We start from the raw sequence: 85,154 nt of genomic DNA on the forward strand, positions 1-85,154 counted from the left end.
GCTTCCCAGTGCGCCGAATAGCGCGTCAAGTTCGGCCTGCACACTGGCGCACATGCCGGACATCATCAGCGCGGCCATGCGCGGCAAGGTCAGTGTGCGATTGCGGGTAAAGGCAGTGGGAGAACGACGCACGCGATCGGCGAGCGCCGGATCGAGCAGGAAATCGGAGAACTCAGCCAGAAGCCGCGAGGACGCTGGTATTTGAGTTCATATCGTTGATTTATCAGTGAGTTATGCGATGAAGTTTACAGGGGCAATGCCTCGTTTACAAGCTCTTTGAGGCTTAAGTTGAGAGCATTGCCCCGCACAGGGGCAACGCCAATAGACCACTAAGATCACAAGGAAAAGCCACCACCACAAGCAACCCAACCAACCGCCGAAAAGGCAAAAAAAACCTCAAACCCGATACCCAACCCGAACCCCACCCCAATGCCGCCCACCCACAAAAACCGGCGCGGAAGCATCCTTCATCAAAACAAACTCCCCGCCCCCCATATCGCGCCGATAAGTCTGCAACAGAAACTTCTTGGTATGCGACCCAGCAGCAAGACCAGTGCGGTCATTGAACATGCGCCGGTTCCGGCAGTTCGCCATATTCCAGACCACATCGTCGCGCTGTGGCTGTGAAAACTTCAGGTTGTGAGTCGGCAGATAACCGCGCACGTCGATAGCGGCACAAAACGCCACGCGTGGGTCCAGTTCGAGCAAGGGCTCCTGAATCGCCGGCAAAACCCGGTCGGTAAACGCGGTAAACCGCGTCATGAACTGAGCTGGATTACTTCCCGCAATGGGCACGTAATGCTGATCGAACAGATCCTCGATCGATATCTCGCCGCGCGCGACAGCCGCTTCGAACAGCTTGCTCACCTTCGCCGCAGCCTGCTGCACCGCTTCGATGAAACGCGTATCCGCGGTCTCGACGCCCGTTGCGGCGGTCAGTTCGATCAACGTCTCCGACACGCCGAGCAGGTTGCCCAGCCGGTCCTTCGCCTGCACGAAGTTCTCGCTCGAATCCTCGACGCCGCTCGCCATTTCGAGCACCTGCGCCTCGAGTCCGTCGCATTGCGTTTCGATCTCGCCGGTCAACGCGGCAATCTGTCCGGCTTCGTTGTTGAGATGCGCGATGGCGTCGCCCGTCGCGTGCACGACCTCGCCGATCTTGCGCGTGCCTTCGCGCACCCGGTGCGCCCGCGCGGTGTTCACCGAACCTTCGCTGATCAACTGCTCGGTCTGCTGCGTGAGTTGCGCCAGAGTCGTCTCGATCTGACCGGTTGCCTGCGCGGTTTTCGCCGACAGGTTCTTCACCTCGGCGGCCACCACCGCGAAACTCTTGCCGGACTCGCCCGCGCGCGCGGCTTCGATCGCGGCGTTCAGCGCCAGCAGATGAGTTTGGCGCGCGATCAGCGAAATCTCCTCGGAGACGCGGCTCACATGCGCGAGCGCGCTGCGCAGCGCGCCGATCTGGCTTTCGATCACCGTCACGCCTTCAACCAGCCCGTGGATGTCGGCCAGCGACGCCTCCAGCGTCTGCTGCGACTCCTGCACGCCGGTGGCGGCTTCGGTGGATACGTTGCGCATTTCGCGCGCGGCCGCGGCGATGCGATGGTTGCCCGCGAGCGTCTGCGCAGCGGACTCGCGCAGCGCGCGGCACACCTGCGCCTGGTGCTGCACGCGCGCGGCCACTTCCTCGACGTGCCCCGATACGTCGCAGATTTCAATGCCCAGTTTGCCGGCTTGCGCGGCAATATCGCCGACGACCGATTGCGAACGGGCGGCCCGGCGAAAGCTGAAGCGCGTCATGTACGTCTCCTTGATGGCGCGGTTGGCGCAGTCGATTGGCGTGCGCACCCAGCGCGGATACAGCGCCTTCTCAGTGCGTTTACGGCCCGCTTTCGGGAGACTTGATACGGGCTATCCCGCAGTCGCTATCATGTGCGGGTCGAGCGGAACCACCCGCAACGCATTCTTTCCCTTCCTTTCTTCGCAGGCGAGCATGATCGAGTCCTTCGCGCGCGTGTCGGGCTGGCAACAGCTCTATCATCTCTGGCAGTTGATCGTGATGCTCTGCCAGTTTCTCTGGGCGCTGCTGCGCCTGCTCGGGGGCGGTTGAGCGGGCCGGCTAACGCAGGCGAGGGACGTGCGAGATCTCGCGCGGTCATGCGCGCGAACAAACGATTTAAGCGGACTCGGCAACAAAGCGTGGGATCAGGCGGACGTGCGCGGCCGATCAGCTATCAGCGGCCGACAGCATCGCAACTAGCCGGCGCGCAACATTCAAGGCGCAAAACGATAATCGCGTGGCCGCACACGCCGCGTGCGCTTGCGGAAGCTGAACGTGAACCCCGGCCACACCGCGGTGACCTTGCCGGTTTTCGTCTGATACCAGCTATGGCAGCCGCTGGTCCACACGGAGTGCTGCATCTCCCGTTGCAGGCGCGCATTGAAATCGCGCTGCACGTCAGGGCGCAAATTCATCGTGCGGGCTTTGCGCCGGCGCAGCACGCGCAGGCAATCGGCGATGTATTGCACTTGCGACTCGATCATGTAGATCATCGAGTTATGGCCGAGCCCCGTATTCGGGCCGACGATCATGAAGAAGTTCGGGAAGTTTGCGATGCTGGTGCCGAGGTAAGCCTCGGGACCGTCGCGCAGCCACATCGCGCCGAGGTCGGCGCCCTCGATGCCGATGACGTCGAACGGTGCGCCCACGTCGTTGACCTGAAAGCCGGTGCCGCAAATGATCGCATCGGCGCGATGATGCGTGCCGTCATGGGTGACGATGCCGTCCGCGACGATTTCGCGGATGCCGGTCGTCACCACATCGACATTCGGCTGAATAACGGCGCGATAGTAATCGCTCGACAGCAGCACGCGCTTGCAGCCGAGCCGGTAGTTCGGCGTCAGCCTGGCGCGCAGCGCGGGGTCCTTCACGCGTCGTTCCAGATAGCTCAGGCCGAATTTCATCGGCAGCTTCATCAACTTTGGATTGACCACGAAGGCGACCGCGCGCGATTCGAGTTGCCAGTAGATCGCGCCGCGCACGAAGCGCTGCGTGAACGGCAGATGCCGGAACAGCCACTGCGCGAGCGGACCGATCGGCTTGTTGGGCTTCGGCATGACCCACGGCGCGGTGCGTTGGAACAATTCGAGCCGTGCGACGCGCGGCTGAATTTGCGGCACGAACTGAATCGCGCTCGCGCCGGTGCCGATCACCGCGACGCGTTTGCCTTCGAGCGGATACGCGTGCTCCCAGCGCGCCGAATGAAACAGCTTGCCTTCGAAGCGTTCGAGTCCGGCGATGTGCGGCAGGGCGGGGCGCGACAGCGGGCCGCTCGCGGCGATCACCACATCGGCCTCGATGCTTTCGAGCGCGCCGTTCGCGTCGATCTCGACTTGCCAGGTCCGACGCACTTCATCGAAGCGCGCCGCGGCAACCCGCGCATTGCAGCGCACGTAATGCGCGACGCCGTACTTGCGCACGCAGTGCTTCAGGTACGCGAGAATTTCCGCCTGGTCGCCGAACGCATGCGACCACGCCGGATTCGGCTCGAACGAAAACGAATACAGATGCGACGGCACATCGCAGGCCGCGCCGGGATAGGTGTTGTCGCGCCAGGTGCCGCCGATGTCGCTCGCGGCCTCGTAGATCGTGAACGACGTGATGCCCATCTTCAGCAAACGGATCGCCATGCCGATGCCCGCAAAGCCGCTTCCGACAATGGCAATGCGCGGCGAAGCCGGCGAGGCGGATGAAACAGGTGTCAAGGCGGGTCTCCGGCGAGGCGAAATTCAGGCGTCTACGTCTGTCTACTTCAACATACGGCGCAGGGTAGACAACTGTACACTTCGCGTCAAGATCGTTTAGAGTACGGCGTATTAACGCGCGCCGTGCCCTTTGATTGAACGCTCATGAAATCCGCGCCTGAAGCGATGTCCGAGAACCATGAACTGCCTGCTGGCAAGCGCAAGCTGATCGACGCGGCCTTGCGTCTGACCGCCGGCGGCCGCAGCTTCGCGAGTCTGGGCTTGCGCGAACTGGCGCGTGAGGCCGGGCTCAATCCCAACACGTTCTATCGCCATTTCGACACGCTCGACGAGCTGGCGCGCGAGGCGGTCGAATCCGTGAGTCGCCGCTTGCGGCCCATGCTGCGGCGCGAACGCTGGCTCGCCGCGCACGACGACGCTCATAGCGTGCCGCGCCGCGCATGCGCGGCGTTCTTTGCGTTCGCGCTGGAAAACCGCGAGGCCTTCGTGAGCGCGCTGGCGGAGTACCACGGCACGTCGCCGGTATTACGCGAAGCGGTGCGCGCGAACCTTCACGACGTGTCGGCGGAAATGGCGGACGACGTCGTGCAACTGGAATGGATGCCGACGCTCGCGCGCGAGACTGTCGACGAAGTCTGCACGCAGATCGTGCTGCAACTGTTTCACCTGTCGGCGGAATACCTCGACGCGAATGCGGCGCGCCAGCAAGCGCTGATCGCGTATGCGGAGCGTTTCATTGTCAGGCTGTTCGCGGGCTCGGTGCTGCTCGCGCAGCAGGAGCCGGGCAGGGCGGCGGCGCCGATGCGCGGATAAAAACCTCACGCAAAAAAACAGGCTCCGCGAAGGAGCCTGTTTTTCATGAACGCCTCGTCGGCGCGACGGCCGCATGGCCGATGCTCAGGTGTTGTTGTCGTTCCACCCGCCGGAATCGTCGTTGCTGCCCAGATCGACGCCGCCGCCGCTGTTATCGTTCCAGTCGTTCGACCCCTGGCCGAAATCGAGGCCGCCGCCATTGCCGCCATTGCCGCCGTCGTTGCCGCGCCGGCGCGCTTCGTCGTCGACGACCACCTCGCGTTCCACCACGCGCTCACGTCCGGAGTTCAGCGCTTCGCCAAGCAGCACGCCGGTCAGCAGACCGCCCATGCCGCCGCCGAAACCGCCGCCGCCTTGCTGCACGACGACCGGCGGCTGTTGCTGATACGGTCCTTGCTGCGGATAAGGCGCTTGCGGGGGATTGCCGAAGCGTTCGGCTTCCTGCGCATACGGCGACTGCTGCGCGGCCGGGGCCGATGCCGATGCGGCATACGGATCGGGCCGGCCGTCGGCACGCGCGCGCATGCTGCCGATGCGCTGCTCGAGTTCGTCGAGCTGATACGGCGGCACCGGATTCTTGCTGTTCGACAGCGTTTCGACCAGGCCGCGCAGTTGATCCTCGGTCGCTTCGACTTCCTTCTCGAGCGCCTCGTGACCTTGCACCGTGGAAAGCTTCACGTCGAGCTTGAGCGAGCGCACGGTGTTGAGCATTTCCGTGGCGCGCTTGAGTTGCACGCGACGATCGTCGTCGGCGCGCGTGTCGTCCTGTTTGCGGGCGCGCCGCAGCGTCCAGCGCAGCACCAGCGCGATTGCGCCGATCAGCAGGGCGATGCCGATCCACATGCCGATGCCCGGACCATGCTGTTGCGGCGCTTGCGGGATCATCGCCGGCTGCTGCACGACCGGCGCATTCTGCTGCACGAACGGGTTCGCCGCGCGGCTGGTGGTGTTGCCGCCGGCACGCTCGGCATTCTTGCGAATGCGCGCTTCGGTTTGCGCGAAACGGCTCGGGTCGGTAAAGCGGATTTGCGGATCGAGCGTTTTTGCCTGCTGAACCTGCGCGAGCGCGTCGGCATGACGGCCTTCGCGATCGAGCACCTGGCTGTAGAGATAATGCGCGCGGGCATTGTTCGGATGCGCCTGCAGCACTTCGCTCAAGCCGGCATCGGCTTGCTGCCAGTTGCCTTGCGCCATGGCGGATTCGATCTGCTGAACCGTCGGCACGGCAAACGCCGCGGCCGACACGAACAGCAATGAGGCGAACGCGGTTGCGAGAAATTTTTTCATTGACGGACCGGGCGCGATGCGCCCGTCTCCTTGACGACTACCTCGACACGGTAGTGCCGACGCAATTACTGGGCCGGCGTGTTCAACTGCTTCTTCAACGCTTCGAGGCGGTCCTCGACGGACGGACCGCGGTTCAGATCGGCGAGCTTGTCGTCGAGCGCCTTGCCGCTTTTCACGTCGGCCGAATTCAGGCGAGCGTCGGAACGCGCGTTCGACAACGCGACTTTGTCTTCCAGCTTCTGAAAATCCTCGGAAAGATTCTTGCCGCCGATGCCGCCCAGCGCGGTAGCCGCCACGTCCTTGGCCTGAGCGATCTGCTGCTTGGCCTGGAGAATGTTCGAGCGCGCGTTCAGATCGTTACGGCGGGTGCGCATGTCGTCGATCTGGCTCTTCAACTGCTCGACCGACGGCTCCAGCGTGGCCAGTTCCTTCGCCAGCGCATCGCGTTCGGCTTCGGCCGTGGCTTGCGCGCCGAGCGCTTCGCGAGCGAGCGCTTCGTCGCCGGATTGCAGCGCGCGCTTCGCGCCGTCTTCGTACTTCTTCGCCTTGTCGCCGGCAACGTCGCGCTTGCTTTGCTGCGTGGCCACTTGCGCCTGAATCTCGATCAACGAGTTCTCGGCTTTGGCGATGCTCTCGTCGAGCTCGCGCACGATCTGGCGCGAGTCGCGCGACGGGTCTTGCACGGAATCGGCCGCGTCGTTCAGAAGACCTTTGAGCGTGCGCGAAATGCTGTCAAAAAGCGACATGAAAACCTCCAAAGAATGATGTCAGCGCCGAATAATTCCGCGCGCTCAACGGCTTGCCTCTGCTACTTTACGCCGCCGCGCGTGAAGCTGCGCAGCGTTCCGACCGGAGGTCGGGGCGCGCTTGCCGATTGCAATAGCGACGCCGTAAATTGTTCGATCGAGCGATCGAACGTGTGAACCGGGGCAGCGCTAAAACGCGCGGCCGGTCATCCAGCCGCTCGCGGATATTACACCACGGGGTCTCTTAAAACGGACTTAAAGGGTGCGATGAGAGAGGGCGCGCAAACCTTGCGCGCGAAGTGTGTCGGTAACGTGTCGTCGAGGTGTCGCGAAGGTTTCGCCTGGGCATCACGTGTGGCGTCAAGGCATCCATAGCGAGTCCTCATGCGTGGGGCGGGATGTTCGCGCAACAGGCGTTGCCGATTGCATCGCGCCTATGCGTCACGCGAAGCGTCCACCTTCCGTACTCGGGTCGCTCAGTGGATCGTCCTCGTTCTGAGCGCCGTCGATGCGTGGACGCTTGAGCACGCTGCGGGCCTGCGCTTGCGGGTCGGTCTGCGGCGCTTGCGGTGTTGCGGAGCGTTTCGCGGACGCCGCTTTTGCCGCGGCGACACGCGCCACCGCTTCGGCGGTTGCCGCGGCTTCCTCGTCGACGCCGGCGGCGAGCGCGGCGGACACGTCCGCCGGCAGCAACGGTGTGGGCTCCGCCGCCGACGGGCTGTCCGCCAACGGATCGCGAGTCGACGCGGCACCTGTTTGCTTTGCCGCCGTGTTTTCCGCCGAGGCGCCCGCTTCGCTGTCGCCATGCGTTTGCAAGGCCGCCGGCAGCGCCGCGCGCGCTTGCCGCGTGCCGTGCGCGACGCGCTGCAACGCGGCGTCGAGCGCGTCCGGCGCGCGTGGCGCATTGAGCCGGTCGACGATGCTGGCCGCTTTCACCTGTTCGCTGGTCGCGCCGAAGCTCAGTACCGCGCGCCGCATCAGTTCGCTCACGCTGATGCCGAGTTCGGCGGCGGTGGCGCTGATCGCGCGTTTCTGTGCGGTAGTGACGAATACGACGATGCGTTCGCTGGGCTTGTTCATGGTCGGCTCGCATACTTGTTGGCATGGTCGGCACAGACGTGCATTCGGCATAAGCCGTTCGCATGCGCCGGGTCCATCATATGACGAGTTGCACCGACGCGTAACGGGCGCGACATGAAAATCCCATGACATCAACGGCTTGTAGCGTTTCGGGCGGGCTTGTCCACAGGCCTTTCAACATTTTCTGTTGATAACTTCGACACGGCACGCAAGGCATTTGTATGAATGCCGTAATCTACAGACGCCTCGTCACGCGACGGGAATTCTTACAAAAAATCTGGCTTCGACTCCGCTTGCTTTCTTTAAAATGCGCTGTTACGTTGCGCCGGACACTGTCCCAGGCGTGCCGTGTGGCCGACCGGGGGTATCAGGCCGCGCGGCGGTTCGCGCCGGGTTCGGGCCTCGATGCGCCTCTGTGCTCATTGATGCGCCTTTAGCCACGTCGCTCGATCACGATCCATGCATGCGCCAGGAGCGCGTGCAGTCAGGCGCGCAGTCATGCGTCCACTATTCCAGTCATGCCAATCATCAAACGACCGCATTCCTCCCACTCTCCGGCTGGTGAAGACCGGGATACCTACCACCGCACTCCAGGACGCAACGCCGCCTCGCGCGACGCCGAGGCGGGCCGCCGTTCCGTCGGCGCGACGATCGCGATCTGGTTCGCGAGTCTGATCGCGACCGTCGCCGTGGTGGGCGCGTTGATCGTCGGCTATGCGCTGGTGGTGATGGGCCCGCAACTGCCGTCGCTCGACGTGTTGACCGACTATCGTCCGAAAGTGCCGCTGCGCGTCTACACCGCGGACCACGTGCTGATCGGCGAATTCGGCGAGGAACGGCGCAGCCTCGTACGCTTCCAGGACATTCCCGACCAGATGAAGAAGGCGGTGCTCGCGATCGAGGACTATCGCTTCTACGAGCACGGCGGCGTCGACTTCCTCGGCATTCTGCGCGCCGGTTTCGCAGACCTCGCGCATGGCGGCGCCTCGCAAGGCGCGAGCACGATCACCATGCAGGTGGCGCGCAACTTCTTCCTGTCGAGCGAGAAGACCTACACGCGCAAGATCTACGAAATGCTGCTCGCCTACAAGATCGAGCGTGCGCTCACGAAGGATCAGATTCTCGAGCTGTACATGAACCAGATTTATCTGGGCGAGCGCGCCTACGGTTTCGCCGCGGCCGCGCGCGTGTACTTCGGCAAGGATCTGAAAGACATCACACTCGCCGAGGCGGCGATGCTGGCCGGCTTGCCGAAGGCGCCGTCCGCGTACAACCCGGTGGTCAATCCGAAGCGCGCGAAGATCCGTCAGGAATACATTCTGCGGCGCATGCTCGAACTGCGGTACATCAGCCGGGAGCAGTACGACCAGGCCGTGAAGGAAGAGCTTCGCACCCGCAACCCCGGCAACGAATACAGCGTGCACGCCGAGTACATCGCCGAAATGGTCCGGCAGATGATGTACGCGCAGTACAAGGACGAGACCTACACGCGCGGCCTGAACGTCACCACCACGATCGATTCCGCCGATCAGGACGCCGCTTACCGCGCGGTGCGCAAGGGCGTGATGGATTACGAGCGGCGCCACGGCTATCGCGGACCCGAAGGCTTCGTGCAACTGCCCGCGCCCGGCGACGACCGCGACCAGACGATCGACGACGCGCTCACCGATCACCCCGACAACGGCGAGCTCATCGCCGCTGTGGTGACGGACGCGGGTCCGAAGCAGGTGAAGGCGCAACTGGTGGACGGCACTCAGGTGACGATCAGCGGCGACGGCCTGCGCTTCGCAGCCGGCGCGCTGAGCGCGCGCGCGGCGGCGGCCACGAAGATCAAGCCGGGCTCGATCGTGCGCGTGCTTGCCGACGACAAAGGCAACTGGCAGATCACGCAGCTTCCGCAAGTGGAAGGCGCGCTGGTCTCGCTCACGCCGCAGGACGGCGCGATTCGCGCGCTGGTGGGCGGCTTCGACTTCAACAAGAACAAGTTCAATCACGTCACGCAGGCGTGGCGTCAGCCGGGTTCGAGCTTCAAGCCGTTCATCTATTCGGCGGCGCTCGACAAGGGGCTGGGACCGGCCACGATCATCAACGACGCGCCGTTGTACTTCCCGTCGAGCACGCCGGGCGGCGACGCGTGGGAGCCGAAGGACGACGATCAGCCGGACGGCCCGATGCCCTTGCGCCTCGCGTTGCAGAAGTCGAAGAACCTCGTGTCGATCCGCATCCTGTCGTTCATCGGCACGAAGTACGCGCAAGACTTCGTCACGCAGCGTTTCGGTTTCGACGCCGACAAGACGCCGCCGTATTTGCCGATGGCGCTCGGCGCGGGCCTCGTCACGCCGTTGCAGTCGGCGGGCGCGTACTCGGTGTTCGCGAACGGCGGCTACCGGATCAATCCGTATCTGATCAACGAGGTGACCGATGCGCGCGGCGAGCCGCTGTCGAAAGCGCAGCCGCTGACCGCCGGCCGCGACGCGCCGCGCACGCTCGAACCGCGCAACGCGTACATCATGAACAGCCTGCTGCATTCGGTGGCCACCGCAGGCACCGGCGCGGGCACCAACGCGCTGCATCGTTCGGACTTGCAGGGCAAGACGGGCACGACCAACGACGCGAAGGACGGCTGGTTCGCCGGGTATCAGCAATCGCTGGTGGCGGTGGCGTGGATGGGTTATGACCAGCCGAAGACGCTCGGCAGCCGCGAATTCGGCGCGCAACTCGCGTTGCCGATCTGGGTCGAGTACATGCAGCGCGCGCTGCGCGGCGTGCCGCAAGCCGAGCCGCCGCAGCCGCCGGGCGTGACCACCGTCGACGGTGAACTGTTCTATGCGGATATGACGCCGGGCAACGGCTTCGTCGCCAGCATCGGCCTCGATTCGGCGAATCCGACCGCCGGCGTGAGCGATGCGCTGGGCGGCGTGGGACCGGCCGGCATGACGCCGCCGGCGGTGCCGCCGCCGAGCGTCTCGTCGAACGAGAAGAAGCAGATCATGGATCTGTTCGAGACGAACAAACCTTGAGGTCGTGGCGGGCGTGCGCGGGCCGGGTGGTCCCGCACGGCCCCGCATGGCCCCGCACGTGGCCTGGTCGGAAAACGGGTGAGCGTTTGCGAAAACGCCGCCCTTCGCCAACGCTTTTCCCACGCCTCGATGATGGCGCGGCGAGCGGCTTTTGTGCCCGCACTGCGTGGTGTGTTTTAATCACGCCTGCGGTGCTTCCATTGGGTCCCATCGGGACGCCCGATTCCTGGCCCGATTCCTGGGCCGATTCCTGCCCGGTTTCGGCCGCCAACACCGCTGCGTCTCGCCGCGAACGAGACGTCCATCTTCAGAACGCGCCGCGCGAGACCCGGTTTTGACGCGCGGCGCATGCCGCTCCGTCCGTTAGCACAAGCAGGTTGCTGCGGCCGGCTTGTTTGCCATCCAGCATCCACCGGGTCTCCGCCTAGTGAAAAGTCGAATCCTCATCGGTCTGATGACAGGTCTGCTGCGCGCCTTTGCCTTTCTGCCCTACGGCGTCGTCGCGCGGATCGGCACCGGTATCGGCGCGTTGCTGTACCGGATTCCGAGCACACGCCGGCGCGTCGTGCATACCAATCTGAAATTATGTTTTCCCGACATGAGCGACGAGGCGCGCGAACGTCTTGCGCGCGCGCACTTTTGCCATGTGATCCGCAGCTATGTCGAGCGCGGGCCGCAATGGTTCGGCAATGCGCGCGCGCTCGCGCGTCTTGTCGAAGTGGAAAGCGCGATCGATCTCTCCGATATGCAGGCGCACCCGACGATCTTCGTCGGCTTCCATTTCGTCGGCATCGAAGCGGGTTGCATGATGTATTCGACGCGGCATCCGGTCGCGTCGCTGTACACGCCGATGTCGAACCTGCTGCTCGACGCCATGGCGAAGCGCCAGCGCGCCCGCTTCGGCACGGAGATGATTCCGCGCAGCGATAGCGTGCGGCGGGCGTTGCGCGTGTTGCGCGAGGGCAAGCCGGTGATGCTGGCGGCCGACATGGATTTCGGTTTGCGCGACTCCGTGTTCGTGCCGTTTTTCGGCGTGCCGGCTTGCACGCTGACGTCCGTCTCGCGGATGGCGCGCGCGAGCAATGCGCGCGTGGTGCCGTTCGTGACGGAGGTGTTGCCGGACTATCGCGGCTACAAGCTGACGATTTTCGATGCGCTAAGCGATTTTCCGTCGGAGGACGTCGCACTCGACGCACGGCGGATCACCGAATTTCTCGAGACGCAGGTCCGGCGGATTCCTGCCCAATATTATTGGGTGCATAAGCGATTCAAGAATCGGCCGGCGGGGGAGGCGGGAGTTTATTGAGCGTTGCGGGTGGCTGTGCCGGCATTCGATGCCGCCGCGGCAGTCCCCGTTCCGCCCTCGACCGGCGGATTTCCCATCGCCTGAAACAACGCCGCCGTATCCGTCAAACGCGCGCTCGTATAGCGGATCTCATCGAGTTGCGCGTTACGAAACTGCTGCTCGCTCGAACGTGTCGACGCGACCGGCACCGCGCCCAGCCGATAGCGCCCCGACGTCTCCTCGAACACGCCCTGGGCCGAACGCGCGGCGCTATTGGCCGCCTCCAGCGCCTGCGCGTCGTGCTCGAGCGCGGCGAGCGTATCGGCGACGTTCTGGAACGCGGCCAGCACGGTCTGCTTGTATTGCGAGACCGTCGCGTCATAGGTATCCATCGCGGCGCGGCGCTGCGCAAACAACGCGCCGCCGTGGAACAGCGGCTGCGACAGCGACGCGCCGATGCTCCATATCGCTCCCGCGCCGGACAGCGCCACCGGCCAGCTAAACCCGCCTTGTCCCATCGACGCGCTCAGCGAAATGCTCGGGAACATCTGCGCCGTCGCCACGCCGACCTCGGCAGCCGCGGCCTTCAAGGCGGCGTCGGCGGCCTGGATGTCGGGCCGCGTGCGCAACAACTCGGACGGCACCACCACCGGCACCTGTTCGGGCACGCTCAGTTGCGCGAGATCGAGATCGTCCGGCGCGGCATCCGGCGTGCGGCCGAGCAGCACCGCCAACGCATGGCGCGTGGTCAGCCATTGCTGCTTGAGACCCGGCAAGCTCGCGGACAAACTCGCCGCGCTCTGTTGCGCGCTCAACTGGTCCGCATGGGACACGGCGCCCAGCACGTAGCGGCGCTGCGTATCGCGTGCCTGATCGTTGGCGAGCGTGACGAGCCGTTCGGTCGTGTCGATCTGCGCGCGCAGCGCGGCGCTGGTGATCGCGGCGCTGACGATGTTGGCGGCGAGCGCCCGGCGCGCCGCATCGAACTGGTACGCCTGCACGTTCACGCGAGCGGCGAGCGCGGTGTCGGCGAGTCGCGCCGCGCCGAACAGATCGAGCGTGTAGTGCGCCTGCAATTGCCCGACGAAGATGTTGTACAGAAACGTGTTCGAGCCGATCTCGGGGATCGCCAGCGCGCGATTGCGGGTCACCTGGCCGCCCGCGTCGATGGTCGGCAGCATCGAACTGCCGATCTGCGCGCGCAGTTGCTCGCGCGCGGCGGCGAGGCTCTTGTCGGTGGCGGCGAGCGTGGGGCTGTTGCGCAAGCCCTCGTCGACCAGCGCGTTCAGCGCATCCGAGCGATACAGCTTCCACCATTCGGGCACCGGCTTCGCGCCGACCACGAACTGTTGCGTGACGCCTTGCGCGGACGCCGTTTGCGTCGGCTGCGCCTGCGCGCCGTAATGCGCCGGTTGCGGCATCGCGGGCGGCTCGCCGCTCGGTCCGAACGAGCAGGCGGCGAGCGCGCATGCGGCGCCCGCGAGCGCGGCGATGCGCGGGTATCGGGAGATTGCGGAAGTAGCCATGATCAATTCCCCGTATGCGCCGAACCGGACGCGGACGGCGCCTGCGGCTCGCGTTCGTCGCCGCGCACTCGGAACCAGGCGGCGTACAGCGCGGGCAGATAGAACAGCGTAAGGACGGTCGCGCTGGTGATGCCGCCCATCAGCGCGGTGGCCATCGGACCGAAGAAGTTCGAGCGCAACAGCGGAATCAGCGCGAGCACGGCGGCGGCCGCGGTCAGCGTGATCGGCCGGAAACGCCGTACCGTCGCCCCGACGATCGCATCGAAGCGCTTGTGCCCCGCGGCGATGTCCTGCTCGATCTGATCGACCAGGATCACCGAGTTGCGCATGATGATGCCGAACATGGCGATCACGCCGAGCGTCGCGACGAAACCGAACGGCTGGCCGAACAGCAGCAGCGTCAACACGACGCCGATCAGACCGAGCGGCGCGGTCAGCACCACCATCAGCACGCGCGAGAAACTCTGCAACTGGATCATCAGCAACGTGAGCACGGCGATGATCATGATCGGCATCTGCGCGTTGATCGACGTCTGGCCCTTGGCGCTTTCCTCCACCGAGCCGCCCACCTCGATCCGGTAGCCGACCGGCAGCGTCGCGCGAATCGGGCCGAGCGCCTTGTTGACGGCGTTCGTGACGTCGATGCCTTGCGCGCCAGGTCCGACGTCGGACTGCACGGTGATCGTCGGTTGACGGTCGCGCTCCCAGATCACGCCGTATTCGAGATCGTTGCGCAGATGGCCGAGCGTGCCGAGCGGCACGGGGCCGTTCGGCGTCGGCATCGCCAGCGTGACGAGTTGCGCGGGATCGACGCGTTCGGCTTTCGGTGCGCGCAGATCGACGCTGATCAGCTTGTCGCGTTCACGGTACTGCGTGACCGTGTAGCCGGAGAGCGTCATCGCGAGGAAGCTGGAGATGTCCTCCGAGCTCACGCCGAGTTCGCGCGCTTTCTTCTGATCGACCTCGAAGCGCACCGAGCGCTCGGCGGGTTCGTCCCAGTCGAACTGCACGCCGCGCGTGCCGGGATTGGCGCGCAGCGTCGCGGCGACGCGCTCGGCGATCGAGCGCACCGTGGCGATGTCGTCGCCGCTCACGCGGAACTGCACCGGATAGCCGACCGGCGGCCCGTTCTCGAGCCGCGACAGGCGCGTGCGGATCGCGGGGAATTTGTCGCGCAATTCGGGTTCGAGCCACTGCGCGAGCTTCTCGCGATCCTTCACCGACTTCGCGGTGATCACGAACTGCGCGAAGTTCGGCTGCTGCAATTGCTGGTCGAGCGGCAGATAGAAACGCGGCGCGCCGCTGCCGACGAAGTTCACCGTATGGTCGATTTCCGGCCGGCCCGCGAGCGTTTTTTCGAGCCGCTCGGCCTGGCGCAGCGTCGCATCGAACGACGCGCCTTCGGGCAAGCGCACGTCCACCAGCAACTCGGAACGGTCCGAACTCGGGAAGAACTGCTGCGGCACGAGCGTGAAGCCCGCCATCGCGACGATGAACAGCACGACCGTGATCGTCAGCACGATGAAGCGCCGCTCGATGCACCAGCCGACCCAGCCGCGCAGCCGCGTATAAAAGCGCGTGTCGTAGATGTCGTGCTCGTGATCGTCCGCTTCGTGTTCGTGGCGCTTGCGCTCGGGCAGCAGGTGATAGCCGAGCAGCGGAATCAGCACGACCGCCGCGAGCCACGATGCGATCAGCGCGATCGCCGACACCTCGAAAATCGAGCGCGTATATTCGCCGGTGCTCGACTTGGCCAATGCGATCGGCAGAAAGCCGGCCACCGTGACAAGCGTGCCGGTGAGCATCGGAAACGCCGTACTGGTGTACGCGTAAGCCGCCGCGCGCGTGCGGTTCCAGCCTTGTTCGAGCTTCACCGCCATCATTTCGACCGCGATGATCGCGTCGTCGACGAGCAGGCCCAGCGCCAGCACCAGCGTGCCGAGCGAGACCTTGTGCAGGCCGATGTCGAACAGGTACATGCACAGCGCGGTGACGGCGAGCACCACCGGTATCGAGATCACGACCACCATGCCGGTGCGCACACCCAATGAAATGAGGCTCACCACCAGCACGATCGCGATCGCCTCGGCCACCGCTTCGAGAAAGTCGTCGACGGAGCGCGCGACCGCCTCCGGCATGCTCGACACTTCGGCCAGTTGCAAGCCGGCAGGCAGGTGCTGGCGCAGCCGGACCGTTTCCTGATCGAGCGCCTTGCCGAGGCGAATCACGTCGCCGCCCGGCTGCATCGTCACGCCGATGCCGAGCACCGCCTTGCCGCCGGAACGCATTTGCGTGGCGACGGGATCGTCGTAGCCGCGCTTGATCGTGGCGATGTCGCCGAGACGGAATGAGCGGTTGTTGATGCGGATCAGCGTGTCGGCGAGCGCGGCGACGTCCTTGAACTGGCCGGTGGGGCGCACGAACACGCGGTCGTCGGCGGTGGTCAGCGTGCCGGCTTGCGAGACGCTGTTCTGCGCGTTGATCGCCTGGCCCAGTTGCTGCGGCGAAATGCCGAGACGCGTGAGTTGCGTGTTGGCGATTTCGATGTAGATGTGCTGATCCGGGTCGCCGAAGTAATCGACCTTGGCGACACCCGGCACGCGCAGCAGCACGGTGCGCAACTGGTCCGCGTAATCGTGCAGTTGCGCGGCGGAAAAGCCGTCGCCCTCGAGCGTGTAGATGTTGGTGTAGACGTCGCCGAATTCGTCGTTGAAAAACGGCCCTTGAATGCCTTGCGGCAAGGTCGCCGCGATATCGCCCACCTTCTTGCGCACCTGATACCAGGTTTCGGGCACGTCCTTGACCGGCGCCGAGTCTTTCATCGAAAAGAACATCAGCGATTCGCCGGGGCGCGAGTAGCTGCGCACGAAATCGATCGCGGGCGTTTCCTGCAATTTGCGGCCGATGCGGTCGGTCACCTGCTCCTGCACCTGGCGCGCGGTGGCGCCCGGCCAGAAGGTGCGGATCACCATCACGCGGAACGTGAAGGGCGGGTCTTCGGATTGCGCGAGCCGGGTGTAGGCGAGGATGCCGAACGCGGTGGAGAGCGCGATCAGGAAGACCACCAGCGCCTGGTGGCGCAGCGCCCATGCGGACAGATTGAAGCGTCCTTCTTCTTGCGTGGTGCTCATGAAGCGAAGTCCTCGGGATGCAGCGGCGCGATCGGCCGGACTTTCTCGCCGGCGCTCACCGTATGCACGCCTTGCAGCACGACGCGTTCGCCTTCCTTGAGCCCGCCGCCGATCACGATGGTGCGCTCGTTGTAGCGCGTGACGGTGACGCGGCGCAGTTCCAATGCGTTGTCCGCGGCTCGCACGACCCATACTGCGGGTTCGGCGCCGTCGTGGAACAGCGCGGTAGCCGGCACGACGAAGGAACTGCCTTGATTCGCCGCGCTGTTCGCCGGCGAGGTGGAGATCGCGATATCGGCGGTCATGCCGAGGCGCACGTCGGCGCCGGGGTGCTCGAGCGTGAGCCTCGCGCGATAAGTGCGGCTTTGCGGATCGGCGGCGGGCGACAGTTCGCGCACCCGCGCGGTGAAGCTGCGTCCCGGCAACGCGGCCAGCGTGACCTTGGCCGTTTGCCCGACCGCCAGCGCGGCCAGCGCGCTTTCCGGCACGTCGCACACCACGTCGACGTCGCCGCTCCACGCGAGGTTGTAGACGGCCTGGCCCGCGGACACGTTCTGGCCGGTGTCGGCCTGTTCGGCGGTGATGACGCCGGCGTGATCGGCGACGAGCGTGGTGTACTGCAGCTGGTCTTTCGACAACGCCGCCTGCTGCGCCGCCTGGTCGCGCTGCGCGGCGGCGGACGCGTAGGCATTGGTGGTTTGTTCGAGCTGCGCGGGCGCGATCAGGTTTTCTTTCGCCTGCGCCTGGTCGCGCTCGAGCTGCTGCTTCGCGTACGTGAAAGCGTGCTGCGCGGCGGTGAGCTGCGCCTGTGCGCTGGCCGCGCTCTTTTGCGCGTCCGCTGGATCGAGCCGGGCGACGATCTGGCCGGTCTTGACCACGTCGCCGAGGCGCACGCGCCGCTCGATGATCTTCCCGCCGACGCGAAACGACAGCGGCGTCGAATAGCGCGCCTGCACTTCGCCGGGCAACGACGCCGCCGGCGCGGCCTTGCCGTCGGCATGCACGGCCACGGCGACCACCGGGCGCGGCACGGGCGCGGCCGCTTCTTTTTTCGAGCACGCGGCCAGCGTGACCAGGCCGGTGAGCGCAAGCGCGAAGGTTGCGCGGCGCAAACGCGCGGAACGGGCAAGCCGCTGTGACTGCTGGCGCATCGCTGACGATGCGGGAGGACCGGGACGCTTCACAATTACCCCAACTGGTGACGGCGAACGAACACGGCAAGCCGCAGGGGGCCCGCCAGCGGGGACACGCAGGTCGTTTTATGCAGACAGCATGCGCATCGGACTTCGAATGGTGAATCGCATTCTAATACACACCTGTATTTGAATGCGAGGATGAATTTAAATTCTTTTCGGTGCTAGACTTGCGCTCATGAAACGGCAACGACTCACACGGGAACAGAGCAAGGACCAGACGCGTCAGCGTCTGCTCGACGCTGCGCAGGCGATTTTCATGAAGAAAGGCTTCGTCGCGGCAAGCGTCGAGGACATTGCGGCGGCAGCGGGCTATACGCGCGGTGCGTTCTATTCGAACTTCCGCAGCAAGAGCGAATTGTTTCTCGAACTACTGCGGCGCGATCACGAGACGATGCAGGCCGGCTTGCAGGCGATCTTCGAAAACTCGGCCTCGCGCGAGGAAATGGAAGCGCGCGTGCTGCGCTACTACAGCAATCTGCATCGCGAGAACAAGTGCTTCCTGCTGTGGGTGGAGGCCAAGCTGCTGGCCGTGCGCGACGGCCGCTTCCGGCTGCGCTTCAACGCGTTCATGCACGAGAAGCTCGAACAACTGGGCGCGTACATCCGCGAGTTTTCGGCACGCGTGGGTACGCCGCTCCTGCTGCCCGCGGAGGGGTTGGCGGTGGGCTTGATGGGCTTATGCGACGGCGTGCAGTTCTTCTACACGGTCGATCCGCAAAACGTGTCGGCGGAGATGGCCGAGACGGTGCTGGCGCAATTTTTCGCGCGCGTGGTGTTCGGGCGCGACGCGTGATCCGCGCGGCCCGCGTGGTGGGATGAGCGACGAATCCGGGCGGATCAGGCGGATCAGTTGGTCGGCAATTGCGCGCAAGCGTCCGCGACCGGCGTGGCGCAAATGAACGAATACTCACCGCTGTAGCGCAGCACTTCCTTGCTCGCGTGCAGGACGACCCGGATGTCCGGGCAGCGCTCATAGGCGATGAAGGCCGAACAGGCCGCGGCGGACCAGCAGACCAGCGAAAACGCGATTTTTTCGAAAAGCTGAAAACGATGTGGCATAGCGGTTAGTTTCCTTTCGGGCGCTATGTTACCAGCATATAAGGGTTTATACCTAGTTCAAAGTTCGCGACGAGCCTCGCAGCGCGGCTGCAAGCGCGTCGGAAATCTGACCGGATTGTCATGTACGGGTCAGGGTTGGGACAGGCTCGATCGATACAATCGATTCGTTGGGCAAACCCGCGCGCGCCTTGCCGCACGGGTCGATAGAGGCGGCAGCGTCGCGCCGGCCCGGCGTTACCGAGGCAGGAGTCGTCCCATGAATCAACTGCAATCGATGCGCGTGTTCGTCAAGGTCGCCGACCTGGGCAGTTTCGTCCGCGCGGCCGGCGCGCTGGAGCTTTCCACCGCCGTCGTCACCCGTCATGTCGCCGATCTGGAAGCGCGTCTCGCCACGCGCCTGATCAATCGCACCACGCGGCGGCTCGCGCTGACCGAGTCCGGCGCGGCTTATCTGGAGCGCGTGCGTTCCATTCTCGACGACCTCGACGGCGTCGAGCAGATGGTGGTGGCGCGCAATCACGAACCGGTCGGCACCTTGCGTATCGTCGCGCCGGTGGTGTTCGGGCTGCATAGTCTCGCGCCGGTGGTCCAGTCCTACGCGGCGCGCTATCCCGACGTGGTGCCGGACGTCACGCTCGCGGATCGTCACGTCGATCTGGTCGAAGAGGGTTTCGACGTCGGCATTCTGGTCGCGCGGCCTATGCGCAGCGCGAGCATCGTCACGCGGCGGCTGACCACGGGCCACATGACGGTCTGCGCGACGCCCGCCTATCTGGCGCGGCACGGCACGCCCACGCGCCCGGAGCATCTGCTGGAACATCCCTGTTTGAGCCGGCCGCAGGAGCAGGTCGGCGACGAGCGCGTGTTCAGCGGGCCGGAGGGCGAAATCCGCGTGCGGCCCACCAACGCGATCGCCGCGAACAATACGGAGATGCTGCGGCAGTTCGCGCTGCTGGGCATGGGCGTGGCGATTCTGCCGAGCTATCTGATCGGCCGGGATCTGGCGTCCGGGCGGCTCGTGCCGCTGCTGGGCGAGTATCGTCTGCCGCCGGTCGAAATCGCGATTGCGTATCCGAGCCGCTTTCACTTGCCGGCGAAGGTGCGGACCTTCATCGATCACCTCGTCGAGCATTTCCAGCAGGACGGGCAGCACCCGCGCGGTTCGCGGATGCTGGCGCCGCGGCGTGCGGTTGCGGGTTCGCCGGATTACGCCGACGGCCTGCCGGCTTCTGCGTTGCGGGGAGAAGAAGCGCGGCCGCGGCCGTTGCTCAAGGCTTCGCGCGCGCGAGGCGTGGCGGCGCCGTCGACGGTTTGATGGGGTGGCGGGGGGATGGCGGGGCGTTGGTGCGGGAGTCGGCGGGGCTCGTCGGCGCGTTAGCCGTGCGGTCCGCCGGGCGTCGTTCATCAGTGCGCGTTTAGCTGTGCCAGTCAGTCGGGTAGCCGCTCGTCAGAGCGCTTACGGCCGTGCCGGTCCGCCGGGCGCCAACGCGCGTTTAGCCGTGCCGGTCAGTCCGGTGCTGCTAGTCACCGCGCTTGCAGCCATACAAGCCCCTCCAAGCGCCGTGCCGTCAGCGCCCGCAGCCGCTCCCGCCGAACGTCGCTTATCCGGCGAGCCCTGGTCCGTAGTTGCTGCCGAGGAGCCGCGTAACCGACGCAATGTCGACGTAATCCTGTTCCGGCATGCCGTCGAGCATCGACAGCACCTCGTTGCTCGCGCCGGCTTCGCGCGCGGCGTCGACGAGCGCATCCTTATTGGTCGGAAACTGGACTTCGCTCAGAAGATCGGCGATCTGAAGATCGATTGATTCGCCGGGAATAGCCGATGCGGTCATGCAAGCGCTCCTGGTTGTTGTTGCCGTGCTGCTGGACGGGAATGATGCCGCCGCTAAGCAATGGACAAGTCCGGCCGCCGCTTCTTCAGACGCCACCGCGATTCGCCGAGCGATCTTGATCACGCCATCGGACTCCATTGTCGCGCGAACCGGCGCTCGTCGGCGCGCACCGGTTCAGGGCCGAACGAAAACGCCGAACGAAAACGCCGACTGAACGCGCGAACCGAACACGGCCAACCAAACCAGCCCTATCAAGTCTGCAAACGCTCGTTTCGTCCGATGAAGCCGCGCCCGAGGTGCCGTGACCTGGGCAAGGCGATGTGTTTCCATCGGTCCGGACGATTGTCGTCCGTGGCGGCGACATCCGGCGCCGGCGGCGCGACAGGTGCCGCATTGGCGCGTTCGGCAAGGATTCCGGCGTTGCTGGTGTCCGTCGCGGTATGCACCGGCGCGGCGAAACACGAGGCCGACAGCGTCACCATGATCAACAGCGTCGAGGTTTTCATCACCCGACCTCCTAAGCTCATGCGGCGCTAACGAGTCAGCAAGCGCTGTGCCGTCCCCGCGTCGAAAGGAGGGCGCCAGCCGCACGCGGCGCCGCGATTCGCGGCCACGCGCACTTACCATCTTAGTTGGTCAAATTCCGCAACGCGCCCCGAACGCCAATAAAAACGCCGTCGCGTAGCGCGGATGATGGCAGGAAGGGACCGGGCTGTCGCGGACGGTCGTTCCGCGTTCAGTTTCCCTCACGCAATACCTCGAACCGCGTCCACGGCCACGACGGCCGGTCGCGCATATAGCCGTTCAGCCAGTTCCATTGCGGATGCCGTTTCATGAACGCCTGGGCGTCGAACGGCCGCCCGCAGGGATGCCCCCAGCGCGCGCTGAACGCCATCTCGCGCGCCATTTCGCTGTCGGCGACTTTGCCGTCGTTGGCGCCCCACGGATTGAACGGCCCGTGATCGCTGCCGCCGAAGCGCGCGTCGTCCAGTTCCAGATGCCCGCAGATAGTGCGCGAGCAGGGGTTGTCGTTGCGGTCGAGATAGACGTCGTGATGGTCGGCGATCATTTGCTTGGCGAGCTCGACGTCGATCTTGCCGCGATGCATGTCCTCGAGTTGCATGAAGCGCAGCCGCCGCGCGCCGTTCTTGCGCACGTCGGTATAGTCCTCGCCTTCGCCGAGACATTCCTGATTGCGGATCTTCAGATCGGTGGCGGTGTTATAGCCGCTGTAGAAGCCGTCCTTCGTGCTCTCGAAACCGGAATAGTGCAGCCCGAGTTCGTAACGCGCGATCTCGCCGGTCTTGACGTCGCCGAGCAACCAGCTATTCGCGTAGCCGCCGTTGTTGGCGACCGCGAACATCTCGCACCATTCGCCGATGCTGTTCGCGTACTGCGATGCGCGCCGCGAGCGATAGAACTCCGGGGCGCCCGCCGCGTTGTAGCCGACGAAGTTGGAGATGGTGGTTTCGGTCACCATCAGCCCGGCGGCGGTAATCCAGAAATCGGTGAGGCTGGAGATGCAGCCGGGCAAGCCCTGCATCAGAATGCGGTTGCCTCGATCCGGCACGATGTCGAACACCACATTGAACGCGTCGCCCGCGGCGTAGCGGTCCCATGAGTTGTGCGCCATCACGATGCGGCCGTCGCGGGTGGCCTTGCCGGTCGCGATGAACGCGCTGCAGTGGTGGCCGCGCCGTCCGCGCCACGGCTTGAGGCCAAGGCGCGGCTCCCGCTGCGCCGCGTGCGTCGGCCACCAGCTTTGCAGCAGATCCATGTAGCCGTTCCACGCCAACACTTCGGCGAACGGCAACTGCGCGCCGTCGGCGATGCCCTGGATTTCGTCGCTGAATTCGGTGTCGAGCTGGTTGGCGAACTGCGAGGTCGCCGCGTCGACGAAGGTGTCGAAGTCTTCGCCGGTGTCCCACTTCGCGAGATAACGGGCGGTGTGGATCGCGTTGCGGATTTCGGCGGCGAGCAACTGGCCGTGCTGCTCGCCGCGGTCGTAGGGCTCGCCTTCGATATGCAGGAAAATCCAGCCCGCCTGGTCGCGGCGCACGGCATCGAGGGACGGTTCGCTCATCTTCGCTCCGATCGAAGGCCGGGCGTCTCGATGCGCCCGTCGTGGCGTCACGCGCGCGGCTCGCATTTCGGCGCGGCGTCTTTCTTATTGTAGGGAATCCGCCGGGCTTTGCACGGCAGGCGCCCGCCTAGCGAGCCGGATTCATGCGGAAATAAGCGTCGAGCAGCGAGGTCTTGTAGACCACGCCCGCGAGCGTCGGATGCGCGGCGCTTTCGATCACCGGCAGCCGTTCGCCCTGGAACGCGAGGAAGTGCTGCAACGCGACGCCGAGCGGCATGTCGGGCGTGAGCACGTCGAAATGCGGTTGCAGATAATCCGCGGCGGTCTTGGTGGAGGTATCGCGCTTGTCGAGCAGATCCGAGGTGATGTCCTTCAACGCGACCACGCCGAGAAACGCCCCCGACTCATTGGCGACGTACAGATACTTCACCGGATATTCGAGGAACACGCGCGTCATGTCGTGCACGGTCGCGTTCGGCGGCACGACGGTTTCGGCCGGGCGGATCAGTTCGCGCATCTGCGTGGCGCGCAGGCGGATGCGTTCCTGTTCCTGCTGATTGCGGCGCAGCGTGATTTCGTACATCGAGGTCTTGCCGATCGCGCGCGACACGAAATACGCGACCACGCATGACAGCATCAGCGGCAACACCACCTGATAGCTGAGCGTCATCTCGAAGATCATCAGGATCGCCATCAGCGGCGCCTGGGTCGCGCCCGCCAGAAACGCGCCCATGCCGACCATCGCGTAGGCGAACGGCGCCGACGTGCCGTGCGGCGACAGCGCGTGCATGCCCTGGCCGAACAGCGAGCCGACCACCGCGCCGACGAAGAGCGTCGGCGTGAAGACCCCGCCGATTGCGCCCGAGCCGGCGGTGGCCGCCGTCGCGATCAGCTTGAACAGCAGCACGACGACGAGTGCGCCCCACGTCCACGACGAATGCAGGATCGAGTTGACCACGCTGTAGCCGTTGCCCCAGACCTCGGGCGTCCACACCGACAGAATGCCGACCACCAGGCCGCCGAGCGCGAGCCGCGCGGGCAGCGGCAAGGGCAGCTTGCGAAAGCCCGTCTTCGACGCGTCGAGCAGCCGCAGAAACTGCGGCGCGGCCGCGCCGCACAGCACGCCGAGCGCGACGAACAGCATCACCTCGACGCCCGTCACCGGCGGAAACACCGGCATCTCGTACGGCGGCTTGTAGCCGGCGAATTCGCGCATCGTGATGTTGGCGACCACGGCGGCGACCACCACGGGCCCGAAGCTTTCCATCGCGATCGAGCCGAGCACGATCTCGGTGACGAAAAACGCGCCGGCGATCGGCGCGTTATACGCGGACGTGATCCCCGCCGCCGCGCCGCAGGCCACCAGCAGACGCAGCCGCGCCGGATCGAAATGCACCCAGCGTCCGATCAGCGATGCGGCAAGCGCCGCCAGTTGCACCATCGGTCCTTCGCGGCCGATCGAGCCGCCGCTCGAAATCGTGAACAGCGACGACACGCTGCGCCACAGGCTCAGCTTCACCGGCACCACGCCGTCGCCGATCGCGACCGCTTCCATGTAGTCGATGTGATTGCATTTGTCCGCGTGACGCTGCGCGATCAGCAGAAAGAAACCGGCGATCAGACCGCCCGCGGCGGGCAGCCAGATCCGCACCGTCCACGGCAGGCTGCGCGCCATTTCGACGAAACTGCCGGACTTGCCGGCCACCGCGAATTGCAGCAGCGCGATGCCCTCGCGAAAAGCGATCGTCGCGAAGGCGCCGGCGACGCCGACCACCACCGACCAGACCAGCATCGTATGGGCTTCCGAGAGACGGAAGAGATTTTGGGCGCGGGTGCGCAGCTTCAGCAGGAACGAAAGCACGTCGGCGGGACTGGGCGTGAGAGGGAGTGGAAAAACGCGCACGGCAACAGCAGCGCGCCCGCTCTCGAAAGCGGGCGCGCGGCGGCGGGTGAGCGGGGAAGAGCGGCGCGGGTCAAGCCGCCGCCTTGTCGAGTTCGGGATAGTGCCGGAAGATGCACGCCTCGTTATGCTCGATGCGCCGTTCCGACTGCAGATACGCGGCGATGTTCGGCCGCTCGATCACGGCGTCGTGCAGCGCGGCGAGCCGCGGATAGTGTTCGCCGAAACGCTTGAGCGCGCGCGGAAACGCGTATAGCAGACCGTCGATCAACTGGAACATCGACAGGTCGACGTAGGTGAGCGCATCGCCCACCATGAAGGTGTCGCCGGCCGGATTCTGCTTCAGCACGCGCTCGAAATAATTCATGAACTTCGGAATGCGGTTGTCGATGAAGTCGCGCGCGCGCGCCTTGGCCGCGTCTTTCTGATCCTCGTAATAGAGCGCGCTGGCGAGCGGGTGATGCGTGTCGTGCGCCTCGGTAACCACGTCGGCGATCGTCAGTTGCAGGCCGTTGGCGACGTAGCGCAGGCTCTCTACCGAAGGCGCGAGGTTGAGCCGCGGGCCCAGGTAGAACAGGATATTGGCGGTCTGCGAAATCACCAGATCGCCGTCCTTCAGGAACGGCGGCGCGAAGGGCGGATACGGTTCGTCCCTGCTCTTCATGACGGCCATCATCGCGCTCGTGCCGAGGCCCTCGGCGGGCTCGCCGCGCGCCACTTCCACGTAGTCGGCACCGGCTTCTTCCAGCGCGAGCCGCACGAATTCGCCGCGGCCTTGCAGGCCGTCCCAATAGTAAAGTTCCAGGCTCATCGATCGATCCTCATTCGGGTTGCGGTGAACGGGTTGCATGAGTGGGTAACGTGAGCAACCAGTATGCCGTGCGAGCGCGCCGGATGTTCGCCAGAATGCGCGAAACCCCGCGCGCGGCGGGGTGGGTTCGAAGGCGAGGGCGGCTTAGCCGAGCAGGTGCTGGACAGTCCATGTGATTCCGAGTCCGCCCAAGGTCAGCCACACGTACAGGATGAAACCGGTGGTCAGCGCGCGCGGGCCGGCCTGACGGATCTGCGAGATGCGCGTCTCGATGCCGAGCGCGGTCATGGCCATCGTCAGTGCGAAGGTGTCGAGCGTGTTGAGCGTGCTGGTCGCGGTTTCCGGCAGCACATGCAGCGAGTTGATCACGACGAAGGCGAGAAAGCCGAGCGCGAACCACGGAATCGCCAGCTTGCGCGGAGCATGATGCTTGCCGTCGTGCGCCGCCGCGCCGCGCGCCGTGCGGTTCACCCACATGCCGACCATCAGCAGCACCGGCACCAGCAGCATCACGCGAGTCATCTTGACGATGGTGGCGATGTGCGTCGCTTCCGGGCTCACGTTGCTGGCCGCGCCGACCACTTGCGCCACCTCATGAATCGTGCCGCCGAAGAAAAGCCCCGCGCCGACCGTGTCCAGATGCAGCCAGCCCGCCTTGAACAGCGCCGGGTAGAGGAACATCGAAAGCGTGCCGAACAGCACGACGCTGCCCACCGCCATCGCGCTCTTGTGCGGCTTCGATTGCAGCGTCGACTCGAAGGCGAGCACGGCGGCCGCGCCGCAGATCGCGCTGCCCGCGGCCGTCAGCAACGCCGTGTCGCGGTCGAGTTTCATGATTTTCATGCCGGCCCACGTGCCGAGCACGAGCGTGCTCACGACGATCAGCACCGATTCCGCGAGCCCCGGCAAGCCGACCTGAGCGATTTCCTGCAGACTCACGCGCAGCCCGAAGAACGCCACCGCGATGCGCAGAAGCTTGCGCGCCGAAAAGTTGACGCCGGCCGCCCAGCTTTCCGGCATGCCGTCGCGCAGCGCGTTGCCGTAAACCGCGCCCGCCACGATGCCGACGATCAGCGGGCTCAGCCCCAGTCCGGCGATGGCCGGAATCGACGCGATGTGGGTCACGGCAGCCGCGAAAAGCGCGACGAAAAGAATGCCGTTGAGCAGGCCGCGAGTGGACGATCCGGCCGGTGTGGTTGCAGCGGTGAGATGGGCAGTGGTCATGGCGCAGTCCTTATTGGCTGGCTGATTCAATGGCCCTAATCCTAAATTGAATATAACGATATGAAAAATCGTGATTTGGGATGTAAAGTATCGGCCGAACCGATATTTGTATCCTCATGACCCCCGACCAGCTTATAACTTTCGCCGCCGTCGCCGAGCATCGCAATATCAGTCGCGCGGCTGTCGCATTGCATCTGTCGCAGCCGGCGGTGTCCGGGCAATTGCGGCAGTTGCAGGACGAATTCGGCGAACCGCTTTACCAGCGCGACGGCCGCGGGGTGCGCCTTACGCCCGCCGGCGAGCAACTGGCGAGCTACGCCGCGCGGCTGCGCGATACCTGGCGGCAAGCGCACGCGTACCGCGACGCCTTGCGCGGCCTGGAGCAAGGCACGTTGCGGATCGGCGCGAGCACCACGCCGGCGAGTTATCTGCTGCCGTATCTGATCGCCGACTTCCATCGCCGCCATCCGGACGTCACGCTGCATACCGCGGACGGCAACACCACCGAGATCGTCGGCGCGCTCGGCTCGGTGGACATCGCGTTGGTCGAGGGGCCGGTCGGCGCGGATCTGCCGCCCGACACCGCGGTGCACGCCTGGCGTGAGGATGAGATCGTCGCGATCATGCCGCGCTCGCATCCGTTGGCGCAGGCGGGCGGCGCGGGTCTCGAAAGCGGGCGGGCGGAACTGGCGGATTTCGGCGCGCATCCGCTGGTTTTGCGCGAGGCCGGATCGGGCGTGCGGCAGGTCGTCGAGCGGGCGTTCGCGCGCGCGGGCGTGCCGATGCGGGTCGCCCTGGAAATCGCCGGTGTCGAGGGCGTGAAGGAGGCGGTGCGGGCCGGCATGGGCATCGGCTTTGTCTCGGCCATGTCGATGCGCCATGAGAACGGCGCGTTGCGTCTGTTCTCGCTGAGCCCGGAGCCGCTGACGCGGCGGCTGTCGATCCTCGTGCCGCATGCGAGCGCACCGTCGCGGGTGGTCGAACAGTTTCTCGCCCTGTGTCTCGCGGATGGCGCGTGAAGTGGCGTGCAATGTGACGCGCGATGTGAAGCGCGATGTGACGCGAATCAGCGCGAAACTGGCGGACGGTTGCCGGCTCCAACGGCGGCGGACCGTGGCATCCCAGCGGGCGGCTCCGGGCATCCTTGCCGCCAGCAGACACGCTCGACACACTTGCCATGCCACGCTTCCCCTGGGGATTTCCTCTATGGTGCGTCACCCCGGCCACGGCGCACTATTCGGTCGTCCAAGCGCCTCGGCGCTTTTTTTCGAAACGGTGTTGGAACCGGTTCCAAACGCTGATACGACGCAAAATTCGAGCGGATTCAACATGACAGAAGCAGTTGACGTAGTGATCGTCGCAAGCGCTTTCGGCATGGAGGCGGTCCGCGCGGGCGGCCATCGGAAATGGGCCGAGGCGACGGGGCGAGCCGGCGCGGCGGGCTTCGAGGTGCGCCGCGAACTGTTTTCCGACGAGGCCGACGCGGCGCCGCCCGCGTTGCGCGCGCTCGGCAAGCGGATTACCGAACTGGGCCTGTGGTCGGTCTACTCGACGCCGGCTTCGCTTTACACAACGGACGGCAAGCTGAACGCCGACGCGCTGCGCGTCTCCGTCGAAGAAGCGATCGCCCTCGGCGCGCGCTTCGTCAAGTTACAACTCGGCGGTTTCGCCGCCGAGGCCAATGCCGCGGTGATCGCCGAGCATATGCGTTGCGCGGATGTGCGGCTCGTCGTCGAAAACGGGCAACTGGCCGAAGGCGGGTCGCTCGCGCAATTCGTCGGGCTGTTCGACGCGTTGGCGCGTGAAGGGCATACGGACGTGCTGGGCATGACCTTCGACATCGGCAACTGGGCATGGCGCGGCGTCGCGCCGCTCGACGCGGCCGGGCCGCTCGCGGCGCACGTCGAATACATCCATTGCAAGACGGCGGTGGGCGAAGGCGCGCGGCGCTTTCCCGCCGCTCCGGCCGCCGGCGACGCGCAGTTCGCCGCGGTGCTCGACAACCTGCCGCGCCACGTGCCGCGCGGCATCGAATTTCCGTTCGATGCGAGCCGTATCGAGGCGGACGCGGCGCACTACGTCGCATGGCTGGCCGCCGCGTGAGCGGCAAGCAGGACCTGAGAGAGCAGCGGTAGGTAAAAAGACGCGTGGCGGAAAGTAGGCGGCGAGGCGTGAGCAGTGTTAGCGGAGTCAAAGAGGCGCGTGCGGGGAAGGTCACGCCGTAAAGAGGCACACGCCGTAAAGAGGCAAACGCCGTAAAGAAGCAAACGCCGTAAAGAAGCACACGCAAAGAAGCACACGCAAAGAAGCACACGCAAAGATGCCCACGCAAAGAGGCCACGCAAAGAGGCCACGCAAAGAGGCCACGCAAAGAGCCCACGCAAAAAAGCGCACCAGTACGCGCAACCCGTACACCCGGCACCACCCCGACCCACCACCAAAGGACCCGCAGGAGCGAAGCATGAGCAACCCAGGCGCAGCACTCGACGTCATCACCTACGGCGAAGCAATGGCCATGTTCGTGGCCGCCGAAACCGGCCCGCTCGCGGGCGTCGGACGGTTCACCAAGCGCGTCGCGGGCGCCGATCTGAACGTGGCGATCGGTCTTGCCAGGCTCGGCTTCAACGTCGGCTGGATGAGCCGCGTCGGCCACGATTCATTCGGCCAGTACGTGCGCGACACGCTGACGAAGGAAGGCATCGACCAACGCCGCGTCACCACCGACGAGCGCTATCCCACCGGCTTCCAGCTAAAGTCGAAAGCCGACGACGGCAGCGATCCCGCGATCGAGTACTTCCGCAAGGGATCGGCGGCGAGCCACCTGTCGCGGGACGACTACGCGGCGGAATATGTACTCTCCGCCCGTCATCTGCATCTGACCGGCGTCGCGCCGGCGATCTCCGCGAGTTCGCGCGAACTCGCCTTCCATCTGGCGCATGAAATGCGTGCGGCCGGCAAGACGATTTCCTTCGACCCGAACCTGCGTCCGACGCTGTGGCCCTCGCGCGCGGCGATGGTCGAAGGCTTGAACGCGCTCGCGGCCCTGGCCGACTGGGTGCTGCCCGGCATCGGCGAGGGCGAGATCCTGACCGGCTACACGCAGCCCGAGGACATCGCGAAGTTCTATCTCGACCAGGGCGCGCGCGCCGTGATCGTCAAGCTCGGCGCGCAAGGCGCGTATTTCCGCAGCGCCGACGATGCCGCCGTGATCGCCTGTGAACCCGTCGCGAACGTGGTGGACACGGTCGGCGCGGGCGACGGCTTCGCGGTCGGCGTGATCAGCGCGTTGCTCGAAGGCAAGCCGCTGCCGCAAGCGGTGGCGCGCGGCAATCGCATCGGCGCGCTGGCGATCCAGGTGATCGGCGATTCCGAGGGCCTGCCGACGCGCGCCGAACTCGACGCGCTCGAACTCGATACGCTCGACCTCACTGCCGCACCGCGCATCGCCAACGCCGCGTGAACGCAGTTCGATAACAACAAGAGCGCCCGCACGGCGCCGCATGACAACCGTTCATCATTGTTTCGGAAAGCCGTCAAAGGAGACACTCATGACCTCATCGCTTGCGATCCGCCGTTGGTGGACGATCATGCCGATCGTTTTCATCACCTACAGCCTCGCTTATCTCGACCGCGCGAACTACGGTTTCGCCGCCGCCGCCGGCATCAACCAGGACCTGGGCATCAGCAAGGGACTGTCGTCGCTGATCGGCGCGTTGTTCTTCCTCGGCTATTTCTTCTTCCAGATTCCGGGCGCGATCTACGCGGAACGCCGCAGCGTCAAGAAGCTCGTGTTCTGGAGCCTCGTTCTGTGGGGCGGCTGCGCGGCGCTGACCGGCATGGTCAGCAACATTCCCTCGCTGATGGTGATCCGCTTCATGCTCGGCGTGGTCGAAGCCGCCGTGATGCCGGCGATGCTGATCTTCATCAGCAACTGGTTCACGAAGCGCGAGCGCTCGCGCGCCAACACCTTCCTGATTCTCGGCAATCCGGTGACGGTGCTGTGGATGTCGGTGGTGTCCGGCTATCTGGTGCATTCGTTCGGCTGGCGTCACATGTTCGTCGCCGAAGGCGTGCCGGCGATTCTATGGGCCGTGTGCTGGTGGTTCATCGTGCAGGACAAGCCGCAGCAGGTCTCGTGGCTCACGGCGCAACAGAAGGCCGATCTCGCCGAAACGCTGCGCGCCGAGCAGGCCGCGATCAAACCCGTGCGCAATTACGGCGAGGCGTTCCGCTCGCCGGCGGTGATCAAGCTGTGCGCGCAATATTTCTGCTGGAGCATCGGCGTGTACGGTTTCGTGCTGTGGCTGCCGTCGATCCTGAAGAACGGCTCGACGCTCGGCATGGTGGAAACCGGCTGGCTGTCCGCGCTGCCGTATCTGGCCGCGACGATCGCGATGCTTGCGGCTTCGTGGGCATCCGATAAACTCAACCGCCGCAAGGTGTTCGTGTGGCCGTTTTTGCTGATCGGCGCGGTGGCCTTCGCGGCGTCGTATGCGATCGGCTCCACGCACTTCTGGCTGTCGTACGCGCTGCTGGTGATCGCCGGCGCCGCGATGTACGCGCCTTATGGCCCGTTCTTCGCGATCGTGCCGGAACTGCTGCCGAAGAACGTCGCGGGCGGCGCGATGGCGCTGATCAACAGCATGGGCGCGCTGGGTTCGTTCGTCGGCTCGTACGTGGTCGGCTATCTGAACGGCGCGACCGGCTCGCCCGCGGCATCGTATGCGTTCATGAGCGTGGCGTTGATCGCCGCGGTGATCCTGACGCTGGCCGTCAAGCCGCAGCCGCTGACCAAGGCCCCCACGCTCGCCACACCGTTGCAAGGAAAATAAGCTGATGAAGAAGATCGTCGCCTGGAAATCGTTGCCCGAGGACGTGCTCGCCTATCTGCAACAGCATGCGCAAGTCGTGCAGGTCGATCCCGCGCGGCACGACGCGCTGGTTGCCGCGTTGCGCGATGCGGACGGCGGCATCGGCGCCAGCGTGAAGATCACGCCGACGATGCTCGAAGGCGCGAGCCGGCTGAAGGCCTTGTCGACCATCTCGGTGGGCTTCGACCAGTTCGACGTCGCCGATCTCACGCGGCGCGGCATCGTGCTCGCGCACACGCCGGACGTGCTGACCGAATCGACCGCCGACACCGTGTTCTCGCTGATTCTGGCGTCGGCGCGCCGGGTGGTCGAACTGGCGAACTGGGTCAAGGCCGGGCAGTGGCGGCAAAGCATCGGGCCGGCGCATTTCGGCGTGGACGTGCAAGGCAAGACGCTTGGCATCGTCGGGCTGGGGCGCATCGGCGGCGCGGTCGCGCGGCGCGCCGCGCTCGGCTTCGGCATGAAGGTGCTGTACACGAACCGCAGCGCGAATCCGCAGGCGGAACAGGCGTACGGCGCGCGGCGCGTCGAGTTGGCGGAGCTGCTTGCCAGCGCCGATTTCGTCTGCCTGCAAGTGCCCTTGACGCCCGAGACGAAGCACCTGATCGGCGCGGCCGAACTCGGGTCGATGAAGCGCAGCGCGATTCTGATCAACGCCTCGCGCGGCGCGACCGTCGACGAAAACGCGCTGATCGAGGCGCTGCGCAACGGCACGATTCACGGCGCCGGTCTCGACGTGTTCGAGACCGAACCGCTGCCGGCCGATTCGCCTTTGCTGACGATGCCGAACGTGGTCGCGTTGCCGCACATCGGCTCGGCGACTCACGAGACGCGTCACGCGATGGCGCGCAACGCGGCGGAAAACCTGGTCGCTGCGCTCGACGGCACGCTCACCGCCAACATCGTCAATCGCGGAGTCTTGCGTCGGTGAGCCATGCGCCAATGAACCCGATGCCGCCCGCCACGCCGCGCCGCGCGACGATCACCGACGTCGCGCGCGAAGCCGGCACCGGCAAGACCAGCATCTCGCGCTATCTGAACGGCGAGATGAGCGCGTTGTCGCCCGAGTTGCGCGCGCGCATCGAGGCGGCGATCGAACGGCTCGACTATCAGCCGAACCAGATGGCGCGTGGGCTCAAGCGTGGCCGCAACCGGTTGATCGGCATGCTGCTCGCCGACCTGACCAATCCGTACACCGTCGAGGTGCTGCAAGGCGCGGAAGCGGCCTGTCACGCACTCGGCCTGATGCCGCTGATCTGCCACGCGGCGAACGAAGTGGAGATGGAGCGGCGCTATCTGCAACTGCTCACCACCTATCGGGTGGAAGGCGTGATCGTCAACGCGCTCGGCGTGCGCGAGGAAACGCTGCGGCCGGTGGGCGGCGGCGGGATTCCGGCGGTGCTGGTGGACCGTTCGGTGGAAGGGCTCGTCGCCGATATGGTCGGCCTGGACAACCGGGCGGCGGCCGAACTCGGCACGCGGCATCTGCTGGATAACGGCTTCGACGAGATCTGGTTCGTCGTGCAGCCGTTCGAGCAGGTCAGTTCGCGGCAGTTGCGCGAGGCGGCGTTTCGCGAGGTGATGCGCGCGCAGGGGGAGTGGAGTGCGAGTGCGGTGGGTGGTCGAGGGGAGGGCGGTTGGGGTGCGTCGGGAGTAAGTGGAGTAAGCGGCCCAAGTCGTGCAGGCGCCAATGGTCGCGTGCGCGGGCATACGCTGGTGCTCGATCTTGCCGACAGCGCCGCGGTGCAACGCGGCCTCGCCGAACTCGACCGCGCGATCGATGCGGCTGGCGATGCAAGCAATGCCCCAACCAACGCCCCAACCAACGCCGGCCGCATCGCCCTGTTCGCCGCGAACGCGCCGGTCGCGCTCTGCCTCGCGTTGCACCTGAAGGCGCGTTACGGCGCCGCCTGGCAATCACGCGTCGCGCTCCTCTCCATCGACGACCCCGATTGGGCCGAATTGACCGGCGTTACGACCATTCGCCAGCCTACCTACGAGATCGGCTACCGCGCGGTCGAGTTCCTGCACGAGCGCATCGAAGGCGTTCAAACCAGTGCGCGCGACTGCCTTTTGCCGGGCGAATTGATCGTCCGCGCCTCGACCTTGCGCTGATTTCCCGCTGATTTCCCACTGACTTCGCGCTGACTTCGCGCTGATCTGCGATCATTCGGGCTGCGGCGCGCAGCGGGTGCGCGCCGGTCATCGCAAGGAAACTCATGGTTGTTGCACCGCTTACCCTGTCGAGCCTCGCCGTCGCGACGCTGCTGGTCGCCGCTTTACCGTTCCTGATCTACCGTCGTCTGCGCCGGCCGCTCGCGCTCAAGCCGCGCGATGCGATCATCGGCATCGCCGTGTTCGCGCTCTTCGCGATGGTGATCGAACGCGCGCTGAACGATTACGTGCTGCATCGGAACGAGGCGACGGCCACTTTCCTGTCGAATCCGCTCGCCTTCGTGGTGTACGGCGCGCTCGTTGCCGGAATCTGCGAGGAGGTGGGACGCTTCATCGGCATGCGCCTGCTGCTCAAGCGCGCCGCGGCGAAGCCGGCCTCCACGGCGGCCGCCGGCGACGGCACCGCGCTCACCTACGGCCTCGGCCACGGCGGCGCCGAAGCGTGGCTCGTCGGCGTGCTGGTGCAGATTCAATGGATTCTGTTCGCGGTGCTCGAAAACCGTGGCGAACTGGACGGCTATCTAAGCAACCTGCCGGCCGATTCGTTGATGCGCATCCACGTGATTCTCGCAAGCCTGACGCCGCAGACGGCCGGCATCTTCGCGCTCGAACGCGTGGCCGCGCTGGTGTTCCAGATCGGCTTGTCGGTGCTGATGTGGCGCGGCTTGCGGGCGGGCTGGCGCGGCATCCTGCCGCTCGCCATCGTGCTGCACGCGCTGGTGGACGTGCCCGCCGCGCTGTTCCAGGCGCAACTCGTGCCGCTCGCGGCGGTGGACGGTATTTATGCGCTGGCGGCGCTGCTCGTCGCGGGTCTGTTGTTCAGGACGTTCCGGCGTGCGCCGGTGCCCGCATGAGCCATGCCGGCGCGTTGAACCGTCGGCCCATCCTTGCGATATCCGCGGACTCTCCAGACCACTTTCGGCACATCTCATGGAAGCTTACCAATACGACTGCGCGAATCCCGAGTTCGAGGAATTGGCGCGCGTCATCAGCGATCTTTTCCCCGAGCAGACGCAGTTCATCCAGCGCGCGGCTGAGGACGGCACGCCGACGCTGGCGATTCACTGGGTGGCGATGCGTTTCGGCGCGGCCGCGCGCCGCATCGTGATGAGCGTGGTGATCGCGCCGGCCGCGTGGGCGCGTTATCGCGCGTTGCCGGCGCGGCTGCGCGGCCGCAGTTTCGCGGTGCTGCGCGCATATGTCGAAGCGAGCATCGGCTCGCTCGAAGAGCAGTATGCGAACGGCGAGGCGGTGCCGCGCGACGTCACCGTCGATCTGGGCGACGAGTTTGCCTGACGGGTTTGCCTGACGGTTTTGCCTGAAGCGAATCAATCCGCGAGCCGATAGACCTTCGCGAAGCGCGCGGCCTGCACGACGCCGTAGTCGCCCGGCGCGTACTGCATGATCCAGTCGCCGGCCGCGCCATGCAGCACGTCGCCGCCGTCCGCCGAGCGGGCGAGCGAGAACGCTTCGTTCATCTGTTTGGCGAGGACGACGGCGGGGCGGTTGCGGTACGGGCCCGGTTGGCCGTGCGAGACGGCGGCGTCGGCAGGGAGGTATTTGGCGTCGAAGCGCTCGCGCGAGACGACCCAGCGGTCGCCGGTCGATCCGGTGATCAGCGCGTCGCCGCGAGCATAGCGGTTCGGGCCTTCGAGGCTCATCAATTGGCCTTCGGCGGCGGCGAATTCGACGCTCACCGTTTCGTTCTTGACGACACGGCGAGCGTTGGCATCTTGACTGAGGTCGAGGTTTTTGAGTTCGGTCATGAAGCGAATGGGTGGAGAGATGTTGACCGCGGCGCCGTGACGTGGCGCCGCGCATGCCCGCATCATGCCAGATGCGTCTCGAGACCCGCTTCTTTTGCCGCTGACGGCGGCGTGAATGAATCGCGGCGCAGCGCGCAAACGCCGCGCTGCGCGCGATCAAAGTCTTACGGCTTGACCGCCGCGTCGCTCGCGGGCGCCGGCGCGACCTTGCCGACCTTGCCCTTGCCATGATGACGACGACCGCCCACGACGCCGCCCGGCTGATGGAACGTCACGTCGGCCAGCTTCTTCTGTTCCGGCGAGAGGCTGTTGTACAGCGGGTCGAATGCGTCGACCAGCTTCTTCATGCCGTCCGCGTGCGCTTGCGAGATCGCGGCATATTGCTTCATGTCGTCGACCGCCGTCACGTTGGTGGCCGCCTTGCGCTGCTGGAACAGTTGGCCCATCGTCTGGCCGTTGCCGCGCATCACGTCGGCGAAGGTGTTCCACTGCGGCTCCTGCGCCGCCGTGATCTTCAATTGCGAGTGCAGGTAGGCGATGCGGTCCTCGACGTTGCGCTCGTGTCCGGCCTTGGCGGTGGGCGAGGAAGCGGCGGCGCTCGCCGCGGGGGAAGCCGGAACCGGCGCGGAAGCCTGGGCGAATGCGCCGCTCATCGCGACGGCGGAGGCCAGCAGTACCAGTGTTTTTTTCATCGAAACTCCTGATGTCTATTCGAATTGGGACAAGGCGTACAGGGCGAGCGGCCCGCCATGCGTGCGTGAGCCGTGGCGACGCATGGCGACCGGCTGCCTGGTTCGCCGTCGGCGCTATTAGTATCACGATATCCCTACAATGCGGCTCGTGCGCGACAAACGCTTACAACCGAAACGAACAGGAAATAGCGGGTGGATAAATTCGTCAGCATGGAGATTTTCGTCGCCGTGGTCGAGGCGGGCAGCTTGACCGCGGCGGCCGAGCGCTTCGACATTTCGTCGGCGATGGTGGGCAAGCACATCCGTTCGCTCGAAACCCGATTGGCGACGCGGCTGCTCACGCGCACCACGCGCCGGCAAAGTCTGACGGAGATAGGCCGGCAGTATTACGAGCAATGCCGGCGGATTCTCGCCGACGTGAAGGCGGCCGAGTCGCTCGCCGAGGCGATGGCGGCCGCGCCGCGCGGCGTGCTCAAGGTGACGGTGCCGCTCACTTACGGCGCCGAGGTTTTCGCGCCCGCCATGACCGACTATCTGAGCGCGTGGCCGGACGTCACGCTCGAACTCGATCTGTCGAACCGTGTGATCGACCTGGTGGAAGAGGGCTTCGACGCGTCGGTGCGGATCGGTCATCTGCCGGATTCGAGCTTCGTCGCGCGACCGTTGAAGCCCTACCGGATGCGCGCGTGCGCGTCGCCCGCGTATCTGGCGCGCGCCGGCACGCCGCGCACGCCGGCCGATCTCGCGCATCATGAATGCCTCGGTTTTCTGCATTGGGGCCGCGAAGGAACGTGGCGGCTGGACGGCGAAACCGCCGGCGACAAGCCGCTGCGTGCGGGCCGGTTTCGCGCCAACAACGGCCAGGCGCTCAAGATTGCCGCGTTGCGCGGCTTCGGCCTCGTGTTGCAGCCGGAGGCGCTGCTCGCCAAGGAGATCGCCAGCGGCGAACTGGTGTCGGTGCTCGAGGACTATCTGCCTGAAGGCGCGCCGGTTCATCTGCTTTACCCGCGCGATCGCCGCGCCACGCCCAAGCTCACCAGCTTCATCGATTTCGTGATCGAGCGGTTCGGTGCGTGAGTGAAAGCGCTGCACGCGAGTGCCGAGCGCCGCCTTGCCTGCCGTTGTGTGCGGCGCCTGCCGCTTCATGCTTACCCCCGGTGTGCGCTATAACGACTCGATCCCACTCGACCTTCTCAAGTAGAAGTTCACTATCGAATCTAACGCTATCGGTGAATGGAAGGCGTGTTGCGATCTGATCCGAGAGTTCGGCGATCGCACGCGCCTTGGTTAGTTCAAATAGGCCCCACGTATCATCTAACGCTGCGGTGACCGTCTAGTTTGCGCGCGAGGCGCGGCACCGAAGCTCGCTTCTATAATGGGTGCAAGTCAGACAGACAGAAACCCGACCTATGCCAATAGCATGCACGTTTCGTTTAAACGGCCAACGAATGTCCGCCCTCCAATGCCCCGGTTTCGGCGGCGTCGCCGCGTTCTCGGGCGACGGTTCATCGATCGACGACCCGAATGCAACAGCCAAGGCGGACGAAGGCCCGCTGCCGACCGGCACGTACTACATCATTGACCGACAGAGCGGCGGCCATCTGGGTTGGCTGTGGGATGCCGTCAAGGATACATTCGTACACAGCAACCGAAGCGAGTGGTTTGCGCTGTATCGCAATGACGGAAAGATCGACGACTGGACTTTCATCAACGGCGTCCGTAGAGGCAATTTCCGTTTGCATCCTGTGGGCCGACTCGGCGAAAGCAAGGGTTGCGTGACCGTAGCCAATCCGGCACAGTTTCAGCAGTTGCGTGCGTTTTTGACGTCGCAGACGCAACAGACGATTCCGGGATCTAACATCAATTACTACGGCACGGTGATGGTGCGATGAAACGCTTTGCCTTCCGACTCCTGCTGGCCCTCGCACTCACCATACCGATTGGGTGGCTGCTGGGCTTGTTCGATTGGTTCTGGATGCTGGCGAAAAGTCCGGCAGGTCATCGTGTTTTAGGCTGGGCGGCCGTTCCGTTCGAACCACTCGACGGAGAAAGCGCTGACGATCCGATTGTCGTCGTGATGCTGGCTATCAGCTTCGTGATTGCCGCGGCCCTTGTGTGGGGCGCACCTGCAGCTGTACGTATCGTGCGGCGCCAGATTCGGTAGGTTTTGCATGGCCGTCATACCCGCACGGCTACATCGACGCATCAGCCCCAACGGCGCCACCGGACAAACGCCCACCGGTCAAGTTCGAGCCAACGCGTCACACATGCCAAACTGCGAGGCTTACATCCAACGCGCTCCGCAAGCGCTGCCACGCTACTGCTCAATGTACATGCGCCACTCCGGAAACTGATCGAAGAAGCTTTCGTTCACATGGACGAGATACAGCGTGGTCGAGCTGGTGTTCGTGGTCTTCCCCGGTTCGTTGAATATCGTGAGACCTGGATCGACGCCGCTGGTGCTCGCCCATGCGGTGAGATCGTCCGGGAGGTTCCCTGCTTCCTCCCGCGGCACGCGCAATTTGATCGGCTTCATGACATTTCCTTTACGCGATGACATGCGTAAAGTGTATGGAGCGCTTGGCAAAGATCAACCACAAATAAACGCGGCCGCCTTCGCGTATGTCGACGATCCAGTCGATCTGGACTCAGAAAGCCGCAGCCATACGAAGAAAAGGACCGCGCGCGGCGGTACCGCGCCGCTAACGTTCGAGGTGTCTATGTGGGAAAAAATCGACTACAAGGGATTTGAAATCTGGGTGCTGCCGATCCTTGCATACGGGCCCCCGACGCCAAACACCCCCTACCATTACAACGGGTATGTATGCCGACCAGGCGCTGATCTGCGTCATGCCGGGCAACGCAAGCAGTTTTATGAACTCGGCGACGTCTTTGCGACCGAAGCAGAGGCGCTCGATGCGGCCTATCGCGAGGGGCGCGATCTCGTGGACTCACTGGTTGCCAACGGCTGACATGAAAAAGCCCCGCGCGGGGCTGGGTTATGGGAAATGGCGCTTGCTTCCGGCCAGCTTCTTTCCAGACCGAGGTGGGGGCGGTGGGGCATAAGTTCCAAAGATCAGTGGAAACGCACCACCGGCCTTGACGTATGAATTCTGTCAGGGGACCAGGCGTGCCGGGTCACCGCATCGCCCCTGTCGCGATTGAAGACGCGCGATAATCCATCCGGCCACCGATCAACCACTTCCTTCTTCCCGATGAGACCTCCGCGCCTCGATCAACTCGACGACCTCGACCGCAACCTCGTTGCGCTGCTGCAAGCCAATGCGCGCGAGAGCGTCGCCAATCTCGCGCGCCAACTGGGCGTGGCGCGCACCACCGTGATCGCGCGCATCGCGCGGCTCGAACGCAGCAACGTGATCGCGGGCTATAGCGTGCGGCTCGGCCAGGACGTGCTCGACTCGAGCATCTATGCGTACGTCGGCATCATCATCGCGCCGCGGCACGGGCCGGCGGTGCAGAAGCGGCTCGGCAAGATGCCGGAGGTGCAGTTGCTGTGCGCGGTGAGCGGCGAGTTCGATTACGTCGCGTGGCTGCGCGCGGATTCGCCCGATCGCCTCAACGATCTGCTCGATCAGATCGGCGGCCTGGAAGGCGTCGTGCGGACCACGACGTCGATCATTCTCGCGCGCAAGATCGACCGCGGCATGGTGTGAGCGCAGCGCGCCGCTTACGCCATTTTTATACGTTTTCGACATTTAGACTGGCCGTGTCGTCATAACGTCGAAGTTCATAGTCATAACGCAGCATTTTGCGTGTATGAACTGTTTTTGCTTCTCCCTAAACTGTGTCTCAAGGGTTCGGCCCGCCGGGCGCGGCGCGTAGCGCGCGGCGCACTTCCACGCTTGAGACAGCGCACACAAAAAATTGGAGAAGCGCATGAAAGTAGCCATCGTTGGCGCAGGTTTGATCGGTCACACCATTGCCCACCTGTTGCGCGACACCGGCGACTACGATGTCGTCGCGTTCGACCGCGACCAGCACGCGCTCGACAAGCTTTCCGCCCAGGGCATTCCGACCCGCCGCGTCGATTCCGCCGATGCCGCCGCGCTGCGCGCCGCGATGCAAGGCTTCGATGCGCTCGTCAACGCGCTGCCTTATTACCTGGCCGTGAACGTCGCCTCGGCGGCCAAGGGCGCGGGCGTGCATTACTTCGACCTGACCGAGGACGTGCGCGCCACCCACGCGATCCGCGCGATCGCCGACGGCGCCGAGCACGCCTTCATGCCGCAGTGCGGTCTCGCGCCGGGCTTCATCGGCATCGCCGCGCATGAACTGGCGAACCGCTTCACGGAAATCCGCGACGTCAAGATGCGCGTGGGCGCGCTGCCGGAATTTCCGACCAATGCGCTGAAGTACAACCTGACGTGGAGCGTCGACGGTCTGATCAACGAATACTGCCAGCCGTGCGAAGCGATCCGCGACAGCCGCACGCAATGGGTGCAGCCGCTCGAAGGCCTGGAGCATTTCTCGCTCGACGGCACCGAATACGAAGCCTTCAACACCTCCGGCGGCCTGGGCACGCTGTGCGAGACGTTGTCGGGCCGCGTCGAGTCGCTCGACTACAAGTCGGTGCGCTATCCGGGCCACCGCAACCTGATGCAGTTCCTGCTGGAAGACCTGCGTTTGTCGAGCGACCGCGACACGCTCAAGACCATCCTGCGCCGTTCGGTGCCGGCCACCGCGCAGGACGTGGTGCTGGTGTTCATCACCGTGAGCGGCATGCGCGACGGTCAACTGGTGCAGGAGGTGTTCACGCGCAAGATCTTCGCGAAGACAGTGTGCGGCGTGCCGATGAGCGCGATTCAGATCACCACGGCCGGCGCGATGTGCGCGGTGCTCGATCTGTTCCGCGAGAAGAAGCTGCCGCAAAGCGGCTTTGTGCGCCAGGAGCAGGTATCGCTGCGCAAGTTCCTCGCGAACCGCTTCGGCCAGTTGTATGAAGGCCGCTCGCTGGATGCGATGGCGACGGTGTAAGGCGGCGCGGTTGCGAAAGGCTCGATGCTGGGGGCCGTGCGATTGGGCGGCGACGCGGTTGTCGACGCGGTTGTTGTCGAACCGTCCGCCACGAGCAAGCAGAAAGGTCCCGCAGAGGATCACTCGAACGCCCCGCCATGCGGGGCGTTTTTTATATCGGACGAGTAGGGAAACAAGTCGGGCGCAAGCCCGGCGCGACACCCGCATCGACACCGGCACTACGACCAGGGCCCGCGCTACACAGGCACCGGCGGCATCCCCGACACCGCAAGCGGCTCACCGACGATCCGCGCCAGCAGCGCCTCGTAATCCGCCGCGGCGGGCGCGGTGTTGTCGAACATCAACAGGTCCTCGCAAAGGTCGCCGCTCGGCACGAAGCGGCGCTGCCGGTACTCGTCCCAGTGCGCGAGCTTGTAGGCGTCGTTCGGATTGCCGCGCGCGACGATACGCTGATGCGCGGTCTCTTCCGACGTATGGACCCATACGACCCGCAGCGCGACGTTCGCATCGACCCCCAGCCAGGCGCGATCGAACAGGCGCCGTTCGCGCACCTCGCGCGACAACGGCCCGACCACCAGCGCACTGACGCCGAGCGCGAGATTGTCGCGGGCGGTATCGAGCAGGCCGCGATACTCGGGCTCGCGCAGATGCTCCAGAAACAGCGGACTGTCGCGATCGTTCGGATCGCCCGTGAGCATGCCCATGGCGGCCGCGCTATAGCTGCCGTAGAGCGTGTCCTTGTCGAGCAGGCAGAACGGCGATGCGGTGGCCTTCATCAGCGGGCCGATCAGCTTCTTCGCGAGCGTGGTCTTGCCGGTGCCCGCGTGACCGCAGAAAAAAACCAGACGGGTCAAGGCGTGTCCTCGGCGGTGCCGGACGCGCTGCCGGCGGGTTGCGGGTCGCGCGCGAACTTGCCGTTGGCTTCCAGCCACATGACGTTGATAATGCCGAAGCCCAATGCCACGCCGATGCCGAGAATCCAGGTGAAGTACCACATTGCAGTCTCCTTGGTCGTTATGTCTATCCGGCGAGGCGGGCGGCGATGGTGTCGCGCATGGCCGGTGCAGCGAAGCGGAAATGCGGGCAAATCATGTTCGCGGCGGGCGAAGCCGTGACGCTCGCGTCCGCGGCACCGGGCTTTGCAGCGATCATGAAGAAGAACGCGGCGTCACGCAAGGGGCGCGCATTCATCGCGCCCGGGGTATAACAATTCGATACATGAGGTCGATGCGGCGCCTCGTTAGCCCGTTAACATGACGGCTATCGCATTCGTTCATGCGAATCCGACGTTCGGCTTACACCGCGCCGCGGCGCCTGCCGGTTTCGTTTTCAAGGTAATCCAACATGCTGATCAATTGCGCCGCCTATCAGGACGGCCGGAAGCTGGCTGACATCGACATCGATAGCATCAGCGACTACGTGGCGCGGCCCGAGTGCTTCGTCTGGGTCGCGCTGAAAGACCCCGGGCCGGGCGAACTGGCCGTGATGAAACACGAGTTCGGCCTGCACGAGCTCGCGATCGAGGATGCGCAGAAGGGCCATCAGCTCCCCAAGATCGAGGAGTACGGCGAGTCGCTGTTCGCGGTGATGCACACGGTCGAAATGGACGAAGACGGCGAACTGGTGATCGGCGAGGTCGACGTGTTCGTGGGGCGCAACTACGTGCTCTCGGTGCGCCGCGGCACGCGCGCCGGCTTTCAGAACGTGCGCGCGCGCTGCGAGCGCGAGCCGAAGCTGCTCAAGAAGGGCTCGGCGTTCGTGCTGTACGCGCTCGTCGACGACATCGTCGATCGCTATTTCCCGATCGTCCAGGCGATGAACGCCGAGATCGAGCAACTGGAAGACCGCATTTTCGATCGCAACAATTCGGCGGCATCGCGCGCGATCATCCAGGATCTGTACTCGCTGAAGCGGCGCCTCGTCACGTTGCAGCACCATATCGCGCCGCTTCAGGAAGCCATCAGCAAGCTGACGGGCGGGCGTATTCCCAGTGTTTGCGAAGGCATGCAGGCGTACTTCCGCGATGTCTACGACCACCTCGAACGGATCGTGCGCACCATCGACGGCCGGCGCGAAATGATCGTCACGGCCGTGCAGGTCAATCTCGGCATGATTTCGCTCGCGGAGAGCGAGGTGACCAAGCGGCTCGGCTCGTTCGCGGCGCTGTTCGCGGTGCCGACCATGATCGCCGGCATCTACGGGATGAACTTCCAGAATCTGCCCGAATTGCACTACCGGTACGGCTATCCCATCTGTCTAACCGTCATGGCGACGGTCGATTTCGTGCTGTACTGGCGTTTCCGCAAAGCCGGCTGGCTCTGATCCGGCGTCCAGCGCGCCGCTGTGCAACGCGCGGGTCATCCGGGACGCCGCGCATGTTCACGCTTGCACCGCGCGCAATAAAAGTCCAGCATAGGCGGCCCGTTGGCCGCTGACCTTGCAGCCGGCGGCAATTCAGCCACGTACGCACCCCGCGAGGACCCTTGCCAACACGCCGCCTGCCGGCGCGCTCGACACGCGCGCCGGGTCGAATCGATCGACCGCCACGCACCGCCGCATAGTCTGCGCCCCGGTGCACTGCAACACCGCGAATCGTTGACAATGCGAGCAGGCTGCGCTGAGAATAGGCCCCGCAAACGTTTGCGCGTCACTAAAAATACGGCTCGCCCGCGAGTCCGACAAACCTTGGAGATATGCATGAGCCATCGCATTCGCCGCCGCCTGCTGGCGGCCGCCGTTCTCGCCACCGCTACCGCCGCGCTGCCGTTTTCCGCCGCTTACGCGCAAACCGCGCCCGCTCATAAGCCGAAGGTCGCGCTGGTGATGAAGTCGCTCGCCAACGAGTTCTTCCTCACCATGGAAAACGGCGCGAAGGATTACCAGAAACACAATCCCGGCCAGTTCGACCTGATCACCAACGGCATCAAGGACGAAACCGATACCGCGAACCAGATCCGCATCGTCGAGCAGATGATCGTGTCCAAGGTCGACGCGATCGTGCTCGCGCCGGCCGATTCGAAGGCGCTGGTGCCGGTCGTCAAGAAGGCGGTCGACGCGGGCATCATCGTCGTGAACATCGACAACCGGCTCGACCCGGACGTGCTCAAGTCGAAGGACCTGAACGTGCCGTTCGTCGGACCGGACAACCGCAAGGGCGCGCAGAAGGTCGGCGACTATCTGGCCAAAAAGCTGAAGGCGGGCGACGAAGTCGGGATTCTCGAAGGCGTGTCGACCACCACCAACGCGCAGCAGCGCACCGCCGGTTTCAAGGACGCGATGCAGAGCGTCGGCGCGAAGGTCGTGTCCGTGCAATCGGGCGAATGGGAAATCGACAAGGGCAATGCGGTGGCCTCGGCCATGCTCAACGAGTACCCGAACCTGAAGGCGCTGCTCGCCGGCAACGACAACATGGCGATCGGCGCGGTCTCGGCGGTGCGCGCGGCGGGCAAGCAGGGCAAGGTGATGGTGGTCGGCTACGACAACATCGGCGCGATCAAGCCGATGCTGAAGGACGGCCGCGTGCTCGCCACCGCCGATCAATACGCCGCCAAGCAGGCCGTGTTCGGCATCGATACGGCGTTGAAGGCGATCGCCGAGCACAAGAAGCAGTCGCAGTTGTCCGGCGTGGTGGAAACGCCGTGCGACCTGGTGACGAAGTAAGCGTCGCCGGGAAAACACCGCGATAAGCACAGCAGTAAGCACCGCAATAAGCACAGCAACGAGCCCGGCTCCAGGGTTCGCGCTCACGCCGTCGCATGCCCTATGCATGCGGGCGAGACACGAACCCGCGGCAATTCAATAAACGCTCAAGAAACCTGCCGCGCCGCCGTTAATGCCAGAGGTAAGCGTCATGACGGTGGCCGCGCGGCGGGAGGGTGCGTGGCCGTGAGCGCCTGCGCATTCCGCGCATTGGGCCGGCATGACACGTGGCGATCGGCCGCCGCCTCATTCGAGCGAATCGCATGAGGCCGCGCCGGCCGCCCCGAACCAGGATCGCGATGGATTCAACCGACCACGACGCCGTGCCTGCCGTACTGTCCGTTAGCGGCATCGGCAAGACCTATGCCGAACCGGTGCTCGCCGACGTTTCGCTGTCGTTGCGCGCCGGCGAGGTATTGGCGCTGACCGGCGAAAACGGCGCGGGCAAGAGCACGCTGTCCAAGATCATCGGCGGGCTCGTCGACCCGACCACCGGCGCGATGCGCCTCGGCGGCGAGCCGTATGCGCCGGCGAGCCGCACCGAAGCCGAAGCGCTCGGCGTGCGCATGGTGATGCAGGAACTCAATCTGCTGCCGACGCTGTCGGTGGCCGAAAACCTGTTCCTCAACCGCTTGCCGCAAGCGGGCGCGTTCCGCTTCGGCTGGATCGACCGCCGCAAGCTGCGCGAGGACGCGCGCCATGCCATGGCGCAAGTCGGCCTCGACGCGATCGATCCCGATACGCTCGTCGGCGAACTCGGCATCGGCCATCAGCAGATGGTGGAGATCGCCCGCAATCTGATCGACGACTGCCGCGTGCTGATTCTCGACGAACCCACCGCGATGCTGACCGCGCGCGAAGTCGATCTGCTGTTCGAGCAGATCGACCGCCTGAAGGCGCGCGGCGTCGCGCTGGTCTACATCTCGCATCGGCTGGAGGAACTCGCGCGCGTCGCCGAGCGGGTCGCGGTGCTGCGCGACGGCCGGCTGGTGCATGTCGACGCGATGGCCAACCTGACGAGCGACGACATCGTCACGTGGATGGTGGGCCGTGAACTCGGCGAGCGGATCGATCTGGGCGTGCGCAATATCGGCGCGCCGCTCCTGAAGGTGGACAAGCTCACGCGCGGCAAGGTGGTGCGCGAGGTCTCGTTCGAGGTGCGCGCGGGCGAGATTTTCGGCATTAGCGGGCTGATCGGCGCGGGCCGCACCGAACTGATGCGGCTGATTTACGGCGCCGATCAGAAGGACGGCGGCACGGTCGCGCTGGCGTCGAAACCGGGCGCGCCGCCCACGCCCGTGCACATCGCCTCGCCCACGGACGCGGTGCGCGCCGGCATCGCGCTGATCACCGAGGACCGCAAAGGCGAAGGCCTTTTGCTGCCGCAGCCGATCGCGGCCAACGTGTCGCTCGGCAATATCCGCAGCGTGGCGCGGCATGGCATCGTCGACGCGCGGCGCGAGAACGCGCTCGCGCAAAAGCAGATCGACGCCATGCGGATTCGCAGTTCGGGGCCGGGGCAGATCGTCGGCGAACTGTCGGGCGGCAACCAGCAGAAGGTCGTGATCGGCCGCTGGCTCGCGCGCGATTGCCGCGTGCTGTTATTCGACGAACCCACGCGCGGCATCGACGTCGGCGCGAAGTTCGATATTTATGGCTTGATGGGCGCGCTGGCTCGGGAAGGGCGCGCGCTCGTCGTGGTGTCGAGCGACCTGCGCGAACTGATGCTGATCTGCGACCGGATCGGCGTGATGTCCGCGGGAAGCATGACGGGTGTGTTCGAACGCGACGGCTGGTCGCAGGATGCGTTGCTGGCCGCGGCGTTCGCCGGCTACCGCAGCCGCGAAGCGTTGCTCCACGCCGTCCCCGACACCAACGAAGCAGGGAGTCTGTCATGACCGATCAATCGTTGCGTGAAGCGCCGAATGGCAAGCAGGGCGCGGCCAACGCCAACAGCACGAACAACGCCATGCCGCCGGCCGACCCGTCCGCGCCGCTCGCGAGCGGCAAGCCGGCGGGCACGCGCCTCGGCTTTTCGAATTACCTGGGTCTGGCCGGCGCGCTACTGGCGATGATCGTGCTGTTCTCGCTGCTCAGTTCGCACTTTCTCACCTACGACACATTCAGCACGATCGCCAACCAGATTCCGGATCTGGTGGTGATGTCGGTGGGCATGACCTTCGTGCTGATCATCGCCGGGATCGATCTGTCGGTGGGCTCGGTGCTGGCGCTGGGCGGGTCGGTGGTGAGCGTGGCCGCGCTGAAGTGGGGCTGGGGGCCGTTGCCGTCGGCGCTGCTGGGCGTCGCGGCGGCGGCGCTGACCGGCACGATCACCGGTTCGGTGACGGTGGGCTGGCGGATTCCGTCGTTCATCGTCTCGCTCGGCGTGCTGGAAGCGGCGCGCGGCATGGCCTATCAGATGACGAATTCGCGCACCGCCTATATCGGCGACGCCTTCGATTTTCTGTCGAACCCGATCGCCTTCGGCATCTCGCCGGCGTTCCTGATCGCGGTGGCCGTGATGGTGATCGCGCAACTGGTGCTCACGCGCACGGTATTCGGCCGCTATCTGGTCGGCATCGGCACCAACGAGGAAGCGGTGCGGCTCGCCGGGGTCGATCCGCGGCCGTACAAGGTCATCGTGTTCGCGCTGATGGGCGCGCTCGCGGGCCTGGCCGCGCTGTTCCAGATTTCGCGTCTGGAAGCGGCCGATCCGAACGCGGGCGCCGGCGTGGAACTCCAGGTGATCGCGGCGGTGGTGATCGGCGGCACCAGCCTGATGGGCGGCCGCGGCTCGGTCATCAGTACGTTTTTTGGCGTGTTGATCATTTCGGTGCTGGCGGCCGGCCTCGCGCAGATCGGCGCGAACGAGCCGACCAAGCGGATGATCACCGGCGCGGTGATCGTGGTGGCGGTGGTGCTCGACACCTACCGCAGCCGCCGCAAGCGCGCCTGAGCCGCTCGCGGCGCGCAGCGGTCCGGCAGATTGACGCGGCCTGAGCAGTCACGGTGTCGTTAGCGGTAAAGCGTAAGAATTCATGGGTTTGGTCTGTCTTCGATGAAGACGTCCGGTGGGTCGCCAGATAGCGCGACCGGCGGAAAAAACAGGCAGGAGAGCAACAGTTATGGCGACGATCAAGGATGTAGCGGCCGTGGCAGGCGTGTCGTTCACGACGGTATCGCACGTGGTGAACAACTCGCGGCCCGTGTCCGCCGACGTGCGCGCGAAGGTCGAGCACGCGATCCGTCAGCTTCACTACGTGCCGTCGGCGGTGGCCCGCTCGCTCAAGGCGCGGGCGACGGCGACGATCGGCCTGGTGGTGCCGAACAGCACGAACCCGTATTTCGCCGAACTCGCGCGCGGCATCGAGGACGGCTGTTCGCGCAACGGCTACTGCGTGTTCTTCTGCAATTCCGACGACGACCCGGCCAAGCAGCGCAACTATCTGCGCGTGTTGCAGGAAAAGCGCATCGACGGGCTGATCGTGGCCTCCGCCGGCGACGACGCGGTGCTCGCGCAAGCGCTCGCCGACGCGCGCGAGCCGCTCGTGATCGTCGACCGTAACATCGAGGGGCTGAACGCGGACCTGGTGCAGATCGACCATGAGAAGGGCGGCTATCTCGCCACCCGCCATCTGCTCGAACTGGGGCATGTGCGGATCGGCTGCATTACCGGGCCGGTCGAGACCGCGGTGAGCGCGATGCGGGTACACGGCTTCATCCGCGCGATGACCGAGCGCGGCATCGAGATTCCGCCGGATGCGATCGTCGAAAGCGATTTTTCCGGCATGGGCGGCCATCGCGCGGCGGCGCAACTGTTCGACACGGTGAAGCCGTCGGCGATTTTCGCCGGCAACGACATGATGGGCATCGGCGCGCTGCGCGCGGCGGCGGAACGCAACATCAGCGTGCCGCGCGATTGCTCGATCATCGGTTTCGACGATATCGAACTGGGACGCTTCACCTACCCGTCGCTGTCGACGGTCGGGCAATCGGTGCGCGCGCTCGGCGACATGGCCGCGCAAACGCTGATCGAACGCATCGCCGGGACCCCGTCGGGCACCGCGCGCGCATCCGGCCGCCGGCGCGTCGTGTCGCCGCGGCTGATCGTGCGCGAATCCACCGCGACCTGGGCGGGCGCGGGCAAACGCAATCTGGCGGCATGAGCGCAACGGCGGCGAAGCGCACGAAAGCTCGCCGCACTATGGGAGAAGGGAGTGGCAAGTCAGCAAACGCGCTCACGCGTGACGGTGGTCGGTAGTCTGAACATGGATCTGGTGGCGCGCGCGCCGCGTCTGCCGCATCCCGGCGAGACGCTCGCGGGCCGCGCGTTCGCGCAGGTGGCGGGCGGCAAGGGCGGCAACCAGGCGGTCGCGGCCGCCCGGCTGGGCGCGCGGGTGTCGATGCTGGGCTGCGTCGGCGCGGACGCCAATGGCGCGCAGTTGCGCGCCGGACTCGAAGCGGAAGGCATCGACTGCGCGGCGCTGGAAACCGGAACGCAGGCGACCGGCGTGGCGCTGATCGTCGTCGACGATGCGAGCCAGAACGCGATCGTGATCGTCGCGGGCAGCAACGGCGAAGTCACGCCTGAAACGATTGCCCGCCACGAGGCCGTGCTGGCCGCCGCCGACGTGGTGATCTGCCAGCTTGAAACGCCGCCCGCGACCGTGCGCGCGGCGCTTGCCGCGGCGCGGCGGCTGGGCAAGACGGTGATCCTGAATCCGGCGCCCGCCACCGGTCCGTTGCCGGCCGACTGGCTGCCGCTGATCGACTACCTGATCCCGAACGAACTCGAGGCCGCCACGCTGACCGGTCTGCCGGTCGCCTCGCCCGAGGACGCGGCGCGGGCCGCCGCCGCGCTGCGCGCGGCCGGCGCGCGCAACGTGCTGGTCACGCTCGGTCCGCGGGGCGTGCACGCGACGCTCGACGGCGGGGCCGCGACGCTGTACGACGCGCCGCGGGTGGCAGCCGTCGATACGACCGCGGCGGGCGATACTTTCATCGGCGGCTTCGCGGCGCAACTCGCGCAAGGCGCGAGCGTCGATGCGGCGATCCGCTTCGCGCAGCGCGCGGCGGCGCTCTCGGTGACGCGCGCCGGCGCGCAGCCGTCGATTCCCACTTGCGCCGAACTGGACGCTTCGGCCTGATTGGCAGCGAGCCCGCCGCGCATCGAGGCCAACGATGCGCGGCGCGCAAAAGCGTCCGCCGTGGTGCCCGGGCTCGATTCGCAGCAGGCTCGTCTGCTCGGCCAGGCCTGAACACAGCTCATCCCCTCGCGCGTTCAGTGCCCGTTTTCCCGCCCCGTCGTTGCCCTAAACGCCGCGTAATCCATGCGACGCAGGCCGCTTGTCGGCCCTTTGAAATTTAATCGAATTTGTTACAACGTCTTTCTTCACACCATATAAATACTTCAAGTATGCGTTTTATGTGCCGTAAACAAACTTAGAGCGCCGCACCCAAAAAGGGACGCCTCGACGCAGACGCCCCGCGCGTACGCGCTCTCTTATTTGCTAAGCACAGGAACAAGCATGTTGAACAAAGGCATCACGATCAAGGCGCGCATTGGCCTGACGATGGCATTCCTTGCCGCGCTGCTGGTGGCCATCGGCGTGTTCGGTCTGTTCGGCATGAGCCGTTCGAACGACGCCTATAAGGACACGTTCACCAACGCCATGCCGAGCGCGGTCGACATCGGCAATGCGGAGCTGTACGCGGCGCGCGAACGGCTGGCGCTCGACCGCGCCGCGTTCATGATCGGCACGCCGGAATCGGCGCCCACGCTCGAGCGCGCGCGCCTGATGCGCACCACCTCCGACACCTGGTGGAAAAAGTACATGGACCTGCCGCGCGACGCCGAGGAAGACCGTCTCGCACAGGTCGTCGTCGGCAAGCGCGACGCGCTGCATCAGCAGGCGGACGCCTTTGCCGCGATCGTCGCCGCAAGCGACCAGAGCAAGCTGATCGACAGCGCCAAGCGTCTGCAGGTGGCGTACAACGAACTCGCCAACGCCGACGAGGCCTTGCGCAAATTCCAGTTCGAATCGGCGAAGGCGGGTTACGACTCCGCGCAGAGCCAATTCGACCTGTTTCGGCTGGTGAGCGCCGGCGCGCTGCTGGTCGGCGTGCTGGCCGCGGCCTTGTCGTATCTCGTGCTGAGCCGCGCGATCGCCCGTCCGCTCGACGAAGCCCTCGGCCACTTCGACGCGATCGCCGCCGGCGATCTGCGCCGCCCGGTCGTCGTCACGTCGCGCGATGAAATGGGCCGGCTGCTCGAAGGGATCGCGAAGATGCAGCGCAGTCTCACCGAAACGGTGCGCACGGTGCGCAGCGGCAGCGAATCCATCGCGACGGCCACGCGTCAGATCGCGGCCGGCAATCTCGACCTCTCGTCGCGCACCGAGGAGCAGGCCTCCGCGTTGCAGGAAACCGCGTCGAGCATGGAAGAGCTGACCGGCACCGTCAAGCAGAACGCCGACAATGCCCGCCAGGCGAGCTCGCTCGCGGCCAATGCGTCGGAGATCGCCAATCGCGGCAGCACGGTGGTCGGGCAGGTGGTCGGCACGATGGGCGACATCAACCAGAGTTCGGCGAAGATCGCGGACATCATTTCGATCATCGAAGGCATTGCGTTCCAGACCAACATCCTGGCCCTGAACGCGGCCGTGGAAGCGGCGCGGGCCGGCGAGGACGGGCGCGGTTTCGCGGTCGTGGCGGGCGAGGTGCGCAGTCTCGCGCAGCGCTCGTCGGCGGCGGCCAAGGAAATCAAGGAACTGATCGACACTTCGGTCGAGCGGGTGCAGTCCGGCTCGGCGTTGGTCGACCAGGCCGGCCGCACGATGACGGAGATCATCGGCGCGGTGCAGCGCGTGACCGACATCATGGGCGAGATCGCGGCGGCCTCGGAAGAGCAGAGCAGCGGCATCGACCAGGTGGCGCGCGCCGTCACGCAGATGGATGAGGTCACGCAGCAAAATGCCGCGCTGGTCGAGGAAGCGGCCGCGGCGGCGTCTTCGCTCGAAGACCAGGCGGGCAAGCTGCGCGCCGCGGTCGCGGTGTTCCAGTTGGACGAAAGCGGCCAGGCGCCCGTGAGCGCGGCGGCGAGAAGTGCGGCCAAGCCGGCGCGTCCGGTCGCGGCCCGCAAGATGTCTCACGTCACGGCGCGGCCCGCGCCGCAGGCTCCGGCCGCAAGCGCCGCCACGAGGGCACCTGCGAGGGCGCCCGCAGCAGCGCCCGCGAGAGCGCCGGCCAAAGCCGCGGCGCCCGTCAGCGCCGGCGGCGACCAGGACTGGGAAACTTTCTAATCCCTTGCCCTCTGTCGGAGCATCCGTTCGCGGCGCCGGGACGACTCGAAACGCGTCCCGGCGGATGACCGCATCGCCCGAAAAGACCGCGATCGCGCAGGCATCGGCGGTCTTTTTTCATGGCTTGCGCATTAAGTAGGGCTGACGGCGCACTTCACGCCCTGGCGGGCGCCATGATCCGGTACATTGACGGGCGCGGCTGCTGCTCCTCGCGGCTGCGTGGCCAGCGCGGATCGTCTGCCTGAAGCGTGCGAGCCCGCTGCCTTTAATCGCTGTAACGCCTGTCCACGCCAACCGGCACGCGGCAACCAACCGCTCAACGCGCCAGCCATAAAGGACCGACATGACGCCACACGACCTCGCGCTCCGCCTCGTCGAAGCACGCCGGCAGCATCATCCGATCGACGTGCCCGCGCCCGACAGCCTGCCGCCCGACGCGGCCACCGCGTACGCGATCCAGCAGGCGGTCATCGCGGGCCTCGGCGACGCGACCGGTGCGTGGAAGATCGGCGCCAAGGCGCCGGGCGGGGCCGCCGCGGGCGCGCCGATTCCGGCGTCGCTGGTGCTGCCCTCGCCGGCGCGGGTCGCGCATGCCGGCTTCTTCCGCGTGCTGGTGGAACTGGAGATCGCCTTTCGCTTCGCCGAGGCGATCGAGCCGCGCGGGCGGGCCTATGCGCGCGACGAGGTGCTGGCGAAGGTCGGCGTCGTGCTGCCGGCCATCGAGATCGTCGATAGCCGCTTTGCCGAATGGCCGAACGTCGCGCCGCTCGCGCAACTGGCCGACGCGCAGAACAACGGCGCGCTGATCACCGGTCATCCGGTGGCTTACGCGGGTCTCGCGCGCGGCTTCGATTTCGTGTCGCCCGAACTCGAACTGAGTCTCAACGGCCGTTCGCTCGTGCCGGAAGTGACCGGCAATCCGGCGGGCGACCCGCGCGAACTGCTGGTGTGGTTCGTCAACCATTGCGCGGCGATGGGCATCACCATCGAACCGGATTGGACGCTCACCACGGGTTCCTATGTCGACGCTCACAATGTGGACAAGCCCGGCATCGTGCGCGGCCATATCGACGGCCTTGGCGAAGTCGAGGTCGATCTGACCTGAGCGTGCGACACCCGCCGGTTACAGCGTGGGTTACAGCGCGCTTGTGACAACCCGCTTGTCACAACTGTCTTGTAACGGCTCATTACGAAGCTTCATGCAAACGGCTGCCCACGGGGTGGCCGTTTTACATTTACGGCGTCCCCAAGGTGCGTCTCGCGCGCGTCTTGCGTATACACCTATTGAAGCGGACTGCCGCTGCGCCGTCATCCAGTTATACGGGCGGCTAACCATATCGCGGACGCGGTTACTACGAGGGCTGAAGCATCAGTGGGCGGCTCTGTGCGATTCACCTCGCGTCGGTGCGGACGACGCGGAACAAAACCGCTCGCGCCTTGACGAACCGCTTGAAAGCGCACCGATGCAAGGCACGCCATGCGCGCGACGCCGCGAACATGTAACAGGCGCTTTTTCGTGTAGACCCGATGCCCGCGCCGCGCGTTGATGAAGAGAATGGCCGGGCACGAAAAACGCGTAGGACGTGCGTGCTTTCACGACGATGCGGGTGCGAGCGGACAGATCGTCCGGTGCAGCAGCCGGTTTGTTCGATGAACGATACGACCTGTGACCTGTGTAATGGGGGCATGGCCGTGACATGGACCAACGGTGCAACAGAGTGTGTCGCGGCGAGATGGCGGCAGCGCTGTCACGACAGCGGCGGTTCGCGATTGCTGCGGCCTGCGCGCAAGATTGTAGGTTGTCGATACACCGTTTCCAAGTGATGAATATCGGTAGCCGGGTACGGCGCGATTTTCGCAACGTAGTTCGTGAAAAAAAATTTAAAAGGGTTTAGGATGAATTCGAGCGATGTCGTTTCCGAATAGCGCGCCGCGCACGACATCGGTCTAGACTTCGGCGAGGAGGTAGCATGGATATCTACAGCAGTTTCGCGACCCGCTTCGAGAAAACGCGAGAGGATGAACTCTCGCTCGAGGAGTATCTCGCGCTCTGCAAAGACAATCCCGCCGCGTACGCCACGGCTGGCGAACGCATGTTGACGGCAATCGGGGAACCGGAACAGATCGATACTCGCAACGATCCGCGCCTGTCGCGCATCTTCGCGAACAAGGTGATCAAGGTATACCCAGCGTTCCGTGAGTTCTACGGGATGGAAGAGGTGATCGAGCAGGTGGTCGCGTACTTCCGGCATTCGGCCCAGGGTCTCGAGGAAAAGAAACAGATTCTCTATCTGCTGGGCCCGGTCGGCGGCGGCAAATCGTCGATCGCGGAGCGTTTGAAGCAGCTCATGGAACGCGTGCCGTTCTATGCGATCAAGGGCTCGCCGGTCAACGAGTCGCCGCTCGGCCTGTTCGATTACGACGAGGACGGTCCGATCCTCGAAGAGCAATATGGAATTCCACGCCGCTACCTCAAAAGCATTCTGAGCCCGTGGGCGGTCAAGCGCCTGCACGAATATAACGGCGACATCCGCAAGTTCCGCGTGGTGCGCCGCTATCCGTCGATCCTTCGCCAGATCGGTATCGCCAAGACCGAGCCGGGTGACGAGAACAATCAGGACATCTCGTCGCTGGTCGGCAAGGTCGACATCCGCAAGCTCGAACAGTACGCGCAAGACGACGCCGACGCATACAGCTACTCGGGCGGCTTGTGTCTCGCGAATCAGGGCCTGCTCGAATTCGTCGAAATGTTCAAGGCGCCGATCAAGGTGTTGCATCCGCTGCTCACCGCGACCCAGGAAGGCAACTTCAAGGGCACGGAAGGCTTCGGCGCGATTCCTTTCGACGGCGTGATCCTAGCCCACTCGAACGAGTCCGAATGGAAGGCGTTCCGCAACAACCGCAACAACGAAGCACTGCTCGACCGGATCTTCGTGGTGAAGGTGCCGTACTGCCTGCGCTACAGCGAGGAAGTGAAGATCTACGAGAAGCTGCTGCGCAACTCGTCGCTGGCGAGTGCGGTATGCGCGCCCGGCACGCTGAAGATGATGGCGCAGATGTCGGTGCTCACGCGTTTGCAGGAGCCGGAGAATTCCAGCCTCTTCTCGAAGATGCAGGTCTACGACGGCGAGAATCTGAAGGATACCGATCCGAAGGCCAAGTCGTATCAGGAGTACCGCGATTTCGCGGGCGTGGACGAAGGGATGACCGGCGTGTCGACCCGCTTCGCGTTCAAGATCCTGTCGCGGGTGTTCAACTTCGATTCCACCGAAGTCGCGGCGAATCCGGTGCATTTGATGTACGTGCTCGAACAGCAGATCGAGCGCGAGCAATTCCCGCCGGAAACCGAGCAGAAGTATCTGTCGTTCATTAAAGACGTGCTGGCCTCGCGCTACGCCGAATTCATCGGCAAGGAGATTCAGACCGCGTATCTGGAGTCGTATTCCGAGTATGGTCAGAATATTTTCGATCGCTACGTGACGTACGCCGACTTCTGGATTCAGGATCAGGAGTTCCGCGACCACGACACCGGCGAGAGTTTCGACCGTGCGGCGCTGAACGCCGAACTGGAGAAGATCGAGAAACCCGCGGGCATCAGCAACCCGAAGGACTTCCGCAACGAGATCGTGAACTTCGTGCTGCGCGCGCGTGCTGCCAATGCGGGCAAGAATCCCGCGTGGATCAGCTACGAGAAGCTGCGCGTCGTGATCGAAAAGAAGATGTTCTCGAACACGGAGGAACTGTTGCCGGTGATCTCGTTCAACGCCAAGGGCTCGGCGGAGGAACAACGCAAGCACGAAGACTTCGTGAATCGCATGGTGACGAAGGGCTATACGCCGAAGCAGGTGCGCTTGCTGTGTGACTGGTATCTGCGCGTGCGCAAGTCGTCATGATGCGCATTGCGTGCCGCCCGCGCGGTTCGGCCGCGCGGGCACCTTGCGAGGCGCGAGCCGCATGGACATAGCTGTGCTGCGCATGCGGCTTGCGCCTCGCCCGAAGTTAGTACAGTTGCATGGGATCGGAGTAAGCGCTGAAGCGCCAACTCCGATCGACGTACGAGTGTATGGGATCGGAGTAAGCGCTGAAGCGCTAACTCCGATCGACGTACGAGTGTATGGGATCGGAGTAAGCGCTGAAGCGCTAACTCCGATCGACACGGGAGAGCGGTGTGCTTCATCAAATCATCGACCGCAGGTTAGCAGGCAAGAACAAAAGCATCGCCAATCGCGAACGCTTTTTGCGTCGCGTTAAGAACTACATTCGTCGCGCCGTCTCGGAAGCGGTTCGCGACCGGAGCATCAAGGACATCCAGAACACCCAGAGCATCACGATTCCCCGCAAGGACATCGCGGAGCCGTCGTTCCGGCATGGCCCCGGCGGCAAGCGGGAAATGGTGCATCCGGGCAATTCCGACTACATCCGCGGCGACAAGATCCAGCGCCCGCAAGGGGGCGGCGGCGGTGGCGGGGGCAATCAGGCCAGCAACGAGGGCGAGGGTCAAGACGACTTCGTGTTCGAACTGAGCCGCGAAGAATTCATGCAGTACTTCTTCGACGACCTCGAACTGCCGCGTCTCGTCAAAACCCATCTGATGGCCGTGCCCACGTGGAAAAGCATTCGCGCGGGCTGGGCCGCCGAAGGCACGCCGAACAACATCGACGTGGTCCGCTCGCTGCGCAGCGCGCTGGGCCGCCGCATCGCGCTCGGTGCACCGCTCGTCAATCAGTTGCACGAGATGGAGCGGCAACTGGAGGTCATGAAGGCCGACCCCGACGACCGCCGCGACGAGATCAAGCTGCTCGAGGAAGAGATTCACCACCTGAAGGGACGCATCTGGCGCATTCCGTTTATCGACCCGTTCGATCTGCGCTATGTGAACCGGGTGAAGCAGCCCACGCCGTCGAGCCAGGCCGTGATGTTTTGTCTGATGGATGTGTCGGGTTCCATGGACGAGCAGCGCAAGGATCTCGCCAAGCGCTTTTTCATCCTGCTGTATCTGTTCCTCAAGCGTAATTACGAGCGCATCGAGGTCGTGTTCATCCGCCACCATACGCGCGCCGAGGAAGTCGACGAAGACACCTTCTTCCATTCGACCGAAAGCGGCGGCACGGTCGTGTCGAGCGCACTGGAGCTGATGCAGAAGGTAATGGAGGAGCGTTATTCGCCCACCGAATGGAACATTTACGGCGCGCAGGCGTCGGACGGCGACAACTGGACCGACGACTCGCCGAAGTGCCGCAAGATACTCGCGGATGACATCCTGGAGAAGGTGCGCTATTTTGCGTATATTCAGGTGACGCCCGAAGAGCAGAACCTGTGGCTCGAATATGCGCAACTGGCCCTGAGCCAGCCGCACATGGCGATGAAGAAGGTCGAAACCGCGGCGGACATTTATCCGGTCTTTCGTGAGTTGTTTGAAAAGCAGGTGGCGTCCTCATGACGACCAAGCATTTGCATAACGAAGCGCGCGGCTATCAGCCGGAGCGTGGAAAAGGCGTGCCGCAGCGTCAGTCGGGGCATGCCGAGGGTGGGGCGGATCAGGCAGGCGCCGCCACCGGAGCAGTCGACACCGCTGCAGCACGGGGACACACCGGAACGCCCACTGAGGGGCAAAGGGAAGTCCGTATGAACGTAGCCGATAGAAGGCCTCTGCCGTGCCCGTCCGACTGGACCTTCGAGTTGATCGAAGAGTACGACTCGCATATTGCTCGCGTCGCCGAGCAATATGAACTCGACGTCTATCCGATCCAGCTCGAACTCATCAGCGCCGAACAGATGATGGACGCCTACGCGTCCGTCGGCATGCCGGTGAACTACCGTCACTGGTCGTTCGGCAAACACTTTCTCTCCACCGAGAAAAGCTACCGTCGCGGGCAGATGGGGCTCGCGTACGAGATCGTCATCAATTCGAATCCCTGCATCGCGTATCTGATGGAAGAGAACACGATGACGATGCAGGCGCTCGTCATCGCGCACGCGGCTTACGGGCACAACTCGTTCTTCAAGGGCAACTACCTGTTCCGGCTCTGGACGGACGCGCACGCGATCATCGATTACCTCGTCTACGCGAAGAACTACATCGCGGAGTGCGAGGAGCGTTTCGGGCTCGACCGGGTGGAGGAACTGCTCGATTCCTGCCATGCGTTGATGAATTACGGCGTGGACCGTTACAAGCGTCCGCAGAAGCTCTCGCTCGAAAAGGAATTCGCCGCGCGCCGCGAGCGCGAGGCGTATCTGCAATCGCAGGTGAACGAACTCTGGCGCACCTTGCCGACCCGGCACACGCCGTTGCCCGAGGAAATCGAGGAGCGCTATCCGCCGGAGCCGCAGGAAAACCTGCTGTATTTCGCGGAGAAGAATGCGCCGCTGCTGGAGCCGTGGGAGCGGGAAGTGATCCGCATCGTGCGCAAGGTCGGCCAGTATTTTTATCCGCAGCGGCAAACCCAGGTGATGAACGAAGGCTGGGCGACGTTCTGGCACTACACGCTGCTCAACACGATGTACAACCAGGGCAAGCTGGAAGACGGCTTCATGATGGAGTTTCTCCATTCGCACAGCAACGTGGTCTATCAGCCGCCGGTCACGAAGCCTTACTACAGCGGCATCAATCCGTATGCGCTCGGTTTTTCGATGATGAGCGACATTCGCCGGATCTGCGAGGCGCCAACCGACGAGGACCGCAAGTGGTTCCCGGAACTCGCCGGCAGTCCGTGGCTGCCCGCCATGCACTACGCGATGCGCAACTTCAAGGACGAGAGTTTCGTCGCGCAGTATCTGTCGCCGCATCTGATCCGCGAAATGCGCCTCTTCTCCGTGCTCGACGACGACATGCGCGACGCGCTCGAAGTCTCCGCGATTCATGACGAAAGCGGCTATCAGTACGTGCGTCAGGCGTTGTCGCGGCAGTACGACATGCATCATCGCGAGCCGAACATTCAGGTGTGGGCGGTGAATACGCGTGGCGACCGGAGTCTGACGCTGCGGCATTTCATGAGCGACAACCGGCATCTGTCATCGGATAGCGACGAGGTGCTCAAGCACATGGCGCGCTTGTGGCAGTTCGACGTCTATCTGGAAAGCGTCGATGAAAACGGCACCGTGCGCAAGCGCTATGAGTGCCGCTATGTGCCGCCGGCGGTGAGGGCTTGATCCGGGGCGCTTGGTGCGTCGCTTGGTGCGCCCATAAAGCGCTGGCCAGATGAGCCGTCTGACTCGTCAAAAAAAGCCCCTCTGGGTCTGTGAAGGCCCAGAGGGGCTTTTTCTCGCTGGAACCTTTCGCGCCGTAAGGGGTTGGCGGCTCGCTCGCCGTTTCCCCGTGACGGCCCGCGCATAAACCTCCCATCTTTGTCTTGCGATTCTGTAAAATTCGCGCACGCGTGCCGGCCGTGACGCTCCGGTGCCACCGCGGCACCCACGCTATGCCACAGCGCGCGTTGTGAAGGCGGCAGCAAGACCGCGACCTCCGTTCAAAAGACAAGGAAAGACACAAGCATGACCGACCTAACCGACCAAACCGTGGCCTCGGCTCACGACACACGACGCCGTATCTTCGCGATTGTTGGCGCTTCATCGGGCAATCTCGTCGAGTGGTTCGACTTTTACGTGTATTCGTTTTGCGCGCTGTATTTCGCGCCCGCGTTCTTCCCGAGCGGCAACACCACCACCCAGTTGCTCAATACGGCCGGCGTGTTCGCCGCGGGCTTTCTGATGCGTCCGATCGGCGGCTGGTTTTTCGGCCGACTCGCCGACAAGCACGGCCGCCGCATGGCGATGATGGTGTCGGTCTTCATGATGTGCGGCGGCTCGCTCGTCATCGCGGTGCTGCCCACCTATGCGCAGATCGGCGCGCTCGCGCCGGCGCTGCTGCTGGTCGCGCGGCTGTTCCAGGGCTTGTCGGTGGGCGGCGAATACGGCACCAGCGCGACTTACATGAGTGAAGTCGCGCTCAAGGGCCGGCGCGGTTTCTTCGCGTCGTTCCAGTACGTCACGCTGATCGGCGGCCAGTTGTGCGCGCTGCTGGTGCTGGTGGTCCTGCAACAGACGCTCTCCACCGAGGAACTGAAGGCGTGGGGCTGGCGCGTGCCGTTCGTGATCGGCGCGCTCGCGGCGTTGGTCGCGCTGTACCTGCGTAAATCGCTCGACGAAACCACCACCGCCGCGACGCGTCAACGCAAGGAAGCCGGCACGCTGCGCGGCCTGTGGATCCACCGGGTCGCGTTCATGACGGTGCTCGGCTTCACGGCGGGCGGCTCGCTGATCTTCTACACGTTCACGACCTACATGCAGAAGTACCTGGTCAACACGGCCGGCATGCACGCCAAGACGGCCAGCAACGTGATGACCGCGGCGCTGTTCGTCTACATGATCATGCAGCCGGCGTTCGGCGCGTTGTCGGACCGCATCGGCCGGCGCCGTTCGATGCTGTTCTTCGGCTTCTTCGCGACGATCGGCACGGTGCCGCTGCTGCACGCGCTGAAAGACGTGACGAGCCCGTATGCGGCCTTCGGCCTGGTCGTGCTGGCGCTGGCGATCGTCAGCTTCTATACGTCGATCAGCGGTCTGATCAAGGCGGAGATGTTCCCGCCGGAAGTGCGCGCGCTCGGCGTGGGCTTGTCGTATGCGGTGGCCAACGCGATCTTCGGCGGCTCGGCGGAATACGTCGCGCTGTGGCTGAAGTCGGTGGGCAACGAGTCGATGTTCTACTGGTACGTCACCGCGCTGTGCGCGATCGCCGGCCTCGTCGCACTGCGCATGCGCGATCCGTCGAAAGAAGGGTATTTGCGTCACGAGCCGTGAGCGTGCAAGACGCCCGGACAGCGCGAATGAGCGCTGATTGACAACGGCGGTCAGGGGCAACCCGGCCGCCGTTTTTTATCGAAGCCGGCAACGCGCGATGCGGCAGCCGGGCAGGGACGCGCTTCAAGCCACCACGATGTCCGTGCCGAACGCATGCAGCAGATCGCGCAGCGCCTCGGCCTGCGCCATCTTCGCGCCGCTGCGCAAGTGAATCTGCACCGCGCGCCCGGCGATGCCGTCGACCGGATGCGCGAGCCACAACTCCACCGCGAGCCCGAGTCCCTCGGGCTGATTATCGACGACCGGTTCGATCACGCGGGGCTTGAAACAGGCACTGTCGGACATGGCGGCTCACCTTGGGGCGGATGATGTTCGACTTCATCGTAATCAGCATGGCGCGCCGGACCAAGCAACAAATACGCGTTTGCTAAGCAGCGGATGCTTAGCAGAAAACGCGCATATCGCACGCGCTAGCCAGCTTCCGCAAACGATGAAATCAACCCGCCGCTCATGCAGACGCTCATGCACACGCGTCATGAAGCGTCACACCGGCTCCGATTGCTCCGCGGCGAGTTCCTTGACGAGTTCCGTCACCGCCGCGGCCTGCCCGGCGGCCACACCGGGCACCGCGGCCACCGCCGCGACGGTGGCCGCGGCGGCGGCCTGCGGCCGTATGCGCAGCGCCGCGCGCGAGAGCATCAGCAGATGGTAGTAAAGCCGGATACTGAGCCCATACCTGTACGCGGACAGATGGGAGAGCGCGATCTTCAAGCCGCCGGGCGCCAGCCGATTCTTCGCATGGACCGAGACGACGATGGGCGCGAGACGGCGCAAGCTGAGCTTGCGCGAAGGCTCCAGTTGCGGCGGCAGCTTCAACGCCTTGACGAACGCATAGGCGCTCACCGCCGCGGCGGCCGTGGTGCCGCGCGTGCGGTGCGAGATCGAGGTTGCCGTCTTGCGATACACCGACACGTAATCGTGCAGATAAAACACCTCACGCGCCGCGAGACAGAGTTCGGTGCCGAACACGAAATCGCAGCACACCGCGTATTCTTCCTTGTAGCCGATCCGTTTGACGAGTTTGGCGTCGGCCATCCAGCCGTTGTTGGGGAACATCTGGATCAAGCCGGTTCGGCCGGGCAGCGGCTGCAGGCCTTCGGCTTCTTTCGTCCGTCGAAACGCGGTGTTCAGGCGCGTGCTGGCCCGCAAGTCGATCGAGCCGGTGTGATCGGCCTCGTACTGATCGCCGAATGCCGCGTCCAGTCGGGGATGGCGCTTCCACAGCGACACCAGTTTCTCGATGCCGTCCGTGGTGAGCAGGTCGTCGTCGTGAATCAGCGCGATCTTGTCGCCGCTCGCGCGCTCGAACAGGCTCGCCACATTGCGCGCCTGGCCGAGCGGCGGCTGATTGAGCGTATAACGCACGCGCGATTCCTTCCCATAGCGCGCGGCGATCATCTGCTGCGTCTGCGCGTTCCTCGAATCGTCGCCGATCAGAATCTCCAGATTGCCGTAGGTCTGCGCAAGACACGAATCGATACACTGCACGAGCAGTTCGGGACGCTCGCAGGTGGGCAGGCAAATCGAAACTTTAGGGCCCTTGAAGGAGGTTGAAGGGATGGACATGGGCGTCGCCTTTGTTATCAGTTGAGGGGCGGCAGCCGGTTTGCTTGACGCACACATCGCTGCAAGCAGAAAAATAGTTCATCACGTCAAAAAAATAATCGGTAATAAATAGGAAAAAATTGTCCGGCTTCTGAAAGGGTTTCAAAAGAAAAATTTGTGCGGCTTCGTCGCTGAAACGCAGCAAAGCCGCCTCCCGTTTGGCGCTTGATATTTCAACCAACCGACGGTTCGCCTTCACCCGGTTTCTTGCCGGGACTGTCCGCCGGCGACTGATTGCGCCCTTCATCGTCGCGTTCCGGCAGCTTGCTCTTCTCGTTGTCGCTGTGCACGGCCGGTTGCGGATGCTCGATGTCGGCCGGCTTGTTTTTGGCGGGTTCCCTGGTGTCGCTCATCATCTGGCTCCTGGTGTCGAAGACGCTTACACGCCAGCAAGGCTCGGACCCGCGCGCGAATTCCGCGGTGCGGCTCATGCCTTGCCCGGCGGAGCGCAACGGACCTGGTAGCGCCCCTTCCTGATAAACGAGGGCTTGACCGGGTGGGCCTTTCAGCGCACCGTGAAGCGGAAACACATCTCGCGGGGGCCCGATATGTCTCTCAACTTTCCGAACCCAAGCCGCAGTTACGACGCCTTCCACCATTGCGTCAATTTCTGGGGCTACGACAACGCGCGTGAAATCGCTTTCGCCGTCAATCAATCGGTGATTTCGACGCTGAGCCCGAGCGTGGGCGCCGACGAACCGGCCGTGCTGGCCGCCTTCGACCGGCATCGCGAGCAGATTCTCACGCTCGCGCGCAACGTGTACACGAGCGGCACGCAAAACCGCTACACGATTTCCTGAGACGGCTTTCCCGGCGCGGGCTTATCGACGCGGCGCACTCGCGCCTCGTCGCTTCGTCGCGGGCGTGCGTGCGTGAAGCCGGCCGCCGAATCAACCGGCCGGTTCGCGCGGCGCGCCGCCAGTCAGCGAAACGATGAAGTCGAAGAACGCCCGCACCTTCGCCGGTGGATGATGCCGCGAAGGGTAGAGCGCATACAGCGGATAAACCTCGTCGCCCCAGTCGGGAAACAGTTCGACGAGCTTGCCGTTGGCGAGCAGCGGCTCGGCCCCGAGCGCGAGAATCTGCGCGACGCCCTGGCCGGCCTTGCAGACGCTATGCAAGGTGCCCACGTCGTTCACGGTCAGGCGGCCTTGCGGCGCGATCACCATCTTCTTGCGCCCGCGATGAAATTCCCAACTGAACGGATAGCCCGTGAGCGGGTCGCGAAACTTGATGCACACGTGCTTGCCGCTTTCGAGTTCGGCCGGCGTGGCCGGATGTCCATGCTTCCTCAGATACGACGGCGCGGCCACGGTCAGAATGCGCGTATCCAGCAGCTTGCGCGCGATCAGCGTCGACACGGGCGGCTCGCCGAAGCGGACCGCGAGATCGAAGCCGTCCGCGACCATATCGCCCAACTGGTCGCGCGTAACCAGTTCGAGCTGCAGATCGGGATGCTTGTCGATGAAGCCGCCCAGTCGCGGCCCGAGCACGAGGCGCGAAAAGAACGGGTCCATGTTCACGCGCAGGCGCCCGCGAACGGCGGTCGCGCCCTGGGCCGCGGAGGCCGCCGCTTCCTCGAGCCCGCCCAGCAGCGGCACGATCTGTTCGTAGAAACGCCGGCCCTCGTCGGTCAGCGCGACCGAGCGCGTGGTGCGATCGAATAGCCGGATGCCGAGGCGCGCTTCGAGCCGCGCCACCGAACGGCTGACCCCCGATTGCGACATATCGAGCGCTTCGCCCGCCGCCGCGAAACTGCCGCAATCGACGATCGCCGTCAACACGCCCATGCCGTTCAGCATGCGCTCGTCAAATGGCATGTGATAGTCCTTTTGTTATGTATTCGTTGCACGACATGCTAACGCGAAAGTCCGTTTTAAATCATGCGTCGGTTCATCGTAATGCCGCACGTCCCAGCGAATAGATGATGTGGCGTCATGAATGGAATGACAGCCACGCTATCGCGTCAATCGCGCAGCGCGCGCTAAGCTAGGTGCGTTCGTCCGATACACGATGCAACAGGATTCTCGTCATGCATCGGGCATATTTGAACCGATCAACGGAGAACTCCTCATGTCGCGTGTTTTCATAACCGGTTCCGCCGATGGCCTCGGTCAGATGGCCGGCCGTCTTCTGGTCGACGCCGGGCATCAGGTGGTTTTGCATGCGCAACGCGGCGCGCGCCGAGGACGCGTTAAAAGCGATACCGGAAGCGCAAACGATACTCACCGGCGACCTCTCGAGTATCGCGGCCACCGTCGCGCTGGCCGAGCAGGCGAATCGGCTCGGCCGCTTCGACGCGGTGATCCATAACGCGGCGGTCGGCTATCAGGAGCCGCGCCGGATCGCCACCGTCGACGGTCTGCCGCATGTGTTCGCGATCAACACGCTGGCGCCTTACATTTTGACGGCGCTGATCGAGAAGCCGAAGCGGCTCGTCTATCTGAGCTCGGGTTTGCATCGCAGCGGCGACGCGAGCCTCGACGACCTCGCGTGGGAGCGGCGCCCGTGGCAGGGCACGGCGGCGTACTCGGACTCGAAGCTGCATGACGCGCTGCTGGCGTTCGCGATCGCGCGCCGCTGGCCGCGGGTGTTATCGAATGCGCTGGAGCCGGGCTGGGTCGCGACGAAAATGGGCGGGGCGGGCGCACCGGATGATTTACTGGCCGCGCCCAAAACCCAGGCCTGGCTCGCGGTCAGCGACGAACCCGCGGCAACCGTCAGCGGCGAGTACTTCTATCACATGAAGCCGCGCGAGACGCATCCGGCCGTGCGTGACGTCGCCGTGCAGGAGCCTTTGATCGAAGCTTGCGCGAGCTTCTCCGGCATCCGCTTGCCGGACTGACGAATTGAAAAGCCGGGGCCGAGGACGCGCTCGTTCAGCGCCCCGCGCCCTGTGTCGCCTGCGCACGCACCGCGCGCGCGGCGGGCGCTTCGTCGAGATGGCGAAACACCCAGGCCGACACCAGCGTGATCGCGCCGACGCACACGAAGCTCAGGCGAAAGCCGAGCGTGGCCGAGCCCCATTGCGCCGAAAACAGATTCACCAGACCGCCGCCGATCGACACGCCGAGCCCGATCGCGAGCATCTGCACCATCGAAAACAGACTGTTGCCGCTGCCGGCGTCTTCATGCGACAGGCCCTTGAGCGTGACGCTGTTCATCGCCGCGAATTGCATGGAGTTGGCCGCGCCGAACACCGCGAGAATCGCGGCCTCGACGACGAGCGGCGTGCCGCGCGAAATCAGCGCGAACGCAACGATCGACAAGCCGACGATCACGGTATTGACGAGCAGGAACAGGTCATAACCGTAGCGCCGTATGAGCGGCGCGATCCAGGGTTTGGCGACGGTGCCGGCGAGCGCCGCGGGCAGCATCATCAGGCCGGAATGCAGCGGCGAGTAGCCCAACTGCAATTGCAGCAGCAAGGGCACGAGAAACGGCACGGCGCTCGAACCGATCCGGCATAACAGATTGCCGATCAGGCCGACGCTGAAGTTCGGCTCGCTGAAGAGCGACAGTTTGAAGAGCGGATCGCGCCGGCGTCTCGCGTAGGGAATGTAGGCGAGCGCGCTCAAGGCGGCGAGCGCGAAGAGTCCGACCGACCATGCCGCGCGATGCGTCTCGACGGGCGCGTCGATCGCCAGCGAAAACGCGATCATGCAAAGCGACAGCAGCCCGCAACCGAGGAAGTCGAACGGCGGCGCCCGGGTTTCGCCATGCGCCGGCAGAAACCGCTGCACCGCGTAAAGACCCAGCGCGCCGATCGGCACGTTGATCAGAAAGATCCAGTGCCAACTGATCGTTTGCACGAACCAGCCGCCGAGCGTCGGTCCGACGATCGGTCCCAACTGGCCGGCGACCGAAATGAACGCGAGCGCCGATACATACTGCTCGCCCGAGACGCTGCGCAGCACGGCGAGCCGTCCGATGGGCAGCAGCATCGAGCCGCCGACGCCTTGCAGGATTCGCGCGACCACCAGTTGACCGAGCGTATGCGCGCTCGCGCAGCCTATCGAGCCGAGCACGAACACGAGAATCGCCGCGAAGTACACGCGCCGCGTGCCGAAGCGGTCGGCGAGCCAGCCGGAGGCGGGCGTGAGCATCGCCATCGTCAGCGTGTAGGCGACCACGACCGGCTGCATCGCGAGCGGCGCGACCCGCAGGCTGTGCGCCATCGACGGCAACGCGGTGTTGACGATCGTCGTGTCGAGCGCCTGCATGAAAAAGCCGGCGGCGACGATCCGCAATAGCGCGGTCTGGGAGGAATCGCGGGTCATGTTCAACGAGGCGGCGAGCGCGCGAGCCCGCGGCGATTCAGTGGGATGGCGTCATCATATTGGACATCCCGGTCGATCGGAACCCCGCGCGTCCGGTCCCCGCTGTTCCGTCGCCAGCGCCCTTACCGCGTGTAATGACATCGTTGCCGGGCTGGGGGTGATTCTGTATGGTGGGTTATCCACCCATCCGAAGAGACGCCGAATGACGCCCGCCGCCGACCCGCAAACGCAACCGATCCGCTCCGACGTTCTGATCGTCGGCGCCGGCCCCGTGGGGCTGTTCGCCGCTTTCGAGGCGGGCGTGATCGGCCTGTCGTGCCAGATCGTCGATGCGCTCGACAAGATCGGCGGCCAATGCACCGAGCTTTATCCCGACAAGCCGATCTACGATATTCCGGCGATTCCGTCGTGCACCGCGCGTGAACTCGTCGAGCGGTTGATGGCGCAATGCAAGCCGTTCGACGTGCCGATTCATCTGGAGCAACGCGTCCAGTCGGTCGAGCAGGGCGGCGACGGACGCTGGACCGTGCGCACCGATCGCGGCCTCGTGTTCGACGTCGCGGCGATCCTGCTCGCCGCCGGCAACGGCGCATTCGTGCCGCAGAAGCTGTTGCTGCCCGAAGCCGCGGCGCTGGAGTCGCGTCACGTGCACTACAGCGTGCAGCGCCTCGCCGATTTCGCCGACAAGACGGTGGTGGTGGCGGGCGGCGGCGATTCCGCGCTCGACTGGGCGCTGGCGCTGCGCAAGGTCGCGCGGCGCCTGACGCTGGTGCACCGGCGCAACGGTTTCAGCGCGGCCGATTCGAGCGTGGAGTTGATGCGCGACGCGGTCGCGGCCGGGGAAATGGACTTTGTCGTCGGCGCGATCGCGGGGCTCGTCGTGGAAGACGATGCGTTGAAGGCGATCACGTTGCGGCATATCGAAGGCGAGAGCCGGCTCGAAGCGGAAGAACTCGTCGTGCTGTATGGACTGGTCGCCGATCTCGGGCCGATCGCGCAATGGGGGCTGACGATTCACGGCGGCCGCGTGGACGTGGATACGTCGAACTACGAGAGTTCGCGGCCCGGCATCTTCGCGGTCGGCGACATCGCCAACTATCCGAACAAGCAGAAGCTGATTCTGTCCGGTTTCCACGAGGCCTCGCTGGCGCTGCGCAAGGCGTATTCGTACGCTTATCCCGAGAAAAAGCGGGTGCACGTGCATTCCAGTTACGACGCGAAGCTGGCGGAAAAAGTGAGCGCGGCGGGGTGAGTTCCCGCTGTGAGGCGCGGTTGCGGCCGGACGAAGCGTTGATCGAGCCCGGTAATGATCCAGAGGTCGTTATCGGTTTTTTTTGCGCTTAGGCTCCGCGATGTGCCGATGCCGTTCTGCTTACGCCTGAAAGGTTCGTTTCTTGCTGGTTCACCAGGTTGATGCTCACCCGCGCGAGGTCGGAAAACCTGCCGGGTGACGACCGTGAACGGCGAACCCATGGAGCAGAAGCGGCATGCAACGAGCGCTGCCCACGCGAAGCAACGGCATTCGTGCGTCACGAGACGCATGCGCGCGCGCCACGCCCGCGGCGCTCGCCTGGGTGGCGTCCACGGCTCATGCATCGCCCACGGCGCCGCTCAATTACTTCCTGCACGCGGCCGGCCCCGCCGCCGCGCCGACGATGCGGCTCGGCTGGGCGCTCACCGCCATTGCCGTCTGCGTGACGCTGATCGTCGCCGGGTTGCTGATCGGCGCGATCGCGCGCAAGCGTCCGGCCGTGCCCAGCGACTCGCTCGATGCGGAGGCGGGCGGCATGCGCTGGATTTATGTCGGCACCGGCGTATCGTCGCTCGTCCTGTTCGCGATGCTCGTCTATGTGCTGGTGACGCTCGAGTCGGTCGCTTCGCCCGCCGCGCATCCGCAATTGACCATCACCGTCACGGCATACGACTGGTGGTGGAAAGTCGACTACGCCGACGACCCCGACCCGGCCCGCAACTTCAGCACGGCCAACGAGATTCATATTCCGGTCGGCGAGCCCGTCAAGGTTCAGCTCAAAAGCGCCGACGTCGTGCACGCGTTCTGGGTGCCGCAACTCGCGGGCAAGACGCAGACCATCCCCGGACAAACCAACGAGCAGTGGATTCAGGCCGATCATGCCGGCGTCTATCGCGGACAGTGCTCACAGTTTTGCGGCGCGCAGCACGCGCACATGGCCTTCGAGGTGGTTGCGCAAAACGCCGCGGACTTCAATGCCTGGCGCGACGCGCAAGGACGACCGGCCGCGCCCGTCAGCGATCGTGGCGATCCTGCGCTCGCCGCCGGCCGGCATCTGTTCGCCGAGCGCTGCGCCGGCTGCCACATGATTCGCGGCACCGACGCAGCCGGCCTGCAAGCGCCCGATCTCACGCATCTCGGCTCGCGTCGCACGATCGCCGCGGGCGCGCTGACCAATACGCCGGATCATCTGCTCGACTGGATTCAGCACGCGCAGCGGATCAAGCCGGAGGCGTTGATGCCGAATATCGCGCTGACAACGGGCGACGCCGCCGCGCTGTCCGCCTATCTGGCGACGCTGCGTTGAAATCCCGCCGACCCTCCCGACACATTACGGAGCGCCTTTCGATGTCCGATCACGCCGCGTCCGCCGCCACACCGGGCGCTACGAACACCGCTTCAACGAGCACGCCGCCCGCCGCCTCGCCACTTGCGCGCACGCCACGGCGCGGCCGCGTGCTGCCGGGCAGCGCCGAGGAAAAGCGCCTGCGCGAAATCTGGGAAGCCCCGCCGGGCTGGCGCGGCTGGCTCTCCACGGTCGATCACAAGACCATCGGCCTGCGCTACCTCGTCACCGCGTTCGTTTTTCTGCTGATGGGCGGCGTCGAAGCGCTGATCATGCGTGTCCAGCTCGCGCGCCCCAACGCGACGGTGCTCAGTCCCGAGCAATACAACCAGCTCTTCACGATGCACGGCGTGACGATGATCTTTCTGTACGCGTTGCCCGTGCTGTCCGGCTTTTCGAACTACCTGTGGCCGCTCGTGCTCGGCTCGCGCGACATGGCGTTTCCGCGGCTGAACGCGCTGTCGTACTGGGTGTTTCTGTTCGCGGGCATCTTTCTGTATGCGAGCTTTCCGAGCGGCCAGGCGCCGAACGCCGGCTGGTTCAACTACGCGCCGCTCTCCGGCCTCGAATACAGCAGCGGGCCGAATATCGACGTGTACGCGCTCGGCATGGTGCTGCTCGGCATCTCGACGACGGTCGGCGCGATGAACTTCGTCGTCACGTTGCTGCGCATGCGCGCGCCGGGCATGTCGCTCGACCGGATGCCCGTGCTGGTGTGGGGCACGCTCACCGCGTCGGGCGGCAATCTGCTGGTGGTGCCCTCGGTGAGCCTCGCGTTCCTGCTGCTGTGGATGGATCGGCGCATCGGCACGCACTTTTTCGACGCGCTCAACGGCGGCCGTCCGCTGCTCTGGCAACACCTGTTCTGGATCTTCGCGCATCCGTGGGTCTATGCGGTCGTGCTGCCGGCAATGGGCATCGTCTCCGATGCGTTGCCGGTGTTTTGCCGGCGGCCGTTGGTCGGCTATGGACCGGTCGCGCTCTCCACGGTCGCGACGATGGTGATCGGCTTCGTCGTGTGGATTCACCATATGTTCGCGACCGGCATTCCGGCGCTGGCGCTGTCGTTTTTCGGCGCGGCCAGCATGGTGATCGCGATTCCGAGCGCGGTCGCCACCTTCGCATGGATCGCGACGATCTGGACGGGCCGGCCGGTGTTTCGTGTGCCGTTCCTGTTCTTCGCGGGCTTCGTGCTGCTGTTCGTGGTGGGCGGCGTCTCCGGCGTGATGACGGCAGCGGTGCCGCTCGACTGGCAACTCACCGACACTTACTTCGTGGTCGCGCATCTGCATTACGTGCTGCTCGGCATCAACGTGTTCCCGGTGATCGGCGGCATCTATTTCTGGTTTCCGAAGTTCACCGGCAAGATGATGAGCGAGCGCCTCGGCAAGCTCGGTTTCTGGGTGCTGTTCGTGGGCTTTAACGTCGCATTCTTTCCGATGCATATCGCGGGGCTGCTCGGCATGCCGCGCCGCATCTACACCTATCCCGCCGAGATGGGCTGGAACACGGCGAATCTGATTACCTCGCTGGGTTCGTTTCTGTTCGCGGCGGGCGTGCTGATCTTTCTGATCGACGTGCTCGTGAGCCTGAAACGCGGCAAGCCGGCCGGCGACAATCCGTGGGACGCGCCCACGCTCGAATGGTCGATGAGTTCGCCGCCGCCGCCGTACAACTTCGCGGTGGTGCCGTGGCTCGCGAGCCGTCATCCGTTGTGGGAAGGCCGCATCGACGAGCCGGGCATCACGGTCCCCATGCGCTCGCAACTCGACGAAGGCTATCTGCTCGCGCATGGCCGCGAGGCGCTCGGCACGACCGCGCTCGAAGCCAACCCCGATGTGATTCTGAAGATGCCCGGTGATTCGTATGCGCCGTTCTGGCTCGCGGTGTTCGCGACGCTGGTGTTCGCCGGGCTCGCGATGGGCGCGTGGATTTTCGCGGGCGCGATGCTGGCGGGCTGCGCGGTATCGATCGTGGTGTGGTTGTGGCCCGAGCGCGCGTTGATCCAGCGCGAGCCGGTCGCCGTGCGCGACGCGGGAGGCTGACGTGAGCGACGCCGTCGACCTGAATCAGCCTTCACGCGAGCCGGCGCAGCCGCGCCCCTTGCCGGTGGGCAGCGCCGGCGAGCGCTCGGGCGGCTGGTGGGGGTGCCTGACGCTGATCGCCACCGAAGGTTCGCTGTTCGGTTATCTGATCTTTTCGTATCTGTACCTGGTCTCGCAGACGCCGCAGCATTGGCCGCCTGAAGGGCTGCCGAAGCTCGGGCTCGGCATCGCCAACACGGCGATTCTGCTGTCGAGCAGCGTGTTCGTGTGGCTGTGCGAGCGCTGCGTGCGGCGCGCCCGTCTGCGCTGGGCGGTGGCGTCGATGGCGCTAGGCGCGGTGCTCGGCTGCGCGTTCATGGGCATTCAGTTGATCGAGTGGCACGCGCATCCATATGGCTTGAGCACGCATCTCTATGGTTCGCTGTATTTCACGATCACCGGTTTTCATATGGCGCACGTGGCGGTGGGCATCGTCGTGCTGCTGTTTCTGCTGCTGTGGACCGCGCTCGGTTATTTCGACGAACAACGCTGCGCCGCGTTGACGATCGGCGGGCTGTATTGGCATTTCGTCGATGTCGTGTGGCTGTTTATTTTCAGCACGCTGTATCTGACGCCTTACCTGTTTCGGGAGTGGTCGTGACCGATGACATGACGCCGCGCCTGAGCCGCGAGCCGCCGCAGGTGCCGCATCCGGCCATGCGCCACATGCTGATCGGCCTGCTGCTCGCGCCGTTTGCATGGCTCGCGCAGATGGTGACGACGGAAGCGCTGGCCGCGCAGAGCTGCTATCCGTTCGATCGGCCGCTGTCGGCGCCGCTCGTCGTGTGGATGCGTCCGGCGCTTTTCACGGTGAGCGCACTGTGTCTCGCGGCCGGCGTGTTCGGCACCTTGACCGCGTGGCGCACGATGCGCCGAATCGGGCCGATGCAGTGGGGCGCGTTGAGCGGCGAGCGCCGCACGCGCGCCGAACTGGACTGGTTCCTGAGCCGCATCGCCGCGATGTGCAGCGCGCTGTTCCTGTTCGCGCTGATCGCGACCGACGTGGCGTTGGCGATCGTGTCGCCATGCAGGGGGTGGTGACGATGCGCGGGTTCAGCGATCACGTTGCGTGGCACGGCGGCCGGCCAGGATGGCGGCGGCTTTGGCATGCCGTAATCGGCGGCGTCGTGACGCTGGCGTTGGTGTCGAGCGCGGGCGGCACGGGCGGCACTGCGAACGGCACCGAGAACAGCAGGGCGAATAGCACCGCGAACGGCGGCACGAACGGCACCGAGAACAGCACGGCGAATAGCGCCGCGAACGGCGTCATGAGCGGCACCACGAACAGCAGGGCGAATCGCACCGTGAACGGCGTCATGAACAGCACCGCGAACAGCACCGCAAACGGCGTCACGACCAGCACCGCGCCCACCACCGACACCACCACCGACACCACCACCGACACCACCACCGACACCACCACCGACACCACCACCGCCCAGATCGCCCGCGGCGCCTATCTCGCGAAAGCCGCCGACTGCGCCGGCTGCCACACCGCCCCGCCACGCGTGACGCACCCCGGCGCCGCGCCCACCGCGACGCCGGCATTCGCCGGCGGTCTCGGCATGGTTTCGCCGTTCGGCACCATCTACTCGTCGAACATCACGCCGGACCCGCGCTCGGGCATCGGCCGCTATAGTTACGACGATTTCGCGCGCGCCGTGCGCGAAGGCGTGGTGCCCGGCGGCAAACGGCTGTATCCGGCGATGCCGTACCCCTCGTTTGCGAAGATCGACGACGCCGACCTGCACGCGCTCTACGCGTACTTCATGCACGGCGTGCAGCCGGTGGCGGCACCCGCGCCCGCGACCCGCCTGCCGTTTCCGTTCAACCAGCGCTGGGCGCTCGCGGTCTGGAACTGGGCCTTCGCGCCGAGCGGCCCGTTCAAGCCCGAGCCGACCCGCGACGCGCAATGGAATCGCGGCGCGTATCTCGCGCAGTCGCTCGGACATTGCGGCGCGTGCCACACGCCGCGCGGAGCCGCCTACCAGGAGCGCGGCTATAGCGAGGCCGATCCGCTCTTTCTGACGGGCGGCACCAACGACCACTGGTTCGCGCCGAATCTGACGGGCGACCCCGGCTCCGGTCTCGGCAGGCATTCGGCCGCGGACATCGCCGCGTTCCTGAAGCACGGCCACGGCGGCGGACTGATCGCGTTCGGCAGCATGGTGCAGGTGGTCGAAGACAGCACGCAATATCTGAGCGACGCCGACCTCGCGGCGCTCGCCGCCTATCTGAAGAGCTTGCCGCCGCGCGCGCCGAGCGGGCACTTCAACGAGCGTTCGCGCGCCGCGCGGCAGAGCGTTCAGGCGCTGAAAACCGGCGACGTCGAACGGCCCGGCGCCGGCCTCTACGCCGCTTATTGCGCGCGTTGCCATCAGACGGACGGCGCGGGCGTGCCGCAAAAGTATCCGCGCCTCGCGGGCAATCCGGCGGTGTTGTCGGCGTCCAGCACGTCGCTCGTGCGTTTGCTCGTAGAGGGCGGCCGGAGCCCGCGCACGGAACACGGTCCCGAGCCGCGCAAGATGCCGTCGTTCGCCGATCAGTTGAGCGACAGCGAAATGGCCCACGTGCTAACGTTCATTCGCAATACGTGGGGCAATGCGGCAGCGCCGGTGACGACGCGCGACGTGTCGAGCGTGCGCGGCGCTTTACACAAATAGCGCGGCCCGGGTCCGTCGCAACGGCGCGCACGGCCTGATGAGCGAGGCGGCCGGCTGTCGGCGGTGTATGCTTTTGAATGAACCTCTATTCTTCCCGATCCCATGAAAGAGTTCGATCTCCCTTCCGCCGGCGAGAACGGCGGTCCCGCCCAGAATCCCGCCGCCGTCCGCGCGAGCGCGCTCGTCAACGTCGATTACGGGACGCTGGTGCAGGCGATCGAGGACTACGCGATCTTCCTGCTCGACGCGACCGGGCATGTCGTCAGTTGGAGCGTCGGCGCGCAGAAAATGAAGGGCTACACCGAACACGAGATCATCGGCCAGCACTTCTCGCGCTTCTACACCGCGGAAGCGTTGGCGCGCGACTGGCCCGCCTACGAACTGCAACAGGCGGCGCTGACCGGCCGCTTCGAGGACGAAGGCTGGCGCGTGCGCAAGGACGGCTCGACCTTCTGGGCCAACGTCGTGATCACGGCGATCCGCAACCAGGCGGGCCTGCTCAGCGGTTTCGCCAAGATCACGCGCGACCTGACCGCGAAACGCGAATATCTCGAAGCGCTGCGGCAAAGCGAGGAGCGTTTTCGTCTGCTGGTCGACAACGTCAAGGATTACGCGATATTCATGCTCGATCCGCAAGGTCATGTGGCGAGCTGGAACGAGGGCGCCGCGCGCATCAAAGGCTATGCGCGCGACGAAATCGTCGGCCGGCATTTCTCGGTGTTCTATCTGCCGGAAGACGCGGCGGCGGGCAAGCCCGCGCGCGAACTCGCGATCGCCCGGCAGCTCGGCCACGTGGAGGACGAAGGCTGGCGCGTGCGCAAGGACGGCTCGAGTTTCTGGGCCAACGTCAACATCACGGCGGTGTATGACGAATCGAAGCGGCTGCGCGGCTTCGCCAAAATCACGCGCGATCTGACCGAGCGGCGTCAGCGTGAAGAACTGGAGCGCTCGGGCGAACGCATGCGCAAGTTTCTCGCGACCCTCGCGCACGAGTTGCGCAATCCGCTCGCGCCCGTGCGCAACGCGATCGGCGTGATGCAGATCGAGGCGGGAGTGAGTCCCACGCTGGCGCGCTCGCGCGATCTGATCGATCGCCAGGTCACGCATCTCACGCGGCTCGTCGACGATCTGCTCGACATTGGCCGGATCATGTCGGACAAGGTCGAGTTGCGCATTGGCCGCGTCGATCTCGGCGAGGTGGTGGCGCGCGGCATGGAAGCGGCGCGGCCGTTTACCGACGCGCATTCGCAGACCGTTGTAACGAACCTGCCGCGCGAACCGGTGGTCGTGCGCGGCGACATGACGCGTCTCGTGCAGGTGTTGCAGAACCTGCTGCACAACGCGTCGAAGTTCTCGCCGGTGGGCAGCCGCATCGAGATCGTGGTCCGCCTCGATTATCAGATGGCCGTGATGGAAGTGCGCGACCCGGGTTGCGGCATTCCGCTGCGTTCGCTCGATACGATCTTCGAGTTGTTCGTGCAGGAAAAGGAAGGGCAAAGTGTCGGCGAAGGCGGCCTCGGCATCGGCCTCACGTTGTGCAAGTCGCTGATCGAAATGCATGGCGGCAGCATTGTCGCGAGCAGCGCGGGGCCGGGGCGCGGCAGCACGTTCACGCTGAGTCTGCCGCTCGCCGCGGCGCCCTCCGAGGCCGCCGCCGCTCAGCCGGGCGAGGCCTCGGGCGAGGTTGCGCCGCTGCGCATCCTGCTGGTCGACGACAACCGCGACTCGGCCGACAGTCTCGCGATGCTGCTCGAACTCAAAGGCCACGAAGTGCGCATCGCCTACGAGGGCGAGGCGGCGCTGCACGTCGCGCCGCGCTTTGCGCCGCATCTCGCCGTGATCGACCTGGCGATGCCGAAGATGGACGGCTACGCGACGCTCGCGGCGCTGCGGGCCATGCCGGAACTCGCCGACACGATGTTCGCCGCGATGACCGGCTTCGGCCATGAGAGCGATCGCGAGAGCACTGCAAAGGCCGGCTTCCATGTTCATCTCGTGAAGCCGGTCGAGCTTGCCCGCTTCGATGCGTTGCTGGCGCAGGTCGAACAGCGGCGCAGCGGGGGCGGTGGCGGCTAGCCGCGCTCACGCCCGTTTTCATCGCTTCACGTCCCGGGCATCGCACTGCCTTGCGGGCATTGAATACCCGAGGCACATCGTTTGCTGCGCGCCCTATGAACGCTGCGGCCGCCGCTCGCGACAGAGAAAACCAGGGCGGCCGCCTGTCGCGAGGAGGGCGATATGAACGACGTGATTTTCACGCTGTTTGGCGACGGCAGGAATCTCGATCCGCTGCAGATGGGCCTGCGCGCCGTGATCGTGTTCGTGATCACGTTGGTGTTGATCCGCATCTCGGGCCGGCGCTCGTTCGGGCAGCGCTCGCCGTTCGATCTGGTGGTGGTGATCCTGCTCGGCGCGACGCTGAGCCGGGCGATCGTCGGCGCGTCGCCGTTTCTCGCGACGATCGCGGCCGCGTTCGTGATCGTCGTGTGCCATCGGCTGCTGGCGTGGGCTTGCGTGCACTCGCATGGGCTGGAGCGGCTGGTCGGCGGCGGCGAACGCGAGGTGTTCAGCAACGGCAAATTCAACGACGACGAAATGAACGCCGCGCTGATTACGGCAACCGATATTCGCGAGAGCGTGCGGCAGAAAACCGGCGCGTGCTCGTTCGACAACGTGGCCGCCGCGATTCTCGAACGCAACGGCGAGGTGAGCGTGATTCGCAAGAAACAGCCCGGTTAAGGGCGCCGGGTTAGCCGCGGCCGCCGCGCGCGATCTCGTCGCCGGCGCCGTGCGGCAGGCGCCGCGTGACCGGAATCGAGGCGAACGAGCACAAACCCACCACCAGGAACGCCGGCCAGAAGTCCGACCACATAATGCTCGGATGCCCATGCAGTGCGCGCGAAATCTGCAGCACGATACCGCCGATCGTCACGCCCAGACCGAGCGACATCTGCTGCACCACGCTGCCGAGACTGGTGGCGCGGCCCACGTCGCGGCTCGCGATTTCCGCGTAAGTGAGCGAGTTCAGACTCGTGAATTGCAGCGCGGGAAAGAAGCCGCCGAGCAGCACGACCACCCAGATGATCCAGACCGGCGTACCGGGGAAAAACAGTCCGCACGCCGCGATCGACAAGCCCGACAATGCCGCGTTGACCACCAGCACCGAGCGAAAGCCATAGCGATGCAGCACGCTCGAGGCGACCGTGCGCATGAACATGCCGCCGAACGCGGAAGCACACGTGATCAGGCCGGATTCAAACGCGCTCATGCCGTGGCCCTCCTGCAGCATCAGCGGCAGCAGAAACGGCAAGGCGCCGAGCCCGATGCGAAACAGCGAGCCGCCGAGCACGCTCGCCTGGAAGGTCGGCACCTTGAAAAAGCGCAGGTCGAGCAAGGGCAACTCGACGCGCCGCGCGTACACCACATAGCCTGCGAGCAGCACGGCGCCGCTTGCGCACATGCCGAAGGCGTCCCGATTCGAAATCAGTTCGCCGCCCACCAGCGAGAGCCCCAGCAGAAGCAGCACCGCGCCCGCCGCCGAGAGAAAGAAACCGATCCAGTCGAGCGGGCCGGGGTGGGGTTCACGCGTATTGGCGATGTGCCGGTTGGTCAGATAGATGCCGAGCATGCCGATCGGCACGTTGATGAAGAAGATCAGGCGCCAGTGCAGATAGGTCGTGATGAAGCCGCCGAGCAGCGGCCCGGCGGCCGGGCCGAGCATCGCGGGCACGCTCAGGTAGTTCATCGCGCGGATGAAATCGGATTTGTGGACCACCCGGAAAATGATGATGCGGCCGACCGGCACCATCATCGCGCCGCCCACGCCTTGCACGAAACGCGCGAGCGTGAAGGTCGCCAGCGAGTTCGACGCGGCGCACAACAGCGAGCCGGTCACGAAGATGCCGATCGCGGTGCGAAAGATGGTGCGCGCGCCGAAACGGTCGGCGAGCCAGCCGCACACGGGGATGAACACGCCGAGACCGAGCACATAACTCGTCACCGCGATTTTCAGCGTGACCGGATCACGCCCGAAGTCGCGTGCCATGGCCGGCAATGCGGTGACGATCACATTGGCGTCGACGCTTTCCATGAACATCGCGCAAGCGACGATGAGCGGCGCGATCAGGGCTTTCTGGACGACGGGCATGAAGGCGGGTCTGCGGCGTGCTGTCGCAGGCAAAGGGCCATTATTGCACCTGTACGGTGCGGTTTGCTAATAGCCGGGCGCTGAGGCCATCCCGCTGCGAAAGACGCAGCGAGCGGCCGTGACCGTCGCGCAACAAGTCCACAGCGGGTTTTTAATATTTGTTGCAGTGCGACAGGATAGGTCTATAATCGGGTTATTCCCTAGGTATAAACCCTATACAGGAGCCCACCATGAACACCGCTACTCATACGGCAGCCGCTCGCGCCACCACCGCCAAGAACATCACCTTGCTGGGCAAACTGCGCGCCCTGGCGCTGCACGCGCTGAACCTGCATCTGCAAACCTGCGCCGTGATCGCTGAAGCGCACCGCCGTCCGCAGTAAGCGCACGCAGTAAGGGCAGTACCGCAGCCGGCACCGGCTGGAAGGCCGGGCGGCGCGCGAGTGCGCCGTCTCTGCCGCGCTCGCGGCAGCACGCTTGCGATTCACGCGCCCGTGCGGTTGCCTACTGCTTTGCTTGCGTATTCAGTCGCGAGTGCGCTTCGACACCCTCGCCACGACGTTTCGCATCTTCATCGCTCGCGCGGAAAACGAACTCATCAAAAGCGCGGTCGACACCAGACCCAGCAGACAGATTCCCGCCATCATCCATTCCTGATTCGCCATCATCGTTCTCCTTGGGTCGAACTTCGCTTCACGCGGCACGTTCGCGACAGGTTGCCGGGCCGTTACTTCCATTTACGGCACATGAAGCGCAAAGCTTGATAGAGCAGAGCGGCTTACGGATCGCTCATGGCTGTTTCGGATCATCGGCGCGACGCCGAATCTTCATCCCGCACGACGCGATTCGCGTTTACACTCCTGCCCCTGTCGAGCGCGGCGCGATCCTCGTCGACATCTCGACCCAATCATCTTGCGCACCGCCATGGCAAACGCGCAACGCGCATTCAGCCTCGATCACGAGCCCAGGTTAATCCCGGGTTGAACGGCTGCTGCTGTCAACCTTTTCAATGTTTTGCCGTTATCTCGTTGTAATCGCCGAGGCAAGGCGATGTCGCGGCAGACGACCCGTCGTCGTGACAGCTCCACGCAAGGCCCGCATTGACCATGTTCCATCGACATAACAATAAGTTCGACCGGCTAGTCGCGATGTTCGACCGTGCATCGAAAACGCTTGGCCACCGGGGAATCCTCTCGCCCTTGCTCGCGCTCGTCATCGGCGGGCTGCTGCTGATCGTCTTGCAGCATCTTTCACAAGCGGTCGACTACCGCTCGGTGATGCGCGAATTGCGTCACCTGAGCGCCGGCGAGTGGACCGCCGCGCTCGCCGCGACCACGCTCAGTTATGTGGCGCTGGTCGGCCGCGATCTCGTCGGCTTGCGATACCTGGGCGTCGCCGTGCCGCGCGCCGCGCTGTGGATCGGCGCCACCGCAGGCTCGGCGCTCGGCAATGCGACCGGGTTCGGCGCGTTGACGGGCGGCGCGGTGCGCGCGCGGGTCTACGGCGTGGCGAGCGTCACGCCCGCGCAGATCGGCCGCATGACGGTGTTCACGAGCGTGTCGCTGGCGCTCGCGCTGGTGCTGATGACGGCGCTCGGCATGGTCTGCGCCGCCGGCCCGCTCGCGCCGATGCTTCATCTCACACCGATGGCGCTCCGCTGGAGCGGCGCGGCGCTGCTCATCGCGCTTGCGCTCGCGGCCGCTGCCTGCCGTCGCGACACGCGCGCGGTCCGCACGCGCTGGGCGTGGCTGTCGTTCGACATTCCGGCGCGCCGCGATCTGCTCGAGCAAGTGGCGCTCGCCGTGGTCGACGTGGTGGCCGCGGGCCTTGCGCTGTGGGCGCTGCTGCCGCATGCGGACGTGAGCTTCGTCACCTTCATCACCGTCTATGCCGCGGCCATGCTGCTCGGCATGATCGGCCATACGCCCGGCGGCGTCGGCGTATTCGAAGCCGCCATGGTGTTCACGCTGAACGGCAGCGTGCCCACCCAGCAGATGGTCGCGGCGCTGCTCGCCTATCGCGCGATTTACTTCGGCGCGCCGCTGGTCGTCTCGGCCGCGCTGCTCGCCGGCTTCGAGGGCCGCGCGCTGAAAGGGCGTTTGCCGCTGCACCACGCGGCGGCCGTATCGAAGCTCGCGCCGCTGTTTCTGAGTCTCGTCACGTTCGTGGTCGGCGGCATGCTGGTGATTTCCAGCGCGACGCCCGCGTTCTGGCAACGCATTCGCATTCTGCGCGACGTGCTGCCGCTGTGGGTGCTCGAAAGCTCGCAGCTGCTATGCAGCGTGCTCGGCGTATTGCTGCTGTTCGTCGCGCGCGGGCTGTTGCGCCGGCTGGACGCCGCCTGGTGGATGACCTTGCTGCTGGCGGTGCTGAGCCTCGCGCTGTCGCTCACCAAGGGTCTCGCGTTCGTGGAGGCGGCCGTGCTCGGCATGCTGATCGTGCTGCTGCTGGCCACGCGCAAGCGCTTCAATCGTCACTCGTCGCTGTTCGCCGAACGCTTTACGGCGGGCTGGCTGGTCTCTGTCGCGATGGTGCTGATGCTGGCCGTCTGGGTGATGCTGTTCGCCTTCCGCGACGTGCCGTACACGGACGACCTGTGGTGGCAATTCGCCTTCGACGAACGCGCGCCGCGTGCGTTGCGCGCCACGCTGGCCGCGAGCCTGTTCGCCGCGACGTTCTGTTTCTGGCAACTGCTGCGCCCGGCGCCCGGCCATTTCGTCAAGCCGGCGCCGGAAGATCTGCAGGACGCGGCGCGCATCGTGCGCGCGCAGGAGCGCAGCGACGCCGGCCTCGCGCTGATGGGCGACAAGAGCTTCCTCTTTTCCGAGTCGCGCGAAGCCTTCCTGATGTACGCGAAAAACGGCCGCACGTGGGCCGCGCTGCACGATCCGGTGGGGCCGCGCGAGGAATGGGCCGGCCTGATCGGCAAGTTCGTCGCGCTCGCGCATGCGCACGGCGGGCGCGCGGCGTTCTATCAGGTGCGCGCCAACGCGTTGCCGCTTTACCTCGACGCCGGCCTCACGCTGATGAAGCTCGGCGAGGAAGCCCACGTCGTGCTCGACGATTTCGACCTGAAGGGCTCGCATCGCGCGCATCTGCGCTATGCGCTCAAGCGTGGCGAGCGTGACGGCTTCACCGTCGACGTGATTCATCGGGCCGATGTGCCGGCGTCGCTCGAAACGCTGCGGCAGATTTCCGACGGCTGGCTCGGCAGCCGCGACGCGCGCGAAAAGAGCTTTTCGGTCGCCGCGTTTACCGACGACTACCTCGCCGCGCAATCGGTGATGCTGGTGCGCCAGCACGGCGAGCCGGTGGCGTTCGTCACCTTCATGACGACCGACATGCATACCGAAGCCACGGTCGGCGTGATGCGGCATGTGGCGAGCGCCTCGCCTTACGCGATGGAATACCTGTTCACGCAACTGGCGCTGCATCTGAAGCAGGCGGGCTTCCGCTCGCTGAGTCTCGGCATCGCGCCGCTCTCCGGCATGCAGCCCACGCCGCTGGCGTCGCGCTGGCATCGCCTCGCCGGCATCGTGTGGCGCTTCGGCGGCCGCTTCTACAACTTCCGCGGACTGCGCGCTTTCAAGAGCAAGTTCCAGCCGCATTGGGAGCCGCGCTATCTCGCGGCGTCGGGTTCGGTGGGCGTGTTCTTCACGCTCGCGGACCTGTCATTGCTGGCGGGAGGCCGGCGCTCATGACATTGCATCGTTTCTTCAGGCTCGCCGTGGCGGCGAGCTGCCTGATCGGCGGCAGCGGCGCCCACGCCGCGACCAGCATCGTGCCGGGCGGCCGTTATGGCGAGGTCAGGGTCACGCAGCCGGCGGGACCGTTGCGGGGTTTCGTCGTGCTGTACTCGCAAGCGAGCGGCTGGAGCGCCGCGGACCAGCAGGCTGCCGATGAGCTCGCCAAGGCCGGCGCGTTGACCGTCGGCGTGGATACGGCGCGTTATGCGGCCAATCTGCGCGCGCGGAAGGAGGCCTGCCATCAACTGGTGGGCGATGCCGAGGCCTTGAGCCACCAGTTGGAACGGCAATCGCAATCGAGCCATTATTTCGCGCCGATCGTCGCGGGTACGGGGCAGGGCGCGACGCTCGCGATGCACGTCCTGGAGCAGGCGCCGTCGAACACGATCGCCGGCGCGGTGACCGTGGATGCGGAACGCACGCTCGATGCGCGCTTTCGGCCATGCCCGCCCGACCCGACCGTGATCCGCGACAAGGTGCCGGGCTTCGTCGAAAAGGCCGCGACGGGCAACGCGGATCGCGCGCGCCTCGTCGCGTTGCTCACGCCGCATCTGCAAGCGGTGTCGACGAGCGACGAGGACGTCTCCGACTTGCCGCTCATCGAGTTGCCGGCGGCGCAGCCAAACGGGCTCATGGCGATCGTGATTTCCGGCGACGGCGGTTGGCGCGATCTGGACAAGACCATCGCTCAAGGGTTGCAGAAAGACGGCGTTTCCGTGATCGGCTGGGACAGCCTGCGTTATTTCTGGAGCGAGAAGCCGCCCGCGCAGACGAGCCGCGACCTCGCGCGCGTGATGCAAACCTACGGCTCACGCTGGCATGCTCAGCACATCGCGCTGATCGGCTATTCGTTCGGCGCGGACGTGATGCCGTTCGCGTACAACCGGCTGCCCGAGGCGCAGCGCGCGAAAGTGTCGTTGATCGCGCTGCTCGGCTTCGCGCCCGACGCCGATTTCCAGATTCGCGTGGGCGGCTGGCTCGGCATGCCGGCAAGCGATAGGGCCTTGAAGGTGCTGCCCGAAGTGGCGCGCGTGCCGCCCGCGATCGTGCAGTGCTTCTACGGCGAGAGCGAGAAAGACACCTTGTGTCCGGTACTCGGCAAAACCGGCATCGAGGTGATCCGCACCTCGGGCAGCCATCACTTCGGCGGCGACTACAACGCGCTCGAGCGGCACATTCTGAGCGCCTTCAAGAAGCGCAGCGGCGTGGGCAACTGACCGGCGTGCGGTGCCCGGCGTGCCGCTTCGGGCCGGTCTTCGCGCGCGCTCAAGCGTATGTCGGGAGCGCTATCGCTCATGGGACGGCCCGGCGATTTTTCCCGCGCTAACGCAGCGCGCGTTGCGGGACGGTCCCAACTGCCGCTGCTGCAGCGGTCCGCTCGACGAACGACTGGACCAACCGAGCTTTCATATCGGGCCGGTTGTGTCCGATACGGGTTTGCGCGCCGCCCAGGCGGCGCACCGTCCTTGACAAACATCGCGAGCTCAACGATGATCCGGCGCATGAACTGCCTCGACATCCGTATTGCGCTGATTATTAGCATCATTCATCGAATGGTGGGTTAGCGCGCGTCGGCTTGCAGTGACACATTAACCCGCCCCACGAGGCGGGTTTTTTTATGTCCGCTTGCTTGCCTCCTGGTCTCTCTCTGCTGGATCCGCTTTTGCCGCACAGGAGCTTGCCTTGCCGCTATTCGAACTCGACCAGGTTGCCGAAGCCGCCGACAGCGTGGCGCTGCGCCACGACTACCTGAAGAAAACCCTGACCGCGCGCGTCTACGACGTGGCCCGCGAGACCGAACTGGAACGCGCGCCGAATCTGTCGGCGCGCCTGCGCAATCCGGTCTACCTGAAGCGCGAGGATAACCAGCCGGTGTTCTCGTTCAAGGTGCGCGGCGCGTACAACAAGATGGCGCACATTCCGGCCGAGGCGCTGGAGCGCGGGGTGATCACCGCGTCGGCGGGCAATCATGCGCAGGGCGTGGCGCTGTCGGCGGCACGGCTGGGCGTGAAGGCGATCATCGTCGTGCCGGTGACGACGCCGCAGGTGAAGGTCGATGCGGTGCGCGCGCATGGCGGGCCGACCGTCGAGGTGGTGCAGTCGGGCGAGTCGTATAGCGACGCGTACGCGCATGCGCTGACGCTGCAGGAAGCGCGCGGCCTGACCTTCGTGCATCCGTTCGACGATCCGTATGTGATCGCCGGCCAGGGCACCGTCGCGATGGAAATTCTCAGCCAGCATCAGGGACCGATTCACGCGATCTTCGTGCCGATCGGCGGCGGCGGACTCGCGGCGGGCGTCGCCGCGTACGTGAAATCGGTGCGCCCGGAGATCAAGGTGATCGGCGTGCAGACCGACGATTCGTGCGCGATGGCCGCGTCGCTGAAAGCCGGCGAGCGGGTCACGCTAAACGAGGTCGGCCTGTTCTCGGACGGCACCGCGGCGAAGCTGGTCGGCGAGGAAACCTTCCGCCTGTGCCGCGAGTATCTCGACGACGTGCTGCTCGTGAACACCGATGCGCTGTGCGCGGCGATCAAGGACGTGTTCCAGGACACCCGCAGCGTGCTCGAACCCGCCGGCTCGCTCGCGGTGGCCGGCGCGAAGCAGTATGCCGAGCGCGAAGGCATCGAGAACCAGACGCTGGTCGCGATCACGTCGGGCGCGAACATGAATTTCGACCGCATGCGCTTCGTGGCCGAACGCGCCGAAGTGGGGGAAGCGCGCGAGGCGGTGTTCGCCGTGACGATTCCCGAGGAGCGCGGCAGCTTCCGGCGCTTCTGCGAACTGGTCGGCACGCGCAGCGTCACCGAGTTCAACTACCGGATCGCGGACGCGAGCTCGGCGCATATCTTCGTCGGCGTGCAGATCCGGAACCGCAGCGAGTCCGCGCAGATCGCGGGCGCGTTTGAAGCGCACGGC

At 65.2% G+C, this 85,154-nt stretch carries 77 protein-coding genes and 1 pseudogene; 47 read left to right on the forward strand and 31 right to left on the reverse strand.

Annotation, left to right across the window (positions count from 1 at the left end; all coding sequences use genetic code 11):
- Positions 1 to 396: 396 nt before the first annotated feature.
- A complete protein-coding gene (locus BUE39_RS23045) occupies positions 397 to 1,800 on the reverse strand; it encodes a methyl-accepting chemotaxis protein (RefSeq protein ID WP_073431096.1) in 1,404 nt (467 codons plus the stop codon).
- Here BUE39_RS23045 and BUE39_RS34385 point away from each other — a divergent pair.
- Complete coding sequence (locus BUE39_RS34385; RefSeq protein ID WP_143031969.1) at positions 1,799 to 2,110, forward strand: hypothetical protein; 312 nt, start codon at positions 1,799 to 1,801, stop codon at positions 2,108 to 2,110. The two genes, BUE39_RS23045 and BUE39_RS34385, sit on opposite strands and share 2 nt — an antisense overlap.
- Before the next feature lie 164 nt (positions 2,111 to 2,274).
- Here BUE39_RS34385 and BUE39_RS23050 read toward each other — a convergent pair whose 3' ends face one another.
- Positions 2,275 to 3,765 (reverse strand): flavin-containing monooxygenase, encoded by a 1,491-nt coding sequence (locus BUE39_RS23050; RefSeq protein ID WP_073431031.1) that lies wholly within the window; start codon positions 3,763 to 3,765, stop codon positions 2,275 to 2,277.
- 144 nt (positions 3,766 to 3,909) lie between these two features.
- Between BUE39_RS23050 and BUE39_RS23055 the strand changes: the two genes are divergently transcribed.
- The gene (locus BUE39_RS23055; protein ID WP_073431032.1) at positions 3,910 to 4,578 is read left to right on the forward strand and encodes a TetR family transcriptional regulator; all 669 of its coding nucleotides are present in this window, start codon (positions 3,910 to 3,912) and stop codon (positions 4,576 to 4,578) included.
- An 84-nt stretch (positions 4,579 to 4,662) separates the two neighbouring features.
- Here BUE39_RS23055 and BUE39_RS23060 read toward each other — a convergent pair whose 3' ends face one another.
- From BUE39_RS23060 to BUE39_RS23070, 3 genes are all read right to left on the reverse strand, one after another.
- Entirely contained in the window at positions 4,663 to 5,865 is a 1,203-nt protein-coding gene (locus BUE39_RS23060; protein WP_073431033.1) for a tetratricopeptide repeat protein, read from the reverse strand.
- A 65-nt stretch (positions 5,866 to 5,930) separates the two neighbouring features.
- Entirely contained in the window at positions 5,931 to 6,611 is a 681-nt protein-coding gene (locus BUE39_RS23065; protein ID WP_073431034.1) for a PspA/IM30 family protein, read from the reverse strand.
- A 441-nt stretch (positions 6,612 to 7,052) separates the two neighbouring features.
- Positions 7,053 to 7,691 carry a hypothetical protein gene (locus BUE39_RS23070; RefSeq protein ID WP_073431035.1) on the reverse strand — a complete coding sequence of 213 codons (639 nt, stop codon included), beginning with the start codon at positions 7,689 to 7,691 and terminating at the stop codon, positions 7,053 to 7,055.
- 518 nt (positions 7,692 to 8,209) lie between these two features.
- On the opposite strand from BUE39_RS23070, the gene BUE39_RS23075 reads away from it, so the two are divergent.
- Together BUE39_RS23075 and BUE39_RS23080 are read left to right on the forward strand one after the other, a co-directional pair.
- Complete coding sequence (locus tag BUE39_RS23075) at positions 8,210 to 10,711, forward strand: penicillin-binding protein 1A (protein WP_073431036.1); 2,502 nt, start codon at positions 8,210 to 8,212, stop codon at positions 10,709 to 10,711.
- 427 nt (positions 10,712 to 11,138) lie between these two features.
- The gene (locus BUE39_RS23080; protein ID WP_073431037.1) at positions 11,139 to 12,017 is read left to right on the forward strand and encodes a lipid A biosynthesis lauroyl acyltransferase; all 879 of its coding nucleotides are present in this window, start codon (positions 11,139 to 11,141) and stop codon (positions 12,015 to 12,017) included.
- On the opposite strand, the gene BUE39_RS23085 is transcribed toward BUE39_RS23080, so the two are convergent.
- From BUE39_RS23085 to BUE39_RS23095, 3 genes are read right to left on the reverse strand one after another with little or no spacing between them, the layout of a single operon-like run.
- Positions 12,011 to 13,522 (reverse strand): efflux transporter outer membrane subunit, encoded by a 1,512-nt coding sequence (locus BUE39_RS23085; RefSeq protein WP_073431038.1) that lies wholly within the window; start codon positions 13,520 to 13,522, stop codon positions 12,011 to 12,013. The two genes, BUE39_RS23080 and BUE39_RS23085, sit on opposite strands and share 7 nt — an antisense overlap.
- 2 nt (positions 13,523 to 13,524) lie before the next feature.
- Positions 13,525 to 16,653 carry an efflux RND transporter permease subunit gene (locus BUE39_RS23090; RefSeq protein WP_073431039.1) on the reverse strand — a complete coding sequence of 1,043 codons (3,129 nt, stop codon included), beginning with the start codon at positions 16,651 to 16,653 and terminating at the stop codon, positions 13,525 to 13,527.
- Positions 16,650 to 17,804: an efflux RND transporter periplasmic adaptor subunit gene (locus BUE39_RS23095; RefSeq protein ID WP_073431040.1), complete on the reverse strand. Its 1,155-nt coding sequence runs from the start codon at positions 17,802 to 17,804 to the stop codon at positions 16,650 to 16,652. Before BUE39_RS23095 ends, BUE39_RS23090 begins: the two co-directional genes overlap by 4 nt.
- Positions 17,805 to 18,024: 220 nt before the next feature.
- On the opposite strand from BUE39_RS23095, the gene BUE39_RS23100 reads away from it, so the two are divergent.
- Positions 18,025 to 18,642 (forward strand): TetR/AcrR family transcriptional regulator, encoded by a 618-nt coding sequence (locus tag BUE39_RS23100; RefSeq protein ID WP_073431041.1) that lies wholly within the window; start codon positions 18,025 to 18,027, stop codon positions 18,640 to 18,642.
- Positions 18,643 to 18,695: 53 nt separating this feature from the next.
- Here the strand turns inward: BUE39_RS23100 and BUE39_RS23105 are convergent, their stop codons facing one another.
- Positions 18,696 to 18,908 (reverse strand): hypothetical protein, encoded by a 213-nt coding sequence (locus tag BUE39_RS23105; RefSeq protein WP_073431042.1) that lies wholly within the window; start codon positions 18,906 to 18,908, stop codon positions 18,696 to 18,698.
- A 256-nt stretch (positions 18,909 to 19,164) separates the two neighbouring features.
- Between BUE39_RS23105 and BUE39_RS23110 the strand changes: the two genes are divergently transcribed.
- The gene (locus BUE39_RS23110) at positions 19,165 to 20,223 is read left to right on the forward strand and encodes a LysR family transcriptional regulator (RefSeq protein WP_073431043.1); all 1,059 of its coding nucleotides are present in this window, start codon (positions 19,165 to 19,167) and stop codon (positions 20,221 to 20,223) included.
- A gap of 286 nt (positions 20,224 to 20,509) precedes the next feature.
- Here the strand turns inward: BUE39_RS23110 and BUE39_RS23115 are convergent, their stop codons facing one another.
- The gene (locus BUE39_RS23115) at positions 20,510 to 20,740 is read right to left on the reverse strand and encodes a DUF2795 domain-containing protein (protein WP_073431044.1); all 231 of its coding nucleotides are present in this window, start codon (positions 20,738 to 20,740) and stop codon (positions 20,510 to 20,512) included.
- Here BUE39_RS23115 and BUE39_RS35600 point away from each other — a divergent pair.
- On the forward strand, positions 20,739 to 20,954 hold the full coding sequence (locus BUE39_RS35600; RefSeq protein ID WP_090518819.1) for a hypothetical protein: 216 nt from the start codon (positions 20,739 to 20,741) through the stop codon (positions 20,952 to 20,954). The two genes, BUE39_RS23115 and BUE39_RS35600, sit on opposite strands and share 2 nt — an antisense overlap.
- Positions 20,955 to 20,991: 37 nt before the next feature.
- Here the strand turns inward: BUE39_RS35600 and BUE39_RS35605 are convergent, their stop codons facing one another.
- From BUE39_RS35605 to BUE39_RS23140, 5 genes are all read right to left on the reverse strand, one after another.
- A complete protein-coding gene (locus BUE39_RS35605) occupies positions 20,992 to 21,246 on the reverse strand; it encodes a hypothetical protein (RefSeq protein WP_073431045.1) in 255 nt (84 codons plus the stop codon).
- A 230-nt stretch (positions 21,247 to 21,476) separates the two neighbouring features.
- Positions 21,477 to 22,823: a C45 family autoproteolytic acyltransferase/hydolase gene (locus tag BUE39_RS23125; protein ID WP_073431046.1), complete on the reverse strand. Its 1,347-nt coding sequence runs from the start codon at positions 22,821 to 22,823 to the stop codon at positions 21,477 to 21,479.
- A 127-nt stretch (positions 22,824 to 22,950) separates the two neighbouring features.
- A complete protein-coding gene (locus tag BUE39_RS23130) occupies positions 22,951 to 24,684 on the reverse strand; it encodes a ClcB-like voltage-gated chloride channel protein (RefSeq protein ID WP_073431097.1) in 1,734 nt (577 codons plus the stop codon).
- A gap of 112 nt (positions 24,685 to 24,796) precedes the next feature.
- Complete coding sequence (locus BUE39_RS23135; protein ID WP_073431047.1) at positions 24,797 to 25,534, reverse strand: glutathione S-transferase; 738 nt, start codon at positions 25,532 to 25,534, stop codon at positions 24,797 to 24,799.
- A gap of 144 nt (positions 25,535 to 25,678) precedes the next feature.
- Positions 25,679 to 26,758 carry a YeiH family protein gene (locus BUE39_RS23140; RefSeq protein ID WP_073431048.1) on the reverse strand — a complete coding sequence of 360 codons (1,080 nt, stop codon included), beginning with the start codon at positions 26,756 to 26,758 and terminating at the stop codon, positions 25,679 to 25,681.
- 116 nt (positions 26,759 to 26,874) lie between these two features.
- Between BUE39_RS23140 and BUE39_RS23145 the strand changes: the two genes are divergently transcribed.
- The 8 genes from BUE39_RS23145 to BUE39_RS23180 all read left to right on the forward strand — a co-directional run bounded on the left by BUE39_RS23145 (position 26,875) and on the right by BUE39_RS23180 (position 35,100).
- Positions 26,875 to 27,777, forward strand: coding sequence for a LysR family transcriptional regulator (locus tag BUE39_RS23145; RefSeq protein WP_073431049.1), 903 nt, complete (start codon positions 26,875 to 26,877; stop codon positions 27,775 to 27,777).
- 310 nt (positions 27,778 to 28,087) lie between these two features.
- Complete coding sequence (locus BUE39_RS23150; RefSeq protein WP_073431098.1) at positions 28,088 to 28,861, forward strand: sugar phosphate isomerase/epimerase family protein; 774 nt, start codon at positions 28,088 to 28,090, stop codon at positions 28,859 to 28,861.
- Positions 28,862 to 29,219: 358 nt separating this feature from the next.
- Positions 29,220 to 30,218 carry a sugar kinase gene (locus BUE39_RS23155; RefSeq protein WP_073431050.1) on the forward strand — a complete coding sequence of 333 codons (999 nt, stop codon included), beginning with the start codon at positions 29,220 to 29,222 and terminating at the stop codon, positions 30,216 to 30,218.
- 88 nt (positions 30,219 to 30,306) lie between these two features.
- Positions 30,307 to 31,590, forward strand: coding sequence for an MFS transporter (locus tag BUE39_RS23160; protein ID WP_073431051.1), 1,284 nt, complete (start codon positions 30,307 to 30,309; stop codon positions 31,588 to 31,590).
- A gap of 4 nt (positions 31,591 to 31,594) precedes the next feature.
- Complete coding sequence (locus BUE39_RS23165) at positions 31,595 to 32,560, forward strand: 2-hydroxyacid dehydrogenase (RefSeq protein ID WP_073431052.1); 966 nt, start codon at positions 31,595 to 31,597, stop codon at positions 32,558 to 32,560.
- A gap of 11 nt (positions 32,561 to 32,571) precedes the next feature.
- Positions 32,572 to 33,744 carry a LacI family DNA-binding transcriptional regulator gene (locus BUE39_RS23170; protein WP_073431053.1) on the forward strand — a complete coding sequence of 391 codons (1,173 nt, stop codon included), beginning with the start codon at positions 32,572 to 32,574 and terminating at the stop codon, positions 33,742 to 33,744.
- A 104-nt stretch (positions 33,745 to 33,848) separates the two neighbouring features.
- Positions 33,849 to 34,658 carry a YhfC family intramembrane metalloprotease gene (locus BUE39_RS23175; protein WP_073431054.1) on the forward strand — a complete coding sequence of 270 codons (810 nt, stop codon included), beginning with the start codon at positions 33,849 to 33,851 and terminating at the stop codon, positions 34,656 to 34,658.
- 76 nt (positions 34,659 to 34,734) lie between these two features.
- Positions 34,735 to 35,100, forward strand: a complete 366-nt coding sequence (locus BUE39_RS23180; protein WP_073431055.1) for a DUF3022 domain-containing protein — start codon at positions 34,735 to 34,737, stop codon at positions 35,098 to 35,100.
- Positions 35,101 to 35,132: 32 nt separating this feature from the next.
- Here the strand turns inward: BUE39_RS23180 and BUE39_RS23185 are convergent, their stop codons facing one another.
- Positions 35,133 to 35,570, reverse strand: a complete 438-nt coding sequence (locus BUE39_RS23185) for a PGDYG domain-containing protein (protein ID WP_073431056.1) — start codon at positions 35,568 to 35,570, stop codon at positions 35,133 to 35,135.
- Positions 35,571 to 35,734: 164 nt separating this feature from the next.
- Positions 35,735 to 36,262, reverse strand: coding sequence for a Spy/CpxP family protein refolding chaperone (locus tag BUE39_RS23190; RefSeq protein WP_073431057.1), 528 nt, complete (start codon positions 36,260 to 36,262; stop codon positions 35,735 to 35,737).
- A 192-nt stretch (positions 36,263 to 36,454) separates the two neighbouring features.
- Between BUE39_RS23190 and BUE39_RS23195 the strand changes: the two genes are divergently transcribed.
- From BUE39_RS23195 to BUE39_RS23205, 3 genes are all read left to right on the forward strand, one after another.
- The gene (locus BUE39_RS23195; RefSeq protein ID WP_073431058.1) at positions 36,455 to 37,339 is read left to right on the forward strand and encodes a LysR substrate-binding domain-containing protein; all 885 of its coding nucleotides are present in this window, start codon (positions 36,455 to 36,457) and stop codon (positions 37,337 to 37,339) included.
- 332 nt (positions 37,340 to 37,671) lie between these two features.
- On the forward strand, positions 37,672 to 38,154 hold the full coding sequence (locus BUE39_RS23200; RefSeq protein WP_073431059.1) for a DUF2778 domain-containing protein: 483 nt from the start codon (positions 37,672 to 37,674) through the stop codon (positions 38,152 to 38,154).
- Positions 38,151 to 38,426 carry a hypothetical protein gene (locus tag BUE39_RS23205; RefSeq protein ID WP_073431060.1) on the forward strand — a complete coding sequence of 92 codons (276 nt, stop codon included), beginning with the start codon at positions 38,151 to 38,153 and terminating at the stop codon, positions 38,424 to 38,426. Before BUE39_RS23200 ends, BUE39_RS23205 begins: the two co-directional genes overlap by 4 nt.
- Before the next feature lie 153 nt (positions 38,427 to 38,579).
- On the opposite strand, the gene BUE39_RS23210 is transcribed toward BUE39_RS23205, so the two are convergent.
- Positions 38,580 to 38,798, reverse strand: coding sequence for a hypothetical protein (locus BUE39_RS23210; protein WP_073431061.1), 219 nt, complete (start codon positions 38,796 to 38,798; stop codon positions 38,580 to 38,582).
- 22 nt (positions 38,799 to 38,820) lie between these two features.
- On the opposite strand from BUE39_RS23210, the gene BUE39_RS35610 reads away from it, so the two are divergent.
- The 3 genes from BUE39_RS35610 to BUE39_RS23230 all read left to right on the forward strand — a co-directional run bounded on the left by BUE39_RS35610 (position 38,821) and on the right by BUE39_RS23230 (position 41,257).
- Positions 38,821 to 39,234 carry a hypothetical protein gene (locus BUE39_RS35610; protein WP_227470739.1) on the forward strand — a complete coding sequence of 138 codons (414 nt, stop codon included), beginning with the start codon at positions 38,821 to 38,823 and terminating at the stop codon, positions 39,232 to 39,234.
- Between the two features lie 243 nt (positions 39,235 to 39,477).
- Positions 39,478 to 39,936: an Lrp/AsnC family transcriptional regulator gene (locus BUE39_RS23220; RefSeq protein WP_073431062.1), complete on the forward strand. Its 459-nt coding sequence runs from the start codon at positions 39,478 to 39,480 to the stop codon at positions 39,934 to 39,936.
- A gap of 223 nt (positions 39,937 to 40,159) precedes the next feature.
- Positions 40,160 to 41,257: a saccharopine dehydrogenase family protein gene (locus BUE39_RS23230; protein ID WP_073431064.1), complete on the forward strand. Its 1,098-nt coding sequence runs from the start codon at positions 40,160 to 40,162 to the stop codon at positions 41,255 to 41,257.
- 236 nt (positions 41,258 to 41,493) lie between these two features.
- Here the strand turns inward: BUE39_RS23230 and BUE39_RS23235 are convergent, their stop codons facing one another.
- From BUE39_RS23235 to BUE39_RS34925, 3 genes are read right to left on the reverse strand one after another with little or no spacing between them, the layout of a single operon-like run.
- Entirely contained in the window at positions 41,494 to 42,111 is a 618-nt protein-coding gene (locus tag BUE39_RS23235) for an AAA family ATPase (protein WP_073431065.1), read from the reverse strand.
- Positions 42,108 to 42,254 carry a cytochrome bd-I oxidase subunit CydX gene (gene cydX / locus BUE39_RS23240; RefSeq protein ID WP_073431066.1) on the reverse strand — a complete coding sequence of 49 codons (147 nt, stop codon included), beginning with the start codon at positions 42,252 to 42,254 and terminating at the stop codon, positions 42,108 to 42,110. Before cydX ends, BUE39_RS23235 begins: the two co-directional genes overlap by 4 nt.
- A 23-nt stretch (positions 42,255 to 42,277) precedes the next feature.
- Positions 42,278 to 42,433 carry a hypothetical protein gene (locus tag BUE39_RS34925; RefSeq protein WP_159442587.1) on the reverse strand — a complete coding sequence of 52 codons (156 nt, stop codon included), beginning with the start codon at positions 42,431 to 42,433 and terminating at the stop codon, positions 42,278 to 42,280.
- A gap of 168 nt (positions 42,434 to 42,601) precedes the next feature.
- Here BUE39_RS34925 and corA point away from each other — a divergent pair, with 168 nt between their 5' ends.
- The 12 genes from corA (at position 42,602) to BUE39_RS23305 (ending at position 61,053) form a co-directional block, all read left to right on the forward strand.
- On the forward strand, positions 42,602 to 43,579 hold the full coding sequence (gene corA / locus BUE39_RS23245; protein WP_073431067.1) for a magnesium/cobalt transporter CorA: 978 nt from the start codon (positions 42,602 to 42,604) through the stop codon (positions 43,577 to 43,579).
- Positions 43,580 to 43,954: 375 nt separating this feature from the next.
- A complete protein-coding gene (locus BUE39_RS23250) occupies positions 43,955 to 44,917 on the forward strand; it encodes a sugar ABC transporter substrate-binding protein (RefSeq protein ID WP_073431068.1) in 963 nt (320 codons plus the stop codon).
- A gap of 338 nt (positions 44,918 to 45,255) precedes the next feature.
- Positions 45,256 to 46,854: a sugar ABC transporter ATP-binding protein gene (locus tag BUE39_RS23255; RefSeq protein ID WP_073431069.1), complete on the forward strand. Its 1,599-nt coding sequence runs from the start codon at positions 45,256 to 45,258 to the stop codon at positions 46,852 to 46,854.
- Positions 46,851 to 47,912 (forward strand): ABC transporter permease, encoded by a 1,062-nt coding sequence (locus BUE39_RS23260; protein WP_073431070.1) that lies wholly within the window; start codon positions 46,851 to 46,853, stop codon positions 47,910 to 47,912. Before BUE39_RS23255 ends, BUE39_RS23260 begins: the two co-directional genes overlap by 4 nt.
- Before the next feature lie 169 nt (positions 47,913 to 48,081).
- Complete coding sequence (locus BUE39_RS23265; protein WP_073431071.1) at positions 48,082 to 49,122, forward strand: LacI family DNA-binding transcriptional regulator; 1,041 nt, start codon at positions 48,082 to 48,084, stop codon at positions 49,120 to 49,122.
- Positions 49,123 to 49,173: 51 nt separating this feature from the next.
- A complete protein-coding gene (gene rbsK / locus BUE39_RS23270; protein WP_073431072.1) occupies positions 49,174 to 50,103 on the forward strand; it encodes a ribokinase in 930 nt (309 codons plus the stop codon).
- Between the two features lie 381 nt (positions 50,104 to 50,484).
- On the forward strand, positions 50,485 to 52,257 hold the full coding sequence (locus BUE39_RS23275; RefSeq protein ID WP_073431073.1) for a methyl-accepting chemotaxis protein: 1,773 nt from the start codon (positions 50,485 to 50,487) through the stop codon (positions 52,255 to 52,257).
- 343 nt (positions 52,258 to 52,600) lie between these two features.
- Positions 52,601 to 53,362, forward strand: coding sequence for a hydratase (locus BUE39_RS23280; protein ID WP_073431074.1), 762 nt, complete (start codon positions 52,601 to 52,603; stop codon positions 53,360 to 53,362).
- A gap of 865 nt (positions 53,363 to 54,227) precedes the next feature.
- Positions 54,228 to 56,150, forward strand: coding sequence for a PrkA family serine protein kinase (locus BUE39_RS23290; protein ID WP_073431076.1), 1,923 nt, complete (start codon positions 54,228 to 54,230; stop codon positions 56,148 to 56,150).
- Between the two features lie 275 nt (positions 56,151 to 56,425).
- The gene (locus BUE39_RS23295) at positions 56,426 to 57,697 is read left to right on the forward strand and encodes a YeaH/YhbH family protein (RefSeq protein WP_073431077.1); all 1,272 of its coding nucleotides are present in this window, start codon (positions 56,426 to 56,428) and stop codon (positions 57,695 to 57,697) included.
- Positions 57,694 to 59,406, forward strand: a complete 1,713-nt coding sequence (locus BUE39_RS23300) for a SpoVR family protein (protein ID WP_073431078.1) — start codon at positions 57,694 to 57,696, stop codon at positions 59,404 to 59,406. Before BUE39_RS23295 ends, BUE39_RS23300 begins: the two co-directional genes overlap by 4 nt.
- 342 nt (positions 59,407 to 59,748) lie before the next feature.
- Positions 59,749 to 61,053 (forward strand): MFS family transporter, encoded by a 1,305-nt coding sequence (locus BUE39_RS23305; RefSeq protein ID WP_073431079.1) that lies wholly within the window; start codon positions 59,749 to 59,751, stop codon positions 61,051 to 61,053.
- A gap of 123 nt (positions 61,054 to 61,176) precedes the next feature.
- Here BUE39_RS23305 and BUE39_RS23310 read toward each other — a convergent pair whose 3' ends face one another.
- The 4 genes from BUE39_RS23310 to BUE39_RS23320 all read right to left on the reverse strand — a co-directional run bounded on the left by BUE39_RS23310 (position 61,177) and on the right by BUE39_RS23320 (position 63,071).
- Complete coding sequence (locus tag BUE39_RS23310) at positions 61,177 to 61,398, reverse strand: hypothetical protein (RefSeq protein WP_073431080.1); 222 nt, start codon at positions 61,396 to 61,398, stop codon at positions 61,177 to 61,179.
- A gap of 198 nt (positions 61,399 to 61,596) precedes the next feature.
- Positions 61,597 to 62,679 carry a glycosyltransferase family 2 protein gene (locus BUE39_RS23315; RefSeq protein WP_073431081.1) on the reverse strand — a complete coding sequence of 361 codons (1,083 nt, stop codon included), beginning with the start codon at positions 62,677 to 62,679 and terminating at the stop codon, positions 61,597 to 61,599.
- Positions 62,645 to 62,899, reverse strand: coding sequence for a hypothetical protein (locus BUE39_RS34395; protein ID WP_154873960.1), 255 nt, complete (start codon positions 62,897 to 62,899; stop codon positions 62,645 to 62,647). Before BUE39_RS34395 ends, BUE39_RS23315 begins: the two co-directional genes overlap by 35 nt.
- Positions 62,892 to 63,071 (reverse strand): hypothetical protein, encoded by a 180-nt coding sequence (locus tag BUE39_RS23320; RefSeq protein WP_073431082.1) that lies wholly within the window; start codon positions 63,069 to 63,071, stop codon positions 62,892 to 62,894. Before BUE39_RS23320 ends, BUE39_RS34395 begins: the two co-directional genes overlap by 8 nt.
- Positions 63,072 to 63,266: 195 nt before the next feature.
- Between BUE39_RS23320 and BUE39_RS23325 the strand changes: the two genes are divergently transcribed.
- Positions 63,267 to 63,518 (forward strand): DUF1488 family protein, encoded by a 252-nt coding sequence (locus tag BUE39_RS23325; protein WP_073431083.1) that lies wholly within the window; start codon positions 63,267 to 63,269, stop codon positions 63,516 to 63,518.
- 90 nt (positions 63,519 to 63,608) lie between these two features.
- On the opposite strand, the gene BUE39_RS23330 is transcribed toward BUE39_RS23325, so the two are convergent.
- Positions 63,609 to 64,538, reverse strand: a complete 930-nt coding sequence (locus tag BUE39_RS23330; protein ID WP_073431084.1) for a LysR family transcriptional regulator — start codon at positions 64,536 to 64,538, stop codon at positions 63,609 to 63,611.
- Positions 64,539 to 64,707: 169 nt separating this feature from the next.
- Positions 64,708 to 64,884 (reverse strand): hypothetical protein, encoded by a 177-nt coding sequence (locus tag BUE39_RS35615; RefSeq protein ID WP_227470835.1) that lies wholly within the window; start codon positions 64,882 to 64,884, stop codon positions 64,708 to 64,710.
- Between BUE39_RS35615 and BUE39_RS23335 the strand changes: the two are divergent.
- Positions 64,837 to 65,563, forward strand: a pseudogene (locus BUE39_RS23335) (SDR family NAD(P)-dependent oxidoreductase). The gene BUE39_RS35615 and the pseudogene BUE39_RS23335 sit on opposite strands and share 48 nt — an antisense overlap.
- A gap of 34 nt (positions 65,564 to 65,597) precedes the next feature.
- Here the strand turns inward: BUE39_RS23335 and BUE39_RS23340 are convergent.
- Positions 65,598 to 66,998 (reverse strand): DHA2 family efflux MFS transporter permease subunit, encoded by a 1,401-nt coding sequence (locus BUE39_RS23340; protein ID WP_073431100.1) that lies wholly within the window; start codon positions 66,996 to 66,998, stop codon positions 65,598 to 65,600.
- Positions 66,999 to 67,200: 202 nt separating this feature from the next.
- Here BUE39_RS23340 and BUE39_RS23345 point away from each other — a divergent pair, with 202 nt between their 5' ends.
- The 5 genes from BUE39_RS23345 to BUE39_RS23365 all read left to right on the forward strand — a co-directional run bounded on the left by BUE39_RS23345 (position 67,201) and on the right by BUE39_RS23365 (position 72,720).
- Entirely contained in the window at positions 67,201 to 68,250 is a 1,050-nt protein-coding gene (locus tag BUE39_RS23345) for an NAD(P)/FAD-dependent oxidoreductase (protein ID WP_073431085.1), read from the forward strand.
- Positions 68,251 to 68,485: 235 nt separating this feature from the next.
- Complete coding sequence (gene coxB / locus BUE39_RS23350) at positions 68,486 to 69,556, forward strand: cytochrome c oxidase subunit II (RefSeq protein ID WP_083083779.1); 1,071 nt, start codon at positions 68,486 to 68,488, stop codon at positions 69,554 to 69,556.
- A 41-nt stretch (positions 69,557 to 69,597) separates the two neighbouring features.
- Entirely contained in the window at positions 69,598 to 71,640 is a 2,043-nt protein-coding gene (gene ctaD, locus BUE39_RS23355; protein WP_073431086.1) for a cytochrome c oxidase subunit I, read from the forward strand.
- A 1-nt stretch (position 71,641) separates the two neighbouring features.
- Positions 71,642 to 72,280, forward strand: a complete 639-nt coding sequence (locus tag BUE39_RS23360) for a cytochrome c oxidase subunit 3 (RefSeq protein ID WP_073431087.1) — start codon at positions 71,642 to 71,644, stop codon at positions 72,278 to 72,280.
- On the forward strand, positions 72,277 to 72,720 hold the full coding sequence (locus tag BUE39_RS23365; protein WP_318268308.1) for a hypothetical protein: 444 nt from the start codon (positions 72,277 to 72,279) through the stop codon (positions 72,718 to 72,720). Before BUE39_RS23360 ends, BUE39_RS23365 begins: the two co-directional genes overlap by 4 nt.
- 19 nt (positions 72,721 to 72,739) lie before the next feature.
- Here the strand turns inward: BUE39_RS23365 and BUE39_RS34400 are convergent, their stop codons facing one another.
- Positions 72,740 to 73,033, reverse strand: a complete 294-nt coding sequence (locus BUE39_RS34400) for a hypothetical protein (RefSeq protein ID WP_083083777.1) — start codon at positions 73,031 to 73,033, stop codon at positions 72,740 to 72,742.
- Here BUE39_RS34400 and BUE39_RS23375 point away from each other — a divergent pair.
- The 3 genes from BUE39_RS23375 to BUE39_RS23385 all read left to right on the forward strand — a co-directional run bounded on the left by BUE39_RS23375 (position 72,996) and on the right by BUE39_RS23385 (position 77,081).
- Positions 72,996 to 74,342 (forward strand): c-type cytochrome, encoded by a 1,347-nt coding sequence (locus tag BUE39_RS23375; RefSeq protein ID WP_073431089.1) that lies wholly within the window; start codon positions 72,996 to 72,998, stop codon positions 74,340 to 74,342. The genes BUE39_RS34400 and BUE39_RS23375 overlap by 38 nt on opposite strands.
- Before the next feature lie 102 nt (positions 74,343 to 74,444).
- Positions 74,445 to 76,418, forward strand: a complete 1,974-nt coding sequence (locus BUE39_RS23380) for a PAS domain-containing hybrid sensor histidine kinase/response regulator (RefSeq protein WP_073431090.1) — start codon at positions 74,445 to 74,447, stop codon at positions 76,416 to 76,418.
- Positions 76,419 to 76,580: 162 nt separating this feature from the next.
- The gene (locus BUE39_RS23385; RefSeq protein WP_073431091.1) at positions 76,581 to 77,081 is read left to right on the forward strand and encodes a DUF421 domain-containing protein; all 501 of its coding nucleotides are present in this window, start codon (positions 76,581 to 76,583) and stop codon (positions 77,079 to 77,081) included.
- A 10-nt stretch (positions 77,082 to 77,091) separates the two neighbouring features.
- Here the strand turns inward: BUE39_RS23385 and BUE39_RS23390 are convergent, their stop codons facing one another.
- Entirely contained in the window at positions 77,092 to 78,489 is a 1,398-nt protein-coding gene (locus BUE39_RS23390; protein WP_073431092.1) for an MFS transporter, read from the reverse strand.
- A gap of 230 nt (positions 78,490 to 78,719) precedes the next feature.
- Between BUE39_RS23390 and BUE39_RS35230 the strand changes: the two genes are divergently transcribed.
- Entirely contained in the window at positions 78,720 to 78,872 is a 153-nt protein-coding gene (locus BUE39_RS35230) for a hypothetical protein (RefSeq protein ID WP_167363301.1), read from the forward strand.
- A 141-nt stretch (positions 78,873 to 79,013) separates the two neighbouring features.
- Here BUE39_RS35230 and BUE39_RS34405 read toward each other — a convergent pair whose 3' ends face one another.
- The gene (locus tag BUE39_RS34405) at positions 79,014 to 79,226 is read right to left on the reverse strand and encodes a hypothetical protein (RefSeq protein WP_143031967.1); all 213 of its coding nucleotides are present in this window, start codon (positions 79,224 to 79,226) and stop codon (positions 79,014 to 79,016) included.
- Between the two features lie 411 nt (positions 79,227 to 79,637).
- On the opposite strand from BUE39_RS34405, the gene mprF reads away from it, so the two are divergent.
- The 3 genes from mprF to ilvA form a co-directional block, all read left to right on the forward strand.
- A complete protein-coding gene (gene mprF / locus BUE39_RS23395; protein WP_227470737.1) occupies positions 79,638 to 82,190 on the forward strand; it encodes a bifunctional lysylphosphatidylglycerol flippase/synthetase MprF in 2,553 nt (850 codons plus the stop codon).
- Positions 82,187 to 83,452, forward strand: coding sequence for a virulence factor family protein (locus tag BUE39_RS23400; protein ID WP_073431094.1), 1,266 nt, complete (start codon positions 82,187 to 82,189; stop codon positions 83,450 to 83,452). The genes mprF and BUE39_RS23400 overlap by 4 nt, the downstream gene beginning before the upstream one ends.
- Positions 83,453 to 83,918: 466 nt before the next feature.
- Positions 83,919 to 85,154: threonine ammonia-lyase, biosynthetic (ilvA, locus tag BUE39_RS23405; RefSeq protein ID WP_073431095.1), on the forward strand; the 1,236-nt coding region annotated here is incomplete at its 3' end.

The sequence above is a fragment of the Paraburkholderia terricola genome, from assembly GCF_900142195.1.
Lineage (GTDB): Bacteria > Pseudomonadota > Gammaproteobacteria > Burkholderiales > Burkholderiaceae > Paraburkholderia > Paraburkholderia terricola.

What these genes read in the sequence shown, in the direction of transcription:
- BUE39_RS23125 (WP_073431046.1), bottom strand. Translation starts at nt 22,823, where the DNA reads ATGAGCGAACCGTCCCTCGATGCCGTGCGCCGCGACCAGGCGGGCTGG.
- BUE39_RS23110 (WP_073431043.1), top strand. Translation starts at nt 19,165, where the DNA reads ATGAATCAACTGCAATCGATGCGCGTGTTCGTCAAGGTCGCCGACCTG.
- BUE39_RS23155 (WP_073431050.1), top strand. Translation starts at nt 29,220, where the DNA reads ATGAGCAACCCAGGCGCAGCACTCGACGTCATCACCTACGGCGAAGCA.
- BUE39_RS23045 (WP_073431096.1), bottom strand. Translation starts at nt 1,800, where the DNA reads ATGACGCGCTTCAGCTTTCGCCGGGCCGCCCGTTCGCAATCGGTCGTC.
- BUE39_RS23345 (WP_073431085.1), top strand. Translation starts at nt 67,201, where the DNA reads ATGACGCCCGCCGCCGACCCGCAAACGCAACCGATCCGCTCCGACGTT.
- BUE39_RS23375 (WP_073431089.1), top strand. Translation starts at nt 72,996, where the DNA reads ATGAACAGCACCGCGAACAGCACCGCAAACGGCGTCACGACCAGCACC.
- BUE39_RS23070 (WP_073431035.1), bottom strand. Translation starts at nt 7,691, where the DNA reads ATGAACAAGCCCAGCGAACGCATCGTCGTATTCGTCACTACCGCACAG.
- BUE39_RS23140 (WP_073431048.1), bottom strand. Translation starts at nt 26,758, where the DNA reads ATGACCACTGCCCATCTCACCGCTGCAACCACACCGGCCGGATCGTCC.
- BUE39_RS23105 (WP_073431042.1), bottom strand. Translation starts at nt 18,908, where the DNA reads ATGCCACATCGTTTTCAGCTTTTCGAAAAAATCGCGTTTTCGCTGGTC.
- BUE39_RS23380 (WP_073431090.1), top strand. Translation starts at nt 74,445, where the DNA reads ATGAAAGAGTTCGATCTCCCTTCCGCCGGCGAGAACGGCGGTCCCGCC.
- BUE39_RS23310 (WP_073431080.1), bottom strand. Translation starts at nt 61,398, where the DNA reads ATGTCCGACAGTGCCTGTTTCAAGCCCCGCGTGATCGAACCGGTCGTC.
- BUE39_RS23185 (WP_073431056.1), bottom strand. Translation starts at nt 35,570, where the DNA reads ATGACCGAACTCAAAAACCTCGACCTCAGTCAAGATGCCAACGCTCGC.
- BUE39_RS23160 (WP_073431051.1), top strand. Translation starts at nt 30,307, where the DNA reads ATGACCTCATCGCTTGCGATCCGCCGTTGGTGGACGATCATGCCGATC.
- BUE39_RS23150 (WP_073431098.1), top strand. Translation starts at nt 28,088, where the DNA reads ATGACAGAAGCAGTTGACGTAGTGATCGTCGCAAGCGCTTTCGGCATG.
- BUE39_RS23190 (WP_073431057.1), bottom strand. Translation starts at nt 36,262, where the DNA reads ATGAAAAAAACACTGGTACTGCTGGCCTCCGCCGTCGCGATGAGCGGC.
- BUE39_RS23060 (WP_073431033.1), bottom strand. Translation starts at nt 5,865, where the DNA reads ATGAAAAAATTTCTCGCAACCGCGTTCGCCTCATTGCTGTTCGTGTCG.
- BUE39_RS23315 (WP_073431081.1), bottom strand. Translation starts at nt 62,679, where the DNA reads ATGTCCATCCCTTCAACCTCCTTCAAGGGCCCTAAAGTTTCGATTTGC.
- BUE39_RS35230 (WP_167363301.1), top strand. Translation starts at nt 78,720, where the DNA reads ATGAACACCGCTACTCATACGGCAGCCGCTCGCGCCACCACCGCCAAG.
- BUE39_RS23170 (WP_073431053.1), top strand. Translation starts at nt 32,572, where the DNA reads ATGAACCCGATGCCGCCCGCCACGCCGCGCCGCGCGACGATCACCGAC.
- BUE39_RS23085 (WP_073431038.1), bottom strand. Translation starts at nt 13,522, where the DNA reads ATGGCTACTTCCGCAATCTCCCGATACCCGCGCATCGCCGCGCTCGCG.
- BUE39_RS23055 (WP_073431032.1), top strand. Translation starts at nt 3,910, where the DNA reads ATGAAATCCGCGCCTGAAGCGATGTCCGAGAACCATGAACTGCCTGCT.
- BUE39_RS23255 (WP_073431069.1), top strand. Translation starts at nt 45,256, where the DNA reads ATGGATTCAACCGACCACGACGCCGTGCCTGCCGTACTGTCCGTTAGC.
- BUE39_RS23330 (WP_073431084.1), bottom strand. Translation starts at nt 64,538, where the DNA reads ATGCCATTTGACGAGCGCATGCTGAACGGCATGGGCGTGTTGACGGCG.
- BUE39_RS23300 (WP_073431078.1), top strand. Translation starts at nt 57,694, where the DNA reads ATGACGACCAAGCATTTGCATAACGAAGCGCGCGGCTATCAGCCGGAG.
- corA (WP_073431067.1), top strand. Translation starts at nt 42,602, where the DNA reads ATGCTGATCAATTGCGCCGCCTATCAGGACGGCCGGAAGCTGGCTGAC.
- BUE39_RS35610 (WP_227470739.1), top strand. Translation starts at nt 38,821, where the DNA reads ATGCGTAAAGTGTATGGAGCGCTTGGCAAAGATCAACCACAAATAAAC.
- BUE39_RS23075 (WP_073431036.1), top strand. Translation starts at nt 8,210, where the DNA reads ATGCCAATCATCAAACGACCGCATTCCTCCCACTCTCCGGCTGGTGAA.
- BUE39_RS23290 (WP_073431076.1), top strand. Translation starts at nt 54,228, where the DNA reads ATGGATATCTACAGCAGTTTCGCGACCCGCTTCGAGAAAACGCGAGAG.
- BUE39_RS23065 (WP_073431034.1), bottom strand. Translation starts at nt 6,611, where the DNA reads ATGTCGCTTTTTGACAGCATTTCGCGCACGCTCAAAGGTCTTCTGAAC.
- coxB (WP_083083779.1), top strand. Translation starts at nt 68,486, where the DNA reads ATGCAACGAGCGCTGCCCACGCGAAGCAACGGCATTCGTGCGTCACGA.
- BUE39_RS23280 (WP_073431074.1), top strand. Translation starts at nt 52,601, where the DNA reads ATGACGCCACACGACCTCGCGCTCCGCCTCGTCGAAGCACGCCGGCAG.
- BUE39_RS23260 (WP_073431070.1), top strand. Translation starts at nt 46,851, where the DNA reads ATGACCGATCAATCGTTGCGTGAAGCGCCGAATGGCAAGCAGGGCGCG.
- BUE39_RS35600 (WP_090518819.1), top strand. Translation starts at nt 20,739, where the DNA reads ATGCAAGCGCTCCTGGTTGTTGTTGCCGTGCTGCTGGACGGGAATGAT.
- BUE39_RS23320 (WP_073431082.1), bottom strand. Translation starts at nt 63,071, where the DNA reads ATGAGCGACACCAGGGAACCCGCCAAAAACAAGCCGGCCGACATCGAG.
- BUE39_RS23100 (WP_073431041.1), top strand. Translation starts at nt 18,025, where the DNA reads ATGAAACGGCAACGACTCACACGGGAACAGAGCAAGGACCAGACGCGT.
- BUE39_RS23250 (WP_073431068.1), top strand. Translation starts at nt 43,955, where the DNA reads ATGAGCCATCGCATTCGCCGCCGCCTGCTGGCGGCCGCCGTTCTCGCC.
- BUE39_RS23265 (WP_073431071.1), top strand. Translation starts at nt 48,082, where the DNA reads ATGGCGACGATCAAGGATGTAGCGGCCGTGGCAGGCGTGTCGTTCACG.
- BUE39_RS23090 (WP_073431039.1), bottom strand. Translation starts at nt 16,653, where the DNA reads ATGAGCACCACGCAAGAAGAAGGACGCTTCAATCTGTCCGCATGGGCG.
- BUE39_RS35615 (WP_227470835.1), bottom strand. Translation starts at nt 64,884, where the DNA reads ATGCAAAACCACCTGATGCCCGGCGTCGACCAGAAGACGGCCGGCCAT.
- BUE39_RS23305 (WP_073431079.1), top strand. Translation starts at nt 59,749, where the DNA reads ATGACCGACCTAACCGACCAAACCGTGGCCTCGGCTCACGACACACGA.
- BUE39_RS23210 (WP_073431061.1), bottom strand. Translation starts at nt 38,798, where the DNA reads ATGAAGCCGATCAAATTGCGCGTGCCGCGGGAGGAAGCAGGGAACCTC.
- cydX (WP_073431066.1), bottom strand. Translation starts at nt 42,254, where the DNA reads ATGTGGTACTTCACCTGGATTCTCGGCATCGGCGTGGCATTGGGCTTC.
- BUE39_RS23115 (WP_073431044.1), bottom strand. Translation starts at nt 20,740, where the DNA reads ATGACCGCATCGGCTATTCCCGGCGAATCAATCGATCTTCAGATCGCC.
- BUE39_RS23275 (WP_073431073.1), top strand. Translation starts at nt 50,485, where the DNA reads ATGTTGAACAAAGGCATCACGATCAAGGCGCGCATTGGCCTGACGATG.
- BUE39_RS23095 (WP_073431040.1), bottom strand. Translation starts at nt 17,804, where the DNA reads ATGCGCCAGCAGTCACAGCGGCTTGCCCGTTCCGCGCGTTTGCGCCGC.
- mprF (WP_227470737.1), top strand. Translation starts at nt 79,638, where the DNA reads ATGTTCGACCGTGCATCGAAAACGCTTGGCCACCGGGGAATCCTCTCG.
- BUE39_RS23175 (WP_073431054.1), top strand. Translation starts at nt 33,849, where the DNA reads ATGGTTGTTGCACCGCTTACCCTGTCGAGCCTCGCCGTCGCGACGCTG.
- BUE39_RS35605 (WP_073431045.1), bottom strand. Translation starts at nt 21,246, where the DNA reads ATGAAAACCTCGACGCTGTTGATCATGGTGACGCTGTCGGCCTCGTGT.
- BUE39_RS23145 (WP_073431049.1), top strand. Translation starts at nt 26,875, where the DNA reads ATGACCCCCGACCAGCTTATAACTTTCGCCGCCGTCGCCGAGCATCGC.
- BUE39_RS23400 (WP_073431094.1), top strand. Translation starts at nt 82,187, where the DNA reads ATGACATTGCATCGTTTCTTCAGGCTCGCCGTGGCGGCGAGCTGCCTG.
- BUE39_RS23165 (WP_073431052.1), top strand. Translation starts at nt 31,595, where the DNA reads ATGAAGAAGATCGTCGCCTGGAAATCGTTGCCCGAGGACGTGCTCGCC.
- BUE39_RS23180 (WP_073431055.1), top strand. Translation starts at nt 34,735, where the DNA reads ATGGAAGCTTACCAATACGACTGCGCGAATCCCGAGTTCGAGGAATTG.
- ctaD (WP_073431086.1), top strand. Translation starts at nt 69,598, where the DNA reads ATGTCCGATCACGCCGCGTCCGCCGCCACACCGGGCGCTACGAACACC.
- BUE39_RS23325 (WP_073431083.1), top strand. Translation starts at nt 63,267, where the DNA reads ATGTCTCTCAACTTTCCGAACCCAAGCCGCAGTTACGACGCCTTCCAC.
- BUE39_RS23385 (WP_073431091.1), top strand. Translation starts at nt 76,581, where the DNA reads ATGAACGACGTGATTTTCACGCTGTTTGGCGACGGCAGGAATCTCGAT.
- BUE39_RS23200 (WP_073431059.1), top strand. Translation starts at nt 37,672, where the DNA reads ATGCCAATAGCATGCACGTTTCGTTTAAACGGCCAACGAATGTCCGCC.
- BUE39_RS34405 (WP_143031967.1), bottom strand. Translation starts at nt 79,226, where the DNA reads ATGGAAGTAACGGCCCGGCAACCTGTCGCGAACGTGCCGCGTGAAGCG.
- BUE39_RS34385 (WP_143031969.1), top strand. Translation starts at nt 1,799, where the DNA reads ATGTACGTCTCCTTGATGGCGCGGTTGGCGCAGTCGATTGGCGTGCGC.
- BUE39_RS23390 (WP_073431092.1), bottom strand. Translation starts at nt 78,489, where the DNA reads ATGCCCGTCGTCCAGAAAGCCCTGATCGCGCCGCTCATCGTCGCTTGC.
- BUE39_RS23220 (WP_073431062.1), top strand. Translation starts at nt 39,478, where the DNA reads ATGAGACCTCCGCGCCTCGATCAACTCGACGACCTCGACCGCAACCTC.
- BUE39_RS23135 (WP_073431047.1), bottom strand. Translation starts at nt 25,534, where the DNA reads ATGAGCCTGGAACTTTACTATTGGGACGGCCTGCAAGGCCGCGGCGAA.
- BUE39_RS23230 (WP_073431064.1), top strand. Translation starts at nt 40,160, where the DNA reads ATGAAAGTAGCCATCGTTGGCGCAGGTTTGATCGGTCACACCATTGCC.
- BUE39_RS23340 (WP_073431100.1), bottom strand. Translation starts at nt 66,998, where the DNA reads ATGACCCGCGATTCCTCCCAGACCGCGCTATTGCGGATCGTCGCCGCC.
- BUE39_RS23205 (WP_073431060.1), top strand. Translation starts at nt 38,151, where the DNA reads ATGAAACGCTTTGCCTTCCGACTCCTGCTGGCCCTCGCACTCACCATA.